Source organism: Rhizobium sp. 05N49, from assembly GCF_056396805.1.
This window is the reverse complement of sequence record NZ_JBFTME010000005.1, coordinates 1-114350: the sequence shown is the minus strand read 5'-3', so window position 1 is coordinate 114350 and position 114350 is coordinate 1. Positions and strand designations below refer to the sequence as shown.

The following is a 114350-nucleotide window of genomic DNA, read 5'->3' as shown; positions in this document are numbered from 1 at the left end:
GGCTTCGTCGGAAAGCCGGTCGGCTACACGGTCGAAAAGGCGGATGCCGAAACCGGGTGGGTCTATCCCGTGCCCGAGGAGACCCGCGCCTATGGTTTCTCCCAGCAGATGCGCCATTTCATCGATTGTTTTGCGGCCGGCAGAACCCCGTCCGAAACCTATGAAGACGGTGTGATCGTCAACAGGATCATCGATGCCTGCTATCGATCCATGAAAACCAGGCAGTGGGAAAAGGTTGCGGTAGGCCTATGATCGGAATTGAAGGCCAGGCGGCTCCCTTGCAGTCGGATTCTCCGGAACCGTTGTGGCAGCAGGCTGCAAAGGCAATCATGAAGGAAATCGCTGCGGGCAAACTGGTCTCGGGAAGCCGGTTGCCGCCGGAGCGCGATCTCCTGACGCGGCTTTCGATCAGCCGCGTGACGCTGCGACGCGCTTTGCAGAGTCTGGTGACGGACGGCGTGCTGGTCTCTTCGCACGGCCGCGGCTGGTATATCGCGACGGAAGCGCATCAGGAATTCCCGCAGACGCTCGAATCCTTCAGCGAGACGGCTGCCCGCCTTGGCCTTGCACCATCATCGGAGGTGCTGCGGGCCGAAGAGGCGCCGGCGAGCCTCGACGAGGCGGAAGAACTCGGCATCGCACCCGGTGGGCCGGTCTTTCATCTCGATCGTGTCCGGATGCTCGACGGCGTACCTGTGGCAGTCGATCAGTCGTTCTTTCCGTCAATCCGCGGGCTCGACATGTCCGCGATCGACTTCAAGACGGCGTCGCTGTTTCGCCTTCTGAGCGGAGCGGGCTTCGACCTTGCCCGCGCAGAATCGACAATCGAGGCGCAGGCGGCGGACAAGACGCTCGCCCGGCATCTCGGCATCGAACAGGGCATGCCGATCCTTGCCATGCGCCAGTTGGTCGAAGACGGCAATGGACGTCCGGTCATGGCCTCGACGATCCGTTATGCCGGCGACCGCTATCGCCTGCGCACCTCCTTTTCACGCACCGGTAAAGCGGGCAGCTGAGGCCGCCTTTCAAGGCGCACGACAGCCGGCAATATGTTGCGCCGGCGCATGAATTCAGGACCAGGGAGAAGACCGGAATGGTCAAGGGTTATATTTCGCTTGCCGAAGCGCGCGCTTCGCAGGCGAGCGCGCTCGAAAGAGCAATTGCCGAAATCGGTAAAGAAGTCACAACCGCATCCGAGGCATTCAAAGGCCCCGGCCCCATCTTCATGGGCATCGGCGCAAGCTTTGCGGCCTGCTCGGCCGCGGTCTGGGAGTTGCGTTCGCGCGGCATCCACTCGTGGCGCCTCAACGGAGGCGAATATCCGGTCCCCTTCCCGGCCTCGAGCCATCCCGTCATCGCCGTCTCGCAGAGCGGCAAGAGCACCGAGACGCTTGCGGTTCTCGATTCGATCGACCGCAGCCTTCGCATGTCGGTGGTCAATGCCAAGGGCTCGCCGGTCGCCACCGCCTCGTCGACCAATATATCGCTCGGCGCCATTCCAGACAGCTATGCCTCGACGATTGGCTATACCGCCACGATCGCAGCCCTCGGCATGATTGCCGAAGCTTGGGATGGCGGCGCAGCCGATCCGAGCTGGGCTGATCTTCCGGCCGCCTTCCGCCAGTTGGAAAGCGAACTTTCGCAACAGATCGGCACGATTCTTTCGCGCATGGAAAATGCCGCCTATGTCGACTGCGCGGCGATCGCGTCTTCCGCCGGTTCGGCGGAAGTCGGCTCGCTTCTGCTGCGCGAGATTTCCCGCATCCCGTCGACCGGCATGTCGACCCGCCAATATCTTCATGGCGCCATGGAATCGGCCGGAAAGGGCGTGCATATTCTCTTCGGCGACGAGCGGGAGGCAGTACTGGCGACGACACTGACAAAGGCCGGCCATCATACGATCCTCGCCGGCCCAGTGCAGGTTGAGGCGAACGAATGGCTGACCTATATTGCGCTGCCGCGCGTGTCGGTGACCCAGCGACCGATCCTTGAGGCGCTCATCATGCAGACCATTGCAGCGGAGACGGCCGTTGCGCGAGGGCTCGACCCCGACGCTTTCGTCTTCCACCACAACGACACCAAGGTGGCCTGACCATGACTGGCAAAACATGCCTCGTCGCGCTCGATGTCGGCGGAACCAAGACGCATCTGGTCGTCGAGACGCTGGCGGGCGATCGCATCCTCGATACGGTCATCAGCAGCCATGACTGGGATGCAGAACCCGCGGCCCATGGCGCCGATTGGCTGGCCGCACGGCTGAAAGCCAATCTGCCTTCAGATATTGCCGCCGCCTCGATCGCCTTCGGTGCGCAAGGCATCAACCGCGCGGATACCGCGCGGACGCTCGAAGCGGCCCTGCTCGATCGCGGCTACCGCGTTCATGCCGTCAATGACGCAGCGCTCATCGTGCCCGCTGCCGGCTTTGCGACCGGCATCGGCGTCATCGCCGGCACAGGCGCGATCGCGGTTGGAACGGATCCTGACGGACAGCCGCTGTCGGCAGGCGGCTGGGGATGCGTGATCGGTGACGAAGGCGGGGCAGCCGCCCTCGTGCGCGAGGCGACACGCGCGGCGCTCAAGGCGCATGACGAAGGTCGGCCTGATGACGGACTGCTCTCCGCCCTGATCCAGGATTTCGACGTCGAGGATGCAGAGCGGCTGACCCGCAAGGTCAATGACGACCCGACGGCCGAGAACTGGGCGCCGCACTGCGCTGCCATCTTCGATGCGGCGGACCGGGGATCGCTGCTTGCAGAAAAGGTCATCGCTCAGGGCGCCGCCGATCTTGCCGCACTTGTCGGCCAACTCAGAAATCGCGGCGCCACCGGCAATGACGTGGTGGTCGCGGGAAGCGTCATCGTCAATCAGTCACGACTCTTCGAAGCGTTCAAGGTGGCGCTGCGTCAAGAGCATCCCCGGCTCGCGGTCCACAGACTGACAGTTTCTCCGGTCGAGGGCGCCCTGTTTCTTGCGCGTGCCGCGCTGAAGCCTGCGGCCCAATAAGTCCAACCGGTCATATCGTCCAACCGACGATCGAGAGGCCAGCCGGCCAATCCGGCTGGCCTCTTCAGTTTTGATTATGCGCCCTTCCAGACAAGCTTGGCATTGGCTAGTTCACGCGCGCCAAGGCTGCCCAATTCCCGCCCGAAACCCGAGCCTTTGACGCCGCCGAAAGGCGCGCGCGGATCGGAGCGCACGAAATCATTGATAAACACGGCGCCGGCTTCGATCCGAGACGCGACGCGCTCGGCGCGGTCCGGATTGCCGCTCCATACGGCCGCACCGAGACCGTATTCGGTGTCGTTTGCAAGCGCGACCGCCTCATCCTCGTCCTTGAAGCTGTAGAGCATCGCAACCGGACCGAAGAATTCCTCGCGGGCTACCGCCGCATTCTTCGGAAGACCGACAATAACGGTCGGCTCGTAGAAAAAGCCGGGACCGCCGATCGGCTTGCCGCCGGTCAGCACTTGCGCGCCCGCCTTGACGGCATCGTCGACCTGCCGCTGAACATTGTCGCGAATATCGGAACGGGCGAGCGGCCCAAGCTTTGTTTCAGCCTTCATCGGATCGCCGACCTGAATGCGCTTGACCGCATCGACGAAGGCGGCGGTGAAACGCTCGGCGATCGGCGCATGGACGAAGATCCGCTTGGCGGCGATGCAGCTCTGGGCATTGTTCGAATAGCGCGACACCACCGCCATCTGCACGGCCTTGTCGAAATCCGCATCATCGAAGACGACGAAGGGATCCGAGCCGCCAAGTTCCAGCACGACCTTCTTGCCAAGCGAACCCGCCTGCTCGGCAACGGCCCGGCCGGCTGCCGTGCTGCCGGTAACTGTGACGGCCGCAATCCTGGGATCGGCGATAACGGCCGGGGCGCGCTTGCGATCGATCACAAGGTTGGAATAGAGGCCCCGTGGCGCGCCGGCATCGAGGATCAGCTTCTCGATTGCCGCTGCCGATCCCTGCACCGTTTCGGCATGCTTGACGATGACGGTATTGCCGATAAGGGCGGCCGGAATGAAGAAGCGCAGCACCTGCCAGAAAGGCAGGTTCCACGGCATGATGCCGAAGATCGGGCCGATCGACTGATAGACGATCTTGGCCGGCGTGCCGGCGATCGGCTCATCACAGACATAGGCAAGGCCATCGCCTGCGAAATGCCTTGCGCCAAAGGCGGATTTCTTGACCTCGCCCTGCGCTTCGGCAAAGGGCTTGCCCATTTCCGCGACGATCAGGGCGGCATATTCATCAACACGCTGTTCCAGCAGGTCGGCAAGCCGGTTCAGGAATGCCGCTCGTTCCTGCAGCGACGAGGCGGACCATTGTTTCCAGGTCTCATGCGAACGTTGGAGGATCGCTTCGACTTCATGGTCGCTGTGCTCCTCATAGGTGCCGATCAATTGTCCATCGCTTGGATTGTAGGACAGGAAGCCCATCTAAATCTCCTCTTGTTTAGCAGGCAGGTATTGGGGTCGTGGAAGCATCAGCCGCTTCCTTGAAGCAGGGAAAGACTGGCGGCGAAGCAAAGTGTCAAAGCGCCGAAGACAGCGAGTTCGCGGCGCCAGGGAAACACGCTTTCAAGCGCCATCCAGGCGGCCAATGCGGCCATCCAGATCATGTTGGTCGCGCCTCCGACAAGCTGCAGGAGGACCATGGCGAGACAGCAGGCCGTGYGACAGGCCGCCCGGTTTCGCGAGAGACCGCGCAACAGGGTCAGTATCGCGCCGGCCAGAACGGCGGGTGCAAAGAGCGGCGCGATGAAACGACCGCCGGAATCGACGAGGCCCGCCGACCGCAGCATCCACTCACTGACAGCGCCGATTGCGGAAATTGCCAAAAGCAGCGGCAGAGAGGAAACCATCCCCCTCGGACCCGTTACCTGACGCTGACGGTTCAGCATTAGAGCCAGAAAGACAGCGGGAGCCATCATCGCGGCCATCATGGCCAGCCATGAAACGGAGAGATCGAGCAGGCTATCGGCACCGTCAGGAGACAGTCCGCCAGCTCGACAGATGATGTCGCCGAGTGTCTGCGGCATGCAATAAAGAACAGCCCAGGCGGAGAGGCCAGATAGCAGCATGCCGTAGTCGGCAGCGGTTCGGCTGATCGCCTGTCTCGTCATTGCCATGATCCCTGACATGTTGAGGGCTTGGGGCGAGGACCGGCGGCGGATACCGCCGGTCCTCGAATAGGCTCAGCAGCAGCAGCTTCCCCCGCCCTGCCCCGCCAGCACGCTCGCCTTGTTGACGACGGGCGGCAGATTGTTCGAGGGATTGACCTCGAAGAAGCCTGCCGGGGCCAGGGAGAAGCCGCAGGAAATGCAGGGCTGAACCGGGAAATCTTCCGCACGCACAACGTGGTGCAGGCCGAAACTGTGCCAGAGCACGATGTCGGTATTCTCGACATTGCGGTCCTGTTTCACGAGTTCGGCAAGACCATCGCTGCCGTCGGAATTGGCGACGAATTCGCCCCCCGGATAGCGCTCGTTCTCGTTGAACGGCGTCACCCAGATATGATTGCGGATGAAATTGGAGCGGATACCCGACGGGCCGTCCTCCTGGATCATCGGTGTGACGCAGTTCGGCGCATGCAGCTTGTAGGCTACCGGCTTGCCGACATGGTTGAGCTTATTGGGATTGATCACTTTCCAGCTGCGATGAGTGGAAAGATCAGCCCGCCGCGCCGCAGCAAGCTCAGTCTTCAAGACCGTGTCGACGGCATGGAACGCGTTTCCATAGGGATTGCTCTCACTATAGGGCTCCATATAGGAATTGGTTTCGACGACGCTGTTGCCGCTACCATCGACCGCCATATCCAGCCGGGCGCAGAAAATATGCTGGTGGATCGGCGCGCCGAGGCCGGGCTGGATTTCTGTCGAATATTTGTCCGGCTGGCCGGGATGGCAGGCATTGGTGTTGACGATGCCCGTCGCCTTCATCTCGAATTCGATCTCGCCAGCCTGATCGAGATACCAGTATTGGGCATATTCATAATTGCCGACGGTGCAGATGCTGGAGATGACGAGCTTGCGACCGCGATGAAGGACCGTGCGGCCAGTGCGGAAATCCCAATGTTTCCAGAGAATGCCTGCGTCCTCCTCGTGAATGCAGACCGCCTTCTCGATAGTGACGACCTCGCCGTTGAGGCCATTCACGTGCGCGTCGAGATACTGGATCTGACCGAGGCAGTCGCAACCGAGGCGAAGCGAATTGGTGAGCTTGCCGAAGCCATATTCACCGACGTCGAAAATATTCTGCCGGGCGTGACCATAGAGCGGCGATCCATAGGGAACGACGAGTTCGGCCACCGCGGCGCGGCGCACGACCGAGCGTCCGTCATAGCGGATATCGTGAAGCACCAGCCCCTCGCGCGGCGTAAAGCCGATGGCAAGCGTCCACTTGTCCCAGGAGATCGCATGATCCTTGATGGTGAAGCTCACACCGTCGGGCTGGACGACGTCGAGCGGCTTCAGGGGTGCGGCTGGAGCCGGCAGGAATTCCGGATCGTAATCATAGCGCGTCATCGGGATCGGCGGGTGATCCGGATAATCGTCGACACGCAGAACCTCGCCGGTCTTCACATCGATGACGGCATTCAGCCCTTCGATCGGATGGGCGTAATAATTGCCGAACTCATGGACGCGCAGCCAAGAGAAGGTATGCGAGATCAGCCGGCTCTCCTCATCCTCGTGACCGAAATTGCCGCCCGACCAGGAATCGACGATGACGCCGGTCATGTCGGCGATGCCACGCTTGCGGCAGGCTTCGATGAAGCGCGGATCGTTCTTGACGTTGACCTCCACGCTCATCATCTGCTCGACCATGAAGCCTGCGCGCGCGGTCGGAAAATGCTTGCGGCGGATGATCGCCTTGTCAGCAATCGAGACGATCAGTTGCCAGACGCCGCGCACCTCGAGATGGTTGACGTTGACGCGGGCCTCGCGCGGCAGCGGCGCGCCATCGAGATAGGCACGATATTCGGCCGGCGTCGGCTCGCGCAGGTCGATGTTTTCGAAGAGAACGCCAGGGCCAAGCTCGGGATCCGCCTTCACGGTCGCGACAACCACATTGATCTCATCGGGGCTCAACGGTTTCAGCGCCTGCAGATGCTCCGGCGGCGGCGGTGCGGCGGCGGGTTTCAGGCTGGCGGGATTGACGGTCTCATTCATCGTTCTGTCCTCGAATTCATGGCCCGGAGGCACTGCCTCCGGCGGTCTCAGGCGGGAAGTGGCGGGCCTCCGCGGCCCGCTCCTGTCGTGAACATCAGCGCCGGTTACTGGCGCAGCGTCGTCCAGATGCGATCATAGGCACGGGTCGCCTTTTCCTCGCAGGCTGGCGCAAAGACGATCTTCAAATCCTCCGGCGGATTGAACTCCGGCGATTCGCCCGTTTCCTTCGGCAGGAACTTGTCGGAGCCGGTTACCGCGCTCTGATAGCCGGTCGACTTCTGCTGCAGGGCAATGTTTTCAGGATCCATCAGGAAGTTCAGGAACTTCTTGGCGTTCTCGACATTTGGCGCGCCCTTCGGCACGGCGACATTGTCCATCCAGCCGATAACGCCCTCCTTCGGGAACACATATTTGACCGTCGGCTTCTGCAGCCGCGAGGCAAGCGCCTTGCCCGACCATTGCTCATGCATCACCGTCTCACCCGATACCTGCCGCTCGGTCGTGCCGTCAGAATTATAGACCTTCACGAAAGGCTTCTGCGCTTCGAGCAGCGCATTGACGGCCTTAAGATCGGCCGGATTGCTGTTGCATTGGTCCTTGCCGAGATAGAGGAGCGCAAGCGACATGACTTCGGATGGCGAGCCGAACATGCCGATCTTGCCCTTCAGGTCATCGGAAGGTTCAAACAACGCCTTCAGGCTGTCGGTCGGCCCCTTGTAGGTGGCGGTATCGACGGAATAGGACGTCGTCCCCCAGACCCAGGGCACGGTGAATTCGGCCTCCGGATCCCAGGGGCGCTTCTGCCACTTCGGATCGAGATTCCTAAAGTTCGGCATTGCGGCCACGTCGACCTTCTCGAACAGGCCCTGCTTGACGAAGATCGGCACGAAGTCGTTGGAAATGATCATCACGTCGTAACCAGCAGCCCCCGAGCTTATCTTGGCGAGCGCCGTCTCGTTGGAGTCATAGGTGTCGATTGTCACCTTGATGCCGGTTTCGGCCTCGAACTTCTTGACCATCTCTTCGGACGTGTAATCCGTCCAGTTGTAGATATGCAGGACGCCGGCGTCAGCGCGGGCGATAGCCGGTGCGACGATGGCAAGCAGACTGGCTGTGGCCAGCATCCTCTTTGCGTTTTTCATGTTCACCCTCTTCATTATGATTGTTTGTTGTTCTGGCTGTTTCGCCCAAGCAGCAGCGCGCCGGTGACGAGCACGAGCGAGATGCCGAGCAGGATTGTTGAGATGGCATTGACCTCCGGCGTCACACCGAGGCGCATCATGCCGTAGACATAGACGGGCAGCGTGGTCGATCCGGCGCCCGACACCATCAGGCTGATCAGGAAGTCATCCAGCGAGACGACGAAGGCCATCAGGGCGCCGGCGAAGATTGCCGGCAGCAGCAGCGGAAGGGTGACATACCGGAACAGCTGCCATTCGCTGGCATAGAGATCGCGCGCCGCCTCTTCGAGACGCGTGCCGAGATCGCGCAATCGCGCCTGGATCGGCAGCAGGGCGAAGGGAATACAAAAGACCGTATGGGCGATGATGAGATTCAAAAGCCCGTTGGTCATGCCGAGCGCCGAAAAGAAGATCAGCGTCATGATCGCGACGATGATTTCGGGAACGATCAGGGGGAGCGCGATCAAGGAGGTAACTAGACCGCGCCTCCCCTTCAGGTCACCGCGCTCGAGGGCGATAGCCCCGGCCGTTGCAATCACTGTGGAGGCGATTGTCGCGGCAATGGCGATGATGATGCTGTTGAAGGCGGCACGCCTGATATCCTCGTTGGCCGCCACCTCGCCGAACCAGCGCAGGCTGAAGCCGGACCAGACGGTCACTAGTTGATTGGCATTGAAGGCGTAGACGACAAGGATAACCAGCGGCAGATAGAGAAAGACCAGGATGACGGTAGTAAAAGCACCGAGGCCCGGTGTGTGGCGCCAGTCGAACGGTCGCGACGCTCTCATAGCCGTGCCTCCTCGGCTTTTTTCGAGCGGCTGACGAAGATTGCCAGAACGGCAATCGTCACCAGGATCGAAAGTGCGGCGCCAAACGGCCAGTTGCGCGAGGAGGTAAACTGCATCTGCACCAGGCTGCCGATCAGGAGCTTCTTGCCGCCGCCGAGCAAATCGGGCGCGAGGAAGGAGCCGAGTGAGGGCGCAAAGACGAGGCTTGCGCCGACGAGTGCCCCGGGTCTTGCAAGCGGCCAGATGACGCGGGCAAAGACCGCGCCCCTGTTGGCATAGAGATCGTAGGCAGCCTCGATCAGGCGCGGATCGATACGTTCAAGGGTCGAATAGATCGGCAGGACCATGAAGGGCAGGAACGTGTAGACAAGCCCGAGCAGGATGGAGGCGTCATTGTAGAGCAGCGGCAATGGCGTCGAGATCACGCCCGCCGCCTTCAGGAGCCCGTTCGCCAATCCTTCGTCGCGCAGGATCAGAACCCAACAATAGGTTCTGATCAGCGTATTGATCCAGAACGGCAGGGTGACCAGAAAAAGCAGTGTGCGGCGGCGGTTCTCATCCTGGCAGACAAGATACCAGGCGACAGGAAATCCGAGGATCAGGCAGATCGCCGTCGTCAGACCGGCCAGGTAAACCGAACGCAGGATGATGATGACGTAGCTCCAGGAAAAGACGAGCGTGTCGTCGAAATCCCGCTGGAACAGGAATTGGACATAGGCGTCCGCCGTCAACGGCATATCGACGCCCCCATAGGGATTGGCGGTCATGAAGGAATAGGCGACGGCAACCAGGAGCGGCACGACCATGAAGATGCCGATCACCAGGACCGCGGGGGCTGCGAGCGTCAGGGTGCGCTGGCTATTCATTCCACCCTCCCCTAATTCGCCAGATGCCGTTCGGCATCGCTTGGCCAATCGAGGATGACGGCCTGGCCGGCATCGAGGCCGGAGACGGACTGACGGCACCGGCTTCGCAGGCGCTCGCCGTTGTCGAGCGTGATCTCGTAGAGCGTATCCAGACCAAGATAGGTGATGGAGGTGATCGTGCCGCGGATCTTGCCGGGCGAGCCGCTCGCCAGCATCGAAAGCGCGATCCGCTCCGGCCGCACGGCAACCATGATATCGCTGCCATGACCGACGGCCGCCCCCGGCAACACATTCGATTCGCCGATGAAGTCTGCAACGAAACGGCTTTTCGGGTTGTCGTAGATTTCCCGTGGCGCCCCCATCTGCAGGACACGACCCGCCGACATGACGGCGATACGGTCGGACATGGCGAGCGCTTCCTCCTGGTCATGCGTCACCAGGATGAAGGTGATGCCCGTCTCCTGTTGCAGCCGCTTCAGCTCACCCTGCATCTCCCGGCGCAATTTGAGATCGAGAGCGCTCAACGGCTCATCGAGAAGCAGGACCTTCGGGCGAGGCGCGAGCGCGCGGGCCAGAGCCACGCGCTGCTGCTGTCCACCAGACAATTGCCGCGGCAAGCGCGAGGCCATGCTTTCGAGCCGCACGAGCCTCAACGCTTCGGCGACACGGGCCTGGCGATCGGATTTCGCTACCTTCTGCATCTGCAGCCCGAATGCGACGTTTTCGGCCACCGTCATGTGCGGGAAAAGCGCATAACTCTGGAAAACTGTGTTCACCGGGCGCTTTTGTGGAGGCAATGCCGAGCTGTCCGCCCCCTCGATCAACACCTTTCCGGCGCTCGGAAGCTCGAAGCCGGCGATAATTCGCAAAAGTGTTGTTTTACCGCAGCCGGAAGGCCCAAGCAGCGTGAAGAATTCGCGGTCACGAATATGCATGGACACGTCGTCCAGAGCCGTGAATGCCTCCGCCCCTTTCGCGAGGAATGACTTGGAGACGTTTTCGATGCTGATCATCGCTTGCAAATGGCCTTTCATCGCCGCCAAATAACTAATTAGTTACAAGCTATCAGCGGAAAATTTGCATTGTCAAGTTGAGTATTTGACTTTTATTTTCGGCTCCATCGTTGCCCAGAACGCATGCATAAAAGACCAGATAGTTGGATTAAATATCTGATATAAATCATCATTTTTCACATCTTTTATCGCAAGCGATAACGCTCACCGCCCGCCTATCCACAACCACAAATAATCAATCGCCAACTTCGCGAGAAGACGGCGTTCGAGTGAGGCGTAGCGATCGTGCGGCAGGATCTACCCGCCTGTCAGATTCGACTTCATAGACATCATCCCGGTTCTTCGTTCACCCTGAATGCCCCTGAAAGCGCCTTGTGTACGGTCGGTTGCCCCAACTCTTCGGGCACAATCAGAGGGAAAGCGAGGCTTCATTCTCGCCTCCGCAAACGAAAAGATAACACAACACTTTTTATTTAAAAGGATTTTGATAAAGATCGGGCTGATGATAAGAATGCGCCCATGAATCTGCGCCTTGACCGCGAAGGCGTGCTGCCCGGCACGAACCTCCTACAGACCCGCACGCTCAACCGACGGGCCGTTTTCGATGCCGTGCGCCGCAGCGGACCGATTACCCGCACCGAGCTGGCGCAGTCGATCGGCCTGACTGTTCAGGCGATTTCCAACATTGCCGCCGAGCTTGAAGAGGCTGGCCTCATCCGGCAGGAAGGCAAGCGCTCGGGTCAGCGCGGTCAGCCGGCGGTCGAGCTGTCTCTCAATCCGAAGGGCGGGTACACCATTGGGCTCAGCCTCGCCTATCAGCGCATCACCGGCCTGCTCGTCGACCTGACCGGTACCGTGGTGGCGAGTGAAACACGGCCCTTGCCCGAGCGTGATCCGGCAACCACGGCCGATGTTCTCGGCGAACTCGCGCTGCGCCTGCTGGCGGCCGGTGATATTGAACGCCAGAACGTATGGGGCATCGGCTGCAGCGTGCCCGGAACGGTCGAGAATGGCACGTTCTGGTACGACAAGGTTCAGGAAGGGGATGACTGGACGAAGTTTCCGCTGACCGCGCGCCTGGAAGACCTGACGGGTATCAAGACCTTTGTGGAAAATGATGCCACAGTTGCCGCGATCGGCGAGCGGCACTACGGAATTGGGCGATCGGTCCGCTCCTTCTTCTACCTTCATTTCAACCTGGGCATCGGCGGCGGCCTCGTTCTCGATGGCCAGCACTACCGTGGTGCCTTCGGCGGGGCCGGTGAGATCGGCCACCTGATCGTCAAGCCGGGCGGCAGGTTGTGCGCCTGCGGAAGCCGTGGCTGCCTGGAGCAATATGTTTCCTTCTACGCGGCAGCTGAGACCATCTGCGGTCCGACCCGAACGCCGGATGAGGTTTCGTCAGAAGAACTCGTGGCCTGCATGCTGGACGATGATCCGCGATTGACCGTCTGGCTGCGCGAGGCGGCGCACTACCTGCGTATTGCCATCCGCAATATAGAAGCCATGTTCGACCCGGATACCGTGGTCATTGGCGGTGGCTTGCCGGCCGAGATATTGGACCGGCTCATCGACGCAACTTCACCGCTTCTGCCTGCCATGATTCACCGACATGCAAGCCCGCATCCCCGATTGATGCGCGCCGAACACAGCTCGGAGCTTCCGGCTCTGGGGGCAGCGGCGTTACCGATCGCCATCGCTCTGCAACCCGGCGTCTCTGCCGTCAACGCGACCACTTCCTCTCCGGCGGGGATTGACAATCCTGCCCTGCTGACGCTCGGCATCGATCTCGGCCGGCGGTGAAATCTCGTCACCCGCCTGGACGCTTGTCGAACACCCTACTCGGCTGGGGTCCCAAGTGTCGTTGAGCTGTTCCGCGACGGAAGCATCACGCTTCTTTCGCCCCCGGGGCACGCGCCCGGAAGCCAATCTCTGACGGTTCATCCGGAGAACACCGAATACGTGATCCTCTCCGGCGACGTGATCCACCTGGGAGACAACTTCGAATGCGACATCATTCCGAAGCCGATGTGGACAAGTCAGAGTCCTTCGCCTCCATGGAGCGCGTCATAGCATTCATGACGAAATCCCGTGCAGAGCTCTTCATCAACCACGACAAGCAACAGACAGGCACGTCGAAGCTCCTGCCGGACTACTACGATTGGTGAGCCAAGGGCCCTGTAACCTGCGCTGGGCAGTGGTACCGCCGCCGAACTAGAAGGTGGCGGCGGTTTTCAGGCCGAACACGTAGACGTCGTCGTTCTCGCTCGTTCCGCCGGGATGGTGGATATATTGCAGATTGGGGCGGACGAGCAGGCCGTTCGTCGGTCGATATGTGTAATACAGCTCGGCAGCGTATTCGGATCCACCCGGATTATTGGGAGCGAACGCACGACTGTTGACGTGCGTCGTGCCTACGGCAAGGCCGATATCATCCTCGGGACGGGAATCGAACAATCCCTTGTAGACAAGCCCTGCAGCGACCTGATGGTCGGTGACAGATGTCCGCTTGTCTGCAAAGACCGCATTCAGAAAGAGACTGAGGTTTTCGCTTACCTGCTGCTGGAAGGTCAGGTACGCACCGTAGCGGCCCCGGTGCTGTTGCGCGGGAAGCCCGGTCAGTTCGAAAGGATCACCGTTGATGTCCCGGGAAACGTCATCGGCACTCGAGGTGTCATACCAGGCACCAACCTTGTAGCTGCCCGGCAGGGCACCGTTCGCGAACTGAGGAAGCCAGCCGATCTCGACGGGTATCAACGCACCGGTCGAGTGGCTGAAGAAGACGGGCAGCACCTGATCGTCTACCCCGAGATATTTGGGGTTAACGTCATACACGCCCACCTGGAAGTAACCGAAACCGTTGATATTGATCTTGGCGCGCGTCGCCCACTGGCTGATGGGCCAATTGAAGATGTAGTTACCGACAAGATTCCCGAGATCGGATCCACAGAACGTGAGATTTTGAAAGTCGCAGGGGAATGCTGCAAAGTCCTCGTTCACTGGAATTCGCCCGATCTTCCAATCGATAAGACCGTTCGCGAACTGCTGCTCGTACCAGAAGTCCGTCAGCCGGATGGTCTGACCGCGCCCAAAGACTTCCTGAACTTGCTGGAGGGTGCCGAGAAGTGCGTCATCACTCAGGTTGCGCCCGGTACGCTGCGTCAGCGTCACTTGGAACTTTGCATCCGGGACGCCAAGCAACCTATCGAGGTCGAAGGTCACTCCGGCGGTATACTGGTCGGCATACCTGGCCTTGGTTTCTATGCCTCCGCCCGGATTGACGGCAAACTCCCCGACGTAGCCAAACTGAAAATCGATGCCCCGGTCGCGAAGGTCGGTGCGAGCGCCATTCCAGTCGCCGAACAGCCACTGTTCGGGCTCGCTGGCAACCGCCTTGGGCTGAGAAGCTGGAGGAATCGCGTCTCCAGCGTGCGCGAGGGAAGAACCGTCCAATGCAATGAGCATGATAGCCGCTCCCACCGTCCTTGCATGACGCACTTCGATATCCTCCGATTAGACACGCGTCCCCTCAGCCTTGCGAGGTCGCGACTGAAAACAAAATTTGCGTCCCGATTCGGGGCGGGTCGATTTTACAATGGTGTCGCTTAACGCAGCCGATGGGCTTGGTCGAGCATTTTACGAAGGTGCTTGGGCTCTTCACGCCTGCCTGGAACAGACCTAATAGTTGGCGGCCTCCAGTGCACCGTCAGCCGCGACTGACTTGCCGGAATTGTACAAGGATTCGCTGCTTGCGATCAAATGTCTTTGGCCACATTCCACATCGGAGTGTGGCCGACGGGATAGAAGACGGCGTCGAAGTCGTCGGGAGGGGCGTCTTCGAGCAGTCTTGTCGTCGCGAAGATCTCCTGGGCGGCGGGATCCTTCTTGATTCCTGAATGTCAGTCCGAACACGAGCGGCTTGGAATGCCGCAGATAGTGGCGGGACGCCTCCAGCAGGAGAGACTGGGTGGCCCCTATGATCCAGCCAACCCCATGCTTATACGATTCGGTACATTGCAAATCAGGGGCCTGGCGGCGTGCAGGTGGCAGGACATGATGATGGGCGGTGGCTATGGAACGCAGCAAAGATCTTCGCCTCGTCTCCCACGTCAACGTGAGGGATATCTCCCAATCGCATATTGAACTGCCGATGCTCCGAGAACTCCAATGGCGATCGGAACATACAAAGTCGCGGGCGCAGCAGTGAATTCAACGGCAATCAACATGGCCGTGAGGGGCATGGCCATGGAGCATGATAGGAAAGCGGCGGCGCCTACGAGCGCGACGGCCCCAAGGTCGATATTGGGAAGCCATTGGTTCCAGAAGGCCCCTATCATTATGGCGAGAAGAGCTCCTATCGAGAGCCCAGGGGTTAAAAGGCCGCCTCTGGCTCCGGCTCGCAGGACTATCGTGACGCTCAATAATTTGGCGAGAACGAGGGGCGCCGCGAGGCCAAGCGTCAGATTGTCGGTGAACGCGAGCTCTGCAAGTCCTTTGCCGTTGCCAAGCAATTGCGGAAATATCATCGATAGAGCGCCGACAATCACAAATGCGATCAAGGAGCCGGCCACCTGCCGGAGGCCAGTCGCTGCGCGAGCCGAACAGCCGCTAGTCCACCGCCTGAAGAAAACGCCTGCTCCACCGACCAGTGGGCCGACGATAAGGCTGATCAATAACAAGCAGCCATTCGATGTGAAATAAGGTATCGGATATTGCACTTCGTTACCCAGACCCAGCCGGGAAACATATGCCGCAACGAAGCAGCTCAGCAGCGCTGCCACGACGATCTTTAGCTCAACACGTCTGAGAAGCACCTCCATGACGAAGATGATAGCTGCCAGCGGGACGTTGTAGACCGCGGCCAGACCTGCACCTGAACCACAGGCCACCAGGATGCGCAGTTCGTCAGCAGGAGCGCCGAAAAGCGCGCAGATCCTTTGTGCGAGAAGAGCGCCGTATTCCCTTGGTGCAACTTCTCTCCCGAGCGGTGACCCCAGTGCTACGGTCACGATCTGGAGAAGGCCGTGGACGAGGGTTTCACCGACGGGCATCGGCCGTAGTGCCTTGCCCACGGCTGCGGTCACCGAAACCAAAGGGCGTCCGTATTTGGCAAGGACTGGCCAACCCACCCCCGCAACCAGCCCGCATATGCCGAGCATGGTCAGCCGTCGAAAGGGAGATGCGTTCGACACGCCTTGAAGGAAGCTCTCGGGACTGATGACGGCTTGCAGACTGTATCCATAGGCGAGATGCTGTATCCAATGCAGGATCAGGGCCAGTGACAGGCCTCCGATCCCGGCAGCGATACCGGTGAGAATTGCGAGCGCGCCCATTCGCAGGGCGGCCTCGGCATCTGGTCTGCCGAAGGAAGGCCACCGCCGTATATGGTCGTCACCCGTGGCCACACTCTCTCGTGGTGCATGAGACATGACGAGATGCCTTGGTCCGTTTCCCAGAATTCCTCTGGCTGGCTTCGTCTTGATGYCGCCGCAAATCTTTCGGTCAGGCATGGAAAAACAGTCACTTGAAACAAGGCGGGACGAGTTATCGCCCTTTCTCAAGTGCTTCGCTCTCGGTTACGTCTACTGGCAGACGCGAACACTCTCGTTGTGCCAGCCGCCGTCGTAGGAATTCGGAACCTGTCGATTTTCGTACCAGCAACGCGGCGCTGGCTGCGGATCAATGTAACGGGGACCGTTGTTAGCGCCCGCGATCGCGCCACCAAGCAGACCTCCGATCACACCAGCGGCAATTCCTCCCGCTATCGCTGCGCCGTTGCCGTGGTGATGATGCCATTGCGGTTGATCGTCATAGTAGGGCCGGCGCCATTCCTGCGCCGATGCCGGTAAGGCGGAAGCGACGAGGGTGATAACAAGCGCGGCAGCGGCCGCAGCGCGAAAGGTGGGCATCGTGACTACTCCACAGGTTGGCGACACTCGATCGCCAAAGCGGACTAAAAGGGTCTGACTTCATGCGATCGAGTTTTCAATGGAGAGAGGTTACGTCGTACCTATCGCGGGCGCATCTATACCCTCGTGTAGAAGTCGTTTCCCATAGGTATAGCTCGCATCCGAAGAGGCACCCGGCGACGACACGACGAGCGCGGGGAGGATGGGAGGCAAGGGGATGCTACCTCACGCGAACGACCTACACGTACGTATGGAAAGCTTAAACCTAGTCGTAATTTGCAACGAAAGCGGATTGAGCGAAGGTTTGGGCAGTTAGGCCCCATACGCCCTCAAAAACGAGCTTCTAATGGTCATCCAGCACTCCTCGTACGTTATTAACGACGGAACAGTCCCGAGAACCGGCGTGAGAAAATTCTTACGCGCTGCAAATTCGAACGAGAGGCGCGTGCATCTAGACTATCCGGTCCAGGCCGCGGCTGCTCCTTCGTCACGCCTCGATAGCGATCTTTGTATTCCGGCAGCCGTCATGGCGGTCTCCTTTACTTCGATTACGCTCGTTCTTCTCGCGCTAGCGCCCGTTGCAACGAGGGCAATCGAATATATGGTTTCCAGCGGATTTGGAGGCTGACGGAGTTCTGTAGGCACGGCAGCCGCGATTATTAGTGGCGTCAAATCGCCGATGCCTGGCTGACCACACCTTGCTCGAGCACTTGTCGTCGCAAGGCGGTTAATTTGCGCTCTATCGCCTTGGTGAAGTTTGATTTCAGTGACATGCAGATCCTCAAGACCGATCTTGCACTTCAGCGAGAGTCACGGGGTCAACGTGGCGCATAAGCGTATCGCCCGCCCTTTTCCAATGCCCTGCGATAGGCGGGGCGATCATGGATCCGTTTCAGCCAGTCCGCGGTCGCAGGGCGAGGCGTCACTTTGCCTGCCCTCTTCGCTGCTGTCTCCAGGGGAAAGCTCATCATGACATCTGCCGCAGTCAACGTCTCGCCTGCAAACCACTGGCGCGAGGAGAGCTCGCTTTCGACGTAATCGAGGTGGACGTCGAGCATCGGCCGGATCCTCTTCGCTCCCAGTCTGCCGAGGAGCGGAACCTTCGAAAGGACGAGGAGAGCGAGCAAGACTGGCATGACCGATCCCTCGGCATAATGCATGAACTGTCTGTATCGGCGGACATCTTCCGGATCTGCCGAAGGGCCGAGACGTCCAGCAGACTTGTCTACCAGATATTGGCAAATTGCTCCGGTCTCGACCAGGATCGTTCGATTTTCGTCGTCGCCGATATCCTCGACGATGGGCGACTTGCCGAGAGGATGGATGCGTTTCAGCGCATCCGGAGCCGTCATGTCGGGATTCCGTTTATAGAAACGGATCTGGTAATCGAGGCCGAGCTCCTCCAGCATCCAGAGAACGCGTTGCGATCGGCTGTTGTTTAGGTGATGGACGACGAGCACGGGTGTCTCCGCTGCGATATATCGAGGGCGCCTCAATTAACCTTCGACCGCTCCCGCGGTTCCAGAGCCGCGGGCGACTAACCGAAAACACGCTCGGTAAAGCCTCTAGGACGCGGCACTTCGCGACGGTAATGCCGCCCCCTTGCTCCGCCACGCGATCCATGCCTCTATTCAACCTCAGAGGGGTGAGCTTCAACGTCATGGCATCACGCACGAAGATAGCCGCTTCGCGGCAGCGCGGAGCTGGGGTCGACCTCCATCCCCAAGGGACAACCGAAGACTTGAGGATGGGTGTTTTGCGCAAGAATTCAACTCGGGTTGGCCCCGGCTATCCGCAGGTCGTTGTGCTCGTCGGCGCAACGGGCGATCTCTCAAGGCGCAAGCTATTGACCGGGCTGTTCCACCTTACGAACGCGGGTTTCATTCCAGGGTGCCGTATTATCGGCGTCTCGCTCGACGATATCGATGCAGATGCCTTTCGGACCATCGCCCGTGACTCGCTGGACAAGTTCTTGACCCGCAAGTTCTCGCAGTCCGAATGGGAAGCGTTTGCCGCATCGCTCGACTACGTCCCCCTCGCTGCCGGCGCCAATGCTCTCAAGGCAGCGGTCGACAGGGCCGAGGAAGCACTGGGCGCCGAGACGCGGCGCGTGCATTATTTATCCGTGCCACCAAGCGCCGCCCTTCCGGCCGTGCAACTCCTCGCCCAGGCTGGGCTGACCGAACGCTCCCGTATCATCATGGAAAAACCCTTCGGCACGGACCTTGCCAGTGCCGTTGAACTGAACAAGAAGCTGCACGAAGTGTTCGACGAGAAGCAGATATTCCGCATCGACCATTTCCTCGGCAAGGAACCGGCCCAAAACATTCTGGCCTTCCGATTTGCCAATGGCCTGTTCGAACCAATCTGGAACCGCAACTTCATCGACCATGTGCAGATCGACGTTCCGGAGACGCTCGGCCTTTCCACCCGCGCCGCCTTTTACGAGACCACCGGCGCCTATCGTGACATGGTGGTGACCCACCTCTTCCAAATCCTCGCCTTCATGGCGATGGAGCCGCCCACTGCCCTTGAGCCTGCACCAATCTCGGAAGAGAAGAACAAGGTGTTCCGCTCCATGTTGCCGATCGAGCCGCGCGACGTGGTGCGCGGTCAATACATTGGCTACCGCAAGGAGCCTGGCGTCGATTCCGAAAGCGACACTGACACATTCATCGCCCTGAAATGCGCCATCGATAACTGGCGCTGGGCTGGCGTGCCCTTCTACCTGCGTACCGGCAAGCGCATGGCCGAGGGGCAGCGCATTATTTCGATCGCATTCCGCGAGCCCCCGAAATCGATGTTCCCTGCGGGCTCTGGCGTAGGGGCACAAGGCCCCGACCACCTTACCTTCGACCTTGCTGATGCCTCCAAGGTCTCGCTTTCCTTCTACGGCAAACGCCCTGGACCAGGCTTCCGGCTCGACAAGCTCTCGCTGCAATTCGCCATGAGCGAAACCGGCCTGATTGGCGAAGTTCTGGAGGCCTATGAACGTCTGATCCTCGACGCGATGCGCGGTGACCACACGCTGTTCACGACAGCCGAGGGCATTGAGCGGCTGTGGGAGGTTTCCCAACCTCTCCTCGACAACCCGCCGCCCGTACGCCTCTACGACCAGGGCGGCTGGGGGCCGAAGTCGATCCACCAACTCATTGCCCCGCACGCTTGGCGCCTACCGTTCGAGCGCGCCTGGAGGGATGCAGCAAAGCGTGATTGACGGTCAGTTGTCGGATCGACGCCGGCGACCAGAATGGCGCCGACAAATTGTGAAAATCCCAATACAATGACGTTGCCAGAGATGTGCAAGAAACCGAGCGTCGACCGCGAATGTTACAGAGTGGTGCGTGGATCCGCGTTTGTGCGGAATTCGGTTTTGGCATCTTTTATTCGGTCGCCGCGGTCGGCACCTCTCAGCGAATGGATTTCGGGCGTCCGCAGGCGGGCATTCGTTTCAGTGTTGCGACGCCGATCACATGGCAACTCGATACCGCCGCTGGGCTGTGGTGATCGCGTCAGGACTTAACGATTGGATTGCGGTCAAGAAGAAGACCCTGCAAGCGGCCACGCCCGCTATTAAGAGGAATGTCTTTGAACAACCGCGATATCATGCGCGGTCGAAGTCCTTGCCTCTCATCGATGAGGAGGAATGACATCCTCTTGATTTCGATCGTCATCACGCCTGCATTGTCATGGCGACGATAATTCCGCGAATCGATCGCATGGAATCCGTTTTCCACCGCCCAAGCGGCTATCATATCCGCGTTCATTAAAATCTTGCTCCAGGAGGTGCGGACGTGGCTTCTCCAGCTGTCCCGACCGTGCAAATCGCTTTTGCAGTCCTACTGATACCGCAACCGAAACGCTCTAAGCCAGTCAAATGCGTCCAAGATTTCAGTTGCCCCATAGGTGTTGCCAGAAAGACTCGCAGCAACCGATACGACCCTTCCGTACGCCCTGCCGTTTGGTGCTCTGGGATAGGAACTGGCGACACCGCCTATGCAGGTTGAGAGCCCTCAGCTCGAAGGCAATAAGGCAGAAAGCGGACTTGCGACGCGTGGTCGGTAGGGCGACCGCCTCACGCAGTCATTTCCAGTTGGCGAGGTACTGGACGTCATGGCGATATTGAGGTTGTTCGAATTCCGCCTCGCCTAGCCTTTGATAGCCCCCGCCGTCATCGAGCCCGAAATTTGCCGATACATCAGCAAGCCGAGGAAGACGGGCGGCAGAGCGCCGAGGATCATGACCGCCGACGCGGTCCCCCATTGGACGCCGCCGCCGCTTGCGGCAAAGAAGAACGATGCACCGACAGTCATCGGCACTGCCTTGTTCGTCGTCAGCATCAGCCCGAAGAGGAACTCGTTCCAGGCGGTGATGAAGCCGAAGATGAAGGTCGTGACCAGAGCGGGCCGCACCACCGGCCGGATGATGCTGACCATGATCTGCCACGAACTCGCCCCGTCCACCCTCGCCGCCTCGTCCAGTTCCAGCGGAACGTCGGAAATCGCATTGACGAGGATGACGAGCGCCAGCGGCGTGTTGACGATGGTCAGGATCAGGCCGAGGCCAAGCTGCGTGTCGAGCAGGCCCAGAAACTGGTACATCATGTAAAGCGGGATCGCGAAAATGATGAGCGGCACGGCGCGCAGATTGATGACAACAGGCAGCAGCGTGTGTTTGCCGACCTCGCTCCTTGCGATCGCATAGGCAGCGGGAAAGGCAAGCAGGATTGCAAGCCCGGTGCCGATCAATGAGGCAACGGTACTGTTCCAGAGATAGGAATAGATGTTGAAGCGATCGGTCTGCGTCAGAACACGCAGGTAATTTTCGAACGTCGGCTGATTGATCCACAAACCGGGATTGATCGAAAGCTCACGCGCGCTTTTGAACGACGTGACAAGCGTCACGATCACCGGGAAATTCATTGCGAGAGCGGCAACGGCAAAGACGATCCAGCGCAGTGCGTTTATCATGGCTCACGTCTCCTGCGGCCAGCCAGCCAGTTGAGGCCGTAGAGCACGATCAGCGACGTCAGGAAGAGGACGACGGAAGCCGCCACAGCCTTGCCGATCGCGCCCTCCTTGAAAAACGCCTGGTAGATATAGATCGACAATGATGTCGTCGAGCCGCCTGCGCCGCTGCCGGTCAGGGCGTAGACATTGTCGAAGACGCGAAAGCCGTCGATGAAACGGATGAAAAAGGCGATGACCAGTGTCGGCAGCATTAACGGCAGCTCGACAAACCAGAGGGTTTTAATGGCCGAGGCGCCATCGAGCGAGGCTGCCTCACGCACGTCGATCGGCACTGCGACATAGGCCATGTAGAAGAGTAGGAAGGCGAACGGCGTCCATTGTAGGGTTTCGACCACGATCAGGGTCCACAATGCGTGTGAAACGTCGAGAAAGGCCGGGCTGTCGCCAAACCACATGAAGAGATAATAGGGCACAGGCCCGGCAAATTCGTGCAGCACCAGACGGTACATCAGGCCGATCATGGCGGGCGCCACCATCAGCGGCAGCATGAGCGGGGCCATCAGTGCCGATCGCTTCGATAAAAGCGGCGCCAGAAAGATCGCCAGGAACAGCCCGAGCAGGCATTCGATCATCGCCGTCAGAATGCCGAAACGCAGGGAAAAGGACGTGGCGCGCCAAAAATCGCGATCGGCGAGCACGGAAACATAGTTGCCAAAGCCGCTCAGCGTCGGACTTCGCAGGGTCTGGAAGTCGACGGTCGAGACTGAATAGATGAGGTTGATGACAGCAGGAAAGCCGAGAAACAGCAGCAGGAACCCCACGAGCGGCGTGAGATAGGCTCTTGCCTCGGCACGTTTTATGATCGCCATTTCAATCCGCCGGATGGGCCGGACGCCTTGCGGGAGGCAAGGCGTCCGGCTGATATCACTTCTTCAAGAGATCCTGCATTCCGGCCTTGGTGTGAGCCAGCGCATCGTCGAGGTTCTGCTGGCCCGACCAGTAGCCGGTGAATTCCTTGGCCTGCAGTTCATAGACGGAGAGTGCGTTGGCCGACGTGGCACCATTCATCACGTAGCCGAATTTGCTGGCGAACTCGCCGAGCTTGACGAGATCGGGACGTTCCTTGGCGACTTTCGCCACAACGTCAGGCGTAAGGGCTGGCGAACCGCCCTTTCGGGCATAGAGCAAGGCGGCATCCTCGCCCGCCAGCCATTTCAGGAATTTGACGGCGCCGTCCTTGTTCTTGGCGTTCTTGTTGAGGCCGAGGCCAAGGCCGTGAATATGGTCGGCGCGGCTATCCGGCCCGGCCGGCGGCGCCACGATACCGGTGACCTCGGCAACGGCAGGGGTTTTCTCGGCACTGGTGAGATCCGCGGCAGCGGCGTTCCACTGAAGAGCTGTAGCCGCCTGACCGGAACCGAACGCGGCATTGGTCTCGGCATATTCGTAGCTCAGCGAATCCTTGGGCGAAGCGCCAGCGTCGTAAAGCTTCTTATAGAGTTCGAGGCCAGTCTTGTAGGCGTTGGAATCGACGGTGATATTGCCCTCTTCATCGGTCCAGTTTCCACCGTAGGAGCGTGGCAAAGACTGAAACACCATCATGTTGAAAAGCAGGTTCTTCATCTGCAGGACCGTGCCATAGCGCACGGGGCTTTCGGGATTGACTTGCTTGGAGAAATAGAGAGCCGTCGCCGCCCAATCGTCCCAGGTCCAGCTGTCCGGATCCTTCGGCTGCAATTCCTTGCCGAGATACTGCTTGGCGATTTCGGCATATTTCTTCTTGGCCGCATCGTCCTTCATCAGCGCATCGATCAGATCCTTGCGGTAATACATGAAATGCAGCGACAGGTCCGTCGGCACGCCGTACTGCTTGCCGTCGAACTGCATGGTCTTCAGCACGGATTCGCCAAACGTCTTGGCAGCGCCATCGCCGAGATCGACGGGTTCCATATACGGCGCGTAACGGCCGATCGAGTAAGTGGCGACGAGATTGATATCAAAGGCGGTCGAGCCTGCTGCCATGTCGGCCTGCAGCTTGTCGAAGAAGCCCTCCCGATTGAAGAACAAAAGCTCGACCTTGTCGGCATCGCTGATGCCGGCTGTCTTGTTATATTCTTCGACGGTTGCGCGCAGCGCCGTTTCTTCCGAGCCGCCCGGCCAGCCGAGAACGGTGACTGTCGCGTTTGAGGTCCCCGGCAGAGCAACGCTTGCGAGAAGTAAGGCAAGCGCGGATAGGGTCGTTCTGTTCACTGTCATCGTAGTTCCCTCTTTTTTGTTAGGTTAGGATCGATGTCTTTCGGAATTCGTCAGTCACCCTGAACTGCAAGGCTCGCCACGCCGATGATACCCGCACGGCTGCCGAGCTTGGCGGCCACCAGAACAGGCGTCAGCCTGGGATCGACACCCGCAAAACAATTGCGCATGCGGTCGAGATAACCGGATGCAAGGCCGATGCCGCCACCGATGACGATATGCGTCGGATCGAGCATCATCTGAATGTCACGGCAGAGCGTTGCCGCACGAAATGCCGATTGCGAGACGATCTCGCCAGCCCAGGTCTCGCCGCGGTCGGCCTGCTCGAACACCTCGGCTGCGGTACCCGGGTGCCCGGCCTTTTGGGCCTCCGCCGCGATCCAGCGGCCGGACGTCTGATCTTCAAGCGGCGACTGCCCAGCGGACGGACCACGGATCAGTCCGAAATGGCCGGCAAGCCCTGTTAGCGCACGACCATTGACGATAATGCCGCCGCCGATGCCGGTCGAGATAGTCAGGAACACCAGATCGCCACCATTGCCGGCGCCAAACCGATATTCTCCCCAAGCGGCCGCCTGCGCATCGTTGATCGCAAAAACCGGTTTGCCGAAAACGGCGCTTGCCTTGTCAACCAACGGATAGCGGTCGGGGATCCCGAGCGTTGCCGGGTTGAGCGCAGACCAGCATCCGTCCTGAATGAAGCCGGTGACGGCAATACCGACGCGGCAATAGCGATCCGTCCAGGATCGAGTAGCGTCCGCGATCACGGAAAGCCACGCATCCGGACCTGCTTCCCGTGCCGTCGGCACCGTCATTTCATCCAGCACGTCGCTGCCCCTGACGAGCGCTGCCATCGTCTTCGTGCCGCCAATATCGATTGCAAGCGCCGTCTGCAGGCTGTCGGCATCGTAGGCCGCGGCAACGGCATCGCGAAACCACGAGGTCACATGCTCGGTGCGTGTAATCGCTGACCCCACGACGACGGCGAATGCTCCGGCGTCGGCGGCACTTGCCGCCTGCTCGGGCGTGCGAATGCGACCCTCGGCAATGACATAGGGTGTGAGTGCTCGCATCGCTCTGATCAGGTCGATATCCGGATCGACGGGCTCAGGCCCGCCGACATAGCCGGAAAGCGTTGTGCCGACGAAATCGACCCCGGCTGCCAAAGCGTTGCGCGCGTCGTCGAGGTTCGAGCAATCAGCCATCGTCAGCTTGCCGCGTGCCCTGACAGCCTTGACCAGCGCATCGATGGATGCCGGCCGAACACGTTCCGTCGCATCGAAGGCGATGATGTCGGCGCCGGCATCCGCCAGCGCTTCGGCATCGGCAACGAAGGGCGTGATCCGCACCGGACTGTCATCGAGATCGCGCTTGACGATGCCGATGATCGGTACGGTCACGGCGGGGCGTACCGCTTTCACGTAGCCGACGGATTCGATCCGCAATGCCTTTGCACCCGCATCGACGGCGGCTCTCGCAAATCCAATGACGAATTCAGCCGTGTCCGTCGGCCCGCCGGGAACCGGCTGGCAGGAAACGATAAGGCTTTTCTTGATGTCGTCGCGCTGCAATCGTGACACTCCATTTCAGGATCACGATAATTGGAAAGTACCAGATTACAACCAGTTTATGACTGGTATCATCGCGTTAGCTCGAACACGAAGTCATAAACATCGCCCTTGTAGCGGCTCTCGCAATATTCGACGATCTGGCCGTCACCAAGAAAACAGCGGCGCTCCGTCATCAGCAGCGGCGCTCCAGCTTCGCAATGGAGATACTGCGCATCCTCAGCTGAGGCCGCCCGCGAACGCATACGCTGGACGGCACGCTGAGGAAGAAACCCGCGTGCTTGCAGCGCTTCGTAAAGGGAATCGCCGACCAGGCTTGCCGACGGAATGAAGCGAACGGGGACCGTTGACGTCTCCACGGCAATGGGCACGCCATCGGCTGTGCGGATGCGCTTCATGCGCAGGATGTGGCTGTTTCCGGCCACTCCGAGCGCCATCATTTCCGTGGGGGACGGTCGGCTTATCTGCTTGGAAAGCCATATACATCCGGGAGTAAGCCCGCGCGCAAGGATATCCTCCGAAAAGCTCGTGAGTGTGGAAAGAGACTTTTCGACCCGCGATCCGACCTCGGTCTTGAAACCGTGGCGGCGATTGAGGAAGCCCTCCTCCTCAAGCAGCGCCAGCGCCTTGCGTATCGTCACGCGCGAAAGCGACAGGGCTTCCGCAAGCACCCGCTCTCCGGGCAGAACGGCGCCTGCCTTGACCGCATTCGAAAGGATCGCAGTTTCGATCGCCGACTTTAGCCGCTTGTAGAGCGGCAGACCCGATGCCGAGGCCTGCAACTCCTTGTCGATCACGTCGATCAGTTCATCCGTCGCCATAGCGTTCCCGATGCTCTCAAAATTTTTCTGCGGAAGTCCTCTGGATCTATACTGGTATTAAAATGATGGGGCAATCGCCTTGGTCGCAACCAGTTTTCCACAGATAGTTCCAAACCTGCCCATTTGACAGATATCCTACAAGTGGATATGTAGCTCCCATCTTATCGGCGAGGCGAAGAGAAGATAAGGCATGGCGTTGAAATCGATGAAGCCGCTAACACGCGCACCGCTGCTGCATGTATCCGTGCAGGAAAGCCTGCGCGCTTACGTCCATGATAACGGCTTGGCGCCGGGAACAATGTTGCCTGCCGAGGGAGAGCTCGCCGCCCAGCTCGGCGTCAGCCGCAATTCGCTGCGCGAAGGCATCAAGGCGCTGGAATCGCTCGGAGTTCTGGAGACGCGGCGCGGCGTCGGCATCTTCGTGAAGGCCTTTTCCTTCGAGCCGCTTTTAGACAACCTTGCCTATGGCCTTGGCGGGGCGTTGCGACAGATCGAAGAAGTGATCGAAATCCGCCGCACGCTCGAAGTGGGATTGATCGGCAAGACGATTGAGATGATCGGCGCGGAGGATCTCGCCGAGCTGCGTGCGACCGTCAACCGGATGCGTGTCCATGCCGAACGCGGCGAAACCTTCGCCGAGGATGACCAGCTGTTCCACCGGCTGCTGTTTCGCTGCCAGGACAATGAGACGCTCGTGCGACTGATCGATGTCTTCTGGCTCGCCTTCTACAAGGCATCGGATTTCGTCAACCTCGACAATGTCGATCCGATGGCGACCTGGCGCGATCACGCCGCAATTGTCGATGCGATCGAGGCAAAGGATCTGGAGGAAGCGCGCAAGCGCATGGATCGCCACTACGAGGGCATTGCCCAAGTGATTGCCAACAACAAGACAAGTTCAAACGTGGGAGGAACACATGAAAAGACTGTCTAGATTATCCGTAGCCGCGCTCGGCGCCATGCTGTCGACGGTTGCCGTTCCGGCACTTGTCGCTTCGGCTGTCGCAACCCAGGCTGAGGCCGCCACGCTATCTGGCGGTTTCGATGTCGGTCCAGGCGGTTTCCAGGGTAATTTCAATCCGCTCGCCGCGACCTCCGGCTTCACCTGGCTCAGCATCTATTACGAACCGCTCATTACCTATGACGAGAAATTGCAGAAGGTCGTCGGCGCACTGGCCAGCTCCTATGAGGTCAGCCCGGACCAGATGACCTACACGTTCAAGCTGGCGGATGCCAAATGGCACGACGGCAAGCCGTTTACCGCCAAGGACGCAAAGTTCACCATGGGCCTTGCGATGGATGCGAAAACCGGCTCGGTGCTCGCAGCACGCCTGAAGGCCGTCTCGTCGGTCGAGGCGCCGGATGACCACACTGTCGTCATCAAGCTCAGCGCACCGAGCGGCAGTCTGCTCGATACGATGACCAAGGTGATGATGCTGCCGGAGCATGCGCTCTCCTCGATCCCTGCAGACCAACTGGCGAAGAGCATATGGTGGTCCACCACTCCGATCGGCACCGGTCCGTTCAAGTTTACCAAATACGTCTCGGATCAATATGTCGAACTTGCCGCCAACACCGACTATCGCGGTGGCAAGCCTGCGCTGGAGCGCGTCATCAATCGCTATTTCGCGAATCCGGCAGCCGCTATTGCGGCGCTGAGATCCGGCGAGATCCAGTTCACCTATGTCGATTCCAACGACGTCCCGACCTTCAAGGACAACAAGGACTTCAAGGTCATCGAAGGTGACTCCTTCGTGGTCAACTATCTCGGCTTCAATCACGATTCGCCGATCTGGAAGGATGTGCGGGTCCGCAAGGCGGTGATGTATGCGATCAATCGCGATGCCATCATCAAGAGCCTCTATGGCGGCGCGGCCAAACCCGCCAACTGCGCCTACGTTGCCGAGCAACTGATACCGCAGGGCATCGACAACTATGCCTATGATCCGGAGAAGGCCAAGCAACTGTTGACGGAAGCAGGCTGGGATCAGATCAACGGCGGCAAACCAATCACGCTTCTGACCTATTACACCACGCCTTTGGCGACCAATGTCCTTGCCGCAGTCCAGGCCATGCTTGCCCAGGTCGGCATCAATATCGTTCCGCGTGCCGTCGATACGCCGACCTATAACAGCATCGTGCTGAACGCGAAGCCGGATATCGCCCAATTCCAGATGGTCTATGCCGGGCTTCAGAACGGACCGGATGCCGGAAGCATCAATGTCGGCCTCAACGAGAAGCAGATTCCACCGGCCGGACCGAACGTCGCCAGAGTTCGCATGCCTGACCTTTCGAAGGCACTCGATACGGCGCTTGGCGAGCCGGACATCGCCAAGCGGGATGCGGCCTATCAGGACGTCTGCAAGGTGATGAACACCAACCTCCCCTGGGCGACGCTCTGGGTCGCCAATCGCTACGGCGTCGTCTCGGCCAAGGTGAAGGATTTCGTCTGGACGCCTGCGCCGGGCGGCGGGCCTTATCAGGCCGACCCGCAGAAATGGTCGGTCGCCGAATAGGCGTTTCCGCAAAGCTAAAGGGTGGCTTCGGCCACCCTGACGGACGGATTTACGATGCTCCGATACAGTCTCAGACGCCTGATGATAGGAATAGGCATGCTCATTGCGTTGAGCATGCTGATTTTCCTGATGCTGCGCCTGGCGCCAGGCGATCCGATCGATGCCTATATCGATCCGAACATACCGATGTCGCCGGCCGATCTCGCCGATCTGCGCAGCCGCCTCGGCCTCGATCAGCCGCTTCCCCTCCAGTATCTCGGCTGGCTGCAGCAGGCGTTGACGGGCAATCTTGGCTATTCGATCAAGCGTCTCGACCAGCCGGTTCTCGGCCTGGTTCTATCGCGGATCGGTCCGACGGTGCTGTTGATGGGCACTGCACTTGTCTTTGCTGTCGTCGCCGGCATCGCCTTTGGGGTGATCAGCGCGGTCCGCCGCAATTCCATCGCCGATCTCTCCCTGTCTGTCTTTGCGCTCGCCGGCATTTCGAGCCCGGCATTTCTCAGCGCGCTGATCGGCCTCTATGTTTTCTCGGTCCGGCTGCACTGGATGCCCTCAGGCGGCATGCTGACCCCTGGCGAGGAATTCTCGGTTGGCGATCTCCTGCATCACCTGATCCTGCCGGCCGCCCTTCTGTCTGTCGCACAGGGCGCATTGATCATGCGCTACATGCGCGCTTCGCTGCTCGAAGTCCTGAACCAGGATTATGTCCGCACGGCGCGGGCCAAGGGCGTCCACAAGTTCTGGGTGATCGCCAAGCATGCCTTGCGCAATGCACTCCTTCCGATCGTGACGCTGGTCGGTTCGACCATCGGCCTTGCGATCGGCGGCGCCATTTTCATCGAGAGTGTCTTCAATTGGCCGGGCATGGGGCTTCTGCTGGTCGATGCCGTGCAGACCCGTGATTACCCGGTCATCATGGGGGCAACGCTCATCATCGGCGCTTGCGTCATCGTCGTCAATCTTCTGACCGACATCACGTATGCGGTCGTCGATCCGCGCATCAAGGTGGGCTGACATGCTGGCACGCTCTCCGCAATCCCGCAGCCCGGGGCCACTTGCCCGCGCTTTCGAACGCTTTCTGCACAATCGCGCCGCCGTTGCCGGCGTCTGCATCGCAGTTCCCATGCTGGCGCTGATCCTCTCCTACCCGCTGTGGTGGACTTTCCAGCCGAATGACATCGATCTCTTGGCGATGAACAGCGGTCCGACGATGACGCACTGGTTCGGAACCGACGGTGTCGGCCGCGATGTCTTTGCGCGGGTGCTGGAAGGCGGCAGGATTTCGCTGCTGGTTGCCGTCGCATCGACGGCTCTTTCCGCGGTTATCGGCTTTCTTTTCGGAGCCATCTCCGCGCTTGCCGGACGCTGGGCCGATGCAGCCTCCATGCGCTTCGTCGATCTGGTGATGACCTTGCCGCCTGTCATCTTCCTGCTCGTGCTTGCCTCGATTGCGGGCACCGGCATCTGGCCGACGGTCATCGTCATCTCGCTTCTCTCATGGCCGTTGCTTGCGCGCATGATCCGCTCCCGACTGCTGGAATTGCGCGAGCGCGACTTCGTCATGGCCGCGCGCGGCATGGGTGCCGGCATCGGCCACCTGCTCTTCCGCCATGGCCTGCCGAATTCGATCGATATCCTTGTGGTCTATGCGACGCTGCAGATCGCCAATGCCATCCTGCTCGAGGCGGGCCTGTCTTTCCTCGGTCTCGGTATCGCACCGCCGGCGGCAAGCTGGGGCAACATGCTGAATGCGGCCCGCTCGACCGCCGTGCTCGAACAATATCCGTGGCAATGGCTCTTTCCCGGTGCCGCGCTGATCCTTGCCGTGCTTGCAATCAACTTCATTGGCGATGGCCTCAGAGATGCCTTCGACCCTCGTGCCGAACTGAACTGACAATCGAAAGAAAGAGAAAATGACCAAATTCAAGGGCGTTGTTCCCCCCGTCGTCACGCCGCTCAATCCGGATTTCACCGTCGACTACCCCTCCTATACACGCGTGCTGGAACATCTGATCGATGCCGGCTGCCACGGCGTATTCGTGCTGGGCTCGACGAGCGAAGTCATCTTCCATGACGAAAAGACCCGGCGTGAGATCATCGAGCATTCCGCCAAGGTGGTAAATGGGCGCGTGCCGCTGATCGTCGGCGTCATTGATCCGACCACGGATCGCGTCATCGCCCATTCCAAGGTTGCAAAGGCGGCCGGCGCCGATGCGGTCGTGGTGACTGCACCCTTCTACACCGTCACCAGCCAGTCCGAGATCCTCGATCACTTCCGCTATATCCGCGACGCGGTGGACGTTCCGCTGGTTGCCTATGACATTCCCGTCTGTGTGCACGTCAAGCTTCAACGGCAGACCGTCGTCACGCTCGCCAAGGAAGGTACGATCATCGGCCTCAAGGATTCCAGCGGCGACGATGGCAACTTCCGTTACGCGCTCCTCGACCTCGCCGAACACAAGGACATCTTCCTGATGACCGGCTCCGAGATCGTCGTCGACAATGCTCTCCTGATGGGTGCGCATGGCGTCGTTCCCGGTATCGCCAATGTCGATCCCCACGGCTACGTCCGCCTCTGGGATGCCGCCCAGCGTGGTGACTGGGTTGCCGCCAAGAAGGAGCAGGAGCGGCTTTGCCGTCTCTTCGAAATCGTCTGGGTCGCGCAGGGTCGTGTGAGCGGCGGCGCATCCGGCATCGGTGCCTTCAAGGCCGCCATGCGCAGCCTCGGCATTATCGATTCTGCTGTTATGCCGCGACCGCGCGCTGCTCTGAACGATGCCGAAACCGCACGGATCGATGCGATCCTGCGTGCAACCGGCCTGCTGAACTGAGAGGGCTGATGGTGCAGACCGCCGAACCCGTACTCGACATCAAGGGATTGCGAACGGTCTTCCGCGTCCGCGGCAGCGAGATCACGGCGGTCAACGATATCGACCTGACGGTTGCCGCCGGCGAGACGCTAGCTCTCGTCGGCGAATCCGGTTCCGGCAAGTCGGTGACGAGCCTGTCGGTCATGCGGCTGCTCACCCGCAACATCGGGGTTATCGCCGCAGGCAGCATCCGTCTGACGACGCGGTCCGGTGCAGTCCAGGATCTTGTTTCTCTCGACGAGGAGAGCATGCGCCGGATCAGGGGTGACGACATCGGCATGGTGTTCCAGGAGCCGATGTCGAGCCTCAATCCCGTCTTCACGATCGGCGATCAGATTGCCGAACCGATCCGCATCCATCGCGGTGCAGGCCGCAAGGCTGCGATGGATGCCGCTGTCACGCTGCTTGAAAGCGTCGGCATACCGGACGCCAGACGTCGCGCCGGCCAATACCCGCATGAACTCTCAGGCGGCATGCGCCAACGCGCCACGATCGCAATGGCGCTCGCCTGCGATCCGGCACTGTTGATTGCCGACGAGCCGACCACAGCGCTCGACGTGACGATCCAGGCGCAGATTCTCGATCTGCTGCTCAAGCTGCAGCGCGAGCGCGGCATGGCGATGCTCTTCGTCACGCACAATCTCGGCGTCGTCGCCGAAATCGCCCATCGCGTCGCGGTCATGTATGCCGGCAGGATCGTCGAGGAGGGACCGGTCGGCGAGGTTTTCCGCAATCCGAAGCATCCCTATACGATGGGCCTGCTCGCCTCCATGCCACGGCTTGGCGACGCAACACGGATGAAACAGGCGGGTGAAAAGCTCGCAGCCATTCCCGGCATGGTCCCGAGCCTGATGAACATGCCGAGCGGTTGTGCTTTCGCGCCGCGCTGCAAATTCGCGGTCGATGCCTGTCGCGCCGCGGTTCCCGCGCTTGAAAAGATCAATTCGCAGCATCGCAGCCGCTGCATCAGATGGCAGGAGATCTAGATGAGCGACCCCCTGCTCTCCGTCCGTGACCTTTCGAAACATTATACGTCCCGCGGTGCGCGGCTGACCATCCTGCAAGGCATCTCCTTCGATATCGGCAAGGGTGAAGTCGTCGGGCTTGTCGGTGAATCCGGCAGCGGAAAGACCACGATCGGGCGCTCCGTCCTTCGGCTGGTCGAACCTTCGTCAGGCAGCGTCCGCTTCGATGGGAAAGAACTGACGGACCTTTCCGCCTCGGCGCTGCGGCGGCAACGGCCGCGCATGCAGTATATTTTCCAGGACCCCTTCGCCAGCCTGTCGCCGCGTATGACGATCGGCGAAATCCTGACGGAGGGCTTGAAGATCCAGGGGATCGGATCGGCACGCGACAGGCTTGAACGAGCCCAAGCCGCCCTGGCCCAGGTCGAGCTGCCGGCCGATGCGATCAATCGTTACGCGCATGAGTTTTCCGGTGGGCAGAGGCAGCGCATCGGCATCGCCCGCGCCCTGACCCTGTCGCCCGAATTCATCGTGGCCGACGAACCGGTCTCCGCGCTGGATGTCTCGATCCAGGCGCAGGTCATCAACCTTCTGCGCGAATTGCAGCAACGGCTCGGGCTGACCATGCTGTTCATCTCGCATGATCTTGCTGTCGTCGAATATATCTGCGACCGGGTGATCGTGCTCTATCTCGGCCGCATCATGGAGATCGCACCGAGCGCCGACCTTTATGCGAGGCCACAGCATCCCTATACGCGCGCCCTGCTCTCCGCCATTCCCTCACCCGATCCGGATGCCAGGCGTGACCGGCAGATCCTCAAAGGCGATATTCCAAGTCCGGCCAACCCGCCGAGCGGTTGCGTCTTTCGCACACGCTGTCCGAGCGCGCTCGATGCCTGCGCTGGTGACGTTCCTCAACTGCGTGAGGTCGCGCCCGGCCAGTTCAAGGCCTGTATCCGCGACGATCTCGATTGAATTGAAACCTCAGGGAAAACGATAGATGAACGCGAAGAAGCCGCATCCCGCCATCAGCGGCAACTGGGCGAGCCTGCTGCTGCCGATCGCGCCCGACGATAGCATCGAATTCGACAAGCTCGGCGAGGAGATCGATATCCTCATCGACGCCAAAGTCGATGGCATTTATTCGAACGGCACCGCCGGTGAATTCCACAGTCAGACCGAGGAGGAGTTCGACAGGATACAGGCATTGCTGGCCGAGCGCTGCAGGCAAGCCTCGACGCCGTTCGTGATTGGCGCCTGCCAGCCGGACCCGCTGATCATGCTCAACCGCGTCCGGCGGGCCAGCGCACTTTATCCGGCCGCCATTCAGGTGATCCTGCCGGACTGGTGGCCGCTCACCGATGCCGAAGCGATCGACTTTCTGAACCGTGCTGCGGAAACGGCCAGTGGAATTCCGCTCATTCTTTACAATCCGCCACATGCAAAGCGCGTCCTCACGCCCAAAGAACTGGGTGCGGTCTGCGCTTCAGTGCCCCGCGTGACCGGCATCAAGCTCGCTGACGGCGACAGCTCCTGGTATGCAGAGGCTCGTCGTCATCTTGCAGGCCAGTCTCTCTTCGTTCCCGGCCACCATCTTGCAACCGGCACAAAGGAGGGTGTGGCGGCAGGCTCGTTTTCCAATGTCGCTTGCCTCAGCCCCCGCGGCGCGCAAAAATGGACGGCCTCGATGCGCAGCGACATCGATGCCGCACTCGATCTCGAGCGACGGATCTGCGCATTCATGGACAATCACATCGTCCCTTTCCGCCAAAACATGGGTTTTTCGAACGCTGCCCTCGACAAATTGCTGAGTGCGATCGGCAATTGGGGACCCGTGGGAACTCGTCTGCGGTTTCCCTACCGATCGATCGATGCTTCGGAAGCCGAGCGATTGCGAAGAATTGCAATGTCAGAGCTCCCCGATCTATTTCACTGAGGCACAGGGCGAGGCGCGTTGGGGCCTCGAGCGGACCCGAACCGGCGATCCTGAAGAAACTCGCCGCTCCCACCACATCGATGAGTTGAGGCGACAGCGACGCCGTCAGCAACGCTATCGAGCTGCCCTCGAACAACGGATAGGCCGAAGGCCAGATCAACCGCCTAAGAACCCTCAGCGCGCAATGCATGGTCGGCAGGTCCCGAACTGCTGAGAGCACGAATGCTACCGCCGTTCCACACCAAGCGAGGAAGAACCCGGTTAACTGCCAAACGACATGAGCCCGTTCTGCGAACGAGCAAGTGGCGCGAACGTTTCAGTGTGCGACGCCTTGTCCCTCGTGTGCCCTAACGATGGCGTCCGCTTCCTTGCCGTATAGCTCCTCGAAGTGATCGAAGGTCTTGGAAAAGTAACCAATGCCCTGCGTCGCCGAACGCAGCGCCCGCGCGAGATCGTCAAGTGCGCTGCCGGGAACAAGTGCCCGGAAGATGTCCCATCCCTTAGCGGTTTCATCCCGGTCGAAGCCGAGAACCTGACCCTTGAGAGCGGAGACGATCTGGACGAGGTTGCCGGAATAGATCGACGGTATGTGAATTTCACTGCGGAAGACCGGTTGCATCAAAACGGCCGACCCTTCGGAAAGCGCCTGTCGCACTCCCATTTTCGACGCAGTCCTAAAGGCGTGTTCCGAACTGTCGACGGCATGGTGCTGACCATCAAACAGCGTTACCCCGACATCGATGACCTCAAAGCCGAGCGGCCCTTTCTCCATGGCTTCGCGCGCGCCTGCTTCGACGGCAGGGATGTAGTTGCGCGGAACGACGCCACCCTTGACGGTTTCGCTGAAGGTGAAGCCCCGGCCGCGCTCGTTGGGGCGAATGCTCAGCTTCACATCCGCGAATTGCCCGGCACCGCCGGTCTGTTTGCGATGCCGGTAGTGAACCTCGGCCGGCTTTGCAATTGTCTCGCGGTAGATCGGGTTGGGCGTTCGATCCGTTACGTCGATGTGGAAGACGTCGGACAGGGTTCGGCAGAGATCGCGCAGATGTACCGGGCCCTGGGCGCGGACGAGCTGGGCGCCAGTGCCCTCCTCCTGCAAGACGACAAGACCCCGATCCGTCTCCGAGAGTTTTGTCAGCGTTTCGGAGAGCTTGTTTTCATCGCGTGCGCTGCCCGGGACCAGAATCCTTTCAAGCATCGGCGTAGGCGGCGCGGTCCATTCGGGTGGGGCGACCGTCGCGTCTGATGTCAACAGCGACGGGACGGGCAAATGGTCGGACTTGACCGTCGCGAAGACATCCCCCGGTGCAGGCACGATCGCCGAGCTCGACCGTCCGTTTGCGGGATCCTGCACGGCGCCGAGGCCGGAGCCGCCGAGTGATGCGCCTTGCCGAAGTCCCTCACCAAACGCACGCACCAGCACCGTCTTGCCGATATTCTGACGATGATAGGCATGGAAGCTCACGGCGCTCAGCTTGTTTTCATCGAGATTACCTGCACGAGCCAGGCGCTGTCGAAGAACCCCTGCCGGCGGCGCCTCGTGACGCAGCGCCTTCATCAGCCGCATCATGCCGTTGCCGTGACTTGCGGCACCGATCAGGACTGGAATAATCCTGTTTTCGCTGAGAACCCGCGATGAAATGGCATAGAGCGCGTCGCTGGGCGGCTCGCGATCTTCGACCAGTTCCTCGAGAAGCCAGTCATCGAATTCGGACAGGTGTTCCAGGAGCTCGCTGCGCGCTTCGTGCTCGCGCTCGGCGGCGCTTTCGGGAATTGCGATCAGCGCCGAAGTCTGGCCTTCCCGGTAGCGCCACGCCCGTTCCGAAATCAGATCGCAACTGCCTACGATCCTGTCTCCCTCCCGGATCGGGACCTGGCGAAGCAAAAGCGTGTGGTTGGCGTAGTCTTGAAGCGCGGCTATCACGTCTCTCAGCCGCCCTCTCGGTTCGTCCATTCGATTGACGAAGAGGATGCACGGCGTCCCCGAGGCTTCGACTATCCGCAGATAGGGTGCGGCAAGCACAGCTTCCTCGGGTGCCGATGAAACGCACAGGATGCAGGCGTCACTGGCAAGAAGCGCGTGCTGTGCATGCGCCAACGCTTCGTTGGCTCCTGGCGCATCCAGCGCACACCAGGCCTCGTTTCCAAAGGTGAATTCTGTGAGGTTCAATCCATAAGGGGACCTGGATTTTCTCGCCACCCCCTCCAGGGAGCCGAGCTTTTCCACGACTGTCGATTTTCCGGTCTGCGAGGGTCCAAGCACGGTAAAGCAGCGCATCGGCATTCCTCCAACTGCCATAAACACAATTTTCAGCCATCATAGGATGCCCTGAACCGCTGCAACGCGCCAGAGGTGTTCAGTTTCACAATGCTTTGACCTGGAGACGTAGGAGTTATTCTCGAATTCCCAGTGGATTTGAGCGCAGGGGAACGATCTATCAGCGGCTCTGAAGCTGCTCCTACAAGGAGTTAGGCCTGAACTTGCCCGCTGTCGCGCCAGCTTGGCGGCAAGTGCATCGCGTTCATCGCTACCACGCAAGGGACGGTCGACAACAACGAACTCGCCGATCGCCGCTAGGCAGGAGAAAAGGGCTAAGATTGCGAGATAAGAACTCGGTGAAGAGCCGACACGCTCGTGTTGCGCGTCTCACCCTGAGTGAGAAGCCAGAGCAAGCCGTACATGTGCAGGTTCGAAGATCCGCAGAAGGGCGCTCCTTTCTGGGCACAAAGTGTGGATAAGTTCACTGTCAGGGGACATCTGCAAGCACGACGCTTCAATACGGGCTTCAGCAGGGCTATGCCCGAAGACGCAGTCAATAGCGTCGGCCAAGTGCCCAAAACCTCTTTCAACTCCGGAACGATGACGATAGTACCCCCCAACCCATCGGACGATCAGCAAGAGAGGTTCGTGCGCTGCCAGGATGCACTGTATAGCTCGTTTCTGAAGCTCTTGGAGGACGCGAACGAAACGGGATGGGGCCAGCAGGAAACGCTGGTCGCACTGATTTCGCTCGCCGACAACCATGCTTTGATGCTGAACGCGAATGCCGAGGCCGAAGAGCTATTGGCGACCATCAAACGCCGCTGTTGACACTACAAACGCCGAGATGTCCGAGATAAGTGGGCGAAGCGGCTTACGCCCGCTGCGCGCGAAGCAGTGGCGCAATGCGGTCGCGATATTTCAATCTTGCGTTAAGTCGCCAACTTCACCGAAGGCAGCAAGCAGCCTTGGCGAGCTCATGTCACCCGTTTCGCTGTCGACCATCACAGAATAGGCTCCGACACCCAGGGATCTGGCCGACATTGCGGAAGCGATTTTTTCCGCAGATGTCCCATTCGAAGCCTGTCGCATCTCTCCCGGGACCAAGCCAGCTCGGTTGCGCTTGAATGGAACGACGATGAATTTCTCAGCCAACGACATTATTAATCCCTTGTTGCCCCAAACTATTCGAAGGCGCCGAGCGCTTCGATTTGATCGTCCAGTTCACGCACGCGTTCCAAATATCGTGGCCGAAGCGGATGGTCCTCTGCCAGGTGTTCGAGTTTTGACAGCGCGAGCTGACGTTGGTCTCTAAGGAGCTTCAACCGACTCATGTGGGCCCTCGTTTTATTGCCATTCCATAGCCCCAAAATGGCCGGAACGCCAGCGATGTTCTCTTTATGTTCGAAGCCACCCTGTTGTCGCCCGATATCAAGTGAATGCCGCGCCTTTTTGGACCTGAGAGCGATCCGATTTTTTCACGGAGGCATGAGGCGCATCGCAGTCGGTTGCGAGGTTCGACATCTTGGTCGGCGATTCCTCCCGCACCACTCTCATGTCGGCAACACTCGACTGCGAGGCATTTACAAAGTGGAGCTTTTGAAAAACATGCAGCGGATAGAGATTTTCAGGCGGTAGCTCGCCATCGAATAAGCAACATCCTGCGCGGCTCTATAGGATTGCTCGGCTAGCTCCAAACCGTCTTCCGAAAGCACAGGCGGGACATGCTGAGCTTCACTTACGGTGCCGGAACTTCCCGGTGATCACGACTTGGTCGCCGCTCTCGGAGGTCCGTTCCGCATGGAACTCAAGGTGCTTGAAGTTGACGGGAAAAAGCGCCAGCGTCGTGACCGAGCCACGGGGCAAGAAACCCAACCTGCAGCCCCACTGGACCTGAGGTCAAGGGGGCGGTGATCACCTTGGGTCGATGGCGGTCCGAATGACGCAAGCTTCGGCGGCCCTCCAGGATGTCGAACGGGCAGATGACCGTTCGACATGTTCTCTTCATCGTCTCCTGTTTCAGAGAATCTTCTCGAACGAAGACACGAAATGGGCGCCCGATGGCATTTCGATTCCGGACCCCGAAAATTTCGTGCAGCAGAGCAGATTGAGCCAAAAGCTGCTTCCGCCCTGGTTTCCCAATATATCGACGAGGCTGCTCAGCCTGATTTTCCAGTCATCTTTCAGCCTGATATAGTTGCGAGTGTTCATATTGATGAGGAAGAGGAACAGATTGTCGTCGCCCGCCAAATCAATATCCGGAGCGAAAGAGTTCGGTCCGGCCAGAACTGGCTCGGGATGGTAGTTGTGGATTGCCTTGGCCAGGCTTTTGTCATCCACTGTGGGGTCTGATCTCAAAGCTTTCCAGACAGCCAATGCTGTCACATAGTCGAGGGCGGCTCCGAAATTGCCGCGGTATTGAAGCTCTTGCTTGGCAGCCAGGTTAAAACTTCCGAACTCGCGGATGTCACCGTGGCAAACGAGTACATAGTTCGACATCGAAGGCTCTCCTTTCAAGACGAGCGATAACGAGGTTGGCGGACTAGCAATGTTTGGTCGTTGGCGCTGCGGGGAGCCCCGAGGTGTCATTTCCCCGCAGTCTTTGTCTTGGAAACAAACCTCTGCCAATCCGCCAGGTCAGCCGCATCCGCCATGCGTGCGAAGTCGAACGCATACGCGGAAATGACATCTGCTAGGCTCAACCAGACACCGGGCGGCTTCATGTTGGAGGTTTGTGCTGTCGTGGCCAGGCGATCGATCACATATACTTTCACGACAGGGTTGCCGGAGTCGCCTGGCATAGCGCTCATCACTATGAACACGAGCCTGGCGGTCGCCGAAGTCATGAGGCTCTGGCGCAATTCGTCGCTGATGTCGGATAGGCGCTTTTGCAGGGCAACATTATCATCAATGATCTGCCTGGCCTCAGGCACAAGCTCCACGATCAGCCCAGTCACGATCGGCCCATAGCCGACATCCCGCTCAGGTCTCGTGACCGTCTGCGTTCGTTCGAACCGACCTGCAGGTGACAGAAACGGCACATGGTTGAGCCCTGTTTCCCAAGCTGCCGCGGCAGCCAGACCTGGCTGACCGGCAACATAGCGGCCCACGACATCGGCGATTGTGTCGAGGACAGAGCTTGGCGTGACGGAGCCGGCAACGCATTGATCTGTCTTTGGATCGACAAAATGCAGTAAGATGCAGCTTTCCATCGAAGCTTCTCCTATGGTTGACGTGCCGCCGCAAAGCGGCGGCACTGCCGGATCAGTTCGTATCGAACTTGCCGTCGAAGAAGTTGGTGGCCGACTCGATGTCGTCGATCTGCGTGCCCGAGATGAAGGCGTCGTATTTTTTCTTGACGTCAGCATTTGCGAGTGCGCCGTAATTGAACAACGATGTTGCGACGCGATAGCTGAACGACATCGAGAAGCTCTCGGCCGATCCACACGATGAGTAGATCTTCTTCTCATCCTGGGTAAAGTCGATGAAGTACCCCTTCAGCCAGGGATTTATCTTGATCTCGTTGCCGACCTGTTGGCCCTCGAGCACGATCGAGATCGTCCCGACGCTATAGGATTTCGTACCGGTCTGGACCCCCATCCGTATGGAATCGCCGAGCCCTGAAACGAATTCAGCAAAGGAGGCCAATGCAGGTCCACCGCCCACCGCGACGCCAAGAACCGTCGAGATGAATTTTCCAGCCAGTTCCACCCCCTTGATGTTCTGGGTCATCGTCTGCTTGACGAATTGGCTCGGCCCCATCAGCGGCAGATGATTGAAGACGCTCTGCCACAGCATGGTGTCGTAGACCTTGTTGGGATCGTTGGCTTTGTCCGCGGCCTTGCGGACGTAGGCCGACGCGACCCCGGTCAGGTCGATGAGGTTTTGACGCTGAACGTCCAACTCCTTCTGAACAGAGTCAGGCACTTTGGGCTGCGCCAGGACGACCGAGATCAGGCCATTGTCGGTTGTATTGAAAGCAGTTTGCGGATCTTTGGGCGCACTGGGYAGCGGAGCGCCGGCCCTTAGCATTTCGTTGACGGTTGGCAGATGCGGGTGACGAATTTCCGCGAAGTAATCCACTGCGGAATCAAGTGTAATCGAATTCATGATCGTCTCCATCTCGGTTTAAATGAACGTAACGATCGGATAGACCCGTTATATTTGGCTCTATACCGTGACTTCTCTTGCACAATGCAGTTGCGATCTCGGCAAATACAGCCGGGATGCGAGATAAATAGACATCGATTGAAGGATATTTTCAACTTATAGGTATTTTGCTATTCGCAAAACGACCTCAGATTGTTTTCGCTCTGCGCAAATGATGGTCACCCATCTGAACAAACAGACCGTAGGAAGGCCGTTAGGTGATCTGCGGCACCGGGCGGAAGGGCACGGAAGAGACTGGCAAATTCGTGCTCCGGTTCAGAGCGCGAGGGTAGCTTATGGTGTTCAGGTGAGCCTCGCCCAAGCACCAGCCAGTCGAGGGACACATCCAGGGCCTTGCAGAGATTTGCGGCGCTCTCCAGCGAAATTGAATCGCCTTTGCGCCAGCGCGTCAGCGCACTTTCGTTTACACCCAGGGCTGCAGCGAGCGCCGTAAGTTTGCGCCAATTCCGGAGATCGATAGCCTCCTGTATTCTACGGCCGCGAACGATATCTCTGGAAAAAAGATGGAGGGGGTTCCATGTAGACCTCACAGGATCGCTTTAAGGTAGCACCAGTATAGCGATAATCTACCTTAGGAAGTGTAAACTGCGGGATGGAATTGCGCTGCCGAGGGAGAGAAGCAGGCATCGCTCTTAAAGCGGTCATTTATGGAATAGCACAAGAACTTGGTGCGAACTTCATCTCCTTGGGTACGCGCAGAAACGACATCTGCAGCGACAGTCAATCGGTTTTCGTCAGGCGGTGGTGGCGAGGTCACGGGAGGTTTGCGGGGATGGTTGAAACTTGGGCCGACCTTTGCCCCTCCTTTCTCGACGGCGCATCACGGCGTCATATTGCTTGAACGTCCTGCTCGAGCCCCTCGTTTGGCCAATCCGCCCTTAAGGACGGTGGGCCAACGATCGCGAGCATCGTGCCGTTAGCGCTGAGCGGCATGGCACGCCATGATGGCCTCGCGAGCCACCGCCTGCAATGTGATGACCACCACGTTAGCCATCGCAGGCTCGGTTGGCCGTCGACAACGGACACCGATCAATCGAACTCATGACCCGCGCAGTCGTCTGGCAAGCGCAGCGATACACTTACGATGCGCAAGATGGTTTTCGCGAAGCGTTACTGCGTCGAAAGTAATAGATCGCCTGCTCAGCTCTTCACCGACCCGGCCGCCATGCCCGCCAGGAAGTAGCGCTGGGCTATCAGATACAAGACCAGAAGCGGGAGCGATCCGAGCACGCTCATCGCCATCATCTCGTTCCATTCGAACGCGTGTTGGCCCATAAGCAACTCGATACCGATGGGAACAGTCCTCATGTCCATCGACTTCGTCAAGGTCAGCGCGAAGAGGAATTCGTTCCATGCCAGCAGGAATGTATAGACCGCCGTCGCGACGATGCCCGGCACCGACAGCGGGATGATTACACGCCAGAGCGCCGTCCAGCTTGACCCGCCATCGACAAGCACGGCCTCGTCGAGTTCCTTCGGCAAGGTATTGAGATAGCCAGTCATGAGAAGGATCGCATAAGGCAGCGTGAAAACCATGTAGGTTAAAATCAGCGCAAAATAGGTGTTGAAAATGCCGAAGGCGACGACCATGCCGAAATAGGGGATCAAAAGCGTGATCGGCGGCACGGTCTGCGTGCTGATGATGAACACGTTTAGCGTTTTCTTGAGCCGGAATGAATACCGACTGAAAGCATAGGCCGTCAGGATGGCGATCAGCACCGTCAGAACCGTTACCACTCCCGCGACGAGATAGCTGTTGAGAAAGAAGCGAACCTTCGTTGGGTCGCTGAAAATCGCAAGATAGGCGACGCTGGTGAAACGGTCGGGGAGCAGGCGCGGCGGGAGCGCAAAGATCTCGGTGTTCGACTTCAAGGACGTGAAGAACATCCACAGGACCGGAAAGCCCGCGAAGACCAGCCCGACCGCCAGCCCGAGATATGTCAGGAGGGTCGGTACGATGGTGCGACTGAGAGAGCGTTTTGCCATTGCCGGTCACCTGGCCTTCTGGTGTTTGATGTAGAAATATGTGGCGCCCATCGAGATGATCAGAATGAAGATTGCGCTCGCCGACGCGCGCGAAAATTCATAACTCGAAAACGCAAGTTTGTAGGTGTAGGTGCTGAGCACCTCGGTCGCGTAGATCGGACCGCCTCCCGTCGTCATCCACACGAGGGGAAAGACCTGCATCGTCCAGATGAAATCAAGCAAGGCGATGCTGATGATGATCGGCATCAGTTGCGGGATCGTGATGTAGCGGAATTTCTGAAACTCGTTAGCGCCGTCAATGCCGGCGGCCTCGTAGAGATCCTTGGGAATGCCCTGAAGACCAGCCAGAAGGCTGACCATATAGAGCGGGTATCCCGCCCAGATATTCGCAAAGGTCAGCGCATGCAGCGCGGTTTTCGTCGAAGAAAACCACTCGACCTTGAAGTCAATGATATGGAGCGTCATCAGGATGCTGTTGACGACGCCATTCGGATCCAGAAGCAGCCGCCAGATGATTGCGATGATTACCGCCGTGAAGAGCCAGGGCAGAATGTAGAGAACCCGCAGAATGCTTCTGACCAACGGATCGACACGCTGGCTGTTGAGCAGAAGGGCGAAGGCGAGACCGATCAGAAGATGGAAAATGACGCTCATTATCGTGAAGTAGAGTGTCTGCCCGACCGATTGCCAGAAAACCGGATCTTTGAAGATCGTCACATAGTTCTGCAATCCGACGAAGGACGCGTCCTTTTTCGTGATCGCACCGTCCATCAGCGAATAGCGCAGAACGGTGATCATGGGAAACAGCATGAGGAGGCAGAATAGAAACGTCGCTGGCGCAACATAAAGGTAGGGAACCAGCCTCTTTCTTGTCTTGTAAGACAGTAGACCGCGCTTGCGCGTTTTTGATTGCGTCCGGATCATAGTTTCGGTGGCGAGGCTCATGAGAGGTAATTTCTCCCTGGTCGTAACGCATTGCTTCGTCGCGATGCGACGGCAGCGTGATCGAAGTTTGTCACGCTGCCGTCCGTCTTGGGAGACTACTTGCTGAATTCGACCAACCATTGCTTCTGCGTATTGGCAGCCGCGTCCTTTGCGGTTTGCTGACCGTCGAACATCTTCTGAACTTCGACATTCATCTGACGCATGAGATCTTCGGCAACGGGCAGTCCGACGAATTCGTTGGCGAGCTTCCCGCTCTGGAATATCTTGAAGGCTTCTTCGAACAGCGGGTCCGATTTCGAGAAATCGGGTTTGGCGTGGATATTACCCGGGAAGGCGTTGGCGATCGACACGAGGCGGCTGTTCACTTCCGGGCTCATCAGATATTCGACGAGCTTCCAGGCCTCCGCCTTGTGCTCGCTTTTGTCACTGATGCCGATGCCCCAGGAGGCATAGGGCAACCCGCGCTTGCCGGTGTAGCCGTCAACGGCTGGAAGGGCGGAGATGCCGAATTTGAGATTGGGGTTTCGCTGGCGAATGAGATTGATGTGCGCCAACGAGTCGATCATCATGCCGACACGCCCGTTGACGAACTCTTCGACCTTGTCCTGTTCCTTCTTGGCAAAAATACCAGGCGAGATGACGCCGGCGTCCTGCAGCGACTTGATGTATTCAAGCGTGCCGACGACAGAGGCATTTTCCAGATCTGGCTTGCCATCCTTCAGCATGGATGCTCCGGATGCCCAGACCCAGGACATCACGTCATTCTGGATGCCGCCGGGGTTTTGCAACGACAGAGGCAACACCCAGCCATACTGGTTCTTGTCCGCATTGGTCATCTTCTTCGCGGCAGCAGCGAATTCGGTGCGGTTTGTCGGCAACTTTTCGACCCCGGCCGCCTTTGCCAGATCGAGGTTGACAAAGACCGGGTAGACGAACGAGGCAAGCGGGAACATGACGCTTTGCCCATTGACCTTGATGATGTCGGCGATCTGGCTCTGATCATATTTGGCATCAGCCATCAGGCTGTCCATCGAGGCGATTGCGCCCTGCTTTGCCAAGCCGTTGACCCATGCGCCGTCCAGGCCGACGACATCGCTGAGTGTCCCGGACGCTGCGCCCACAACGATCTGATCATGGGTGGCGGAATAGGGACCGCTGACAAGCGTCACCTTGATGCCGGGGTTCTTGGCTTCAAAGTCATCCATGATGCCGCGCAGAGCACCGGCGGGCATTTCTGGCTCCCACCACTGGATGAACTCGAGATTGGTCTGGGCAAAGGCGCAGGTGGCGCATAGTGCCCAGGCGGCCACAGCCGACTGAGCCGCCACGATAAATCTTCTGACGTTCATGTTTCCCTCCCTGAAAACGATATTTCGCTCGATCCTCCCGATCGAGACCAAAGTAGGGTCCTCCAGGCGTCTGGCTGTCAATGAAGAACTGCAATCGGAAAAAGCAAGAGGGCTTCAGGGGCGATAAAAATTACTTTAAGCTATTGATTTATATACATTTTGCCTTCCAATCCCGAAGACGTTTTTTCTTTCCGACATATTGCTCATGTCGCATTTTTTCTTTACTTTCGTAAACAAATGAAAGCTGCGCCGCCCAAAGGAAAACAAATGAAAGGCTTTGGCGATCCAGGAAAAGCGGGGTTCCGCCAGGCTATCCTCACGGACTTAACACTTTAAAGTAGCACTCAGGCGCCAACTAACTAACGCCAAAAGAACTCAGCCTTTGGCCGCAAAGTCACGGGTTACGAAACGGTGTGAGATCCTGCACTTTCGATACGGAACGCGCAAAGCCGGCCGGCAAGGAGCGGCGAGGACTTGTGAACGATGCCGCAAGCAGGCGCTCTTGCAAACGCCCGCCAAGCAGCTCCGTCGCTGCAGATCTTGCTAGATTGCCAGATGCGTCTGAGGATCGAAGAAGTGTAGTTTGGCTACATCGATCGCCAGGTTGATCATTGCGCCCGGCTGGACTGTGCTCACGGATTCGAACTTCGCCACGGCATTTGCCGCGCCGCTCAAGTCCTCGACGGCATCCGGGTCACCGGAATCGATCCGCGCTGCTTCTATCTTCAGATGAACGATCAGCTCCGAACCCAACTCCTCGATCGATTTCACGAGGGCAGGGATCGTCGCGTGGCGTGATCCCGATTCCAGACCGCTGTCGTAAAGGTCTTCCGGGCGAATGCCGAAGACGATCGTCTTGCCTTCGAACGCCCTCAGACCGGGAGACTGCTCGAATGCGGTCGTCGCGACCGGTATGGAAAAGGTCGGCAGATCAATCCTGCCATTCTGCAAGCGGCCCTCGAACAGATTCATGGATGGCGAGCCGATGAAACCCGCAACGAAGGCGTTGACCGGCCGGCTGTACAGTGTTTTTGGCGTGTCGACCTGCTGAAGGACGCCGCCCTTCAAGACCGCAACCCGGTCGCCCATGGTCAAGGCTTCGGTCTGATCGTGCGTCACATAGATCGTCGTCACGCCAAGCTGTCTTTGCAGGCTGACGATTTCGGCGCGCATTTGCACGCGCAGCTTGGCATCGAGGTTTGACAGGGGCTCGTCCATGAGAAACGCTGCCGGTTCCCGCACCATTGCGCGCCCCATGGCGACCCGCTGGCGCTGGCCGCCGGAGAGCGCGGCCGGCTTGCTGTCGAGCAGCGTATGCAGTTGAAGGGTCTTGGCAATTTCATGGACCCGCTTCGTGCGCTCTTCCTTGCTCTTGCCTGCAAGCTTCATCGAGAAGGCAATATTTTCGAACACCGTCATATGCGGATAAAGCGCATAATTCTGAAAGACCATCGCTATGTCCCGGTCCTTCGGCGCGAGATCCTCGACATTCTCTCCACCGATGCTCAGGGTCCCGCTGCTGATCTCTTCCAGCCCGGCGATCATGCGCAATGCCGTCGATTTTCCACATCCTGAAGGACCGACGAGGATGAGGAACTCGCCATCATTTATCGTCAGGCTAAGATCCTTGATCGCGTGGAATTTGGTTCCAAAGGTCTTGCAAATTTTATCCAGTACAACAACAGCCACGGCACTTCCTCCTTAGTATCGTCGCCATCCAATCCCCAGGACAGCCCCTCCCCGGCGTCGAACCGAAACCGTCATCTGCGCAGCGCTAGTCCGATCGTCCAGGGCACCGGTGTGATGAACTCTCACTCCGGTGGCGCGATCGGTCTGGGCACGGGTGCATTTTCCCTCGCCAGCCACGCGAGACAGGCGCTTTGATCCGGCAGGGCCATGCGGCCACCGGGGCCAGTCACCGAAATCGCGGCTGCGGCCGTTGCATAGACGGCGCAGTCGACAGGCGGCTTTCCCTGTGTCAGCGCAAAAGCATAAGCACCGTGAAAGCAATCTCCGGCGCCCGTCGTGTCGACCGCTTTGACCTCGTAGGCCGGAACATGCCACAAAACGGCGTCTCCCGTCTGCCTGATATAGGATCCTCGCTCACCGTCGGTCAAAACGACTGCGGTGCGGTCGTCAGACCAGAGCTTATGGAGGATCAACGCCGGATCGGATTCGCAGGAATAAGTCTGCGCAAATTTCAATGGCAGTACCAGATGGTCGGACAGGCTCAATAATCGTTCGGTCGCAGGCCCGATCGTCCATTCAATGTCTGCCACCACAGCAAGGCCCAGCTTGCGGGCGCGCGCAACGATCGTATCGGCGTGGGTGGCATAGCCGTCGATCAACAGCACCTGGGCTTGTGCAAGAGTGCTATCGGCGAGTGCCTCGGAGGTTCCGTGCGGCACATTGTCGTCATAGGCGATAAACCTGTCGCCTTCAGGTCCGACCGTGATCACCGACCGTATCGGCTTGGCATCGGGGCGGCGCGGTGCAAAGGATATGTCGACCCCGTGCCGTTCAAGCTCGCGGGCGCTGACATCGGTAACAGGCTGATCACTCAGCCAACCGATGAAACCGGCCCGCCCCCCCAGCTTTGCGACCGCAACAAGGGCCGTCGCGACATTGCCGCCGTGGTCATGGGTGCGACTTGTCACCTTTCCCTTGCCGGCGCTCAGCGGTCGATCGACGTAGATGATATCGTCGATCGCCAGCGCCCCGAAGCCGAGAACCTGAAGGTTGTGTGTCACCCGTTAACCGCCCGCGGCAGCGAGCGCCTCTTGCGGCGCCATACCGCTGTGAATGACGAGCTTGAAGGCGCGCGCCGCCATCGTCGTATCGCCGTGGCCCCAAAGGTTTCGTCCCACTACGGCACCCTTCGCTCCCGCCCGCAAGGCATCGAAGGTCTGAGTGAGAGCCCCGAGCAGATTTTCCGTTTTCGGACCGCCCGCGATAACGATCGGAACCGGGCAGGTGGCGACGGTTTCCTGGAATGAGTCGAAGTCTCCGGTGTATCCGACCTTGATCACGTCAACGCCGGTCTCAAACCCGATCCGCACGGCATAGGCGATTTCGTCGGGGGTGAAGACAATCTTGCCGCCGTTTGAATAGTCGCGGGGATAGACATGGGCAACGACCGGCATTTCAAAGCGAGCTGCGGCGTTGACGGTATCGGTGAGCCAGCGAATGTATTCGCCTTCGGTATTGCCGCGCACCGGAATGGCAACGGCCAGAGCATCTGCCCCGTAGCGCACCGCATCCTCGGGAGTCGCGATCAACTGACGGATTCGATCGTCCGGCGTAAAGCAGCCGGCTTGAATGACCAGCGCCGCCTTGCCTGCATAGGCGGGCCACAAGTGGCGCGCAGCACCAGGCTGAATGCTGATATAGTCCGGCTCTCCGGCCATCACCCGCTTCAGTGCGCCCGGTAGATCCGCCAAGCCGCCCTCACGGACGTTGCCATAGCCAACGAAGTGGTCGACCGCGCCACCGAACAGATGCCCCGACGGATGTGAAAACAGCCGTGACAGGCGAATTTTGGTTCCAAGGCCCATATCGATGCTGTCCCTCTACAAATTGATCTCGCGTTGAGACCCTAACTCGAAAATAAACGAAGGTTCAATATTTCGATTTCTTTCGTTTTGATTTAATATGAGAGTAACGTGCGCTGGACATACGCAGATGCTGCCCTCCATCGCGTCTTTTGATCACAATAGTTGCCGTGCATTTTCGATTTTCGAAAGATCGGTACCGTCATCTAAGGGAATTCGAGGTCACACATGCTTGCGGAACAACGGCGACATCAGATCATGCTGGAACTTCAGCGGACCGGCCAAGCACGCACGACGCAGCTGGCGGAAAACTTCGGTGTCTCCGAGGTGACCATCAGATCCGACCTGGAAATTCTGGATGCCAAGAAGCAGCTCATCAAAACGCATGGCGGCGCGATCGCATTGCCGGCCAGTTCGCCCGCAGCAGCCTTCGAAGAACGGATGAACCGCAATTTCGACGCCAAACGACGCATCGCGCAGATGGCGGCACGTCAAATAATCGACAACCAGTCCGTTGTGTTCGACAGCGGCTCGACACTGCTGCAGGTTGCCATGCAAATGCCCCCGGTCAATAACGTTGTCGTGGCCACAACCGCCATGAATATCGCGCAGCATCTGATGTATCGGCCGGGGCTGGACGTACATATGATAGGCGGCCGTGTCTTTCCAAGTACCGTCAGCACGATCGTCTCGGATTCCGACAAGGCCGTGGGCGGTCTTGTCGCCCACCAGGCGTTCCTCAGTGCTCATGCCATCGATCACGCATTCGATGTCGTAGATGTCTCGGAAGACATTGCACGCACCAAACGCAATCTGGTCCGCATGGCGAGGCGCGTCATCCTCGTGGCGGATTCCAGCAAGTGGGATATTGGCGCCTCGTCCAAGGCATTTTCGCTTTCACGTGTCGATCTGATCATCACCGACACCGGCATGCCGCACGGGATTCGCAGCCGATTGGACAAGCTGGGGGTCGAAGTGCGCTATGTGTAGGGGCGTTTAGGCTGCCAATTGTACCTATGTAACAAAAAATTTTGCGCATGCGATATTGTCAGGCTACAAACGCATTTCGAAGCCCCCACACTGACCGCCCTTGCGACATCGGCTTACGCAGAGGTGCCTTGGCGCAGTGCAACCAGAATTGCCGATGGACAAGATGACGATCAAAACTATGGACGATTTCGCCCGGTCCTGTGGCGTTTCTCGTCCAACGCTTTCGAGGTATTTCGATGACCCGAGCAGCGTAAAGCCGGTGACACGCAAACGCATCGAGGATGCGCTCTCGGCATCGGACTACCGTCCTAATCTCTATGCGCGCAATCTCAATCGCAAGAGGACACGCAACGTTGGCATTCTCGTGCCTGTCATCACAGATCCATTCTATGCCGAAATGGTCAACCGTCTGGAATTGCTCGTCCGGGGTGAAGGTTACTGGCCAATCGTCATCTCGTCCCACGGCTTGCCAGATCTTGAAGCCGAGGCCGTCAACACGCTTCTGTCCTTGAAGGCTGCCGGCGCGATCATCGCGCCTCTGGGTCTTTCTTCCGAGCCTGGCATCTTCGAAAAACTCCGGGAGAGCATTCCCATTGTCTACTTCGATACGTTCATCGAGGGCGACACGCCCTTCATTGGCAACAACAATGCCCAAAGCGTTGCGACAATTGTCGACTATCTCTGCCGGTCCGGCGAGCCGCCCGCATATTTCGACATTCCGCATGTCAATCACAATTCCGGGGAGCGGCTGGCAAGCTATGTCGCCACGATGGAAGCGCTCGGTTTCGAACCGGTCGTGTTTGGCGCCACCGAGAGCTACGGCTGGGATTTCGAACGTATGGGGTATGAGCAGACCGACGCAATGATCGCGGCTGGAACGCTTCCGGGCAGGACAATTCTCTGCGCGAACGATCGACTTGCCTTCGGCGCGATGGCTGCCGCCCACTCGCGCGGCCTCCGCATCGGCCGCAGGGGCGATAGCGATCTTCGCATCGCCGCCCATGACGATCACCCTCTCAGCCGTTATACCTGCCCGCCATTGACGACGATGGCGCAAGATTTCACCGCCATGGCACGCAGCAGTGTCGACACACTGCTTTCAATGCTGGACGAAGACAACGACACCAAGCAGGTCGTTGCACGAAAAATCATCCTCGACGGTACATTGGTGATGCGTCAGTCGGCGTGATCGACGAGGCTGCGCCATCCGGCAACCGCTTCTTCCACCGCCCGCCGCGCCGCCGGAATGTGCCGCCCCATGGAAACGAAGCCGTGGATCTGGTCCTGCCAACGCCGTAGGACTACAGGGATCCCCGCCTCGGCAAGCCGGCGGGCATAGGCCTCGCCTTCGTCTGCGAGGATATCCTGGCCCGCAATCGCGACGAAGGCCGGTGGCAAGCCCACGACATTTCCGACTCGCAGCGGTGAGACGCGCCAATCACCGATATCAGCCGCGTCGCGGACATAATGATCGCGGAACCAGCGCATCGTCGAGGCAGTCAAACCGTATCCTTCTGAAAACCTGACAAAGCTGTCGGTCCTCTGCCCGGCATCGGTGTTGGGATAGAGCAGAAGTTGCGCCGAGATTTTCTGGGCAACGCCATCGCGCGCAAGAAGTGACAGGACGGCGGCCAGGTTGCCGCCGGCGCTATCGCCCGCGACGGCAATCCGATCTGGATCGATACCAAGCGCGCTTGCCTGCTCCACCACATAGGCAAGCGCCGATACGCAATCTTCCAAACCCGCCGGGAACTTGTGCTCGGGCGCCAGCCGATAGTCCGGGCAAATTACGATGCAGGCGCCGATATTCGCAAACCACCGGCAGATCTCGTCGTGGGATTCAAGCGTGCCGACGACCCAGCCGCCACCGTGAAGGTAGAGAAGTGCCGGCGCATCCGCGTTCGGAGCGCCGACGCCTCGGTAGATCCTGAGCGGGATCGGGCCGTCCGTTCCGGCAATCGTTCTGTCCTCGATGGCCGCGACGGGCTCGCGATCGCCCTGCAATGTCGGGCACCCCGCGTCATAGGCAGCACGCGCCTCACTTACTGTCCCCTGCTCAAAGGGCGGCTGGTTTGCTGCGCGACCGAGCGCCAGGACATGCGCGGCGCCGGGATCCAATCGATCTTTCATCGTCTCACCTCAAGCAAGCAGGCTGCGGGCTTCATCGTCCCCAAGCAGCGGCGGTTGTGCAACTGTGCCGGCAATCGCAACCGCGCTCCTGGCCTCGCTGGACGCCAGGGTCGCTTCCATGATCTCGAGAACATGAAGGGCCAGATCGCCGGAGGCGCGCGGCGCCCTGCCTTCGCCAAGCGCGCGCACGAGATCGGCAACGCCCAGCATGCGATAATTGGCGCGATCAGGAGCGCTATACGGCCAGTTCAGCGCGCCATACAGCTCGTTTTCGCTTTCGAAATTCTTCCATTCAGCGCCGCGCTCGGAGAGCGAGACCGTTCCACCGAACGTGTCGGGATCGGGCAGGCGCAACGACCCCTCGGTGCCGTGCAACTCGATCGGATGATTGGAGTGGCGGAAGACATCCCAGGACGCACCGAAATTCACCGTCGCGCCCGACTGGAACTCGAGAAGCGAGAGCACATTGGTCGGCGTGCCCACTTTGAACGTCGTGTTCCTGAAGGGGCCATCAGCCGTTATCAGCCGTTCTTCCTGGCCTTTCGTCGCCATCGCCATGACGCTTTTCACCGGGCCGAGCAGATTGACCAGCATCGTCAGATAATAGGGACCCATGTCGAACATCGGGCCGCCACCGGGTTGATAATAGAATTGCGGATTGGGATGCCAATGTTCCATGCCGCGGCCGAACATGAAGGCGGTGCCGCTGACCGGGCGGCCGATCGCACCTGCATCCATCAGGCCTCGCGCACGCCGGCCGGCGGCGCCGAGGAATGTATCAGGAGCCGATCCCAACAGAAGACCGCGACCTGCAGCTTCGGCCACGAGCTTGCGGCCCTCGGCAGCAGACGTCGCGAGAGGCTTTTCGGTGAAGACATGCTTGCCCGCAGAAAGCGCCGACATCGTCACGTCGAAATGGACGGCCGGGATCGTGAGGTTGAGGACCAGATCGATTTCGGGGTCGGCCAAGAGCGCATCGACCTCCATCGCCCGGATGCCATATTCCCTCGCCCTCAGCGCCGACATGTCGGATGAGATGTCGGCACAGGCCCTCAATTCGACTCCGGCAAACAGGGCAGCGTTACGCAGGTAAGTCATCGAGATATTGCCGCAGCCGATAACGCCGATGCCCAACCTGGTTCCCGGATATGCTCTCATAAACTGGCCTCCCCACCAATTTCAGATATTCCGCCCATCATTGATGGGCGTTGCCGCAGCGACAACCGCTATAGAACATTTTATTTCTTGACGCGCGACAAATTTTTATAAACCATGCGGAAATAGCAATCCAGCCGTTACACGCAGCTCGCCAGGGGACGTCGCCGCTTCACCATCATGCCAAGAGCGCGGTCAACCGGTCCAGCGGCATATCAACGAAGGCCTACGAAGGTCGAAGTCAAGGAATGGGCATGAGTACCAAAGACCTGAAAGTCGGCTGCCAGACATTCACCTGGGAAATGCTCGGAAAAAACTGGAATGGCGGCCCGGACGATCTGCTGGAAGCCATTGCGGCGGGCGGCTACGCGGGCATCGAGATTACCGACACGATGATCGGTCGCTACGCGGATCATCCCGATAATTTCGCCGCGAGCCTGAAGAAACATGGCCTGACGCTCGTGTCTTTTGCGATGGGCTCCAAAAGCGGCTTCACCCTCAGGCAAGAGATCGAGAACGACCTCAGGACCACACAACGCTGGATCGATTTCGCGGCCGCCTTTTCCGGCGCCTTCGTTTCGATCGGTTCTGCGACGGTGGTCTCCGAAGGATCGCGGGAGGCGAAATTCGAAATCGCCGCGGAATTCTACAATCGGGCGGGCGAACTGGGCAAAGCTTCCGGCGTGGATATCGCTGTGCATCCGAGCTCGCACCACAATACGCTGCTGTTCGACCGTGCCGATTATGACAGGATCTTCTCGCTCATCGACAAGAACCTCGTCGGCTGGGTGCCGGATACCGGTCATATTCTGCGCGGCCACGACGATATTCTGGATACGCTGCGAACCTATCAGGACCGTATCCGCTATCTGCACCTCAAGGACGTCGATGCAGAGGGCAAATGGGCCATGCTTGGCAAAGGGGTCTGCGATACGCCCGCCGTGATCGACATCGTCACTGCCGCGCCGCGCTTCAATGGCTGGCTGGTCTTGGAAGAGGAATCAGACACGGCCGCCGCCGATCCCGTGGCAGCCGTCCGGGCGAACCGTGAAACGATGCGCCGCTACGGCGCCTGAGGGAGAAGTCATGATCCGTAAGGAAGACCGTCGGCTGCGTGTGGGCGTGCTCGGCTGCGGCCCGATCGCGCAGTTCGCCCATCTCGAATCCTGCGTGAAGGCTGGGAATGCCGACCTCTACGCCATCTGCGACGCAGCACCCGACCTGCTCGCGCGCATGGGCGCGACATACGAACCACAGAAGATGTACGCCGATTATGACGCGATGCTTGCCGATCCCGAGCTGGAAGCCGTCATCATCGCGACGTCGGACGCCTATCATGTGCCGATGTCGGTCAAGGCGCTCGATGCTGGAAAGCATGTGCTCTGCGAGAAACCGACCGGCGTGACGATCGAGGAGGGCCGCGCGCTCGCCGACGCCGTCAAGCGCTCCGGCAAAGTGCTGCAGGTCGGTCACATGAAGCGTTTCGACCCGGCGCTGGAGGCTGCCCGGGATTTTGTCCGTGACGATATCGGCGAGATCTTCGCGCTGAAAGCCTGGTACTGCGACTCCACCCACCGCTACACCAATACCGATGCGGTTCAGCCGCTGCCGATCACCAGCAAATTCGCGAGAAAACCCTCCGGAAACCCCAAGGCTGACCTGCGCCAGTATTTCATGCTGGCGCATGGCTCGCATCTCGTCGACACCGCCCGTTTCCTGTGTGGCGAGATCGTCGCGGTGCGAGCCCGCCTTCTCGAGCGTGCCGGCGCCTATTGCTGGTTCGTGGAAACCGAGTTCGCCAATGGCGCACTCGGTCATCTCGATCTGACGGTCGCGGTCCGCATGGACTGGCATGAGGGCTTCCAGCTCTATGGCGAAAACGGTTCGGTGATCGCTAAGACCTTCAATCCCTGGTACTTCAGGGCGAGCGAGGTCGAGATCTTCCACGAAAAGGACGCGACCACGCGCAAGCCACTAGGCGCCGACGGGCACTTCTTCCGCCGGCAACTGGAAGGGCTTGCCGATACCGTGCTGAACGGCGCGCCAATGCGCGGCGCCGATATAGAGGACGGCATCGCCTCCATCCGTGCCATGGTCGCCATCGCCCGCTCGGTCGAAATGGGCGAACGCGTCGAACTCGCAACCGTCACGGGATCGGTCTGATGCAGCTTGGCATCTTCGCAAAGACCTTCCCCGGCACAGACCCCGAGCGTGTGCTCTCGGCCGTGCGTAACAGCGGATTTGCGGCAACGCAGTTCAATCTCGCCTGCGTCGGTCTTCCGTCGATGCCGGACGCAGTGGCGCCGGAAACGATCGCAGCGATCCGGGCGGCATCTGAAGAGACCGGTATTTCACTCGCGGCACTTTCAGGCACTTATAACATGGCCCACCCGGACAAATCCGTGCGGGAAAGAGGGCTCAAACAGCTTGGGGTGGTGATCGAAACGGCAGCGGCCTTGCAGATTCCACTTGTGACGCTTTGCACAGGCAGCCGCCATGCCCAGGATCAATGGATGCATCATCCGGACAATGCGCTTCCGTCTGCCTGGGCCGATATGGCTGCCGAAATGGAAAAAGCGCTGGAACTCGCCGAGCGGCACGACATCGATCTCGGCATTGAGCCGGAACAGGCAAACATCGTCACTTCCGCCGCTGATGCGGTGCGACTGATCGGAGAGATGGGGTCGAGGCACCTGCGCATCGTGCTCGATCCGGCAAACCTCTTCGAGCAGGCGACACCGGCCGAAGTGTCCGACATCGTCGACAGGGCAATCGATATCTCGGCCGGGTACGTGGCGATGGCCCATGCGAAGGATCGTTATGCCGATGGCCGCTTCGCGACAGCAGGTCAAGGTATCGTCGATTTCCCTGCCTTCATCGACGGCCTGTGCGTGACCGGTTTCGACGGGACGCTCGTCACGCATGGTCTTACGGCAGAGGAAGCACCCGCCGTCGCCCGATTTCTTTCGGATCTGATCCGATGAAGACGCACATCGCCTTCAGACGAGACGATGCCGACCTTTCAGTTTACGACTGCGGAACAGGCAAAGCCTTGCTCTTTCAACACGGGCTCGGAGGCAATGAGGCGCAGGTCGCACAGGTTATCCCCGAAGGTCTCGACTGGCGGCGGATCACGACTGAGTGCCGCGGGCATGGGAGCTCGACGCTCGGCACGCCACGCCCCTTCTCGATTGCGATGTTTGCAGCCGACGTCATCGCCGCAGCAGACGAAAAGGGAGTAGACCGGTTCATCGCCGGCGGCATCTCCATGGGCGCGGCGATCGCACTGCATCTTGCAAAAACGCATCCCGAGCGCGTTATCGGCCTCATCCTGGTGCGCCCGGCCTGGTCGTTTGCCCGCGCCCCAGACAATCTCGCGCCGATCCGCGAGATCGCCGCCTTGCTTCGATCTCATCCACCTGCCGAAGGCCAGACGCTTTTTGCCAGGTCGGCGACAGCGGAACGTCTGCGGGTGGAAGCGCCAGACAATCTCGCTTCCCTGCTCGGTTATTTCGAGCGCCCGGATGCGTCTGATTTCGCCGACGTGCTTCATGACATTGCCTCGGATGGAACCGGCGTTTCGCGAGCAGACGCGGCAAGGCTCGCTGTTCCCGCCCTCGTCCTCGGCAACCGGCAGGATGCCATTCACCCTCTCGCCGTCGCACAGGTGATAGCCGACGCGCTTCCAAATGCGCATTTCCTCGAAGTGCCGGCAAAGGCAGCGGATGCGGAATCTCATTTCGCCGCGGTCCAGACGGTGATCCGGCAATTCCTCACCACAGAATTCAAACATCGGAGCGTCGCTCAGCCATGACATCGAAATCTCTCTCGGGCGGCACCATCGCCACATTGCCGCGGCATAGGCTGCTCGGCGAGTTTTCACTCTGGTCCGCAGATCTTGCCAATATGGAACGCGACCTTCACCGCATCGAACCCTATGTCGATCTCCACCATATCGACGTTGCCGACGCGCGCTTCACACCCGGCTTCCTGTTCTTTCCCGATTTCGTCACCCGCATCGCCAAGCTGACGGCAAAACCGATCCATGTGCATCTGATGGTCGAGGCCGAGATTGTGGAGGAGCAGACACGCCAGTTCATCGAAGCGGGCGCCGATCTCGTCAGCGTTCATGCCGAGAACGGTGAAGCAGGCTTGCGCGCAGTAGCACTCGCAAAAGAGCTTGGAGCCGAAGCCGGCGTCGTTCTGCGGCTGGAAACTCCGGTCAGCGAGGCAGAACCGTTCCTCACCGAGGTCGCTTTCTTCACGCTGCTCGGAACCTCGATCGGCGTCAAGGGACAAAGCCTTTCGGATAAAGCCTGTGACCGGCTGCGCGAAGCCCGGTCGCTGATGAAGCGTGCCGGACGTGAAAAGGAGATCGTTCTTGCCGCGGATGGCGGCATCCGCGAACAGACCGTTCCAATGTTGCGGGCAGCAGGTGCGGAGACGGTCGTGCTCGGATCACTGGCGTTCGGCGATAAGGATCTGCCAGGGCGTATCGCCTGGCTGCACGCTTTGGAGACTCAGCCCTGATGAGCAAGATTGCGCTTGCATTCGATCTGGGTGGAACGGAGTTGCGCGCCGCATTGGTTGACGACGGCGGCAAACTACTGGCCTTCGCGTCCGTGCCGACGCGCGCCAGGGATGGCCCGAATGCAGTCATCGAGCAGATCGCGATGCTTGCCGAGAAAACCTGCTCGGAAGTTCCCGACGCCAGGCCGCTCGGTGTTGGCATCGGAGCACCTGGTCCGCTCGATCCGGTCTTAGGCATTCTCACCGCGCCGCCTACCCTCTCGGGCTGGCGTGAAGTGCCCCTTGCGCGTCTTCTTCAGGAGCGCTTGAAACTTCCTGTGCGACTGGAGAACGATGCGAACGCCGCCGCTCTTGGCGAATGGCATTTTGGCGCCGGGCGCGGCGCAGCCTCGCTGGTGTTCGTCACCGTGTCCACCGGCATCGGCGGTGGGGTGATCTCCGATGGCCGGATCATGCATGGGCGCCGCGGGCTCGCAGGCGAAATCGGCCACATGACTATCACGAGCGAGGGCGAACGATGCCTTTGCGGAGCGGTGGGCTGCTTCGAGGCGGTGGCGTCGGGTACTGCCCTCGGCCGGCGTGCGACGGCTCTGACAAAACCCGGCGACGGTTCGGCGCTGCGAACGCTGTCCGATGATGGCGAAGTGACAGGCCGACACGTTGTGGAGGCGGCGCGCGCGGGTGACGAAGCAGCCCTTGCACTGATCGAGAGGGAAGCCCGCTGGCTGGGCATCGGCTTTACCAACCTGCTGCATCTCTACTCGCCCGACATGATCGTCATGGGCGGCGGAATATCTCACGGCCATGATCTGCTACGCGACAGAATCGAGGCCACCATGCGGGAGCGCGCAATGCCTGCCTATCGCGACGTGCCGGTCGTGCCGGCACAACTCGCAAGGCATGCCGGATTGATCGGCGCCGCAAGCTTGATTTTTCTCAGCTGAGGAAGGTTGGAAATCTCTAGGCCGTGGTGACAAATTAACTATTTGAGCCAAAGCATGATGCTTGCCAGCTTGATGAAGCCGAGGAAATTGGCTGCGAGTTTGTCATGGCGTGTGGCGAGGCGTCGCCATTGTTTGAGCTTGGCGAAGAAACTCTCGATGCCCCAGCGCTGCTTGTAGGCGATGCGAGCACCTGTTTGGCTGGCAGTCCCCGAACGAGGTCGCAAGCCGGAGCCATGTGGTTCTGCTGTCCTCGGCCGAGATGGAAACGAACCGGCAGCCCGAGGGCATCCACTACAGCATGGATTTTGCTGCCAAATCCGCCACGGGAGCTGCCTAGAGCCTGGGCTTGCGCCCCCCCTTTTGCGGCGTCCGCCAGCCGCTTGCGCCTGCGCTCGGATCACGGTGGCATCGATGGACAGCCATTCCATATCCGGATCGGCAGCCACCGCTTCGAATATCCGGTCGAAGACGCCTTGATCGATCCAGCGGTAGTAACGTCGTTTGACCGTTTGATACGGACCGAAGCGATCTTCGGGCAGGTCGCGCCAACGCGCACCGGAGCGGGCCAGCCACAAGATCGCATCGAAGAACCGCCGTCCGTCGCTGCGTGGACCCCGCCTGCCCTTGCGACCGCCAAGCACAAACGGCTTCAACCGCTCCCACTGATCATCCCGGACAACTTCACCTTCCATCGCTGACCTCCAAAAGTCAGCGTTGAATCTGATTTGCTCCTCAAACGGCATCCCAAATCATTAATTTGTCACCACAGCCTAGAATAGAGCCACTGCGATATCGGCCTTGTCGAGCAGATGGTCGCGGCTCGATTCCAGTTTCGCCCGGAGTGCCGCAATATCGTGACCGAGAAGCTTGCCCTGCCATTTGCGGACCTTGCCTGCACATAGGACCGTCGAGACATTCGAGCGCTCCATTAGGGTCACCACGGCGCCAGGGACGTTGTTCAGCGGAGCAACGTTGATGGCGGTGGCGTCAAGAAGGATGATGTCAGCTTCTTTACCGGGCGTCAGGCTACCCGTCTTATGGTCGAGCTTCAGTCCGCGCGCGCCTTCGATTGTCGCGAAGCGGATGACATCCATGGCCGACAGAAGCTTCGGATAATCTTCACCACGAAGAGCCTGATCATTTGCCAGCATACGCTGCAAAGTAATTGCCGAGCGCATCTGCGTGAACATGTCGGCAGTCATGGTGCATTCGACATCAGTCGACAGCGACGGCTGAAGGCCGAGATCGAGTGCCTGCTGCAGTGGCGGATTGCCATGGCGCATCTGCATCTCAATCGGCACCGACAGTGAAATATGTGAACCGGCATCGGCTGCACGCTTCCACGCCATGTCGCTCATGCCGGTCATATGAATGAAGATATTGTCCGGCCCGAACCGGCCGGCCTCGGCCAATTGATCGAAGACCGGACGCATGCCGAAGGTCCCGACGACATGCAGTGCGATCGGGATGCCGAGTTCACGCCCAAGCGCCCAGGCATCCTCGTAGAAAGGCAGGTAAATCTCGCCGCCCATGACCATCGTCAGCAACTGGTCGTCACTCGAAAAATGTTCGGCTTTGATGCGGCGCGCATCCCCTGGGTATTTTGATGCATCCCCCCAGCCTTCGAAATAGCCGAAGACGGCACGCCGCCCTGCGTCGCGCAGTGCCGCTATGGCGGCATCCGAATGGTCAGGCGAATGATGGATCTGGCTGACATCCATTACAGTCGTCACGCCGGCATCGATCTGCGACAGGCCACCGAACAATTCGGAAATATAGACATCTTCGGGCCGGTAGAGGACGGAGAACTTTTGCAGGATCCATTCATAGTAATTTGCCGCACTCTCCGGCCGCCCGTCATTGATCAGGATCGCGTCGGCAAGCAGGCTTCGAAGCGCGGTCTCGAATTGATGGTGGTGGGTATCGATAAAACCCGGCATGACCACCATGCCCGACGCGTCGATGACAGCGGCTTCAGGCGCGTCGATCGCCTCGGCGATCTCGACGATCCGCGAACCACGGACCAAGACATCGCCTTTTCTAAAATTGCCGACCGCTGCATCCATCGAAAGGACCGCGCCCCCGCGAATGAGCGTCAAGCGATCGGCCTCGCCGATGCCGGCGGGCATGTCTGCCGATACGGCGCTTGCCCTGTTTGCGCCGCTCCCGAGTTCGGCCGGCGCATGCGTCCGGTTACCACAGAACTTGCACATGGTTTTCCTCCACAATCCGATCCAGATACCTTCCTTCGCCCAGGGCGCCGAAAGGTCGTTCAAAACGAAATCTTCAGCGTGCAGCCGCCTGCCATAGCGCAACAGACGGATAATCCTTGCCTGTCCAGTGCTGCAGTTTCTCGGCAAATTCCCGCTGGAAAGACAGCGGACCGTTCTTTGTCATGTAATCCTCGTCGTAGATGGCGATGAAGATCGTCAACGACAGGAAGAAATGCGCGCCCATTTCGAAGAGCGTGACATAGTCGTGCTTGATCAGCGCTTCGCGCTCGGCATCCGTCAGGAAATTGACGGTGGAGATTTCCGCATCGTTGAGCTTCGGTCCGATCGACTGCTCCCAGCTGGCGACCAGCGAGCGCGGATCGTCCTTATATCGGCGCAGCAGGTCGGGATCGCGATCGACGGTGAAGAGGAACTTGTTCACATAATACTTGCTCATGCTGCAGCTCCTTCGGGATACCAGGTGAAATAGGCCTCCATGGTGTGGAAGAGATCGAGATTGTCGTGATAGGCCGTCGGGATCGGCCCGGCGATGCCCATCATCAGGATCAGGTCCATGAAGCCATGGGTGGCGTTGCCGCTTCTCGTCATGCTGTCATGCGTGACGTTTTCGAGGATCGCTTCGATATTGCCGGTCGACAGCCATTCGATCGCCTTGCGGTCGAATTCCGGGTCGGGACCAGTTTCCTTGAACTGGCGCGGACCGCCAAGCTCCAGTGAAAGATGCCCGCTGCCGACGGCGGCGATACGCTGGTCCGAGGGATACTCGTCGATGATCTCTCGAATGGCGCGGCCAAGATCCCAGAAGCGTTTCGGTGAGGGCAGCGGCGGCACGAAGATATTGGTGTAGATCGGCACGACCGGCAGGTCGGCATCCGGCCGAGTGGTGATGATCGGGCAGATGATCGAATGATCGAGTTTCAGCTCATGGCTGAAGGCGAAGTCGAAGCCGCGGTCCATCAGACCCTGATGCATGAAGTTCGACAATTCCTCATGGCCCTCAAGCACATATTTCGGAATGCCGAATTCACGCTCCTCATTGTAGAACGTGGCGTCGTAGCGCGGTGCCTTTCCGATCAGGAAGGTCGGGTAGTTGTCGAGGAAGAACTGGTGGAAATGGTCGGCGCCGACCATGACCAGGATATCGGGCTTCGCACGGGTGAGCGTCTCACGATAGGCCTCGATCTTGCGCTTCCATTCCGGCGCCTGCGGCATCTGCTGCTCGGGCGGTGCCGTTGTCGCCTTCAGGTAAAAGGGATGGTGGGTGGTCGCAAGGACCGCTGCCAGGGTTGCCATGTCTCTCCTCCAAATATCGCTTGTCCATTAAGCCGTTTTATTGCGCCGCTGCCACCGGTTCCATTTCGCGGTTCAGTACCGGCCAGGCGCCGGGATTGCCTTTGAGCGCGGCGCGGATTTCCTCGCTGTGCTGGTCGACGATGGGCGCGGCCCGTACCGTCGTGGCGTGCTTGCCGTCGAAGGAAAAAGCCGGGCGCACTGTCTGCTCGGCGCCTTCGATGCGCCCTGCGACCGGAACGAACATGTTGAGATGCTGGGCCTGTGGATCGCCGACAACGTCAGGGATTGAGTTGATCGGTGCAAAAGGCACGTCGAAGCCGGAGAAACGCTCCACCCATTCGGCCCGCGTCCTCGTTGCGAAGATCGCATTCAGCTCGGCATTCAGCGCTTCATAATTGTCGATGCGTTTCAGGCGTTGCGAAAAGCGTTCGTCTTTGGCCAGTTCCTGCCCGCCGATCGCCTCCACCAGTGCATCCCAGAACTTGTCGAGCGAAGAGAGATGGAAGGCGAAGAGCTTTCCGTCCTTGCAGCGGACGATATAGGCCTGCGCGAGCCGCGGCCGATCGACGCCGCTCGGTTCTTCGCCGAGCGCGAAATAGCCCATGTAGGGTTCGACGGCAAAATGCATCATTGCCTCGATCATCGAAATGTCGATGCGCTTGCCCTTGCCGGTTCGACCGCGCTCGACGAGGGCTGCGGAAATGCCGAGCGAGGCATAAATGCCGGTGATGGCATCGGCCAGCGCCGGCCCTATGAAGCGCGGCTGCTCGGGATCGATGGAGACACTAAGGAACCCGCTAACGGCCTGGGCGACGGAATCATAGACCGGCCGCTGCGCGTATGGACCGTCGGGCCCGAAGCCGCTGATCGAGCAATAGATGAGTTTCGGATTGATCTTCGACAGCGTCTCGTAATCCGCGCCGATACGGGCGGCAGCGCCTGGGCGGAAGTTCTGGATATAAACATCCGCCTGGGCGATCAGCTGATAGAAGACTTCGCGATCTGCATCGCTTTTCAGATCCAGCCCGATCGCCCGCTTGTTGCGGTTATAGGCCTGGAAATGCGCGCTGTAGAAGCCGGTCTTGAAGCTGCGATAAGGGTCGCCGTTACCTGCGGATTCAATTTTGATCACGTCAGCGCCGAGATCGGCGAGCATCATGCCCGCGCAGGGCCCGGTGATGAACGTGCCCTGTTCGACGACACGGATTTGGTTCAAAGCAGTCAGCATTTCCGGATCCTAATTCTCGTTCGCAATGAAACCCTCGGGCGCGGGACCGTCATAGTCGATGGCGCCGGCGGCAGCGTGGGACATGATGAAGCCAATCGGACGGGTCTGCTCTTCGAGCAGGTGCCCGATAAGGCCGGCTGTTCGGGCCAGAAGCGGCACGCCCTTCAGCGCAAGAAGTGGATAACCGGCATCGAGCAGCACGCATGGGATGGCGCTCGATACGTTCATCACCAACGACTTTCCGATGATATCGGGAATGAGTTTCTCGACCGTCTTGGCGATCTCGCAATGTATGCCGGCGAGGCCGAGATCCCGGGCGATCTCAAGCAGCCGCTCGGCGCGGGGATCATGCCCCTTGTGCAGCGGATGGCCGTAGCCGGGCACCGGCTTCTTGTCTTCCCTGTAGCGCCGCAGCAGCTTTTCGGCCGCAGCCTCGGTGGAACCACCGTTTGCTTCGCTTTCCTGGCGCACGTCGCGAAAGAAGGCACCGGCCGATTCAGAAGCACCCAGGATCACCGAACCGCAGCCGAGAAGACCGGCGGCGACCGCTCCCTGAACGGCTTCCGGAGAGGCGGCGAGCGTCATTCGGGCCGCCTGCACGCTCGGGACGAGACCATGTTCGGCGATTGCCACAAGCGTGGCATCCAGCATGCGGCGCTGCTTTTCGTCCGGCAGCGAACCGGCCACGAGCAGCCAAGTATAGTCGATGAAGGAAATGGAGCCCACGAGGTCTTTCACGAGGTCGTGGCCCCGGACGATGATCGTCTCCGGGTTCGAGGTGCAGATCGCCTGATAGGGCTGTGATTGCTTTCCGATTTTCATGCTGAAGTCCTTGGGTTGGTTCCCGTGTCAGGCGGCCGCGCTCTTCGCCGAAACGAAGCGGCTGACCCAGAGATCGAACTGATCCATGTAGAGCTGCAGGAAACGGCGGGTTTCCTCGTTCGTCATCTCGCCCTCAGGCGTGATGAGACCAGGGTAGAGATGGATGAAGGCCTCGGGCTGTCCCATGACGGCGATGTCGAGACAACCGAGAATGGCGCGCAGGTGCTGCTGGGCGGCGGCGGTTCCGATGCGCCCGTAAGAAGCGCCGGCGATTGCGCCCGGCTTGCCCGTCCAGACGCTGGAATCCCGGGGCCGCGAAGCCCAGTCGATGGCATTTTTCAGCATGGCCGAAATGGAGCGATTATGCTCGGGCGTCACGAACAGCAGCGCATCGGCGCGCTTGATCTGGCTCTTCAGCCGCTCGACCTGCGGCGGTGTGCCGGCATCCAGAACCTCCTGGTCGAAGATCGGCAGGTCGCGGATCGTTACCCAGTCGAACTCGACGTCGGGCTTGGCAAGCTTTGTCATCGCAAGGGCGAGCAGTCGGTTGAGGGAGGCAGCCCGTGCACTGCCGACAATAAGGGCGACTTTCAATCGCGTCATAAGCTCCTCCCGAGGCCCTATATTCGTCTAGCGAATTTATATTCGTATAATGAATTTCGAAAAAGGCAGGTGTCAAGCCCCGGCGTCGAGCCCTGTCAAAAAATACGGCTGGAGATTTGTTTAGCGCCCGGGTGCGGCGGTCGGCGCCAGCGAGTGCAGGAGCGCCGGGAAGCGGGTAAAAAGTTGCGAGAGCCGGTTGGCGGCCAGCCGCATTTCCGGCAGCCGTTGAGCGATCAATTCATCCGGTGTGAGCCGCGGCGTATAGCCAGAACTGTTGATGGAACAGACGATACGGCCGGTACTGTCCTTCACCGGCACCGCGATTGCCGTGATGCCGTAGTCGAGTTGGTCGACGGTGATCGAATAGCCTTTGTTGCGGGTCTCGACGAGAATATCGCGCAGTTCCGCTTCGTCGGTAATCGTATAGTCGGTGAGCTTGATCGGATTGTAAGCCTGAAAATAGCGCTCGATCTCGTCGTCCGGCAATGCTGCGAGCAAGACACGGCCCATCGACGTTGCATAGGCAGGGTAGGTGACACCGAGGCTTGCATTGCGACGTACGCCACGGCTTTCAGACAGATGGGCGATATAGAGAACATTCGTACCATCGAGGACTGCCATGTTGGCCGCATCGCCGAACTGCGTTGTGATGCGATGAAGTTCGGGGGTAACCGCCTCCTCGACATTGAAGGCGTTCAAATAAGCGGAGCCGAGCGTCAGAATACGCGGGGCCAGCAGGAAATGTTTGTTGTGGCGACGAATGAAACCGAGCGCCTCCAATGTCAGCACATTGCGGCGGACGGTGGCAATCGACATGCCGACCTTGCGCGACAGTTCCGCCAGCGTCATTTCCGGATCATGCCGATCGAAAGCTTCCAGAACGGACAGGCCCCTAGCCAGCGCCTCGACAAATTCGGGCGAATTGCTGTCGATCATCGGAATCCTCCTGCAGCTCCTATTTTCGTTCGCACACGGGATTGACAAGCGCAAGAGCTGCCGCCTATCGTTATGCGAATATTTATTCGTCTAGCGAATTTTCTTGGGAGGGAAAAACGATGAAGACAAGGCGTGAGTTTCATAAGCTCGTGGCCGCAACCGCAGCCGGGCTTGCGGCACCTGCCATTCTCGGAGGCAGAGCTTTCGCACAGGACAAGCCGATCCGCATCGGCGCCAGCGTTTCGCTGACAGGCCCGCTCGCCAGCACGAAGAACGGGCTGATCGGTTACGAGCTCTGGCGTGATGACGTCAATGCCGCCGGCGGTCTTCTCGGCCGCAAGGTCGAGCTCGTCACCTATGACGACCAGAGCAGCGCGGCAAATGTTCCGGCCATCTATTCCAAGCTCGTCGACGTCGATGCCTGTGACGTGCTTTTCTCGCCCTATGGAGCCAATCTCTCGGCGCCGGTTATGCCCTTCATCAAGCAGCGCGATCTCTTCATGATCGGCATGTTTGGGCTCGCCGGCAACGATGTCGCCCGCCACGACAAGTTCTTCCACAGCGGCCCCTGGGGGCCGAATTCCGGCCGAGACTGGGCGCGCGGCTTCTTCGATCTCGCCAAGGGGCAGGGTGTGACGAAGATCGCCATCATCAATGCCGACCTGGAATTTTCAAAGAATGCCGCCAAGGGCGGCGCGGAAGTCGCCAAGGAATACGGCATCGATGTCGTCTTCAACCAGAGCTACCCGCCGAACACGACCGATTTCTCCTCGATCATCCGCAACATCAATGCCGCCGATCCGGAAGCGATCTTCATCGCCTCCTATCCGGCCGACAGCACGGCAATCATTCGCGGCGTCAAGGAAATTGGCATTTCCGACAAGGTGAAACTCTTTGGCGGCGCCATGATCGGTCCGCAATATGGCGCGCTCCTGAGTTCGCTCGGGCCGGAGCTCAACGGTATCGTCAACTCCCATACGTTTGTTCCTGAACCGACGATGCAGACCTCGGCGATCAAGAGCTTCTTCGACCGTTACACACCGATCGCCGTCAAGCAGGGCGTTGATCCTCTCGGCTTCTATATCCCGCCCTTCTACTATGTCGCGGGTCAGCTCGCCGAAGCGGCGATCAAGGGCTCGAACTCGGTCGATCCGGCAAAGATGGCTGAATATCTACATGCCAACGAAGTCGACACGATTGCCGGCAAGATCGGCTTCAATGAGATCGGCGACTGGAAGGAGCGGCGGGTGCTGATGGTGCAGCTACGCGGCATCAAGGGCAACGACCTGGAGCAGTTCCGCAATCCCGGCCATCAGGTCATTCTCGATCCGCCTTCGCTGAAGACCGGCGATCTTGCCGGTCCCTACAATGCGGCGCGCGCCGGCTGATTTGTCAACCGATCCAGAGCCGGCTTAGGGCCGGCTCAAGGGCTCCATGATGTTTTCGATCGATATTCTGCTGAACGCCATCGTGACGGGCATTCTGCTGGGAAGCGTCTATGCAGCGCTTGCCCTCGGGCTCGGGATCACCTTCGGCATCCTTCACATCCCCAATATCGCCCATCCGACCCTGGTCGTGGCGGGCGCCTTCTTCGTCTATACCCTGTGCCAATGGGGGCTTGATCCAATCGTCGCAGCGCTGATCGGCTTGGTGCCGTTCTATCTTCTCGGCGTGGTGCTCTACATCTTCTATTCCCGTGTCTTCGAACGGCGGGGCAGCGCCAATGTGCTGCAGAGCCTGACATTGTTCTTTGGTCTGTCACTGGTGATCGAGATCCTGCTTTCGCTCGGCTTCGGCTCGGAGCTGAAATCGGTCAGTGCCTCCTATATCGGCTCCAGCCTGAAGCTCGGCCTTCTCACCATTCCATACCGGCTGCTGATCCCTGCACTTCTTGGCCCACTGATGATCGCGGCTCTCTCGCTCTATCTCGCTCGCACCAGTTCCGGGACCGCGATCCGAGCGGTCGCGCACGAAGAGCGGGCATTGTCGATCGCCGGCATCAATCCGGCCGCCGTCAAGCGGCATGCGTTCGGCATTGCGACGGCGACAGCCGTGATTGCCGGGGCGGCGCTTATCATGGTCGGGCCGATCGAACCCTTTGCCGGCCGCTACCAGATCGGCCGCGTCTTCGCGATCATCGTCCTCGCCGGCATGGGCTCGATTCCCGGCAGTCTGGTGATCGCGATCATTATCGGCATCGCCGAAGCACTTGTTGCTTCCTATCTCAATCCGTCCTGGGCTCCGGGCGTGGCATTCGCCATCCTTTTGCTCGGCCTTGCCGGACGTCCCCAAGGCCTGTTCGGAGGCGCACGATGAGCAAGAACTCCGCCCTCTTCCTCGCCGGAGCCTTCATCGTGCTGGCGGTTGGCTTCCTGATGCCGTGGCTTTTGAAGAACCCGTTCTATTTCTTCGTCGGTTACGTCGTGCTGCAATATGTGACGATCGCCACCGGCTGGAATATCCTTGGCGGCTACGCTGGCTACATCAATTTCGGAGCCGCCGGATTTGTCGGCGCCGGCGTCTATCTCTCCGCTTTCCTGTTTACGACCTTCGGCCTGCCGCTCCCGGTTCTCATCGTCGCAGCAGCTGTGGTCGGCGCCATCCTCGGTGTGCTGATGGGATATCTGACGCTTCGCATCCAGGGTGTCTATTTCGCCATCGCCACACTCGGTCTCGTTGTCGTTCTGGAAACCCTCGTACACAATATCTCAGCGCTCGGAGGTGCAAGCGGTATGGCCGTCTACGGGCCGCGCCCACCGGCCTGGAGCCCCGGCCCATCGCAGTATAATTTCACCGTCATGCTGGTGATCGCGGTGGCGACCGTCGCTCTTGCCCGCTTCGTCGAAATCTCCTGGATTGGCCGCGGTCTGCGCGCCGTGCGGGCGAGCGAAGACGCAGCGGAATGTTCCGGAGTTCCGACGCTGCGCCTCAAGCTGCTCGCCTGCGCCCTGAGCGGCGCCGTGCTGGCTGCGGCCGGCGCACCCTATCCCTTCTACACATCCTTCGTCGAGCCGGTCACTGCATTCAGCCTGATCATCGGGCTCAATGCCATCGCCATGCCGCTGATCGGCGGCACAAAGAGCTGGGCCGGACCGGTGCTTGGCGCACTGCTGCTTGCCTCCGTACAGCAGATCGCCACCGTCACCATCTCCTCCGAGCTCAACATCCTCTTCGTCGGACTGGTGCTGATCGCTTTCGTCGCCTTCGCACCCGGCGGACTATCCGGTGTCTTTGGCCGCAGACGGGAGCGAGCAGGGGCATGAGCGACATGGTCCTTTCCCTCAAGGGTGTCGAGAAAGTCTTCGGCGCATTCCGTGCGCTTGGTCCTGTTGACCTCGACATCACTCCCGGCGAGCGGCTCGGCATCATCGGGCCCAACGGATCCGGCAAGACGACGCTGATCAACTGCATCACCGGCGTCTATCGTCCCGACAAGGGCTCGGTGCACTTTCAGGGCCAGGATATTTCCCATGTGGAAGCCCACAAACGTGCCCGGCTCGGCATCTCCCGCAGCTTCCAGATTCCGCGGCCCTTTACCGGCATGACGGTGCTGGAGAACCTGCTGGTGCCGCTCGACTATTGCCATGTCGAAGGCAGCAAGCCCGAGCGCGCCCGCTCGGTCCTTGCAAGCGTCGGGCTCGCAAACAGGATATCCGACGCTTCCGAAAACCTGTCGCAGCTCGAATTGCGCAAGCTGGAACTCGCCCGCGCGCTCGTCGGCAATCCGAAGGTGCTGATTGCCGACGAAGCGATGGCGGGACTGTCCGAGGAGGAGATCGACGAGGTTCTGGCAATCCTCTTTGCGCTCAACGAGACAGGCGTAGCGGTCATCATGATCGAGCACATCATGCATGCGGTGATGCGCTTTTCGCAGCGGATCGTCTGTTTCGAAACCGGCCGCCTCATCGCCTCGGGTACCTCGGCCGAAATCGCCGACAATCCGCTCGTCCAGAAGGTGTATTTCGGTGAATAGACTGATCATCGACAATCTGTCCGCCGGCTACGGCGCGGTGGCCGTGTTGCGCAACGTTTCGCTGGAACTTAACGAAAGCGAGATGGTGGCTTTGCTCGGCATGAACGGCAACGGCAAGAGCACGCTGCTCAACTGCGTTCTCGGCTTCGTGCAGGCAAGCGCCGGCCGCATCCTGCTGGAATGGGATGGCAGGACGACCGACCTCACCCGACTGCGCCCACATGAAATCGTCCGCCTCGGTCTGTCAATCGTGCCGGAAGGACGACGGCTGGTGCCCAACATTTCGGTGGAAGACAATCTCAAGCTTGCGGGCAGCAATCCCCTGGTCAGTGCCCGCATGAAAGACAATCTCGCCTATTGTTTCGAGACCTTCCCGCTGCTCCTGGAACGTCGCAAACAGATTGCATCCACGATGAGCGGCGGTCAGCAGCAGTTGCTGGCAATCGCCCGTTCGCTGATGACGTCGCCGAAGATCATCATCATCGACGAGCCTTCGGTCGGTCTCGCACCGATCGTCGTGCGTGATGTGCTGAACGCCATCATGCAACTGCGCGAAAAGAGCAACATGACGATCCTGATGGCCGAGCAAAGCTTCCTGCAAGCAATCGACATATCATCGCGGGCCTACGTGCTGGCGCATGGCAGCATCCACCAGGAGTTTAAGCGATCGCAGGGAGAATTTGCTCATTCGGAGATACGCCGTGCCATGCTGGGGACGGCACATTGAGACAGCGTTTGGGGCCGCCAGTCGTAAAGCGGCCTGAAGCCGCGAAGGATCAGCTTCGCCATTGCCCAAAGTCGATTGTCCGGTCAGTGGCTAGCGTGTAGCCTCCATTGTCTTTCGAAGGGCCGCGTTGATGCGTTCCTGCCAGCCCGGTCCGTCTTCCTGGAAGAATGCCAGCACATCCCCGTCGATCTTGATCGAGACGGTCTCGGTCGCGACTGGAATTGCGCGTCGCTCGACAGGTGGTGCCGTTGTCTTCTTGGCCGGTTTGAACAGGGCTTCGGCGGCATCGAGTGGATTGACCGGTCTGCGTGGGGTCGTCGCCATTGATCGTTCCTTTAGTCGGGGAGTGAAGAGGGGAGGTTAGGTGACGGTCTAGTGTCGGTGGCTTGGCTGCGCTCGGACCCGTTCGCGAACCCATTGCATTCCATCAATTGCGGATTTACTCCCGTCGCCCGAGCGGATCGAGATGTCCGGGCGGACTCTTGCTCGCGCAGAACTGTCAGGTAACGGCGCCGCATTTCTCGTGCCTCGATGGCGCCGTCGACCCAGAGTTCGACGAGGAGCGTATATTGCGGATCAGCGTCGAGCGCAAAGCCATGTGCCTTCCATCGTACGACGACAAGCTCCGCAATCTCTTTTCTTCGGTGCATTACACCTCGCGTGACTTCTCGAAACCGAGCGCCGTTCAAATTGCCATAGCAGTGCGGCAAGTAAGCGAACAGCCGAAAATGCCGTCCGAGCTTCTCGGCAATGATCTCGATACCTAGGCCAGCCATTCGCCAGCGGGCGATCTTGCGTCGTTCATCCAGATCGATATGCGAATGGGTACGATCCATTGCGTCTTCCTTGCGAATGACAACCCACTGATATCATTCGCAAGTCTCTATCTTATGGAACCGAGGTGCGTCACCGCTCTTGCCCATCATGGGATACACAATTTTGCTCGCGCCCATGGTCATCGACGTCCACTGCCAGCGACCGCCCGGGCATCCGAAGCTATCCGGCGTTGATCCGCGTAAGATCGAGGGCCTTGTCATGACCGGCGACTGAAGGGCTTGTTTTTCGACTGTGACCACCGATGGAGCCCATATCGGCCGAGAGAGACCGGCCGACGTCAGGTCGCCACAATGATGGTGGTCCAATCGGTTCGTTCGGGACAGACGCAGGGTTCCCTCCTCGCTCGTCAAACGTTAGAAGGCCGGAGTTCGGTTGACGCTCGACCCTGCCCTTCCCATCTGCTGCAGTATGCCCAGAACAAAGACGAAAACCAAAGAAAGCGACGATCCCGAGCTGATCAGAGAATGGTCACTGCCGGTGGCTGCAACGCTTGGATCCGCTGTTCGGGTCAAGGGAATCCTTCAGGAAATCCGTTCCCGACTGCCGACCGCCGTCAGAAAATCGCTCGACATGCAGACCGGGGCACTGACCCTCACCATGCCCGAGACTGCCAGGGCGTCGTTCCGCGCGACCGCGTCGGTCATCTCCGAAGCGCTGGAGGACATTTCGAACCTTCCGATCATCCCCCGGGAGATCGAGGATATCCTGACGATTACAACTTCTGAAAGGAAACGTTGGCTGGAGGACGGCCGTCTGCCGAGCGCTGGAACGCGAACCGTCAGATTGCAGGGGCGAGCAAGAAAAATCACCTTCCATGTATTTGATCCCCGGGTCGTCGAAGACCTGCTCGACCGCGCCGCCGTGGACGAATGGCGAGAGGAAGAAGCTGCCGCAAGAGCAGAAAACCGCAGGCGCGCTGCACACCAGGCGAAACTGACGCGTTCTCGGAAAAAGAAGAATGCGCAGCGCACCGAAGCCGACATTGACAAGGCAGCAACAGAATTGAGCGGTTGGGACGACTTCGACAGCGACGGCCTGCTGCGTTAAAGGTGACCAATCAGCGAGAACTGAACTCGTTTGAGCCACGCTCGCGGCCTCAGCTCATCGAGCGTCGTCGCCCAGGTGCACGACAAATGCAGCCACAACAGCTCAGCGCAGCCCGAAGGAATGCCGGAACCAGCTGCCAGTGCCGAGGCGAAGGAGAGCTCCCTCGCAAAGGGGCCGATCTGCAAGCTCTTCGAAAGTGCTCTGCCTCTTGCACGCCATTGTGATCATGGCCGACCTGAAGACGATACCCTGGTACACTTGTCAAGGTTGCCCCTCGATCCCAGTTTCGGTGGCAAGGGCCACATCCGGTCGCCAGAAATGAAAGAATAGGTCATGAATATCGGAATCATTGGTGCCGGCCACATCGGCGGCGCTCTCACACGACTCTTGACGGCCGCCGGCCACACTGTTTTTGTCGCGAATTCCCGGGGCCCCGAGAGCCTAACTGCTCTCGCCAAAGAAACCGGCGCCAAGGCGGTAGCGGCTCATGAAGCCGCGCGCAGCGGTGAGATTGTTATCGTGACCATCCCACAAATCCGGGTCCCTGACCTGCCGCAGGATCTCTTCGAAAGTGTCGATCCGGCCGTCGTCGTCGTCGACACGGGCAATTATTACCCGCGCCAGCGCGACGGGAAGATTGCTGCAATCGAGGACGGGCTGACGGAGAGCCAATGGGTGGAAACACAGATCGGGCGTCCCGTTCTGAAAGCCTTCAACAACATCAACTGGAAGAACCTTCTCAACGACGGCAAGCCGTCGGGCTCGCCGGGCCGCATTGCGCTCCCCGTTGCGGGTGACGATACAAACGCCAAGTCGAAACTCATTAGGCTCATCGATGATATTGGGTTCGACGCCGTGGACGCCGGCAAACTGAGGGACTCCTGGAGGCAGCAGCCCGGCACTCCGGTTTACGGCACCAATCTCGATCTTGCGGGCGTTCGAGATGCGCTGTCCGAGGCAAGCCCGATACGCAATTCCGATTTTCTTGCAGAGTGATCCAATCTGGCGAAATCAGCCCGCGTTCGCCGCCGGAGATCGATCTTGACCTGCGGGCGCTGTGCTGTTCCCCCATACACATGGCCCGCATTGATCGAGCCGGGACACACACTGCCTGTTACTGGTCGTTAGTGAAGGGAACGCTTCACAACGGCCAGAAACAGATCCCCAAGCCGAACCCGATCTGCAGCCGCGGTGAACAGGATGGCCTCCAATCGGTGGGCCGAGAGCCTCGATCGTTGGTGGCTGGCGCTGGTGCCATGGCCTGGCTTGAGGCAAATTCGGCCGCCGATTCCCGATTGATATTGGGCCAGCGTAAGGCCTGCCCTGATTAACAGGGCGCGCATATCCGGGCGATGCTCGGCCGCAATGACGGTGCAAAAAGCCTTCACGAGCAGTCTCTTACGGACGGGCAGCTCGATTTCATCAATCAGCTGCCTGCCGATATCGCTCTCTTTGACTAAGTGGAGGTATTCGTCGACGACTGCATTTGCCTGCCCGAGTTCATCAGGCTCGTCGTAATCGCGACCGATGCGATGATAGTCACCTTCAATGATCAGGCCCATGACGTTCTCCTTGCCCAGAAAACGCGGGAAAATGCTGTTGGTTCACGGGGCTGCGCTGACCATCCATGCCGGAGATATCAAAGATACCGGCCGTCGCAGTTCGACCTGGCACGGCGGCGTATGCTGGACAGATCAGGTGACCTCGGTCGACATGTGTGGTGGGCCGCTAACACTGGTACGACATTGCGGGAACGAATGGAGCCTGCGGCTCGGAAAAGCTGCTCCACCCAAGGAGCAGCAGGTAACATCGCGGATGTGAATTTAGGAACCATCGGCGCTGGGAGTGGAAGCGGGTGGCTTTTTTTGAACCGAAGCATGCTCAGCGTCAGTGCCGTGTCCAGGCGAACCGGCGATCAGTCGCATTGCGCCGGCCAATAGCAGAATCGAGATCGGGAGGACCAACGCGTTCCACTGTAGCATCTGGTCAGTCTCGGCGACGAGTGTGGCGAAATGGACGACCAGATAGAGGATAATCATCTGGATGAAGAGATTCTTGAGTTCGGCGACACTATCGATGACCATCCAATCGGGCAGCGCCGCGCGTCGTTCGGGCGACAGATCGATGAGAAAGCCAAGCGCGATGGCACAGCCGAAGATGATAAGGACGATGGCAAACAGTAGCTTGTCCGTGGCCCGCATGACGGCCGCAATAACGGCAAGGTCCGGGTCGGTTCTCACATAGGCAARGGCATGCCATAATGTCAGCAGGCCCTCCCAAAACATCAAACCCGCGGCGGCAATAACTCCTATGGATGCAAGCGCCATGACGAAGCGTAACTTCAGCAGGATGTTTATCATGGTTTCTCCGATCGAACCTTCAACTTCCAATTCAGAGTAAGAAAGACGAGAGGATACTGGTTTCTTTCTGCACGAGGGTAAATGGTTTCTTGCAGTAGACGTCACTGACCGACGTCCCGGAAACTGGCGCCACTCAACCGGATAACATAGAGGCGACGATATGGACGCCAGCCAATCAATTCTCCTCAAACTGGTGATTGCCCTGCTGCTTGGAACGCTGATCGGCGCCGAAAGGCATTTAAAGCAGCGGAACTCAAATCTCGTAACGCATGCGCTTGTTTCCCTTGGTGCCGCATCCTATGCATCGCTTCCGAGCGCGATGGGCTTCGAATTCGATCTGCGCATGGGCGCTCAAGTCGTTACCGGTATAGGCTTCCTTGGGGCCGGTCTCATTATCCGCGACGGCACCAATATAAAAGGATTGAGCACGGCTGCGACTGTCTGGAGCACCGGCGCGGTAGGCGTCTTTGCTGGCTATGGGCAGCTTCTGCTGGCCGGCGAAGCGGCTCTTTTTATTGTCGCCTTCAATTACACGCTTCCAAAGCTTGGATCGTATATTGAAGCTTGGTCAGTGGTCGCACCAGAACAAGAGCTTATCTACGATATAAAGCTCAAATGCCCAACCGATCGTGAAATAGCCGTCCGTGCGACGCTGCTGCAATCGCTGAACGCCAACAAACTGCAGTTCCGATCGATAAAAAGCCGCCTATGCGATGCCGGCGACGGGATGGAAATCGAAGCAATCGTATTCACGAAAAACGACCAGGACAGCGTTGTCGAACAACTCGTGGCCCAGCTAAGTTTGAGATCGGACGTCGAACAAACAAGCTGGTCGAAAATCGATGAGACTAACTGAGAAATGAGAAAGTGCCCCTTGCAGTGAGCATGAAAAGACGGTGCACGAAATCCCCGGCTTTTGCCGCCTCGATGGTCAACTTCGCCGATGACGCCACCGGCATCTGGCCGGCACCAAATCGGTAGGTTCGCAAAGTCCAGCCGGCAAAAAGTCTTTGCGGAGCTCGAAGCCAGACGCGCGCGGGTACTGCGAACTCGCGATCGCCGGATGCTGCCCCCACGCGGCGAACGCTCAGAGATGTGCCTAATGCAACGCTGCCGCGCTGGCGTGATCGCAGTGGCTCTGCATCCGGCGAGCGTCGCCAGAGCGCCGAATTGGGACAGGACGCACCATCAGTAATGCTTGCTGCTTTCCACGTCCGGTAGTAGAACTTGAGCGCTTGCTAATTTTTGTAGACTGCTTCCATCCGCCTTGAGTTGTCGAATTTCTCGGTCTTGTTGGAGACATGTCGATGAAGTTGCATCGTCGGGTTCCGCCGACGTTCCTGATGTTATTGTTCGCAGCTCTGATGTCAGTGCCGCAGAACGTGGCGGCACAGGCTGGTCCGTCCGTTGGCGTCCTCACCGTGCCGGTTCAAGACGTTTCGCCGAAACATGAATTCGTCGGACGTGTGGAGGCAGTCAATGCCGTCGATATCCGTTCGCGGATCGAAGGTTTTGTCGACCAACGTCTTTTCAATGAAGGCCAACTGGTCAGGAAGGATCAGGATCTCTTCCTGATCGACAAGCGGTCCCTGGAAATAGCGCTGTCGGACGCCAGGGCAGCGCTTGCGAGCGCCCAGGCGGCATTGGCGGATGCTGAACGCCGCGTCGCGCGAAATCAATCGCTGAGCAACCAAACCGTATCGCGCGCGACGCTGGAGGAAAGCCAGACCGCCCTTGAAACCAGTCAGGCAAATCTTCTGTCGGCACAAGCGCGCGTGAGCCAGGCCGAGCTCAATCTCAGCTTCACCCGGATAGTCTCGCCGATCGACGGCCGCATCGGAGCCGCGGAATTGTCTGTTGGAAGCTTCGTCAGCGGCAGCTCAACGACATTGGCTCGTGTCGTCGAAATGGATCCGATCCGCGTTGTGTTCTCCGTGAGCGATCGATCGATCCTCGAACTGCGTGCGGCCGGAGGCAATATTGGCAAGGAGGAGCTCGCCGGCGGCTATAAGCCCAGCCTGCGGCTGTCGAACGGCCAACCTTACACGGAGCCGGGAAGGATTGAATTCTTCGGCAACGAAATCGACCCGGCAACGGGGACGCTGGCAATTCGAACGCTGTTTCCCAATCCGGATGCACTGCTTATTCCAGGTCAGTTCGTAACGGTCATCATATCGGAAAGGGAAAAGACGCTTCGTCCTGTCGTGCCGCTGGGGGCGGTGCAGCAGGATCGGGGTGGCAAGTACGTTCTGCTCGTCAATGCGCAGAATGCCGTCGAGCTTCGTCGAATAAAAATTACCCGGCAGATCGGCGGCAACTGGGCAGTAGACGATGGTCTTAAAGGCGGGGAGAAACTGATCGTCGACGGCCTGCAGAACGTCTCGGAAGGCCTCGTCGTCGAACCGACGGAAGTTTCTCCAGCCGACAGCAGCGCGATCTCGCTCGCGCCTATGGAACCGCAATCGGGTTCAGCGCAATGAACCTTTCGGCGCACTTCATTGCCAGGCCGAGATTTGCGATGGTCATCGCAGTCGTGATGATGATTGCGGGTGGCCTGTCTCTCTTCTTGATACCCGTCGCCCAGTTTCCGCAGATCACACCGCCCGAAGTGCAGGTCACGGCAAGCTATCCCGGCGCGAATGCCAGCGTCATGACCGACAGCGTGGCGGCGCCGATCGAGGATCAGGTGAACGGGGTTGAAGACATGCTCTACATGTCATCGTCGAGCACCAATAACGGCACCTACAGTCTGACGGTTACGTTCGCGGCGGGTACGGATCCAGCGATCGCCCAGGTCAATGTGCAAAATCGCGTGTCATTGGCATCGCCTCGGCTTCCTGCTGCCGTTACACAGACAGGCGTCTCGGTCAGAACTCGTTCGTCAAGCATGCTGCTTGGCTTTGCGGTTTACTCGCCGAAGGGCACTAAAGACGATGTCTTCATCAGCAACTATGCCATGATCAACATCCGTGATGCGATCGCCCGCCTGCCGGGCGTCGGTGAGGCGAGCGTGTTTGGTCCCGCCTACAGCATGCGTATCTGGATGAATCCCGATCGCATGCAGGCACTTGGCATAACCGCAGCCGACTTGATGGCGGCGATACAGGCCCAGAACGTCCAGGCATCCGCCGGCCAGCTCGGTTCGCCCCCGTCACCCACCGGTCAGCAGCTGCAGTTGACCGTCATGGCCAGAGGACGGCTTGCCGATGCAAACGAGTTCGGCAACATCATCATCCGCACCAACAAGGATGGAGCGATCGTCCATCTCCGCGACGTCGCCCGGATCGAACTCGGCGCACAATCCTACGATACGGCTTCGACCCTGAATGGCAGGCCGAGCGCGACCGTCGTCGTTTATCAATCGACCGATGCAAACGCGCTCGCGGTCTCGAACGCTGTTCTTGGCGAGCTGCAGACATTGTCGAAACAATTTCCTGATGACCTCGCCTACACGGTCGTTTTCGACACGACCGCTTTCGTTCGGCAAACCATCCATGAGATTTTTGTCACATTGGCGATCACCTTCGTACTCGTTGTCCTTGTCGTGTTCTTTTTCCTGCAGGACTGGCGCGCGACAATCATCCCGACGCTGACCATACCCGTTTCGCTGATCGGCGGTTTTGCCGTGCTTTATCTCATGGGTTATTCGGCCAATACGATCACGCTTTTCGCGATGATACTCGCGATCAGTCTTGTCGTGGACGACGCGATCATCGTGGTGGAAAATGTCCAGCGCATCATGAGCGAGATGGGCGTCGACGTGCGTGAAGCGACGCTACGCACGATGAGCCAGGTCACGGGGCCAATCGTTGCAACAACGTTGGTGCTGGCCGCCCTCTTCGTGCCGGTTGCGTTCCTCGCCGGCATAACCGGTGAACTCTACCGTCAGTTCGCGGTCACCATCTTGATCACAATCACATTCTCGACGATCAATGCCTTGACCCTCAGTCCGGCACTCTGCGTCCTGATCCTCCGGCCGGTACGGGAGAGCCGGTCGAAGCTGTTCGGCAGGATAAACCAGGGCCTCGATGCGTCGCGACGGTTTTACGTTTCTTTGCTGGCGGTTTTTGCCCGCAGGATTGCCCTCAGTCTGCTGTTTCTCATGATTACCGTCGTGGGCGTCTACGGTCTCTATCGCATCCTGCCCGTGGGTTTTGTCCCCGCAGAAGACCAGGGCTATCTCTTCATGAACGTGCAATTGCCCGATTCCGCTTCCCTCGAGCGCACGCAGGAGACAATTGCGACCGTCACCACTGTGCTCCAGCGGACGCCCGGGATTGCAAACACCATCGCCATTGCCGGAACGAGCATGATAGGCGGGGGCGGCTCCAATTCGGCAATGATCATCTCGGCGCTGAAGCCGTGGAGCGAACGCGGGTCGGACCAGAGCGCCTTTGCCTTGATGAACGAGCTTCGAACGGAGTTCAGAAAGGTTTCGACGGCGTCGGTGGTCCCGTTCAATCCGCCAGCAATACCTGGTCTCGGGACAACCGGTGGCTTTGACTTTCGCCTTCAGGCCCGCGCCGGGCAAAGTCAGGAGGAACTTGCCGAAGTGATGCGCGGGCTGATCGTCGCGGCAAACCAGACGGAGCGGTTAACAGGCGTATTCAGCACGTTTTCGGCTGACGCGCCGCAGATCTATCTCGACATCGACCGGCGGCGGGCCGAGCTTTTCGGCGTTTCGCCGGCGACGATCTTCAGCACGCTGCAAGCGCATCTGGGATCGGCCTATGTCGACGATTTCAACATTTTTTCGCGCGTATACCAAGTCCGGATCCAGGACGAGCCGACGTTCCGTTCGCGCATTGAGGACATCCAGCGACTGAGAGTGCGGAGCCAGTCGGGCGATCTGGTTCCCTTGCAAGGATTACTTTCCATCTCGACCATCTACGGACCAAACTCGGTCAATCGCTACAACCTTTTTCCATCGGCCGCTATCAACGGTCAGGCTGCGGCGGGGGCGAGCACCGGAGATGCCTTGAACGCCATGGAGGCGCTCGCAACGGAAAAGCTGCCGCCAGGCTTTGGATATGAATGGACGGGACTGGCGCTTCAGGAAAAGCAAGCGGGTGGACAGACGGTCATCATCCTGATCATGGGGATCATTATCACCTACCTCTTCCTCGTCGCCCAATATGAAAGCTGGAGCGTTCCGCTTGCAGTGATGATGTCCGTGATCGTCGCGGTGCTCGGGGCCTTGGCGGGCCTGGTGATCGGCAGGATCGATCTCAATATCTACGCCCAGATCGGCCTGCTGCTGCTGATCGGCCTGGCGGCCAAGAACGCCATCCTCATTGTAGAATTCGCCAAGGAGCGCCGGGAAGACGGTCTCAGCATCATAGAAGCGGCACGCGAAGGGACGGCACAGCGCTTCAGACCGGTATTGATGACGGCGATGGCATCGATATTGGGCGTAGTGCCGTTGGTGGTGGCGACAGGAGCCGGAGCAGGCAGCCGCCAGGCGATCGGCGTTACCGTGCTCGGTGGGCTGCTGCTCGGAACAATCGTAGGTCTTCTCGCCATTCCTTTGCTCTATATATTCGTTCAGACGGTGAGAGAGATTGCCAAGCGGCGAATATTCGGTTCCGGGCATGTCGAGAAGGATCGCGGCCTCACCGCAGCGACCGGTCGCGATTTATTGGATCGAACCAGGGATCTCTGAAACCGACTTCTTCAGAACCACATCGAGGGATTTGGCAATGATTGCTGCTGAGGACCGTGCGGAAAATGTCGTGCTGGTGCACGGCCTTGCGCGCAGCAGCGGATCCCTTCGGCTTGTCGAGAAGACTCTGGCGCGGCGCGGATACGTCGTCATCAACAACGAATATCCTTCGACGCGCGCGACCATTTCCGAACTCGCCGGCCACATAGGTGAGGCAGTGGCAATGTGCGGGTCAGGACGCGTCAATTTCGTTACCCATTCGATGGGTGGCATTCTTGTCCGCTATTGGCTGGCGCAAGTGCGTCCTGCAAATCTTGGCCGGATTGTCATGCTGGCGCCCCCGAACAACGGGTCCGAGATCGTGGACGTCTTCGGAGAGATGACGCCATTTCATTGGATCAATGGCCCCGCCGGGTGCGAGCTTGGGACTGGCCCCGCCGCGTTGCCGAAGCTTCTGCCACTTCCGGACTATCCAGTGGGCATTATCGCGGGTGATATATCCATCAATCCGCTTTTCAACGCCATCATAGAAGGGCGCAACGATGGGAAAGTGTCCGTCGCATCGACGAAACTGGAGGGCGCGACGGACCATCTGGTGCTTCATGCGACGCACACCTTCATGATGTTCAACCCCATCGTCATCGCCGAAATCGTCAGTTTCATCGAAACAGGCGCGTTTCGGCGCGGCCTGACGATGCAGGAGGCAAGCAAGGCGCTTTTTGCGATGTTCCGATAGGAACCCGGCGATCTTTCTGTTTCGGATGGGCATGCCGACTTGTTTCCATCGGTCGCCAGGCGTCACCGGTCTTCTGGCCCGAATAACTGAAGGAGTATTCCATGAACGTCCTGCACATGGCGACAGTCGCCTTTTTCACAGTTGTCTTAACGTTGGCGGAAGTTGCTCCGGCAGACGCTGCTTCGGCGCAGGTGACCGGCACAGTTCAAGTGCGATCGGGACCCGGCACCTCGTTTCGCGTCGTTGGTCAGTTACGAAGGGGAGATAGAGTGACCATTGACCGCTGCTCTTCGTCGCGCAGATGGTGTAATGTCCGCTCCCGGTATTCCCGCAGCGGCTGGGTCAACTCGCGCTTCCTCGACCGCGTTTCGAGCGGTGGCGGCAGTCGGGGCGGCATATGTTTTTACGGTGCTCGCGGCTATATATGCGTCGGGCGGTGAACATTCATTTCTCTGGCGCCGTTTCAGCCTGAGTCATCACCATGATCGTCTTCGCTGTCGCGTCCGAGAAGTTCGGATACCCACCGGCTGGATGGATGATTGCGGCAGAACGTCACCAGCGCGATCGAGATGGGTACACCGATGAATGCGCCGAAGATCCCCCATAGGTAACCCCAGGCAAAAACGGAAAACAGCACGACGACCGGTGAAAGGGAGAGAGCATTGCCTGATACGCGAGGCTCGATATAGCTGCCAAGCGTGAATTGGATGAGGTTGAGCCCCAGGAACAAGGTAAGCGCCGATTGCCAGTTGTCGAACTGAATGAGGGCAAAGGCGGTAGGAAGCAGCGTTGCCACGAGCGGTCCGATAAAGGGTATGTAATTCAGAACGAAGGCGATGGCGCCCCATTCCTTTGCGAGGGGAAGTCCGAAAGCACTGGTGAAACCCCAGACGACGAGGCCCGTTACGATGCTCATGATCGTCCGGATCCTCATGTAGCGGCGAAGCTTTTCTGCCGTCTGCCGGCTGCCATCGAGAAGCAATTGCCGCGCCACAGGATAAGGCATTGTTTTGAGGCGATTGGCAAAACCCTCAACTTCCATCACTCCGAGAAGCAAGTAGGTCAGAGCGACCAACCAGAAGCTGAACGTGCTGTTGAGGCGGGTCGTCACGGTTTGAACCATGCGCACGACTGAGGCTGTGCCAACATTGTTGGCCCAGAGCACATCGACGTCGATACCCTGCTCCTCCAGCCACTGACGAACTTCATCATAGTGTTGTTGAAAGCGGGCGGCATTGCTGATCATCCATCCGCCGACACGGCCGAAGGACCAAGAGAAGATCCAGGCAAACGCAAGAAGGGCGATCATCACAACGGTCAAGGTCGCCAGAAGCGCGACGTATTTTGGAAGGAATGCCTGCATGCCGTGTTGGACCGGCCACAGAAGGGCTATTGCCAGGAGCGCGAATGCCAGTGGCGCAATCACCGGCGCGCTCGCTGGCAACAGAGCGATCACGACAAGCACCGCAATCACGACTTCGGCCGAAGAAACTGCTCGTTGGCGTCCAGCCCGCATCATCGTCCTCGAGTGGGTACCTCAGAGTGTATTCTTGAAAATCTGGCCGTCCTTCATGACGAGCTTCAGGTTTTTCTCGGGTTCCTCGATCATCTTGATGTCGTCGAGCGGATTGCCGTCCCAGACGAGGATATCGGCAAAGGCTCCCTTTTCGATGACGCCCAATCTGCCCGAATAGGGCGTGCGCAGGTTGGAGAGCGTCAGAAGACTTGCATTGCCCGATGTCGCCATGCGCAACGCCTCGGCGTTGGAATACCAGTTGCTCAGATGCGTGAGCATGACGTTCTGGCGAGGCGTCAATTCCGGCGAAAACAGGAGATCCGACCCCCAGGCCGTCTTGATCCCGTATTTTTTCGCGTATCCGTAGATCTTTGGTGTTCCGATGAAAATCTGCGCTGCGCGCTCGGCACCCACACCGGTCTGCGAGGCAGCATCTTCGATCGACAGGAACGGTTGAGTGCTGAGCCAGATATTCTTGTCGGCAAACATCCTTGCCGTCTCTTCATCCATGAGGTGGGCATGTTCGATACATGCCACTCCCGCGTCGATCGCGCGCCGGACGGTATTGGATGCATAGGCATGAACCGTTACATAGGTGTTCCAGTCCCGCGCCACGTCAGCGGCTGCGCGGACCTCCTCCTCGCTGAACGTACTCATGTCGAGCGGGCTTCGCGGAGACGATACCCCTCCCCCTCCGACAATCTTGACCTGCGATGCGCCTTGAAGAAGCTGCTCGCGCACGCGACGTTTCAAGCCTCCGACATCATCGACGATGGCCGCGCTTCCCATCAATTCGCTGAGACTGAGCTGACCGTCTCTCGGAGGAATTTCGAACGGCATGCGCAGGTCACCGTGACCGCCCGATGTCGTGATCATTGCCCCCGAGGGGAAAATGCGCGGGCCTGGAATGATGCCGGCATCGATGGCCTGTTTGAATGTGAAGACCGGCCCGCCGAGATCGCGAATAGTGGTAAAACCCCGCATCAAGGTGCGTTCGGCTTCGGCGGTGGAAGCGGCAAAGATCATGCCGGGATCGCCGGTCAACAGGACCTGCAGGGGAACCGCAGCGTAAATCGTGTGCCAATGGGCGTCGATCATGCCCGGCATCAAGACACGATYGTTGCAGGCGATTATGATTGCATCGGCGGGCGGCGGATTGTTTGCGGCATCGATCGCGATGATCCTACCTTCTTCCACCAGGGCCTGCGAGCCGTTCTGCAAGGTGTCGGATTTGCCGTCGAAAAGCCGGATCTGGTTCAGAAGTATTTTTGAGGGCCGCTTTGAAGTTTGCGCGTTGCCTGCTCGGGGTACCGCACCCGCAACGGCAATCGATCCGATGCCGGCCAGGAATGTTCGTCGCGAATATTCGCCGAGGTAGCGGGATCGCTGCTGAAGATCGCGATTTGCGCACCCGCAACCGGCATCGTGAACAAGGTGGCCATATTTCCTGCCAGCTCTAAACATGGCATGCCCCCGAAGATATCTCACTGAAACGGTGCGTCTCCGACATGACCATCCCGTGCCGTTCGAGAGGCGATGCTTCCCGAAGCGAGCGTTCCAGACCACAGGCAGGCGCCATGACCTGGGCACAAACCCAGGGATTCCGGATAAGAAAGCCAGGTTTTTCGGCCACGATCAGTAGTCGACCGCGTCACGAGCGATAGGGCATGTCATGCAATGGCCGCCGCCGCGCCCACGCCCAAGCTCCGCGCCTGTGATCGTGATCACCTCAATGCCCTGCTTGCGCAGCAAGGTATTGGTGTAGGTATTGCGGTCGTAGGCATAGACGACGCCGGGTGACGCGCAGACCAGATTGGCGCCGCTGTCCCACTGGGTTCGTTCGCGCATGTAGTCGTTCCCGCCGGTCTCGACGACACGCATCGTCTTCAATCCGAGCGCGTCGCGCACGGTTTCGACGAAAGAGCCCTTGTCCTTGCGCAGTTCGATGCCGCCATTGCCGTCGGGACGATAGGAGAAGGCTTCGATATTGTTGACGATATCAGGATAGAGAAGCACGCAGTCGCGGTCCGCAAAGGTGAATACCGTGTCGAGATGCATGGCCGCGCGCAGTTTCGGCATGGCCGCAACGATAACGCGCTCGGCAGCACCTTTCTCGAATAGTGCTTTTGCCACCTGACCGATCGCCTGTCGGGAGGTGCGCTCGCTCATCCCGATGAGGACGTTACCCTTGCCAATTGGCATGACATCGCCGCCTTCGATCGTGGCAAGACCCCAATCCTTCGTTGGATCTCCCCACCAGACGTTGACCTTGCCGGCGAAGTCGGGATGAAACTTGTAAATAGAAGTAGTAAGGATCGTCTCCTCATGACGCGCTGGCCAGTAAAGCGCGTTCAACGTTACACCGCCATAGATCCAGCAGGTCGTATCACGCGTATAGAGCGTATTCGGCAGCGGCGGCAGCAGATATTCGTTGACGCCGGCGGCATCACGGATCAGGGCGAGTTGCTCGCCGCCCAGAGCTTCCGGAAATTCGAATGTCGACAGGCCGCCGATCAGGGTTTCGGCCAGATCCCGGTCGGAAAGCCCTTCCAGATAGGATCGCACTTCGTTCAGCAGACCGAGACCGATCTGGTTGGCGACGACCTGATTGTCGAGAATCCACTTCTTTGCCTCAGGGAGCGCAACCGTCTCGGCGAGCAGATTATGCATCTCGACCACGTCGACGCCGCGGTCACGCATTTTGGTTATGAAGTCGAAGTGGTCGCGCTTGGCATTATCGACCCAGAGAACATCGTCGAACAAGAGCGCGTCGCAATTGCTCGGCGTCAGACGCTGATGGGCACGCCCCGGCGCGCATACCAGGACCTTTCGCAGTTGGCCAACTTCGGAATGCACACCGAATGTGATTTCCTGTGTCATCGATTTTCCTCCCTATGTCCTCAAGGCGTGATGGTGCCGCTCAACAGACCATAAGCTCCGACAAGGCCCGCAATCACGGTGACGGCGAAAACGATGAGTTCGATGCTGGTGAAAAGCGTCACTCTCTGCTCTCGCCGCGCCCAGACGTAAAGGATGGTTCCCGGCACGAATAAAACGCTGACGAGCAGGACATATTTCAGCCCTGCGGCGATGAACATCACGATCGTGTAGATCACCGCGATCCAGGCAAATATCTGGTCGCGGCCGCGCTCCTCCGGCGTTTCCTCATAGCCTTCGCCCCGACGCGCAAGCAGCACGCCGTAGCCTGCGACCAGAAGATAGGGAAGAAGCGCCGTCACGCTCGTCATGTCGAGCATGAAATTGAAGGCATCGCGAGACCAGTAGGTCGAGATCACGAACAGTGAGACGACGATATTGGTCAGCCACAACGCATTGGCCGGCACCCTGTTGTCGTTCTGCGCTGCAAATAGCCTCGGCATATCGGCTGATTTGGCAGCAGCAAACAGCACTTCGGCGCAGATCAGCGACCATGCGAGATAGGCGCCAAGGACCGATACCAGCACGCCGACCGAAATGAACACCGCCCCCCAATGGCCGACCACGACTTCCAGAACGCCGGCGAGCGAGGGGTTTTGGACTCCCGCGACCGTTGCGCGCGGCATCGCAGCGTAGGGAAGCAAAGTGATCGCCACCATCAGACCGGTCACACCGACAAAGCCGAGAATGGTCGCGGTACCGACATCGGCACGGGTCTTGGCGAAGCGGGAATAGACGCTCGCTCCTTCGATCCCCAGGAAGACGAAGACCGTGATCAGCATCGTGTCACGAACCTGCGCGAAAAGCGATTTTTCGGGCATGTGTACGCCGCCAAAAAAATTCGCGGAGAACTCTGTGTAATTGAACGCGAATATCATCGCCAGGATGGCGACGACGATCGGGACGATCTTTGCAATCGTGACGATCACGTTGATGAAGGCCGCCTGCTCCACGCCGCGCAGGATCATGAAATGGAAGGCCCATATTCCCAGGAGAGAAACGACGATGGCGATCATGGTGCTCCCGTCTCCGAAGAGCCCAGGGAAGAACCGGCCTAGCGTCGAGCCGATCAACACCCAATAGAAAACGTTGCCGAGGCAGCTTCCCAGCCAGTATCCAAAGGCCGAAAGAAAGCCCATGTAATTGCCGAAGCCCTCCTTGGCGTAGGCAAAAACGCCAGAGTCGATCTCGGGCTTTTTCTCCGCCAGGGCCTGAAACACACGCGCAAGCATATACATGCCCGTGCCCGCGATCGCCCACGCTATGATCGCACCGAACGGCCCGGTCGCCGTCCCGAAACGACCTGGAAGGTTGAATATACCAGCGCCTACCATCGACCCGACAACCATGGACGTCAGTGCGAAAAGGGACAATTTTTGCGTGGAAGCCGAAGTCATGATGCCCTCTCAAGAAGGTTGTTCGGACCTTTTGAACATTCGTGCTGCAGGGAACGGCCTATAGCGCACTATAAAATGCTTCCGCCGTGGCCGTGATCGCACAGAATCTCACAACTATGCTTTGCGTTTAAAAGTGACGAAATTTGCTAAATTAGCGAACAATGCGTTAAGTCGCGACGTTTGCGACAACGACTTTGAGAAACGGATACCTGGAGCCGCAGGGGGCGAAGCGAAATATTTCGAAACATTTCAGTCGGTTGGCACTCTCGCACAGTTGCGACCGAGGTCTGCATTCGGTTTGACTTGTCCTCAAACCGAAATGCGACCGGTTGCGAGGGCGTAAATGGCAATCATGGCGCCCGCGGCCGCAACGATGAACACCGGCATTTCGGCCAGCTTGAACACGGGAAGTTTCTGCTCTCGACGCGCCATTAAGAACAGGATGGAACCGGGTCCGTAAATGGCGGCGGAAAGCAGCAGGTGAGTGCCACCTGCAGCGGCGATAAGAAAGGAAGTATAGGTGAGTGCCAATGCGGATCGCACGAATTCGCGGTGGCGGCTCGCGGAATCCCCTTCGTAGGTCTCGCCAGTCAAAACAAGCTTAAAAGAATAGGCGGAGACGAGAAAATAGGGAACCAGAATCATCGAACTGGTAAGTTCGATAGCCAGGCGAAGCGCGTATTGCGCAAATAGTGACAGGATCAGGAAGACCTGCACCACAATATTGGTCAACCACAGAGCGTTCGACGGCACGCCGGCACTGTTTTCACGCCTCAGAAATCGAGGCATCGTCCCATATTTCGAAGCGGAGAACAGAATTTCAGCGGCAAGCAGAACCCAGGAGAGATAGGCCCCACCAACCGAGATCATCAGCCCGGCGCTGATGAAGAGGGTGCCCCACGGGCCGACGATGGCCGATAGCACGCCGGCCATCGATGGATTGCGCAAATTGGCAAGATCAGCACGAAGCATGACGCCGTAAGAGAGGATGGTCACGAGAACGAGCAGACAAAGCACGCCCGCAAAGCCAAGCAATGTCGCAATTCCGACATCAGAGCGGTTGCGGGCATAGCGAGAATAAACGCTCGCGCCTTCAATGCCGACGAAGACGAATACCGTAACCAGCATGGTCGCGCGGACCTGCCCCGCGACGCTGCCGAAGGTAACGGTTTCACCTCCCCAAAAGTTGAGCGCGAAGATGTCGGCTTGGAAACCGTAAATGACAAATACAATGAAGAGTATGATTGGGATGATTTTGGCGAAGGTGACGATCGTATTGATCAACGCCGCTCCGCGAATTCCACGCAAGATCAGCGCGTGAACGGTCCACAGCAACACTGACGAGGTGGCAATGGCGAAAATCGTATTCCCGTCGCCGAAGATCGGGAAAAAGAGGCCAAGAGTCGACTTGATCAATACAAAGTAAGAAACATTCCCGAGCAGGGCGGCGGACCAGTAGCCAAGCGTGGACAGGAATCCAAGATAGTCGCCGAAACCCGCTTTCGCATAGGCGTAGATGCCGGCGTCCAGATCTGGCTTACGTTGCGACAGGGTCTGAAAGACAAAGGCGAGCATCAACATGCCAAGGCCAGCGATCGCCCAAGCGATCATTGCACCAAATGGCCCCGTCGCACGTCCGAAAGCTTGTGGAAGCGAAAAAATACCAGCGCCGACCATCGACCCTACACACATCGCCATCAGCGTCCACATCGAGAATTTGCGTTCGGAAGAGGATTTCATGGCTGACGATCCAGATGGGCCTATTTTCGACGGCACGAACGGCCGTCCATCAGCTCACATTACCTGATCCGCAACGCCCCAGTGATGGCACGGAATCTCGTACCTATGCTCTCCGTCCACGAAGCAGGTCGACTTTCGATCTGTTGGCACGGTAGCAACAGGTGCCTCTTGTGAGCAAGATTGCGCCAATCGTCGCGACCTAAGGGCGAGAAACCGGCTCGCTGCGACACAGCCCAAAAAACCTCGAAAGCCGGCATCGAATTACCTTCGATACAAGATCGCACCAACGATTTCTCCGCAGTCGACGGAACTGAGTACGTTGTCAGGCGATAGTAAAGATGTCCCTGCCCGGCTAGATTGTAGTTTGTAGTCGATCATGCTAATAAACGATCCGAAATCCGGCGTGAGTGTCGCAAGACGGCCAGACATCCAGTTGAAATGCAGATTTTGGTTGGAGACCTTCGATGTCGAATTCCGCTTTTCAAAACGCAGCTCTGTCTGCGCGCGCATCATGACAGTTTGCCAGATAGGGACGCAGCAAAAGGCCTTTCACTCAGCGCGACTTGCGACTGGACGGAATGCGGTGGAAAACCGCACCCCCGGACCGGTTACCGCCCCGCAGTCATCAAACCTCTCTTCCTTTGATTTTGTAACGAACGCTGTACCGACGATCCGGCAGTTCGAGGCGTGGCGCGCCAATTTCGCCCCGATCGTTGATCTCGGTTCGACGCGTGACACGACGAGGGGGTTCTTTGGACAGCAGTCCACCTGGGACCTCGGCTGCTTTGTGTTTTCGCATGTCACTACGGATCCCCTGCAATTCAAGAGCACAATACATCACCTCCACTGGGAGCCACTTGACCATTTCGTCCTGTCGGTTTTGCTTTCCGGAGAAAGTTGTACCGAAACCAACACCGGCACATTCCGTGGCACTGCCGGGGTCACGCAGGTCCATACGATGGGGCGCAATTTCCACGGCAGTCTGACGGCGAGCGAGATGCTCATCTTGTTCGTCCCGCGGGACTTTTGCCCTCGTTTAACCCGGGCCTTGAGCGCAGCTGAATTCACAACACTTGAAAGCGGCATGGCGCGGTTATTCCATGACTATATGATCGCGCTGGCCAACCAGCTACCGCTCCTCCAACCAACCGATCTTCCTGCCTTGGTGGAGGCAACGCGCGCAATGATGCTCGCTTGTGTCTCTCCTTCGGCCGGCAACGTTGAGATGGCAAGTCATCCGATTTCAACAACGCTGCTGGATCGAGCGCAGAAAATCATACAATCGAAGCTGTTCGACCCCACCCTGGGGCCTCAAACGCTCGAGCGAGAATTGGGGGTTTCGCGTTCGCGACTTTACCGGATGTTTGAGGCTTTTGGCGGAGTTAAGCATTACATCCAGCATAGGCGCCTGCTCGACGCCCATGCAGCTTTAGCAAACCCTAGCGACCAACGCCGGATACTAGATTTGGCCGAGCAGCGCTGCTTCAGTGACGGCACGGAGTTCAGCCGCGCTTTCAAGCGGGAATTCGGCTATAGTCCAACGGATGTGAGGTTCGGAAAGGGGAGCCACTTCCCTTGCCGACACCCCAAAGGGCTTGAGGAAAGCGACCCGGCGAGCCGGCTTGGAACAATGCTGCGCAGACTGCACGGCTGATCCGACCACATGAGCCATTCGATCTATCCGCGGAAGCGACTACGAGGGCGCGCCGGGGCAACGCCGTTCGGCGAGCCCCGCATATAAATCGAAGCAGCCCGCCGCCTCGGCGACATCCCAGTCGGCCTCCGAAAACGGCTTGCCGTTGTCGAGAACTTCGAGGCGGGCGATCTCGGCCTGGCGGGCGCGAATGACCGAACCAGTCAGGGATAGGCTGTCGATCCGTCCGGCTTGCGGGTTATTTTCCGCTCCCAATGAACGTAGTCTTCCGTCTGCAACGCCTTTTCATCGATTTCCAGCCCCCAGCCCGGCCGGTCGGGCCGCAATTCCATATGGCCGTCGACCGGCATATACGGATCGGCCGCCCATGGCGCGTGGACATGAGGCTTGAACTCAAGCACCTTGAAGTTCGGCTGCGCGGCGCAGAAGTGGATGTTGACCGCCGTCGCAAGCGGCCCCATCGGGTTATGCGGCGCGACGGTTACATAGTGGGCCTCAGCGATTGTTGCGATCCTGCGCATTTCCGTTACGCCGCCGACAACGCATATGTCCGGCTGGATGATATCGGCGCCGCGGGCTGAAAGCAGCGACAGGAATTCGAAGCGATTGTAGAGCGATTCCCCCGTGGCCAGCGGGACGGAAACTTTCGACTTCAGCTCTGCCCATGCCGGGATGTGTTCCGGCCGGATCGGCTCTTCGTAGAACAGCGGATCGTTCGGCGCAATCGCCGCCGCAAGCTGAACAGCTTGATAGGGCTCGAAGATCTTTGCATGGGCATCAAATGCGAATTCGAAATGCGACGGCGTAATCTCGCGTATCTTGGCAAACCAGTCACCGGTTTCCTTTACAAGCTCGCCCCAACGGCTGGCATGCAGGTCGCGGCGGAAAGGGCTGAGCTTGAAAGCGGTGTAGCCGTATTTTTCGTTCAGCTCCAGGGTCTGGTCCTGCGCCGTCTGCGGGTCGGGCGCGGTATAGACGCCGCAATAGACGCGCACCCGATCCCGAACGTTGCCGCCAAGCAGCATGTAAACCGGCAGGCCGGCGGCCTTGCCGGCAATATCCCAGAGCGCGTGATCGATCGCCGAAATGGCCGCCAGCCCGAGGGCGCCCGGTGGAAAACGGCACTGCTGATTGAGTTTCAGCACAAGGAATTCCACTCGGCGGGGGTCCTCTCCTTCAATCTGATGGAAGAGGTAGTCGAAAAGCGGCGGCAGCGCCCAGTCGGGGCCGTGATTGTAGCACTCGCCCCAACCGGAAATGCCTTCGCTCGTTTCGATTTTCAGGAGCAGTCGCGGCCGGTCGTCGACGCGCTGCATATAGGTCTTGAAGCCGGTGATGTGCATTGACATTCTTCCTCAGGCGGCGCGGTTCTTGCCGCTTACATTGTCGACGATTGCGCGCAGTTCCGCGCGTTCCGCGTCCGTCAGACTTTCAACGCCAGGAAGGCGAACAGGGCCGACATCGGTTCCGAGCATGCCGAGCGCCTCCTTGACGACCGTGACATTGGCGCCGTTCAGATATTTGGTGCGCAGCGCTTCGAAACCGGCGATGTCGTCGATAAGAGCGCGGGCAGCGGCGTAGTCGCCGGCTTCCAACGCTTGATGGATGGCATGCGAACGCTCTGGGAAAACGTTGACGAGCCCCGAGGTAAAGCCGCGAGCACCCATGGCATAAAAGGACGGTGCCCAGCCCTCGGCGAGGCCGCAGACCCAGATCGCCGGCGCATCCTTCGTCGAGCGGATGACTTCGGCAAGCAGCATCAGATTGCCGGAAGCGAACTTGATACCGGCAATGTTCTGATGCAGGGCAAGCTTGCGGAAATCAGCGACGGAGAATGTATCGCTGCGCACATAGGCAATGACAGGGACGGTGGACGCCTCGGCAAGTTCGAGGAAATATTTCGCCTGGTAGCTCGGCCCGGCAAAGGGATCCATCGGGTGGTGACCCATGATCGCATCGGTGCCCTCGGCAATCGCGTGACGGGCGAGCGCCTTGGCTTCCGTCAGCGAACGCCCGACAGCGGCGCTGATCAGAGCCTTGCCATCGGCGGCCTTGATCGTTGCGCTGTGAACCGCCTTTACCTCATCCATCGTCAGCGTGAAGAATTCGCCCGTATTGCCGGCGGCCATCAGATTGTGGACCCGGGCGCTGGCGAGGCGCGCAATCAATGCGGAAAGCTTGGCGAGGTCGATGCTGCCGTCCGCCTTGTAGGGGGTCACCGGAACGCCGGAAATGCCGGTCAGGGCCTTGCGAATCTTGTCCATTGCCACGGTCACGTCAAATGTCCTCTTTCTTCCTGAATACGATGTTGAGGTAGGTTTCCCCGGAGCGGACGACGTGATCGCGCATCACCCGCTCAGCCCTGTCGCTGTCGTTCGAGACGATGGCGGCAGCGATGGCGGTGTGTTCGGCCAGCGCCTTGTCGCGCTCCTTGTTGTCGGAATGAATGATGCGGCGAATGCTCGCGTCGTAGAATTGCTGGCGCTCGATCATGCGAGACAGGTACTGGCAGCGCGAGGCGATGTGGATCTGTTCGTGAAAGGTCTCATTCAGGGCAATGAGGTCATCCGCAACGCCATTGGCTGTGGCCGCCTTCATCGACGCGACCGTATCGCTGAGCTTCCCCGCTTCTTCCCTGGTGATCCGCTTGGCGGCGAGATGGGCGATCATCGATTCCAGCGCGGCGCGTGCCAGGATCATTTCCTCCGCCCATCCGGCGTTGAACCGGATCAGCACCCCACGGCGCGGCAGGGTTTCAACCAGTCCTTCGGTCTCGAGCTGCCGGAGTGCCTCCTTGATCGGAGTGGTGGAAACTCCAAGCTGCTCGGCGAGCTGGCGCTCGTTCACGCGCTCATCGGCGCGAAAGCGGCCTGACAAGATCGCCGCGCGCAGCGTCTTATGAACATGATCACGAAGGGTCGTCAGGAATCGCGGATCGATCTTTTCGATGCGGTCGTCGCCCGCCCCACCCTCCATCCTATTTTCCATAAGCCGAAAATTCCCCCGTTGACGACAAAATCGTTTTGTGAGATCTGATATACCAGATTTCAGATCGATGTCGATATCAAAATTCGTTCTGATGCGATTGCAGAGATGCTTGGGAGGAAGAAAATGAAGATCCAAAGACGCGGGCTATTGATCTCGTCGGCTCTTGTTGCCGCGAGCCTGATGATGCCACTGGCTGCGGCCGCAGCCACCCCGAAGGACCAGCTGGTCATCGCCACGAACATGTCGTCGATGCGCGGTCTCGATCCTAATGAAATCAACCAGTTGGAAGCAGCAGAAATTGTCGCGAACCTTTATGAGCGGCTGATCGTGCTGCCGGCCAACGACATCACCAAGCCGGCTCCGGGTGTCGCCGAGAGCTGGAACGTCTCGCCGGACGGCAAGACGTTCACATTCAAGATCCGTTCCGGCATCAAGTTTCATTCCGGCAATCCGCTGACGGCAAAGGACGTCGAATGGTCGCTGCGGCGTCTCGTCAAATTGGGGCTCGCGCCATCCGTCGACCTTCGCCAATGGGGCTTTACGGACAAAAATGTCGACGATCTGATCAAGGCGAGCGACGACAGCACCGTGGTCATCCAGACGCCCAGCCTCTGGAACCCCAACCTGATCCTCTATTCGCTGGCGAGCTTCTCGACCTCGATCCTGGACAGCAAGTTCCTTGTCGAGCATGAAAAGGACGGCGATATGGGGCGCGAGTTCCTGCAGGCCAACGACGCAGGCTCAGGCCCCTATGCGCTGCGGACCTGGCGCGTCAATGACCTGCTGATCGCCGATGCCAACAAGGATTACTGGCAGGGTGCTCCGAAAATGCGCCGCGTCGTGCTGCGCCACATGCCGGAATCCTCCGGCCAGCGCCTGCAGCTCGAGGCTGGCGACGTCGATGTCGCGACGCGTCTTTCCTCCACCGACCTTGCGGCGGTCGAAGCGGGCGGCAAGGCCGATATTCAGAAGACGCCGGGCTTCGGCTTCTATTATCTCGCCTTGAACCAGAAGGACGAGATTCTGTCCAATCCCAGGGTTCGCGAAGCCTTCCGCTACCTGATCGATTATGACGGCCTCGCCAACACCGTCATGAAATATTACGGCATCAAGCAGCAGACGATCATTCCGGCCGGCCTGCCGGGTGCAAGTGAGGTCAATCCCTACAAGCTCGACATCGAAAAGGCCAAGCAGCTGCTCACTGAAGCCGGCTATCCGAACGGTTTCTCAAAGGTCTATTACGCAACGCCGGTCACCCCCGAATATGAGGTTGCACAGTCGCTGCAGGCCAACGCCGCAAAGGCCGGCGTCAAGCTCGATCTTCAGGGCGGCGACCATATTGGCAAGTTCCGCACGCGTGAATTCGAGATCTTTTCGGCACGATCGGGTGAACGCCTGCCGGATCCTCACGCGATCCTCCAGTCTTATGCGACCAATGCCAACAATTCCGACGATGCCAAGCTTACCGGCCTGAACGCCTGGCGCACCGCCTGGGATGTGCCGAAGGACATTCAGGATATGGTGACTGCTGCCGCCCACGAGACCGACCAGCAGAAGCGGGCCGATCTCTACGCGAAGATCAACAAGGCCTATCTCGAATCGTCTCCGCCGCTGATCACCTCCTTCCTGCGCACCGACGCAAAGGCGGTTCGCAAGGAGGTAAAGGGCTATCTCGGCCATTCGACATGGCTGACGCGCTGGGACACGGTTTCCAAGGGCGAGTGACCTCCTTCCAAGGGAGAATGACGTGAGCATCTCACAAACATCCGGGGCCGCATCGGGCGGCGGAGTAGCCGTGCTCGATGCGGTGAAGAAGGTGGCAACATCCTTCAGCGTCATCCTGACGACGTTGCTCGGCCTGTTGATCATCACCTTCGTCGTCGGCCGCATGGTCCCGGCCGATCCGGTCATAGCTGTCATCGGCGACCAGGCCGACCAGGCGACCTACGAGCGGGTCCACAAGGAGATGGGGCTGGACCAGCCGCTCTATGTCCAGTTCGCGACCTATCTCGGCAATGTCGCCCACCTGAATTTCGGCCAGTCTCATGTGACCAAGAACCCCGTGGCAAGTGACCTTGCCCGGGTTTTCCCGGCGACACTGGAGCTTGCGACGCTCGCAACGATCATCGGCGCCGGCCTCGGCATTCCGCTCGGCATCATCTCTGCCGTTCGAAAGGGAACATGGGTCGATCATCTCGCGCGTGTCGTCGGGCTGCTTGGGCATTCAACGCCGATTTTCTGGCTCGGCACCATCGTCATCCTGGTCTTTTACGCCAAGTTCGGACTCATCCCCGGCGGCGGCCGACTGGACGTCTTTAATGAAGGATTGGTCGAAGGGCCAACCAACTCCATCCTCGTCGATGCGATCATTGCCGGCGAATGGGAGGTTTTCCGGGATGCCTTGCTGCATGTCACAGCCCCTGCCCTGATCCTCGGTTACGCGGCCATGGCCTATCTCAGCCGCATGAGCCGCAGCTTCATGCTGGAACAGCTTCGGCAGGAATATGTGCTGACGGCGAAGGCAAAGGGTCTCGACCAGCGCGCGATCGTCTGGCGTCATGCCTTCCGCAACATCCGAGTGCAGCTTTTGACCATCGTTGCCCTCGCCTATTGTGGTCTGCTGGATGGCACGGTCCTCATCGAGACCGTCTTTGCCTGGCCCGGCCTCGGGCAATATCTGACCTCCGCGCTGTTCTTCGCGGACATGAACGCGATCCTTGGCAGCGTGCTCCTGATCGGCATCATTTCGATCGTCATCAACCTGCTGTCCGACATCGCCTACCGCTTCCTCGATCCGCGCACCCGGTGACATCATGGCGACACGCTACTTCAACGATCTCCACAATTGGCTGATCAACGAGGAATTTTCCTCGACCCGGCAGGCGCGTTTCCACAAGGCCTATGTCCTGTGGCTGAACCTGCTTGCCAATCCGCTGGCTTTTGCCGGCTTTCTGGTCGTGCTCGCGCTGGTGCTCGTCGCCGCCTTCGCGCCGCTCCTTGCCAATCACGACCCTATTGCCCAGGATCTGACGACGGCGCTGAGACCGCCGTCGGGGACCAACTGGTTCGGAACCGACGAGTTCGGCCGCGACGTCTATTCGCGTCTCGTCCATGGCGCACGCACAACGCTCTATATCAGCATTCTGGTGACCATCATCGTTGCGCCGATCGGCTTTGTAATCGGTGCGACTGCCGGCTATCTCGGCGGCTGGATCGATGTCGTGCTGATGCGGATCACCGATATCTTCCTGTCCTTCCCGAGCCTTGTTCTGGCATTGGCCTTTTCTGCAGCCCTCGGGCCAGGCATCGAAAATGCCGTCATCGCCATTGCGCTGACGGTTTGGCCGCCGATCGCCCGATTGGCCCGCGCCGAGACGCTGACATTTCGCGCTGCCGACTTCGTCGTCGCCGCGGAACTCCAAGGCGCCGGCATGGGTCGCATCCTGCTCCATCACATCGTGCCGCTCTGTGCTCCCTCGATCATCATCCGACTGACGCTCAACATGTCGAGCGTCATCCTGACGGCGGCCGGCCTCGGCTTCCTCGGTCTTGGCGCCCAGCCGCCGATGCCGGAATGGGGTGCGATGGCAGCGTCGGGCCGGCAATATCTACTCGATGCCTGGTGGCTGACGACGGTTCCGGGCATTGCAATCCTCGTGGTCAGCCTTGCCTTCAATCTTCTGGGCGATGGCCTGCGCGACATCATGGATCCCCGAAATGCCTGATCAATCCCAGCCGATCCTTTCGGTCAAAAACATGTCGGTCCAATTCCCGACCCTTTCGGGCGTCGTGACGGCCGTAAAGAATGTCTCATTCACCGTCGGGCGCGAAAAAGTCGGCATCATCGGCGAATCCGGTTCTGGAAAGAGCACGACCGGACGCGCCATCATGCGGCTGCAGCCGGCCACTGCCAAAGTCGTCGCGGACGAAATGCGCTTCGAGGATGTCGATCTCGTACGCGCCAGCGAGGCCGATATGCGCGCGATCCGTGGGCGGCGCATTTCGATGATCCTGCAGGACCCGAAATATTCGCTCAACCCGGTCATGACGGTCGGCGAACAGATCGCCGAAACCGTCATTCTGCATGAACGCGTCGGCCGCCGCGAAGCGCGAGAACGCACACTCGCCATGCTGGAGCGGGTCAACATTCGCGATCCGGAGCGCGTCTTCAATCTTTATCCGCATGAAGTCTCCGGCGGCATGGGGCAGCGCATCATGATCTCGATGATGCTGATTTCCTCCCCATCACTGATCATCGCCGACGAGCCGACCTCGGCTCTCGACGTGACGGTGCGCCAGCAGGTCCTGTCGATCCTCGACGATCTGATCACCGAGCGCAACATCGGCCTGATCTTTATCTCGCACGACCTCAACCTGGTGAAGAGCTTCTGCGATCGGGTGATCATCATGTATGCCGGACGTATCGTCGAAGAGCTTGAAGCTGCAAAGCTCGAAGAGGCAACCCATCCCTATACGCGCGGTCTTCTGCAGGCGCTGCCGAGCCTGGACCACCCTCGAGACCGCCTTGAGATCTTGAGACGGGACCCGAGCTGGGCGGAGGCATGAGCATGATGATATCAGTCAAGAATCTTGCCGTTTCCTTCGGCAGCGGCCACTCCGCCAAGCAGGTGGTCAAGGATGTCTCCTTCGAGGTCGCTCCGGGCGAGACCTTCGGCCTCGTCGGTGAAAGCGGATGCGGCAAATCCACAGTTCTCGGCGCGTTGGCCGGCAGGATCAAAGCGTGGGGTGGCTCGATTGCACTCGATGGAGAGGCAATCGCCGCCAAGCGCTCAAAATCGCAGCTCGCCAAGCAGCAGATGGTTTTCCAGGACCCTTTCGGCTCGCTTCACCCGCGTCACACGATTGGCCGCACGCTTCTCGAACCCCTCGAGATTCATGGCATCGACCGTCGCAGGGAGCGCGTAGAGCAGGCGTTGCGTGACGTCGGCCTGCCCGCCTCCTTCTATCATCGTTTTCCGCATCAGCTCTCGGGCGGTCAGCGCCAGCGTGTCGCAATCGCACGCGCCCTGATCCTGAAGCCGCGCGTTCTTCTCCTCGACGAGCCGACATCCGCACTCGACGTGTCCATCCAGGCCGAAATCCTCAATCTGTTGAAAGACCTGCGCGAAAGGGAAAAGCTGACCTACATTCTCGTCAGCCACGATATGGCGGTCATTGCTCACCTCTGCAATCGCGTCGCTGTCATGCAGGGCGGGATGTTCGTGGAAATCGCCTCGAGGGATGCTCTGCTCAGCGGGAATGTTGAGCACTCCTATACCCACACGCTTCTCGACGGCAGCAGGGGCTATCATAAAAAGCGTGTCGATCCTGTCGTGTAGCGAACCGCATCGAGCTCCGTGACTGATCGCCGAGAAATAGACTGCGAGTGCATACAATGGATAGTTGCCTGAAGGGATCAGAGCATCGGACCCGTCGCTCAGCACCTGGCCGCCAAGAGAATGCGAACGTTTACTCGGGGTCGACGTGCGGTGACGTAGGTTCCTCACCGCTCCTTCATCGCCTCCGACGATACCTCGGCCATCCTGGCTGGAGACTTCAGGCTTTCCCCCGCTGAATGATCTCCAGTCCGCGCAGGTACTTCGCGGTCTCCAGACCAGCCTCCTCGGCCTGAACAAGATTGTCTTCGAGATCGGCCTTCTTTACGGCCCGGGCGATCGGGTTCGCAATGGCGCGCCGGACAAAATCATCGTCGTCTTCACCGACCCGCTTGGTCATCGCATCCACGGCGGCGATGACAGCAGAAGAAAATCCTTCCTGTCTAAGCCGATCCAATGTCCAGCCCGACGCTTTTTCCGGAATGTCGTGCAGGTAGGCTACGATTTGCTCTTCCTCGGTCGCAACCAAGTCGGCGACACGTCGACAATGCTCGACATAAGGATGGCCAGTCTTGTCCATCTGCCCGCCATGTGCCTCCGACGCGACCTGAATGGCGTGTTGAAGATGCTGTTGCGGCTGCACCTGGATCCTCCATCATCGAACGGCCCTGCGTTCTCTTCCTAAACCTCACCGGGCTAGTTACGGTTCCACGACCCTATTTCGAAGCCGTCCACCGGCACGAGTTCCTCCAATCGATCCGAAGCCGCCGGAGACGGCGGCCGCCAGCTCTTCGTGGCGAGATATGCCGGAATGGTCGACCAGGGCGTTCCCCAACCCTCGGTCGAGAATACCGTTCGCCAAAGAGGCGATAGCCTCGGCGTCACGCACATCAAGGTGGAAGCCAATGGCTGGATTGCTCGAGGAATCTCGTCGGCCGGGAGGCGGGTACGATTTCGTGCTAATGTGCCCTCCCCACGCACACTTCGACTGGTATAACAAGCAGGGCGAACTCCGCTTGCCCTCCCCGGCCGATCTGCAAGCGCGCAACTGGACGGGCATCTTCTGGCTGGCACGATACGGTCGTCCCGTCCCTCGCCCAAGCTTCCTCGCTGGCGACGATGACAAGGCCATGCCTGCTGGATAGACGCGGATCTGACCTTGTACCAAATCCGCGCTTGTCACTTCCGAGCACTAGTACGGGCGCGATTTCCCCCACCGCGGCATCCAGCTTTCCGGCCTCGGCCCAGTTCAACCCCGCTACTGCGGGTCCATCCGGCATTCCAATCTTCAACCGCACGAGGACTTCCAAAACCGGAGACCAGTCAACCAAATCCTGAGTCGGATCATGGACGTTGATATTCAACCGCTGAAGCGCTCCCGAGGCTCCGAACGCCGCCGCCACTGTCAATAGCATGAGCGTCAAGGATGAGGTTACGATGGCATAGCGAATGGTCGGCCAGGCGCAGCCGCCGCACCGAGCGCCCAGCAATGGGAAGACGAACAACCATCCTGGCATCGGCCAATGCGGAAATCCTGTTCCGCTCCCGAGCGCCTGAAGCGTCGTGTAACCGATCGTCGGAACTGCAAGGGCAAGGCAAAACAACTCTCTTTCCGTTCGCCCCTTGCGAAATGCGTGAAGCAAGGCCCGTATGAGTGGGAGTGCTATCCACGGCCCCAACCAAACGATCTGGCCGAGAATTATGCGAGCCAAGGCCCAAGGGGAAAACTGCCGGGCGCCTCGCCCGGCCTGGAAACGCAATGAAGCCCAATCATGCTGACCATTCCAGATCAGCACCGGTAGAACCACAACCAGGCCCGCAAGGCAGGCGACATAAGGGCCTCGCCTTGACAACTGGCGCCGCTGCGGCGTTGTCATCACAAAGAATGCGAGGCCGGTCAGCGTGAAGAACGCAGAATATTTCGACAGGCCCGCAAGACCGAGAAGTCCTCCTGCGAGTAACCACCAGGAAATTGAAGGCTCTTCTTCACCCGGACGCGGGAAAAAAATCTTCGCCATGACCTGTGCGCCGCAGGCCAGAAAGAAAAGTAGAGGGCCATCCGGCACGATCCAGGCCCCCGCCGACACCAGAAAGAAGAGCGAAAGGTTGAGGAAAAGGATGGAAAATACCGCCGCGCTGCCGCCGAAGAGGCGCTCGGTCAGGCAGAAAATCGACCACGACGTACCCGAAAACAGCAGGATGGTAGGAACGCGAACCGCCCAGCTTGTTCCGAAAAGGACAGCCGCCGCGTGGGTCATCCAATAGTGCAAGGGCGGGTGGTCGAAATACGACAGTGCGAGAAACCGTGCCTGGCCGATCGTATAGCTTTCGTCTATTCCAAAGCCGATCGAATAGGCCCACAACAGTCGCACCAGCGTGAACGCGAGCACGATCGCGACGGCGATGTGCCGCGGCGACATGGGAAGATTCTCGGATGGCCTCGCGCCAGGTAAGGGGCGCTCGACCTGCTTCCCCTCAACGCGATTGCTGCCCGACTTGCCATCGGTTAGATGTGGTAGAATGACCATCGCGCACGCCTCCGACGGCAAGGGAGAAAGTCGATGGTCATCACGTGCGCTCGTGGCTCCTGACAAGGGCTTGCGTCATCACGTTATTCCAGAGACCGCTGACGAAGGCACCCGCAAGACCGGCGGCCCACCAGGGGCTAGCCGCCGCGAACAAAGCCGTCGCGATACCGACATTGACCGCGGTTCCAAGGCTACCTACTGCGGAATGTATCGACAATCCTCGGAGCAAGCCTCGGCCTCGCAGCCGTTGATCGCGATAGGTCATCAGGTTATTACCTGAAAAATTGACAATCATGGTGACGACGGTTGCGCTCGCTTGCGCCCACGCGAACTCCGTGCCCGTCGCAAGAACCGCGGCTAGCAGCGCCATGTGCAAGGTCAGGCAAGCGGCGCCGAGGATGACAAGGCAAACCAACCGCAAGGAGATGGCCCCTCTCGTTGCCTTGGCAACAAGCAGCTCCAAGAATTGAAGAGCGACGCGACGATCCATCTTGCTGTGGCCGGCTGAACGGGTCGCGAACCGGTAGGGTAGTTCGGCAATGCGAACATCCGGGCCGGCATTTGACAGGATATCAAAGAGTACCTTGAAACCATGGTTGCTCAACCGGGAGGCCATCGCTTCGACCAGGTCGCGGCGTGTCGCGAAGAAACCGCTCATTGGATCGGTTGTCCTTGCCTGGATTGTATGCTGTGCAACGAAAGTCCCGATCCGTGAAACAGCGCTCCTGAATGGCGAGAGCGCCGTTTCCTGATAAGGTGCGCTATAGCGGGTCGCGATTGCAAAATCATTTCCTTGACGGATGGCGGCGACCAGATCCGGCAGGAGTCGGTGGTCGTGCTGAAGATCGGCGTCCATGACCGCGACTATGTCGGCCTGGGCGGACAACATTCCCTCGATGCACGCCCCAGCCAGCCCACGCCTGCCGACCCGGTGAATGCAGCGTATCCGCGGCTCATCACGCCCTATCTCGCGCAACACCTCGACGGTGCGATCGGCTGAATCGTCGTCGACGAATATCACCTCCCAGTTCAGGCCACGGAGGGTAGCGATCAGGTGGCGGACGAGCATGCCGACATTATCCCGCTCGTTAAATGTTGGTATGATGACCGAAACGTCGGGAGCGTGGAGAACTCGCCTCAGTTGGGCTCCACCGCTTTGAAGGAACATCTCCATATGCTGACGCCTTTGTTGGAATTCGACGCGAACGTCCTCGGCGCAGACTGACGGCGCCGAAAGCACTTTCTGATCCAAATCAAGTCCAAGGAGGAAACGCTGAGAGCAGGGCTACTTCGTATAGGCTGATCAACCGACGGGTCGTTTCTTCTCGTTGCGAACTGCCAACCTGTCCCGTGTTTCCAACTCGCTCGCGACGCTGGACTTCGACTGCCTGCGTTTCACTTAGTCGTCACTTCGCCCACCGGATTTTCGACCTGTTGGAGCGCTGTTGAGGCTCCCGGGCGCTGGCGTGTACGTTGCTGTGCGCCTGGAAAATTGCACCATGAACCCGCACTCTCATCCGCCGATGTTCAGTCCCATTTTCGCGTAGAGCCAGAGCATCAGCGAGCACACGAGGCTCCATCCGAGCACAACGTCCGACAGGAAATGAGCTCCAAAAACGACACGGTTCAGGGCAACGATCATGGATAGCGGGACAAGCAGCGCGGCGACGTATTTGCGGTATGCGTTCGGCACGAACACCAGCACGGACAGAAACGCGGCTGCCGATGCTGCTTCCCCGGATGGGAACGAACAATTGCGCTCGCACATCGAAGCGACTTGCCATGCCGGCGTGAACTCCATCGTCCCACCAAACTCGATCACATCTTGGGGTCTCGCCCGGGCGAAGAAGTTCTTGAACAGGTGAACCATGATTGCCGACCCCAGGACGTAGCTCAACAAAACGAACAGGGCCCGCCTTGTCATCAAACGCGCTGAACGCTCGAGAGGTCTCGCCATCATCAGGACGACCATTATGGGCAAGACAATGCAGGGAAGCACGCGGTTCGCGTCGCGGATCAACAGCAACAGTGGATTGTCTGAAAGATAAAAGTGCGTCCCGAAGGTGAAGAACCGCGAAACGCGCATGTCAGTCTGCGGAAACATGACGAACACCATGCTGGACAAGATGATCACGAATCCAGGTGCAGCCAGCGGATGCAAGGAGACGTACCGGGTTAGAGGATCCGATCGCCCGCTTGCTGATGCGTCAAGGGGCACCTCTGAGGGAGCTTTTTGAAAGGGACGCCGATTAACGTCGTTCGACGCTGAACAAGAAGTTTGCACGAGGACCATCCGCTTAGGAGAAATGGTTGTTTGGCAGATTTTGATTGGGGGTTGCCTGATCTGGCAGGTTGGCGCTGAGCGTGCGCGTGCTTGAACAGGCGGGCTCTTGGCCACCTCTGTTCCTAGAATCGATAACCAAGGACCAGCATGGACTTCGGCTGGACCTTTTGTTTCACGAGAGGGCTGTCTGCGGCGTCTCCGACCAGAAATCCGACGTCCTGTTCAGCGCGGACCATCCAGTTTTCATGGAACATGTAAGTCGCCGACACCGAGAGATCGATGTTCTTCACGCCCGAACCCGGCTTGTATGCATCATATCCGGAACGCGCGGCCTGAGCCGCGGTGACGCCGAAATAGGATTCCATATAGTTCTTGTCGGCAAAGGTGGCGGACGCACCAGCGCCAAGGATCAGCTTTTCATTGACTGGTCGCGTAACCTCGACCCCGACTGTGCCCAGAAGACCGTCGCTGCCACCAATGGTCTTGTCGACGGAGACAAAAAACTCGGCCGGTCCGTAGCTCCAGGTCGCCTTGCCGCCGACTGTCACGCCACCATCGATGTCACCCATCCCGCGCAGATCGTCCGAATCGTCTTCGTTTCGACCGAAGTCGTAGCCGACCTTCACATCGAACTGGAACGGACCCCGTTCATAGGCCGTCAGCTCGACGCCGGTCGGATCGATGGTCAACCGATCGAAGAAGGTCGCCGAGACGAACGGAAGCGGCGAAATTTCCATTTCATCGCTTCCCTCATATTTTGGCTGGAACATCACGCCGGCGCCTACCATGACCTCCCAGTCGTGAAGCTTCTGGCGCACCGGGCCAAAGCGCTCCGGATCGGGCATGGGCGGTATGGCAGCTTGATCGGAGCTCTGTGATGGATCGGCAGCTTGGACAAGCGACGGCATGAGCGCAATAACGACGGCAATGGGAAGTGATCCGCGCGCTGCGGACTTTGAAAAGAACTTGCGAAACATGAAATCTCCGGTCCTTGCCTTCACACATTCACCCCTTCCGGGGCTAAATCTGAAAGGCGGTTTCAATGCCCCTCTTGTGCCACGGTGCGGACCGCCAGAATGTTTGATCGTGTGAAGTTATGTTTCGGGCCGGCCCGAAACAGGCGAGATCTGAAACAAATTTTAATATTCCCGCAGCCAAAAAACATGCGCCGCCATGCTATTCACAATGGCAAATCGTCATGTGGATGGTGAAGGGAGCCAGAGCTTGTCGGACGCCTCTCGAATTCTGATTGTCGAGGACGACACATTGATCGCCGACATGCTGCGCGATAGCCTTAACGAAAATGGAATGATCGCGGAGATCGCCCCGGACGGCGTTGCAATGGATGTGCGCATGCGGGCATCCAATTTCGACCTGGTGATCCTTGATGTCATGTTGCCCGGCGAAAGCGGCCTCAGTCTGTGCCGGCGGCTACGGGTTACGACGAACATCCCCATCCTCATGCTGACGGCAGCCGATGCGGAAATTGACAGGATCGTCGGCCTCGAGATCGGCGCCGATGACTATGTCACGAAACCATTCAGCTTGCGGGAGCTCATCGCGCGAGTGCGCAGCCTGCTGCGGCGCGCCGCCTTGCCTCCGTTAAAGGAGCCCCGACAAAGGCAACTGCGTTTTGACGGATGGTTCGTGGATCCCATTCGACGACAGCTCTACGATCCAACCAACGCGCGCGTCGGCTTGACGACGCATGAGTTCGATATCCTGCTTGCCTTTTGCCGGAACCCGGGCCGCGTTCTGACGCGAGAGGAACTCTTAGGGGTCACCCATGCCGGTTTGGCCGGTCCAATCGAGCGCAGCATCGATGTTCACATCAGCCGACTGAGGCAAAAGATCGAGCATGATGTCCGCGACCCCGTTGTTATCAAGACCGTACGTCTCGGCGGCTACATGTTCACAGCGAATGTCGAGGAACTATGAGGCTGAAGCGTTTCCTCCCCACCACGATAAGAGGCCAGATCACCCTGATCATCGTTGTGGCGCTGATCCTCGTCAGCGTCGTCGGCAGAGTGTTGGAACAGTGGGCAAGGAATGCCGCGCCCGACATAGAAGATATCGTCATGCGCGTTGACACGATGGCGGAACTCCTGAAATCGTCCACACCGGGCGCACGCGAAATAATCCTCTCGTCATCGCGTGCTGCCGGCTGGCATTTCTCGCTGCAACCCTTTTCGGTCAGCGAGGCCTTCACCGGACCGTCGGAACCTGAAGGCGCGCTGGCCATGGCAATCGACTGGCTCTTTCCAACCGATCACATCCGCCCACCCGTGGGAGGCTGGCGTACCTTCTGGAACGGGGAGAGAGTGATTGCATCAAAGGTCGACGACGCCACGCTCCTTATCCTTTCCGGCTTTCCCGACACGATCCTGAACAGTTCGATCCTGAACGAGGGCCCATATTATTCCGTCGCCATTGTCGTCCTGATCGCGTTCTTTTTTATATTCGCCATTCGCGTCATAACCGAGCCAATCAAGCGGATCTCCGAAGCGGCCACCCATTCGGACATCGCAAACAGCACGGAGATCTTCGAAGAACGTGGACCTGTCGAGATCGTTGCGCTCGCCCATGCTCTCAACGCGATGCGAAGCCGGATACGGGTAATGGTCGAATCAAGGACACGCATGCTGCGGGGCATCGGCCATGATCTTCGAACCCCGTTGACCCGGTTACGGCTTCGCGCCGATCGCATGGAGGACGGACCGGTGCGCGAGGGACTGTTGTCTGATGTCATGCGCATCGACAGCCTCTTGAACGAAGTTCTGAAATATCTCAGGGACGACTACGCGACCGAACCAATACAACGTGCTGATGTCGCCAGCCTGCTGCAAACCGTTTGCGCGGAGTTCAGTGATGTCGGCTTCCCGGTCCGGTTCGAAGGGCCAAATCGGATGATTACTGATTGCAAACCACTTGCCATCATGCGCGCGGTAACGAACCTCTGCGACAACAGCGTCAAGTTCGCGACCGAGGTCATTGTCGGTCTACGAGATGGCAAAGGGGGCTGCGAAATCTCTGTCACCGATAACGGACCTGGAATTCCAGAACATTTGAGAACGCGGGTTTTTGAGCCGTTCTTCAAGGGAGACGATGCGCGGACGCAGGGGCAGGAAGGTTTCGGGCTCGGACTTTCAATTGTCGCCGATATCGTGCACGCCCATCGCGGCACCGTCTCCCTCGCAGACAACGCGCCGAGCGGGCTCATTTTTCAGATTCTGATCCCAAGCCATGTCGATACAAAGGCCCCGAGCGAGGCGAAGAGGCCCTCGCTTGATCTGAAATAGAAACACAGCCGCCTTGGTTGGAGTGGAAGGGGTATCCCGTGGAACAGAATTCTGCCCGTTCCTTCACCTATGAGGCCTTCCCAATTCTGATCAGCACGGCGGCGCGTGTTTTTACCTGCTTGAACATTAAGATTTATTGCAGATCTCGCCTGTTTCGGGCCGGCCCGAAACAAAACTTCACACGATCAAACATTCTGGCGGTCCGCGCCGTGGCACAAGAGAGGCATTGAAACCGCCTTTCAGATTTCGCTCCGGACGGACAAATGTGTGAAGGCAAGGACCGGAGACTTCATGTTTCGCAAGCCCCTTTAAAGTCCGCAGCCCGGAACACTTCCAATCACACTGGTTTTCGCGCACGCGCCAAGGCGACGTTGAATTATGGACCAGCCGCGTTTTCCTCTCCCTCGGCAAGACCATTGGCGTCACCGCGGCTCGGTCAGCACGTTCCGGGTACGGGCGTGAAAAGCATCGATCTCTCAGCGACGCCGCGGACAGACCTCTCGTGAAGCAAAAGGTACAGCCGAAGTCGATGCTGGTTCTGGGTTATCGCTTCTCGGAACAGGGCCAGCCAGGAGCCACCCTGTTGAGCACCGGGCCTGCATTGCGCCAGCCTGCCAATCGCGAAATCCGCCCCCATGCTGCTTAATACAAACATCGGAGCAGAAACTGATATGACGCTACTCGCAAAGCCCCTAGAGCAACTTGGAATGGGACGTCGCAGCCTTCTAAGTGGCGCGGCTGTACTTGGTGTTGGTGCCGGACTGTCCGCGCCCGCCATTGTCTCCCGCGCCGCCGCCAGGGAGATTTTGGACATCTCTTCGCGAGACAGGGACCTGCCATTTATCGGGACCGAAGAGACCTTTTCTACCCATGAGCTGATGGTGCTGAACGACAGGCTGTTCCTCGAGGACACTGGACTTGCCGAAATAGGCCCGCGCCGCATCGGCGCGATGGATGAGGCGGGGATCAACATTCAAATCCTTTCCGCACATACGCCGGGTGTGCAGAATGTCCCAGGTCAAGAGGGCATCGATTTTGCGTATCGTCTGAACAAGATGATTGTCGATGGACCGATGGCGACCTATCCGGGACGATTCCGAGCATTTGCGACTTTGCCGCTGCAGAGTCCGGAGGCTTCAGCGGACGAGCTGGAACGCGCAGTTCGGAAAGATGGCTTCTTGGGATGCTTGACCAACGGAATCATCGGGAAAAAATTCCTCGATCATCCCGATTTTGAGCCAGTGCTGGCGCGTGCCGAAGCCCTTGATGTGCCGATATATATCCATCCTGGCCTGCCACCTGACGAAGTTTTCCAAATCTACTACAGCAATATGCGGCCGGAATATCAGGCGAAGTTCCAGGATCAGGTTCTCAGTATCTCAGCATATGGATGGCACCAGGAAGTCGTTACGCAATGCCTCCGAATGATCACATCTGGGGTATTCGACAGATTTCCCAAACTACAGATCATTGTCGGCCACATGGGAGAGGGCCTTCCGTTCTTCTATAAACGCATCGTGGAAAAGATGGGTGAAGTGACCGAAGGCACTTTGGATAGGCCCTTCGAGCAATACTTCCATGACAATTTCTGGTTCACGACCAGCGCATTCTTTCAAGATGAGCTGCTCGATCTTTTGCTGAAGTACATCAGTGTGGATCGAGTGATGTTTGCAACCGACTACCCATTTGCAAACATGAAGGAAGGAACCGACTGGTTTAGGGCTGTGGATCTGCCACGCGAGACTAAGGAAAAAATCGCATTCCGAAATGCAGAGAAACTTTTCGGAATAACAGTCTGACGCATCCGATCGAAGATTCTGATTGGATTTCCAACCGCTTCGCCTGAGACCAAGCTCTCTCAATCCTGCCCATTCTGCGCACCACGAAGGAGCCACCCGTGGTTACAAAATCGATTCAATTTTGTCGCATTGCACTCTTTGCGCTCGTTGCTGTTCCCACTGGATGCGCGAGCACCGATCCGATCGCGTATCAGGGCATCGCATCTTCCAAGCAACTATCGTTCAATACGCAAAACAAGGACGGGAGAATACCACTCATTTACTCCCATGGGACCGTCGATTTTCGGGCGTACTCAGCTATAATCGTTGAGCCTGTGGAGATCTATCGAAACCGCGATCATCAATTTGGCAGCATTGCCGAGAAGGACAAGGTCGAACTTGCATCCTACATGCAGCGGTCATTCGAAAGCCGTCTTAGGCGAAAATACGCACTTACAAAGTTCCCAGGTCCCGGCACGCTTAGGCTCAAACTTGAACTGACTGGCGCAAAGGCCAACGCCGTCGTGATCTCTACCGTGGCAAAATTGATGCCGGTGGGTCTGGCTGTGAACGGGCTCCAGGCCGCACGTGGAAAAGAAGGAACTCTCAGCGGTTCAATCAATTATTCCGTTGAGGTCTACGACAGCGCGACGAACGACCTACTCCTGGCTTATGTCTCCAAGCAGTATCCGAGCGCGTTAGACCTCAGCGCTAGCCTTGGCCCCCTCGGCGCGTCAAAGGTTGGAATAGACAAGGGCGCCGAGGCCCTTCTCTCCAAGCTACAGCCGAACATACCCATCGCGGCTCGCTGAGACATCATGGAGCGACGGCTGCTCGCGATCGGCACGCTGCCTTTGCTCCCGTGAACAAAGTGCCGACGGCTATGATACGAACCGGCGCGGCGTGTGCCGCATCGTGACAGGCCGGTCCCGGTGATTGAGGCGCACGCGATCGAGGAAACCACCTCTGTCGAATATCGATCGCGGCTGGTTTTCCGCCCTTTCGACATTTGGCAAGACAAACGCCTGAATATTGACGATCGGCAGATTACAGAGCGCCCGGACTTCACCGATCTTGGCAGTCACCGTGACGATGACCGCGCATTCTAGCCGTTCAAGCGCCAATTCAAGCTCGGACAGGTTCCGCGCCCTGTTGGCCTCGAAACCGCCGGTCCGCAGGATCTCTGCTGCAAGATCCAGGCCGCGTTGATCCGATATATAGACAAGAACGGGAGAGAAGATGGCTTGGTCTGTCATCAGTTGCTGTCCTCATGTGAAGTTCAGCCACATTAGGAATTCGGGTACGAAACTGGATGTTGTTATATTAAGATTTGTGTCGATGGAGTGTGAACCTCATAAATCTTTGCGAGTATCCGCCCTCTCCTCGGCAGGTCCATCCGTGTACAAGGAAAACGCTTTTTGCTCGCGGCGCTGCTGCTCGACTGACCGGGCGTCGCAAAGCATGGATCCTCGCCCTGACGGCTACTGGAGTTGTCGGAGAGCACAGCCTGCGCCAAATTGCTTTTACATTGCGATCGGTGCGACAAAGGTGCTCGAAAGTCGCAACGCTGAGGCTGTCCTTACTGGCCGAATGACCTCACGCGCACCAGTCCAGATCTTCGCTTCAAATTGACGATGTGGCGGGAAAAGGATCGAGAGATGCGTTTCACGTCGATCAGCGTAACATCGCCACAAGTGCTGAACGTATGCAGCCCGTCGGCATAATCGGCTTCGGCCAGATTGCCGGTCAACCGGTGAGGAAGATGCTCACAGGCGACATGGGTGGCATTCAGCTCATCAAATTGCAAGAAGCGTATGCTTCCGCCATAGCTGACGCTACAATCTTGAACTGGAAGTATGATCTTGTCATCGACGCCTACAAATGGCGTTCCGCCCGGGCGCGCGCCGGCGCGATCGTCCAAAACCGGATTGCTCGGGTGCGCCTTCCACGGGCCTGTCAGCCGTTCCGAAAACGCGATATGCAGCTCTCGTTGGTCGCGCGCACCTGCCCCTACGATAGTGTAGAACATCCACCAACTTCCCTGATGTTCGATGAGACATGCCTCCGCTGCTGGAATATCGGCCAGCAGTACCACTTCGCGTATCCAGCGGTCCGGAAAAGCGTGGGCACGATAAAGGGCGATCTCACCGGCCTTGTGACTTTCCGGCACCATCAGCACATCACCGTTTTGTTCGAGAAGAAAAGGATAGGAAAGATGAAAGGGCTTCGCCAAGGCAATAGTTTTGCCCCGCCATTCCATATTCGGTCCAAACTCATGGCGCTCAATGAAGCCGTGCTTCGTCCGATAATCATAGGCCTCGACGAATACATGAAGCGCGTCACCGTGCTTTATCCCGAAGGGATCGGCGAGATACCGCCAGGGTCCGGGATCAGGCAGCCAGGTGATGCGGCTCGCGCAGTCCGTCAGTGTCTCGGCATCAAGGAGTGCCTCCGCCGGCGCCGGAACAATGCCGACTTTCCAGAAATCGCTGCTGGGTCTAACACGCATCGGTCACATCTGCGCAGGCATGGTTGACGCATCGGTCACGTTACGAATCTCGATCTGGCGTTCCTCGACTTCCCCGTAAAACCGCAAAATATTGTCTACGCCGGTCGCTCTGGAGAATGGCACCATATCGTAGTCGATGCGCCATGGACGGCTGGTGCCGTCTGACTGCAGAACGTCGGCCAGAGCATCAGCGAGAGCTTCGACAGATCCAGGCTCGACAAAGCGTACTGGATGCTTGCGGAGATATTCCGAAGGGCCTTCCGTCGCCGAGGCTATTACCGGCACGCCCTCGTGCATGGCTTCGAGGATCGCAAGACCCGCCGATTCTTCGCGTGACGGCGAGACGAACAAGTCGAGATTGGCCAAAAAGCCGCTCACATTGTCACAATAACCGACCATGCGGATACGCTCGTCCCCAGCGGCCAGCTTCTCAAGCGCTGCCTTTTGTGGACCGACGCCCGCAATTACCAACGCCGCATTTTCCGGTGCAGCGCGCAAGAAAGCGGAGATCAGCACGTCGTTTCCCTTGCTTGGGTGCAGCCGACCGACGGTACCGATTATCCTGACGGTTGGAGGTAATCCCAGCTTGATCCGAAGGTCGAAGCGTTCGGTCTTCTTGACTTCCGGAAGCCAGTTCGGAATGCGGCCGGCATAGCCGGCATAGTTCCCGATGCGCATCATCTGCGCTTCGTTGACGCAGATGATGCCGTCCAATCGCGCATGTTGCTTGGGCTTATAACCGACATGCAAAGTCGCAATCTTGATAACGCTCCCCTGGACCGTAGCGAGCGCCTTGCAGCCTGGGCTCAAGTGCGCATGCGCCACCTCAAAACGTTCGGCAGCAATCAATTTGCGAAGCCGCCAGCGCCGAATGTCAAGCGAAGCGAAGAATTGACCCCCTTGGCGAATTGAAGAACTGACCCCCTCATTGGTTTGCGGTTTCGTTAGTTTCGAGCGCCGTTCCGGCCTTCTGCAGAAGGCCGGAACGGCGCTTTTCGCGAAGCCGGTAGCTGTCGCCCCGGATGGTGATCACCGTCGAGTGGTGAAGTAGACGGTCCAATATCGCCGTGGCGACGACAGGGTCGCCAAACACGCTTCCCCATTCTCCCACGGAACGGTTTGAGGTGATCAGGATCGAGCCTTTCTCATAGCGCCGGGATACAAGCTGGAAGAACAGATGGGCGGCATTTGCCTCGAAGGGTAAGTAACCCAGCTCGTCGATGATCAGCAGCTTCGGCCGCGACAGGATGGTCAACTGCTTATCGAGCGAGCCGTCACTATGGGCCTTCGCCAGCATTGCCACCAGCGTCGCCGCCGTGACGAACTGGACGTTGTAGTTTTGACGGATGGCTTCTCGGCCAAGGCTTACAGCCAAGTGGGTTTTGCCTGTGCCTGGCGGTCCAAGGAATAGCACGGTATCGCCATGGGCAATCCAGCGGCAGGCCGCGAGCTCCCGGATCTGTCCTTGATCGAGCGATGGCTGCGCCTCGAAGTCGAAGCCGTCCAATTCGCGCACGAACGGGAACTGCGCCAGTTTGCTCGACATCGATATCCGTCGCTCGTCGCGCCGGGCAATCTCGCGCGATACGAGGAACGCCAATGCTTCGCGCAGGTTCATCTTCGAGCGGGCCGCCTCGTCCAACAGGGTATCCAGTTGATCGCGGATCGCTGTCAACTTCAGGCGATCGAGCGTCGCGATCAGCAGGTCGTGGTCAACGTTGGCCATCACCATCCTCCTCCGACAACCGCTTCGTATTCCGCAAGCGGGCGCAACAGGGTGGAGGGCGGGAGCTCGATGGGTGCGGCGGCTCGCACGAGACCCTCGGCGCCGGCAACACCGATAAAATGCGCCCGGTCCACAATCCGTTGTCGTCGTCCCTCGCACACGGCATGATCGGCCACCACCTGGCCGGCATGTCGTATGATAACGCGGCCTGCCAGCACCACGACCTGAACACTCTCGCCAATCAGACGCCAGGGAACCGAATAGCTGTTCGTGTCGAGGTCAACCGCGCAATCGGACTGAACCTTGCGAACCAGATCGCGCAACTGTCCGAAGGGGGCTCGACCGGCCAGCGGGCGTAGCGCCTTGGCCTCGTCGACAAAACGATCTGCCGGTTTGATGCCGGTCGTTCCGTGCTCGCGTTGGTCGGCAACCTCGCGCGTCCATCGATCCAGATGCGCCTCAAATGCGGCCCAACTCTCGAAGCGGCGACCAGCGATCGCGTTCTTCTTGACGTAGCCGACCCCGCGCTCGTCCTTGCCCTTGGTGCGTGCCCGATATGGTGCGCAAGCCCTAGGTGTGAAGCCCCAATATCGAGCGAAGGCGTGCAGACGCTCGTTGAATCTCACCTCCCGCGTCACCGCATCATGATGCTCTACGAGGGCCTTCGCATTGTCGATCAGTACCTCCGCCGTAACTCCGCCGAACCGCAGGAAAGCGCCTTCCATCCCTTCGAACCAGTCTGTCTGGCGCTCCCTGAGCGACACTCGCGTGTGCAAACGGCGTGAATAACCTAGCGTTCCGACAAACACATGGATGCGAACCCGCTCGCCACCGATCCACACCTTGGTGTCGCCAAAGTCGATCTGCATCTGATGGCCGGGAGCCGTCTCAAAGCGGACTGTCGCACGTTTTTGAACTTTCAATTCTCGCCGCCATTGGCGAACCTTCAATTCCACTGAACGCAGGCCGATGACGATGCCGTGCTCGGCCGCCAGTTCCTGGCGGATCACGTCTGCATTGCCATCGTGACGGAAAAAACGCTCACGCAGCCAATCATCAAGTCCATCAAAAGCAGTACGACGTGCTGGCTTTTTGAAAGGCGCTGCGCCGCCCTCCCGCAGATATCGCCGGACAGTATTGCGTGCGCAGCCGAACTCTTTCGATAGACGTTTGGCCCCCCAGCCAAGATCATGCAGCCGCAACATCGCCACCACCTCATCAGCCTGAAGCATATCCCCGCCCTGCATCGTTCGCGACAATGCAGCATGCGCCGAAATCTCAGTCGTCATCCATCTCTCCTCGTTTGACACGAGGGGTCAGTTCTACGTTTCGTTAGGGGGTCAATTTCTCATTTCGCCCGACA

Annotated in this window: 106 protein-coding genes and 3 pseudogenes (1 of these 109 running past the window's edge); 47 read left to right on the top strand and 62 right to left on the bottom strand. The window is 59.0% G+C overall.

Going from position 1 to position 114350, the window contains the following annotated elements; all coding sequences use genetic code 11:
• From AC1DF8_RS12465 to AC1DF8_RS12450, 4 genes are all read left to right on the top strand, one after another.
• On the top strand, positions 1-252 hold the 3' portion of the coding sequence (locus AC1DF8_RS12465) for a Gfo/Idh/MocA family protein (protein WP_478153770.1). Its footprint begins 783 nt before the window's first position; 252 of the gene's 1035 nt are visible here — the last part of the coding sequence; its start codon lies beyond the left edge, outside the window; it ends in the stop codon at positions 250-252.
• Between the two features lie 26 nt (positions 253-278).
• The gene (locus AC1DF8_RS12460) at positions 279-1016 is read left to right on the top strand and encodes a GntR family transcriptional regulator (protein ID WP_478153769.1); all 738 of its coding nucleotides are present in this window, start codon (positions 279-281) and stop codon (positions 1014-1016) included.
• 77 nt (positions 1017-1093) lie between these two features.
• Complete coding sequence (locus tag AC1DF8_RS12455) at positions 1094-2092, top strand: SIS domain-containing protein (protein ID WP_478153768.1); 999 nt, start codon at positions 1094-1096, stop codon at positions 2090-2092.
• A 2-nt stretch (positions 2093-2094) separates the two neighbouring features.
• On the top strand, positions 2095-3003 hold the full coding sequence (locus AC1DF8_RS12450) for an N-acetylglucosamine kinase (protein ID WP_478153767.1): 909 nt from the start codon (positions 2095-2097) through the stop codon (positions 3001-3003).
• Between the two features lie 74 nt (positions 3004-3077).
• Here AC1DF8_RS12450 and AC1DF8_RS12445 read toward each other — a convergent pair whose 3' ends face one another.
• From AC1DF8_RS12445 to AC1DF8_RS12415, 7 genes are all read right to left on the bottom strand, one after another.
• Positions 3078-4439: an NAD-dependent succinate-semialdehyde dehydrogenase gene (locus AC1DF8_RS12445; protein ID WP_478153766.1), complete on the bottom strand. Its 1362-nt coding sequence runs from the start codon at positions 4437-4439 to the stop codon at positions 3078-3080.
• 47 nt (positions 4440-4486) lie between these two features.
• A complete protein-coding gene (locus AC1DF8_RS12440) occupies positions 4487-5125 on the bottom strand; it encodes a hypothetical protein (RefSeq protein ID WP_478153765.1) in 639 nt (212 codons plus the stop codon).
• A 72-nt stretch (positions 5126-5197) separates the two neighbouring features.
• Positions 5198-7171 (bottom strand): primary-amine oxidase, encoded by a 1974-nt coding sequence (locus tag AC1DF8_RS12435; RefSeq protein ID WP_478153764.1) that lies wholly within the window; start codon positions 7169-7171, stop codon positions 5198-5200.
• Positions 7172-7275: 104 nt separating this feature from the next.
• Positions 7276-8313: an extracellular solute-binding protein gene (locus tag AC1DF8_RS12430; protein WP_478153763.1), complete on the bottom strand. Its 1038-nt coding sequence runs from the start codon at positions 8311-8313 to the stop codon at positions 7276-7278.
• Between the two features lie 14 nt (positions 8314-8327).
• Positions 8328-9140: an ABC transporter permease gene (locus AC1DF8_RS12425; RefSeq protein WP_478153762.1), complete on the bottom strand. Its 813-nt coding sequence runs from the start codon at positions 9138-9140 to the stop codon at positions 8328-8330.
• Complete coding sequence (locus tag AC1DF8_RS12420; RefSeq protein WP_478153761.1) at positions 9137-10006, bottom strand: ABC transporter permease; 870 nt, start codon at positions 10004-10006, stop codon at positions 9137-9139. The genes AC1DF8_RS12425 and AC1DF8_RS12420 overlap by 4 nt, the downstream gene beginning before the upstream one ends.
• Positions 10007-10017: 11 nt before the next feature.
• Positions 10018-11019: an ABC transporter ATP-binding protein gene (locus AC1DF8_RS12415; RefSeq protein WP_478153760.1), complete on the bottom strand. Its 1002-nt coding sequence runs from the start codon at positions 11017-11019 to the stop codon at positions 10018-10020.
• Positions 11020-11538: 519 nt separating this feature from the next.
• Here AC1DF8_RS12415 and AC1DF8_RS12410 point away from each other — a divergent pair.
• Both AC1DF8_RS12410 and AC1DF8_RS12405 read left to right on the top strand, forming a co-directional pair.
• The gene (locus AC1DF8_RS12410) at positions 11539-12822 is read left to right on the top strand and encodes an ROK family transcriptional regulator (protein ID WP_478153759.1); all 1284 of its coding nucleotides are present in this window, start codon (positions 11539-11541) and stop codon (positions 12820-12822) included.
• A 203-nt stretch (positions 12823-13025) separates the two neighbouring features.
• A complete protein-coding gene (locus AC1DF8_RS12405; protein ID WP_162735774.1) occupies positions 13026-13187 on the top strand; it encodes a hypothetical protein in 162 nt (53 codons plus the stop codon).
• 46 nt (positions 13188-13233) lie between these two features.
• On the opposite strand, the gene AC1DF8_RS12400 is transcribed toward AC1DF8_RS12405, so the two are convergent.
• The 4 genes from AC1DF8_RS12400 to AC1DF8_RS12385 all read right to left on the bottom strand — a co-directional run bounded on the left by AC1DF8_RS12400 (position 13234) and on the right by AC1DF8_RS12385 (position 18388).
• A complete protein-coding gene (locus AC1DF8_RS12400; protein ID WP_113212792.1) occupies positions 13234-14484 on the bottom strand; it encodes a carbohydrate porin in 1251 nt (416 codons plus the stop codon).
• Positions 14485-15128: 644 nt separating this feature from the next.
• Positions 15129-16352, bottom strand: coding sequence for a chloride channel protein (locus tag AC1DF8_RS12395; RefSeq protein ID WP_478153758.1), 1224 nt, complete (start codon positions 16350-16352; stop codon positions 15129-15131).
• Between the two features lie 249 nt (positions 16353-16601).
• Positions 16602-16928, bottom strand: coding sequence for a hypothetical protein (locus AC1DF8_RS12390; protein ID WP_113015123.1), 327 nt, complete (start codon positions 16926-16928; stop codon positions 16602-16604).
• An 818-nt stretch (positions 16929-17746) separates the two neighbouring features.
• Positions 17747-18388 carry a glutathione S-transferase family protein gene (locus AC1DF8_RS12385; RefSeq protein WP_478153757.1) on the bottom strand — a complete coding sequence of 214 codons (642 nt, stop codon included), beginning with the start codon at positions 18386-18388 and terminating at the stop codon, positions 17747-17749.
• Between the two features lie 287 nt (positions 18389-18675).
• Between AC1DF8_RS12385 and zwf the strand changes: the two genes are divergently transcribed.
• A complete protein-coding gene (gene zwf / locus AC1DF8_RS12380; RefSeq protein ID WP_112542621.1) occupies positions 18676-20145 on the top strand; it encodes a glucose-6-phosphate dehydrogenase in 1470 nt (489 codons plus the stop codon).
• Positions 20146-20440: 295 nt separating this feature from the next.
• Here the strand turns inward: zwf and AC1DF8_RS12375 are convergent, their stop codons facing one another.
• The 6 genes from AC1DF8_RS12375 to AC1DF8_RS12350 form a co-directional block, all read right to left on the bottom strand.
• A complete protein-coding gene (locus tag AC1DF8_RS12375) occupies positions 20441-20695 on the bottom strand; it encodes a hypothetical protein (RefSeq protein WP_478153756.1) in 255 nt (84 codons plus the stop codon).
• A gap of 381 nt (positions 20696-21076) precedes the next feature.
• Positions 21077-21898 carry a carbohydrate ABC transporter permease gene (locus AC1DF8_RS12370; RefSeq protein WP_113206550.1) on the bottom strand — a complete coding sequence of 274 codons (822 nt, stop codon included), beginning with the start codon at positions 21896-21898 and terminating at the stop codon, positions 21077-21079.
• Complete coding sequence (locus AC1DF8_RS12365; protein ID WP_113202381.1) at positions 21895-22767, bottom strand: carbohydrate ABC transporter permease; 873 nt, start codon at positions 22765-22767, stop codon at positions 21895-21897. Before AC1DF8_RS12365 ends, AC1DF8_RS12370 begins: the two co-directional genes overlap by 4 nt.
• A gap of 55 nt (positions 22768-22822) precedes the next feature.
• Positions 22823-24154 (bottom strand): extracellular solute-binding protein, encoded by a 1332-nt coding sequence (locus AC1DF8_RS12360; RefSeq protein ID WP_478153755.1) that lies wholly within the window; start codon positions 24152-24154, stop codon positions 22823-22825.
• A gap of 50 nt (positions 24155-24204) precedes the next feature.
• Entirely contained in the window at positions 24205-25722 is a 1518-nt protein-coding gene (locus AC1DF8_RS12355) for a putative N-acetylmannosamine-6-phosphate 2-epimerase (protein ID WP_478153754.1), read from the bottom strand.
• Between the two features lie 68 nt (positions 25723-25790).
• Positions 25791-26540, bottom strand: coding sequence for a GntR family transcriptional regulator (locus AC1DF8_RS12350; protein ID WP_113212787.1), 750 nt, complete (start codon positions 26538-26540; stop codon positions 25791-25793).
• Positions 26541-26730: 190 nt separating this feature from the next.
• On the opposite strand from AC1DF8_RS12350, the gene AC1DF8_RS12345 reads away from it, so the two are divergent.
• From AC1DF8_RS12345 to AC1DF8_RS12310, 8 genes are read left to right on the top strand one after another with little or no spacing between them, the layout of a single operon-like run.
• Complete coding sequence (locus AC1DF8_RS12345) at positions 26731-27474, top strand: FadR/GntR family transcriptional regulator (RefSeq protein WP_112970503.1); 744 nt, start codon at positions 26731-26733, stop codon at positions 27472-27474.
• A complete protein-coding gene (locus AC1DF8_RS12340; RefSeq protein ID WP_478153753.1) occupies positions 27458-29056 on the top strand; it encodes an ABC transporter substrate-binding protein in 1599 nt (532 codons plus the stop codon). The genes AC1DF8_RS12345 and AC1DF8_RS12340 overlap by 17 nt, the downstream gene beginning before the upstream one ends.
• A gap of 54 nt (positions 29057-29110) precedes the next feature.
• Positions 29111-30070 (top strand): ABC transporter permease, encoded by a 960-nt coding sequence (locus AC1DF8_RS12335; protein ID WP_112542741.1) that lies wholly within the window; start codon positions 29111-29113, stop codon positions 30068-30070.
• Position 30071: 1 nt separating this feature from the next.
• On the top strand, positions 30072-30950 hold the full coding sequence (locus AC1DF8_RS12330; protein ID WP_113117522.1) for an ABC transporter permease: 879 nt from the start codon (positions 30072-30074) through the stop codon (positions 30948-30950).
• A 19-nt stretch (positions 30951-30969) separates the two neighbouring features.
• Complete coding sequence (locus tag AC1DF8_RS12325; protein ID WP_113015116.1) at positions 30970-31887, top strand: dihydrodipicolinate synthase family protein; 918 nt, start codon at positions 30970-30972, stop codon at positions 31885-31887.
• 8 nt (positions 31888-31895) lie between these two features.
• The gene (locus AC1DF8_RS12320; RefSeq protein ID WP_478153752.1) at positions 31896-32912 is read left to right on the top strand and encodes an ABC transporter ATP-binding protein; all 1017 of its coding nucleotides are present in this window, start codon (positions 31896-31898) and stop codon (positions 32910-32912) included.
• The gene (locus tag AC1DF8_RS12315) at positions 32913-33866 is read left to right on the top strand and encodes an ABC transporter ATP-binding protein (protein ID WP_478153751.1); all 954 of its coding nucleotides are present in this window, start codon (positions 32913-32915) and stop codon (positions 33864-33866) included. It begins immediately after the preceding gene.
• A gap of 25 nt (positions 33867-33891) precedes the next feature.
• The gene (locus AC1DF8_RS12310; protein ID WP_478153750.1) at positions 33892-34827 is read left to right on the top strand and encodes a dihydrodipicolinate synthase family protein; all 936 of its coding nucleotides are present in this window, start codon (positions 33892-33894) and stop codon (positions 34825-34827) included.
• Positions 34828-35143: 316 nt separating this feature from the next.
• Here the strand turns inward: AC1DF8_RS12310 and AC1DF8_RS12305 are convergent, their stop codons facing one another.
• Positions 35144-37105, bottom strand: coding sequence for an elongation factor G (locus AC1DF8_RS12305; protein ID WP_113147702.1), 1962 nt, complete (start codon positions 37103-37105; stop codon positions 35144-35146).
• A 402-nt stretch (positions 37106-37507) separates the two neighbouring features.
• On the opposite strand from AC1DF8_RS12305, the gene AC1DF8_RS12300 reads away from it, so the two are divergent.
• On the top strand, positions 37508-37918 hold the full coding sequence (locus tag AC1DF8_RS12300; RefSeq protein WP_478153917.1) for a hypothetical protein: 411 nt from the start codon (positions 37508-37510) through the stop codon (positions 37916-37918).
• A 90-nt stretch (positions 37919-38008) separates the two neighbouring features.
• Here AC1DF8_RS12300 and AC1DF8_RS12295 read toward each other — a convergent pair whose 3' ends face one another.
• From AC1DF8_RS12295 to AC1DF8_RS12245, 11 genes are all read right to left on the bottom strand, one after another.
• Positions 38009-38248 carry a hypothetical protein gene (locus tag AC1DF8_RS12295; RefSeq protein ID WP_112542637.1) on the bottom strand — a complete coding sequence of 80 codons (240 nt, stop codon included), beginning with the start codon at positions 38246-38248 and terminating at the stop codon, positions 38009-38011.
• Between the two features lie 858 nt (positions 38249-39106).
• Positions 39107-39676: a hypothetical protein gene (locus tag AC1DF8_RS12290; protein WP_478153749.1), complete on the bottom strand. Its 570-nt coding sequence runs from the start codon at positions 39674-39676 to the stop codon at positions 39107-39109.
• On the bottom strand, positions 39673-40299 hold the full coding sequence (locus AC1DF8_RS12285) for a hypothetical protein (protein ID WP_112542639.1): 627 nt from the start codon (positions 40297-40299) through the stop codon (positions 39673-39675). Before AC1DF8_RS12285 ends, AC1DF8_RS12290 begins: the two co-directional genes overlap by 4 nt.
• A gap of 52 nt (positions 40300-40351) precedes the next feature.
• The gene (locus tag AC1DF8_RS12280; protein WP_478153748.1) at positions 40352-41209 is read right to left on the bottom strand and encodes a hypothetical protein; all 858 of its coding nucleotides are present in this window, start codon (positions 41207-41209) and stop codon (positions 40352-40354) included.
• 206 nt (positions 41210-41415) lie between these two features.
• Positions 41416-41787, bottom strand: a complete 372-nt coding sequence (locus AC1DF8_RS12275; protein WP_112970514.1) for a helix-turn-helix domain-containing protein — start codon at positions 41785-41787, stop codon at positions 41416-41418.
• Between the two features lie 610 nt (positions 41788-42397).
• Positions 42398-43243: a carbohydrate ABC transporter permease gene (locus AC1DF8_RS12270; protein ID WP_478153747.1), complete on the bottom strand. Its 846-nt coding sequence runs from the start codon at positions 43241-43243 to the stop codon at positions 42398-42400.
• A gap of 6 nt (positions 43244-43249) precedes the next feature.
• Positions 43250-44167, bottom strand: coding sequence for a carbohydrate ABC transporter permease (locus AC1DF8_RS12265; RefSeq protein ID WP_409564430.1), 918 nt, complete (start codon positions 44165-44167; stop codon positions 43250-43252).
• A gap of 116 nt (positions 44168-44283) precedes the next feature.
• A complete protein-coding gene (locus AC1DF8_RS12260) occupies positions 44284-45537 on the bottom strand; it encodes an ABC transporter substrate-binding protein (protein WP_478153746.1) in 1254 nt (417 codons plus the stop codon).
• A gap of 543 nt (positions 45538-46080) precedes the next feature.
• Positions 46081-47226: an ABC transporter ATP-binding protein gene (locus AC1DF8_RS12255; protein ID WP_112542644.1), complete on the bottom strand. Its 1146-nt coding sequence runs from the start codon at positions 47224-47226 to the stop codon at positions 46081-46083.
• A gap of 122 nt (positions 47227-47348) precedes the next feature.
• Positions 47349-48287 carry a PfkB family carbohydrate kinase gene (locus AC1DF8_RS12250; protein WP_478153745.1) on the bottom strand — a complete coding sequence of 313 codons (939 nt, stop codon included), beginning with the start codon at positions 48285-48287 and terminating at the stop codon, positions 47349-47351.
• A gap of 3 nt (positions 48288-48290) precedes the next feature.
• Positions 48291-49091, bottom strand: a complete 801-nt coding sequence (locus AC1DF8_RS12245) for a beta/alpha barrel domain-containing protein (protein WP_112970517.1) — start codon at positions 49089-49091, stop codon at positions 48291-48293.
• Positions 49092-49316: 225 nt separating this feature from the next.
• On the opposite strand from AC1DF8_RS12245, the gene AC1DF8_RS12240 reads away from it, so the two are divergent.
• Positions 49317-50078 carry a DeoR/GlpR family DNA-binding transcription regulator gene (locus AC1DF8_RS12240; protein WP_112542647.1) on the top strand — a complete coding sequence of 254 codons (762 nt, stop codon included), beginning with the start codon at positions 49317-49319 and terminating at the stop codon, positions 50076-50078.
• A gap of 154 nt (positions 50079-50232) precedes the next feature.
• Complete coding sequence (locus AC1DF8_RS12235; protein ID WP_112542648.1) at positions 50233-51267, top strand: LacI family DNA-binding transcriptional regulator; 1035 nt, start codon at positions 50233-50235, stop codon at positions 51265-51267.
• On the opposite strand, the gene AC1DF8_RS12230 is transcribed toward AC1DF8_RS12235, so the two are convergent.
• Together AC1DF8_RS12230 and AC1DF8_RS12225 are read right to left on the bottom strand one after the other, a co-directional pair.
• Positions 51255-52208: an alpha/beta hydrolase gene (locus AC1DF8_RS12230; RefSeq protein ID WP_478153744.1), complete on the bottom strand. Its 954-nt coding sequence runs from the start codon at positions 52206-52208 to the stop codon at positions 51255-51257. The two genes, AC1DF8_RS12235 and AC1DF8_RS12230, sit on opposite strands and share 13 nt — an antisense overlap.
• A gap of 9 nt (positions 52209-52217) precedes the next feature.
• Positions 52218-53366, bottom strand: a complete 1149-nt coding sequence (locus AC1DF8_RS12225; protein ID WP_478153743.1) for a Gfo/Idh/MocA family protein — start codon at positions 53364-53366, stop codon at positions 52218-52220.
• Positions 53367-53617: 251 nt separating this feature from the next.
• Here AC1DF8_RS12225 and AC1DF8_RS12220 point away from each other — a divergent pair, with 251 nt between their 5' ends.
• From AC1DF8_RS12220 to AC1DF8_RS12195, 6 genes are read left to right on the top strand one after another with little or no spacing between them, the layout of a single operon-like run.
• On the top strand, positions 53618-54439 hold the full coding sequence (locus AC1DF8_RS12220; protein WP_478153742.1) for a sugar phosphate isomerase/epimerase family protein: 822 nt from the start codon (positions 53618-53620) through the stop codon (positions 54437-54439).
• A 10-nt stretch (positions 54440-54449) separates the two neighbouring features.
• A complete protein-coding gene (locus tag AC1DF8_RS12215; RefSeq protein WP_112542651.1) occupies positions 54450-55526 on the top strand; it encodes a Gfo/Idh/MocA family protein in 1077 nt (358 codons plus the stop codon).
• Complete coding sequence (locus tag AC1DF8_RS12210) at positions 55526-56347, top strand: sugar phosphate isomerase/epimerase family protein (protein WP_112542652.1); 822 nt, start codon at positions 55526-55528, stop codon at positions 56345-56347. Before AC1DF8_RS12215 ends, AC1DF8_RS12210 begins: the two co-directional genes overlap by 1 nt.
• Entirely contained in the window at positions 56344-57177 is an 834-nt protein-coding gene (locus AC1DF8_RS12205) for an alpha/beta fold hydrolase (protein WP_478153741.1), read from the top strand. The genes AC1DF8_RS12210 and AC1DF8_RS12205 overlap by 4 nt, the downstream gene beginning before the upstream one ends.
• On the top strand, positions 57174-57893 hold the full coding sequence (locus AC1DF8_RS12200; RefSeq protein WP_113202362.1) for a ribulose-phosphate 3-epimerase: 720 nt from the start codon (positions 57174-57176) through the stop codon (positions 57891-57893). The genes AC1DF8_RS12205 and AC1DF8_RS12200 overlap by 4 nt, the downstream gene beginning before the upstream one ends.
• Positions 57893-58837 (top strand): ROK family protein, encoded by a 945-nt coding sequence (locus AC1DF8_RS12195; protein WP_183888295.1) that lies wholly within the window; start codon positions 57893-57895, stop codon positions 58835-58837. Before AC1DF8_RS12200 ends, AC1DF8_RS12195 begins: the two co-directional genes overlap by 1 nt.
• Positions 58838-58875: 38 nt before the next feature.
• Here AC1DF8_RS12195 and AC1DF8_RS12190 read toward each other — a convergent pair.
• The 8 genes and pseudogenes from AC1DF8_RS12190 to AC1DF8_RS12155 all read right to left on the bottom strand — a co-directional run bounded on the left by AC1DF8_RS12190 (position 58876) and on the right by AC1DF8_RS12155 (position 65953).
• Positions 58876-59529, bottom strand: a pseudogene (locus AC1DF8_RS12190) (IS5 family transposase).
• Positions 59530-59607: 78 nt separating this feature from the next.
• Positions 59608-61050, bottom strand: a complete 1443-nt coding sequence (locus AC1DF8_RS12185) for an amidohydrolase family protein (RefSeq protein ID WP_478153740.1) — start codon at positions 61048-61050, stop codon at positions 59608-59610.
• Between the two features lie 73 nt (positions 61051-61123).
• On the bottom strand, positions 61124-61507 hold the full coding sequence (locus tag AC1DF8_RS12180; RefSeq protein ID WP_112542656.1) for a hypothetical protein: 384 nt from the start codon (positions 61505-61507) through the stop codon (positions 61124-61126).
• Positions 61504-62364: a DODA-type extradiol aromatic ring-opening family dioxygenase gene (locus AC1DF8_RS12175; RefSeq protein WP_113212768.1), complete on the bottom strand. Its 861-nt coding sequence runs from the start codon at positions 62362-62364 to the stop codon at positions 61504-61506. Before AC1DF8_RS12175 ends, AC1DF8_RS12180 begins: the two co-directional genes overlap by 4 nt.
• Before the next feature lie 37 nt (positions 62365-62401).
• Entirely contained in the window at positions 62402-63592 is a 1191-nt protein-coding gene (locus AC1DF8_RS12170) for a CoA transferase (RefSeq protein ID WP_113212767.1), read from the bottom strand.
• A 9-nt stretch (positions 63593-63601) separates the two neighbouring features.
• On the bottom strand, positions 63602-64414 hold the full coding sequence (locus tag AC1DF8_RS12165) for a citryl-CoA lyase (protein ID WP_478153739.1): 813 nt from the start codon (positions 64412-64414) through the stop codon (positions 63602-63604).
• A 27-nt stretch (positions 64415-64441) separates the two neighbouring features.
• Positions 64442-65017: an NADPH-dependent FMN reductase gene (locus AC1DF8_RS12160; RefSeq protein ID WP_478153738.1), complete on the bottom strand. Its 576-nt coding sequence runs from the start codon at positions 65015-65017 to the stop codon at positions 64442-64444.
• A gap of 120 nt (positions 65018-65137) precedes the next feature.
• Positions 65138-65953 carry an IclR family transcriptional regulator domain-containing protein gene (locus AC1DF8_RS12155; RefSeq protein ID WP_112970530.1) on the bottom strand — a complete coding sequence of 272 codons (816 nt, stop codon included), beginning with the start codon at positions 65951-65953 and terminating at the stop codon, positions 65138-65140.
• Positions 65954-66072: 119 nt separating this feature from the next.
• Here AC1DF8_RS12155 and AC1DF8_RS12150 point away from each other — a divergent pair, with 119 nt between their 5' ends.
• The 5 genes from AC1DF8_RS12150 to AC1DF8_RS12130 are packed head-to-tail and all read left to right on the top strand — an operon-like array spanning position 66073 to position 70653.
• The gene (locus AC1DF8_RS12150) at positions 66073-67341 is read left to right on the top strand and encodes an amino acid ABC transporter substrate-binding protein (protein WP_113145385.1); all 1269 of its coding nucleotides are present in this window, start codon (positions 66073-66075) and stop codon (positions 67339-67341) included.
• 46 nt (positions 67342-67387) lie between these two features.
• On the top strand, positions 67388-68269 hold the full coding sequence (locus AC1DF8_RS12145; RefSeq protein WP_113117546.1) for a branched-chain amino acid ABC transporter permease: 882 nt from the start codon (positions 67388-67390) through the stop codon (positions 68267-68269).
• Positions 68266-69216: a branched-chain amino acid ABC transporter permease gene (locus AC1DF8_RS12140; RefSeq protein ID WP_478153737.1), complete on the top strand. Its 951-nt coding sequence runs from the start codon at positions 68266-68268 to the stop codon at positions 69214-69216. The genes AC1DF8_RS12145 and AC1DF8_RS12140 overlap by 4 nt, the downstream gene beginning before the upstream one ends.
• The gene (locus tag AC1DF8_RS12135; RefSeq protein ID WP_183848857.1) at positions 69213-69926 is read left to right on the top strand and encodes an ABC transporter ATP-binding protein; all 714 of its coding nucleotides are present in this window, start codon (positions 69213-69215) and stop codon (positions 69924-69926) included. The genes AC1DF8_RS12140 and AC1DF8_RS12135 overlap by 4 nt, the downstream gene beginning before the upstream one ends.
• Positions 69919-70653: an ABC transporter ATP-binding protein gene (locus AC1DF8_RS12130; protein ID WP_112970535.1), complete on the top strand. Its 735-nt coding sequence runs from the start codon at positions 69919-69921 to the stop codon at positions 70651-70653. The genes AC1DF8_RS12135 and AC1DF8_RS12130 overlap by 8 nt, the downstream gene beginning before the upstream one ends.
• 90 nt (positions 70654-70743) lie before the next feature.
• Here the strand turns inward: AC1DF8_RS12130 and AC1DF8_RS12125 are convergent, their stop codons facing one another.
• Entirely contained in the window at positions 70744-70977 is a 234-nt protein-coding gene (locus tag AC1DF8_RS12125; protein ID WP_112542667.1) for a BrnA antitoxin family protein, read from the bottom strand.
• A 404-nt stretch (positions 70978-71381) separates the two neighbouring features.
• Positions 71382-71489 (bottom strand): annotated as a pseudogene (locus AC1DF8_RS12120) (helix-turn-helix domain-containing protein); the annotation flags it as partial.
• A gap of 409 nt (positions 71490-71898) precedes the next feature.
• Here AC1DF8_RS12120 and AC1DF8_RS12115 point away from each other — a divergent pair.
• Positions 71899-72537: a hypothetical protein gene (locus AC1DF8_RS12115; protein WP_478153903.1), complete on the top strand. Its 639-nt coding sequence runs from the start codon at positions 71899-71901 to the stop codon at positions 72535-72537.
• Positions 72538-72870: 333 nt separating this feature from the next.
• A complete protein-coding gene (locus tag AC1DF8_RS12110) occupies positions 72871-73533 on the top strand; it encodes an NADPH-dependent F420 reductase (RefSeq protein WP_478153736.1) in 663 nt (220 codons plus the stop codon).
• A 128-nt stretch (positions 73534-73661) separates the two neighbouring features.
• On the opposite strand, the gene AC1DF8_RS12105 is transcribed toward AC1DF8_RS12110, so the two are convergent.
• Both AC1DF8_RS12105 and AC1DF8_RS12100 read right to left on the bottom strand, forming a co-directional pair.
• Positions 73662-74099 carry a hypothetical protein gene (locus AC1DF8_RS12105; protein WP_112970537.1) on the bottom strand — a complete coding sequence of 146 codons (438 nt, stop codon included), beginning with the start codon at positions 74097-74099 and terminating at the stop codon, positions 73662-73664.
• A gap of 261 nt (positions 74100-74360) precedes the next feature.
• A complete protein-coding gene (locus AC1DF8_RS12100) occupies positions 74361-74897 on the bottom strand; it encodes a YqhA family protein (protein WP_478153902.1) in 537 nt (178 codons plus the stop codon).
• Positions 74898-75057: 160 nt separating this feature from the next.
• Between AC1DF8_RS12100 and AC1DF8_RS12095 the strand changes: the two genes are divergently transcribed.
• From AC1DF8_RS12095 to AC1DF8_RS12075, 5 genes are all read left to right on the top strand, one after another.
• The gene (locus AC1DF8_RS12095; RefSeq protein ID WP_183848865.1) at positions 75058-75753 is read left to right on the top strand and encodes an MgtC/SapB family protein; all 696 of its coding nucleotides are present in this window, start codon (positions 75058-75060) and stop codon (positions 75751-75753) included.
• A gap of 451 nt (positions 75754-76204) precedes the next feature.
• A complete protein-coding gene (locus tag AC1DF8_RS12090; protein ID WP_113206519.1) occupies positions 76205-77377 on the top strand; it encodes an efflux RND transporter periplasmic adaptor subunit in 1173 nt (390 codons plus the stop codon).
• Complete coding sequence (locus tag AC1DF8_RS12085; protein ID WP_478153735.1) at positions 77374-80559, top strand: efflux RND transporter permease subunit; 3186 nt, start codon at positions 77374-77376, stop codon at positions 80557-80559. The genes AC1DF8_RS12090 and AC1DF8_RS12085 overlap by 4 nt, the downstream gene beginning before the upstream one ends.
• Before the next feature lie 37 nt (positions 80560-80596).
• Positions 80597-81295 carry an alpha/beta hydrolase gene (locus AC1DF8_RS12080; RefSeq protein WP_183880650.1) on the top strand — a complete coding sequence of 233 codons (699 nt, stop codon included), beginning with the start codon at positions 80597-80599 and terminating at the stop codon, positions 81293-81295.
• A 101-nt stretch (positions 81296-81396) separates the two neighbouring features.
• On the top strand, positions 81397-81735 hold the full coding sequence (locus tag AC1DF8_RS12075; protein ID WP_183880652.1) for an SH3 domain-containing protein: 339 nt from the start codon (positions 81397-81399) through the stop codon (positions 81733-81735).
• A 23-nt stretch (positions 81736-81758) separates the two neighbouring features.
• On the opposite strand, the gene AC1DF8_RS12070 is transcribed toward AC1DF8_RS12075, so the two are convergent.
• The 5 genes from AC1DF8_RS12070 to AC1DF8_RS12050 form a co-directional block, all read right to left on the bottom strand.
• Entirely contained in the window at positions 81759-82811 is a 1053-nt protein-coding gene (locus tag AC1DF8_RS12070) for an AI-2E family transporter (protein ID WP_112542748.1), read from the bottom strand.
• A gap of 21 nt (positions 82812-82832) precedes the next feature.
• The gene (locus AC1DF8_RS12065) at positions 82833-84275 is read right to left on the bottom strand and encodes a metal-dependent hydrolase family protein (protein WP_478153734.1); all 1443 of its coding nucleotides are present in this window, start codon (positions 84273-84275) and stop codon (positions 82833-82835) included.
• Positions 84276-84446: 171 nt separating this feature from the next.
• Entirely contained in the window at positions 84447-85691 is a 1245-nt protein-coding gene (arcA, locus tag AC1DF8_RS12060; RefSeq protein ID WP_112542677.1) for an arginine deiminase, read from the bottom strand.
• Between the two features lie 20 nt (positions 85692-85711).
• The gene (locus AC1DF8_RS12055) at positions 85712-87145 is read right to left on the bottom strand and encodes a basic amino acid/polyamine antiporter (RefSeq protein WP_112542678.1); all 1434 of its coding nucleotides are present in this window, start codon (positions 87143-87145) and stop codon (positions 85712-85714) included.
• A 309-nt stretch (positions 87146-87454) separates the two neighbouring features.
• Positions 87455-88885 (bottom strand): basic amino acid/polyamine antiporter, encoded by a 1431-nt coding sequence (locus AC1DF8_RS12050; RefSeq protein ID WP_478153733.1) that lies wholly within the window; start codon positions 88883-88885, stop codon positions 87455-87457.
• Between the two features lie 451 nt (positions 88886-89336).
• On the opposite strand from AC1DF8_RS12050, the gene AC1DF8_RS12045 reads away from it, so the two are divergent.
• Positions 89337-90539, top strand: coding sequence for a helix-turn-helix domain-containing protein (locus AC1DF8_RS12045; protein ID WP_478153732.1), 1203 nt, complete (start codon positions 89337-89339; stop codon positions 90537-90539).
• Between the two features lie 63 nt (positions 90540-90602).
• Here AC1DF8_RS12045 and AC1DF8_RS12040 read toward each other — a convergent pair.
• The 4 genes and pseudogenes from AC1DF8_RS12040 to AC1DF8_RS12025 form a co-directional block, all read right to left on the bottom strand.
• Positions 90603-90731 (bottom strand): annotated as a pseudogene (locus AC1DF8_RS12040) (aldehyde dehydrogenase family protein); the annotation flags it as partial.
• An 11-nt stretch (positions 90732-90742) separates the two neighbouring features.
• Positions 90743-91882, bottom strand: a complete 1140-nt coding sequence (locus tag AC1DF8_RS12035) for a mandelate racemase/muconate lactonizing enzyme family protein (protein ID WP_478153731.1) — start codon at positions 91880-91882, stop codon at positions 90743-90745.
• A 12-nt stretch (positions 91883-91894) separates the two neighbouring features.
• Entirely contained in the window at positions 91895-92803 is a 909-nt protein-coding gene (locus tag AC1DF8_RS12030; RefSeq protein WP_112542681.1) for a dihydrodipicolinate synthase family protein, read from the bottom strand.
• A 13-nt stretch (positions 92804-92816) separates the two neighbouring features.
• Positions 92817-93527 (bottom strand): GntR family transcriptional regulator, encoded by a 711-nt coding sequence (locus tag AC1DF8_RS12025; protein WP_113145397.1) that lies wholly within the window; start codon positions 93525-93527, stop codon positions 92817-92819.
• Between the two features lie 123 nt (positions 93528-93650).
• On the opposite strand from AC1DF8_RS12025, the gene AC1DF8_RS12020 reads away from it, so the two are divergent.
• Genes AC1DF8_RS12020 through AC1DF8_RS12000 form a run of 5 tightly spaced genes read left to right on the top strand, consistent with a single transcriptional unit; the run spans position 93651 to position 98866 of the window.
• Positions 93651-95252 (top strand): ABC transporter substrate-binding protein, encoded by a 1602-nt coding sequence (locus tag AC1DF8_RS12020; RefSeq protein WP_478153730.1) that lies wholly within the window; start codon positions 93651-93653, stop codon positions 95250-95252.
• Positions 95253-95274: 22 nt separating this feature from the next.
• Entirely contained in the window at positions 95275-96336 is a 1062-nt protein-coding gene (locus AC1DF8_RS12015) for an ABC transporter permease (protein ID WP_478153729.1), read from the top strand.
• Positions 96337-96340: 4 nt separating this feature from the next.
• Complete coding sequence (locus AC1DF8_RS12010) at positions 96341-97252, top strand: ABC transporter permease (RefSeq protein ID WP_478153728.1); 912 nt, start codon at positions 96341-96343, stop codon at positions 97250-97252.
• Positions 97245-98093: an ABC transporter ATP-binding protein gene (locus AC1DF8_RS12005; RefSeq protein ID WP_112542686.1), complete on the top strand. Its 849-nt coding sequence runs from the start codon at positions 97245-97247 to the stop codon at positions 98091-98093. Before AC1DF8_RS12010 ends, AC1DF8_RS12005 begins: the two co-directional genes overlap by 8 nt.
• Positions 98094-98095: 2 nt before the next feature.
• Positions 98096-98866 (top strand): ABC transporter ATP-binding protein, encoded by a 771-nt coding sequence (locus tag AC1DF8_RS12000; RefSeq protein WP_478153727.1) that lies wholly within the window; start codon positions 98096-98098, stop codon positions 98864-98866.
• 217 nt (positions 98867-99083) lie between these two features.
• Here AC1DF8_RS12000 and AC1DF8_RS11995 read toward each other — a convergent pair whose 3' ends face one another.
• From AC1DF8_RS11995 to AC1DF8_RS11975, 5 genes are all read right to left on the bottom strand, one after another.
• Positions 99084-99506, bottom strand: a complete 423-nt coding sequence (locus AC1DF8_RS11995) for an HD domain-containing protein (RefSeq protein WP_113117565.1) — start codon at positions 99504-99506, stop codon at positions 99084-99086.
• Between the two features lie 316 nt (positions 99507-99822).
• Positions 99823-101391, bottom strand: coding sequence for a glycosyltransferase family 39 protein (locus tag AC1DF8_RS11990; RefSeq protein ID WP_478153726.1), 1569 nt, complete (start codon positions 101389-101391; stop codon positions 99823-99825).
• A gap of 40 nt (positions 101392-101431) precedes the next feature.
• Positions 101432-102643, bottom strand: a complete 1212-nt coding sequence (locus AC1DF8_RS11985) for a glycosyltransferase (protein WP_478153725.1) — start codon at positions 102641-102643, stop codon at positions 101432-101434.
• Between the two features lie 261 nt (positions 102644-102904).
• On the bottom strand, positions 102905-103495 hold the full coding sequence (locus tag AC1DF8_RS11980; RefSeq protein WP_478153724.1) for a phosphatase PAP2 family protein: 591 nt from the start codon (positions 103493-103495) through the stop codon (positions 102905-102907).
• Between the two features lie 302 nt (positions 103496-103797).
• On the bottom strand, positions 103798-104652 hold the full coding sequence (locus AC1DF8_RS11975) for a MipA/OmpV family protein (RefSeq protein WP_113201745.1): 855 nt from the start codon (positions 104650-104652) through the stop codon (positions 103798-103800).
• 208 nt (positions 104653-104860) lie between these two features.
• Between AC1DF8_RS11975 and AC1DF8_RS11970 the strand changes: the two genes are divergently transcribed.
• The 5 genes from AC1DF8_RS11970 to AC1DF8_RS11950 all read left to right on the top strand — a co-directional run bounded on the left by AC1DF8_RS11970 (position 104861) and on the right by AC1DF8_RS11950 (position 109564).
• Positions 104861-105613, top strand: a complete 753-nt coding sequence (locus tag AC1DF8_RS11970) for a response regulator transcription factor (protein ID WP_112542691.1) — start codon at positions 104861-104863, stop codon at positions 105611-105613.
• Positions 105610-106974 carry an ATP-binding protein gene (locus tag AC1DF8_RS11965; protein WP_478153723.1) on the top strand — a complete coding sequence of 455 codons (1365 nt, stop codon included), beginning with the start codon at positions 105610-105612 and terminating at the stop codon, positions 106972-106974. The genes AC1DF8_RS11970 and AC1DF8_RS11965 overlap by 4 nt, the downstream gene beginning before the upstream one ends.
• A gap of 502 nt (positions 106975-107476) precedes the next feature.
• Entirely contained in the window at positions 107477-107620 is a 144-nt protein-coding gene (locus AC1DF8_RS11960; RefSeq protein WP_478153722.1) for a hypothetical protein, read from the top strand.
• Positions 107610-108773: an amidohydrolase family protein gene (locus tag AC1DF8_RS11955; RefSeq protein ID WP_478153721.1), complete on the top strand. Its 1164-nt coding sequence runs from the start codon at positions 107610-107612 to the stop codon at positions 108771-108773. The genes AC1DF8_RS11960 and AC1DF8_RS11955 overlap by 11 nt, the downstream gene beginning before the upstream one ends.
• A 98-nt stretch (positions 108774-108871) precedes the next feature.
• Complete coding sequence (locus tag AC1DF8_RS11950) at positions 108872-109564, top strand: DUF3313 domain-containing protein (RefSeq protein ID WP_348649777.1); 693 nt, start codon at positions 108872-108874, stop codon at positions 109562-109564.
• Positions 109565-109633: 69 nt separating this feature from the next.
• Here the strand turns inward: AC1DF8_RS11950 and AC1DF8_RS11945 are convergent, their stop codons facing one another.
• The 5 genes from AC1DF8_RS11945 to istA all read right to left on the bottom strand — a co-directional run bounded on the left by AC1DF8_RS11945 (position 109634) and on the right by istA (position 114276).
• Entirely contained in the window at positions 109634-110008 is a 375-nt protein-coding gene (locus AC1DF8_RS11945; RefSeq protein WP_113114593.1) for a hypothetical protein, read from the bottom strand.
• A gap of 323 nt (positions 110009-110331) precedes the next feature.
• Positions 110332-111261, bottom strand: coding sequence for a glucosamine inositolphosphorylceramide transferase family protein (locus tag AC1DF8_RS11940; protein WP_478153720.1), 930 nt, complete (start codon positions 111259-111261; stop codon positions 110332-110334).
• Between the two features lie 3 nt (positions 111262-111264).
• Positions 111265-112110 (bottom strand): glycosyltransferase family 4 protein, encoded by an 846-nt coding sequence (locus tag AC1DF8_RS11935; protein ID WP_478153719.1) that lies wholly within the window; start codon positions 112108-112110, stop codon positions 111265-111267.
• Positions 112111-112186: 76 nt separating this feature from the next.
• Complete coding sequence (gene istB, locus AC1DF8_RS11930) at positions 112187-112987, bottom strand: IS21-like element ISSme2 family helper ATPase IstB (protein ID WP_478153718.1); 801 nt, start codon at positions 112985-112987, stop codon at positions 112187-112189.
• Entirely contained in the window at positions 112987-114276 is a 1290-nt protein-coding gene (gene istA, locus AC1DF8_RS11925; RefSeq protein ID WP_478153717.1) for an IS21 family transposase, read from the bottom strand. Before istA ends, istB begins: the two co-directional genes overlap by 1 nt.
• Positions 114277-114350: the final 74 nt, after the last annotated feature.

Coding starts and splice junctions, on each gene's coding strand:
- AC1DF8_RS12455 (WP_478153768.1), top strand. CDS start 1,094: ATGGTCAAGGGTTATATTTCGCTTGCCGAAGCGCGCGCTTCGCAGGCG.
- AC1DF8_RS12450 (WP_478153767.1), top strand. CDS start 2,095: ATGACTGGCAAAACATGCCTCGTCGCGCTCGATGTCGGCGGAACCAAG.
- AC1DF8_RS12445 (WP_478153766.1), bottom strand. CDS start 4,439: ATGGGCTTCCTGTCCTACAATCCAAGCGATGGACAATTGATCGGCACC.
- AC1DF8_RS12435 (WP_478153764.1), bottom strand. CDS start 7,171: ATGAATGAGACCGTCAATCCCGCCAGCCTGAAACCCGCCGCCGCACCG.
- AC1DF8_RS12430 (WP_478153763.1), bottom strand. CDS start 8,313: ATGAAAAACGCAAAGAGGATGCTGGCCACAGCCAGTCTGCTTGCCATC.
- AC1DF8_RS12425 (WP_478153762.1), bottom strand. CDS start 9,140: ATGAGAGCGTCGCGACCGTTCGACTGGCGCCACACACCGGGCCTCGGT.
- AC1DF8_RS12420 (WP_478153761.1), bottom strand. CDS start 10,006: ATGAATAGCCAGCGCACCCTGACGCTCGCAGCCCCCGCGGTCCTGGTG.
- AC1DF8_RS12415 (WP_478153760.1), bottom strand. CDS start 11,019: ATGATCAGCATCGAAAACGTCTCCAAGTCATTCCTCGCGAAAGGGGCG.
- AC1DF8_RS12410 (WP_478153759.1), top strand. CDS start 11,539: ATGAATCTGCGCCTTGACCGCGAAGGCGTGCTGCCCGGCACGAACCTC.
- AC1DF8_RS12405 (WP_162735774.1), top strand. CDS start 13,026: ATGCGACATCATTCCGAAGCCGATGTGGACAAGTCAGAGTCCTTCGCC.
- AC1DF8_RS12400 (WP_113212792.1), bottom strand. CDS start 14,484: ATGCTCATTGCATTGGACGGTTCTTCCCTCGCGCACGCTGGAGACGCG.
- AC1DF8_RS12395 (WP_478153758.1), bottom strand. CDS start 16,352: ATGGGCGCGCTCGCAATTCTCACCGGTATCGCTGCCGGGATCGGAGGC.
- AC1DF8_RS12390 (WP_113015123.1), bottom strand. CDS start 16,928: ATGCCCACCTTTCGCGCTGCGGCCGCTGCCGCGCTTGTTATCACCCTC.
- zwf (WP_112542621.1), top strand. CDS start 18,676: ATGGGTGTTTTGCGCAAGAATTCAACTCGGGTTGGCCCCGGCTATCCG.
- AC1DF8_RS12375 (WP_478153756.1), bottom strand. CDS start 20,695: ATGAACGCGGATATGATAGCCGCTTGGGCGGTGGAAAACGGATTCCAT.
- AC1DF8_RS12370 (WP_113206550.1), bottom strand. CDS start 21,898: ATGATAAACGCACTGCGCTGGATCGTCTTTGCCGTTGCCGCTCTCGCA.
- AC1DF8_RS12365 (WP_113202381.1), bottom strand. CDS start 22,767: ATGGCGATCATAAAACGTGCCGAGGCAAGAGCCTATCTCACGCCGCTC.
- AC1DF8_RS12360 (WP_478153755.1), bottom strand. CDS start 24,154: ATGACAGTGAACAGAACGACCCTATCCGCGCTTGCCTTACTTCTCGCA.
- AC1DF8_RS12350 (WP_113212787.1), bottom strand. CDS start 26,540: ATGGCGACGGATGAACTGATCGACGTGATCGACAAGGAGTTGCAGGCC.
- AC1DF8_RS12345 (WP_112970503.1), top strand. CDS start 26,731: ATGGCGTTGAAATCGATGAAGCCGCTAACACGCGCACCGCTGCTGCAT.
- AC1DF8_RS12340 (WP_478153753.1), top strand. CDS start 27,458: ATGAAAAGACTGTCTAGATTATCCGTAGCCGCGCTCGGCGCCATGCTG.
- AC1DF8_RS12335 (WP_112542741.1), top strand. CDS start 29,111: ATGCTCCGATACAGTCTCAGACGCCTGATGATAGGAATAGGCATGCTC.
- AC1DF8_RS12330 (WP_113117522.1), top strand. CDS start 30,072: ATGCTGGCACGCTCTCCGCAATCCCGCAGCCCGGGGCCACTTGCCCGC.
- AC1DF8_RS12325 (WP_113015116.1), top strand. CDS start 30,970: ATGACCAAATTCAAGGGCGTTGTTCCCCCCGTCGTCACGCCGCTCAAT.
- AC1DF8_RS12320 (WP_478153752.1), top strand. CDS start 31,896: ATGGTGCAGACCGCCGAACCCGTACTCGACATCAAGGGATTGCGAACG.
- AC1DF8_RS12315 (WP_478153751.1), top strand. CDS start 32,913: ATGAGCGACCCCCTGCTCTCCGTCCGTGACCTTTCGAAACATTATACG.
- AC1DF8_RS12310 (WP_478153750.1), top strand. CDS start 33,892: ATGAACGCGAAGAAGCCGCATCCCGCCATCAGCGGCAACTGGGCGAGC.
- AC1DF8_RS12305 (WP_113147702.1), bottom strand. CDS start 37,105: ATGCGCTGCTTTACCGTGCTTGGACCCTCGCAGACCGGAAAATCGACA.
- AC1DF8_RS12300 (WP_478153917.1), top strand. CDS start 37,508: ATGTGCAGGTTCGAAGATCCGCAGAAGGGCGCTCCTTTCTGGGCACAA.
- AC1DF8_RS12295 (WP_112542637.1), bottom strand. CDS start 38,248: ATGTCGTTGGCTGAGAAATTCATCGTCGTTCCATTCAAGCGCAACCGA.
- AC1DF8_RS12290 (WP_478153749.1), bottom strand. CDS start 39,676: ATGACACCTCGGGGCTCCCCGCAGCGCCAACGACCAAACATTGCTAGT.
- AC1DF8_RS12285 (WP_112542639.1), bottom strand. CDS start 40,299: ATGGAAAGCTGCATCTTACTGCATTTTGTCGATCCAAAGACAGATCAA.
- AC1DF8_RS12270 (WP_478153747.1), bottom strand. CDS start 43,243: ATGGCAAAACGCTCTCTCAGTCGCACCATCGTACCGACCCTCCTGACA.
- AC1DF8_RS12265 (WP_409564430.1), bottom strand. CDS start 44,167: ATGATCCGGACGCAATCAAAAACGCGCAAGCGCGGTCTACTGTCTTAC.
- AC1DF8_RS12260 (WP_478153746.1), bottom strand. CDS start 45,537: ATGAACGTCAGAAGATTTATCGTGGCGGCTCAGTCGGCTGTGGCCGCC.
- AC1DF8_RS12245 (WP_112970517.1), bottom strand. CDS start 49,091: ATGGGCCTTGGAACCAAAATTCGCCTGTCACGGCTGTTTTCACATCCG.
- AC1DF8_RS12240 (WP_112542647.1), top strand. CDS start 49,317: ATGCTTGCGGAACAACGGCGACATCAGATCATGCTGGAACTTCAGCGG.
- AC1DF8_RS12235 (WP_112542648.1), top strand. CDS start 50,233: ATGGACAAGATGACGATCAAAACTATGGACGATTTCGCCCGGTCCTGT.
- AC1DF8_RS12230 (WP_478153744.1), bottom strand. CDS start 52,208: ATGAAAGATCGATTGGATCCCGGCGCCGCGCATGTCCTGGCGCTCGGT.
- AC1DF8_RS12225 (WP_478153743.1), bottom strand. CDS start 53,366: ATGAGAGCATATCCGGGAACCAGGTTGGGCATCGGCGTTATCGGCTGC.
- AC1DF8_RS12220 (WP_478153742.1), top strand. CDS start 53,618: ATGAGTACCAAAGACCTGAAAGTCGGCTGCCAGACATTCACCTGGGAA.
- AC1DF8_RS12215 (WP_112542651.1), top strand. CDS start 54,450: ATGATCCGTAAGGAAGACCGTCGGCTGCGTGTGGGCGTGCTCGGCTGC.
- AC1DF8_RS12210 (WP_112542652.1), top strand. CDS start 55,526: ATGCAGCTTGGCATCTTCGCAAAGACCTTCCCCGGCACAGACCCCGAG.
- AC1DF8_RS12205 (WP_478153741.1), top strand. CDS start 56,344: ATGAAGACGCACATCGCCTTCAGACGAGACGATGCCGACCTTTCAGTT.
- AC1DF8_RS12200 (WP_113202362.1), top strand. CDS start 57,174: ATGACATCGAAATCTCTCTCGGGCGGCACCATCGCCACATTGCCGCGG.
- AC1DF8_RS12195 (WP_183888295.1), top strand. CDS start 57,893: ATGAGCAAGATTGCGCTTGCATTCGATCTGGGTGGAACGGAGTTGCGC.
- AC1DF8_RS12185 (WP_478153740.1), bottom strand. CDS start 61,050: ATGTGCAAGTTCTGTGGTAACCGGACGCATGCGCCGGCCGAACTCGGG.
- AC1DF8_RS12180 (WP_112542656.1), bottom strand. CDS start 61,507: ATGAGCAAGTATTATGTGAACAAGTTCCTCTTCACCGTCGATCGCGAT.
- AC1DF8_RS12175 (WP_113212768.1), bottom strand. CDS start 62,364: ATGGCAACCCTGGCAGCGGTCCTTGCGACCACCCACCATCCCTTTTAC.
- AC1DF8_RS12170 (WP_113212767.1), bottom strand. CDS start 63,592: ATGCTGACTGCTTTGAACCAAATCCGTGTCGTCGAACAGGGCACGTTC.
- AC1DF8_RS12165 (WP_478153739.1), bottom strand. CDS start 64,414: ATGAAAATCGGAAAGCAATCACAGCCCTATCAGGCGATCTGCACCTCG.
- AC1DF8_RS12160 (WP_478153738.1), bottom strand. CDS start 65,017: ATGACGCGATTGAAAGTCGCCCTTATTGTCGGCAGTGCACGGGCTGCC.
- AC1DF8_RS12155 (WP_112970530.1), bottom strand. CDS start 65,953: ATGATCGACAGCAATTCGCCCGAATTTGTCGAGGCGCTGGCTAGGGGC.
- AC1DF8_RS12150 (WP_113145385.1), top strand. CDS start 66,073: ATGAAGACAAGGCGTGAGTTTCATAAGCTCGTGGCCGCAACCGCAGCC.
- AC1DF8_RS12145 (WP_113117546.1), top strand. CDS start 67,388: ATGATGTTTTCGATCGATATTCTGCTGAACGCCATCGTGACGGGCATT.
- AC1DF8_RS12140 (WP_478153737.1), top strand. CDS start 68,266: ATGAGCAAGAACTCCGCCCTCTTCCTCGCCGGAGCCTTCATCGTGCTG.
- AC1DF8_RS12135 (WP_183848857.1), top strand. CDS start 69,213: ATGAGCGACATGGTCCTTTCCCTCAAGGGTGTCGAGAAAGTCTTCGGC.
- AC1DF8_RS12125 (WP_112542667.1), bottom strand. CDS start 70,977: ATGGCGACGACCCCACGCAGACCGGTCAATCCACTCGATGCCGCCGAA.
- AC1DF8_RS12115 (WP_478153903.1), top strand. CDS start 71,899: ATGCCCAGAACAAAGACGAAAACCAAAGAAAGCGACGATCCCGAGCTG.
- AC1DF8_RS12110 (WP_478153736.1), top strand. CDS start 72,871: ATGAATATCGGAATCATTGGTGCCGGCCACATCGGCGGCGCTCTCACA.
- AC1DF8_RS12105 (WP_112970537.1), bottom strand. CDS start 74,099: ATGGGCCTGATCATTGAAGGTGACTATCATCGCATCGGTCGCGATTAC.
- AC1DF8_RS12095 (WP_183848865.1), top strand. CDS start 75,058: ATGGACGCCAGCCAATCAATTCTCCTCAAACTGGTGATTGCCCTGCTG.
- AC1DF8_RS12090 (WP_113206519.1), top strand. CDS start 76,205: ATGAAGTTGCATCGTCGGGTTCCGCCGACGTTCCTGATGTTATTGTTC.
- AC1DF8_RS12085 (WP_478153735.1), top strand. CDS start 77,374: ATGAACCTTTCGGCGCACTTCATTGCCAGGCCGAGATTTGCGATGGTC.
- AC1DF8_RS12080 (WP_183880650.1), top strand. CDS start 80,597: ATGATTGCTGCTGAGGACCGTGCGGAAAATGTCGTGCTGGTGCACGGC.
- AC1DF8_RS12075 (WP_183880652.1), top strand. CDS start 81,397: ATGAACGTCCTGCACATGGCGACAGTCGCCTTTTTCACAGTTGTCTTA.
- AC1DF8_RS12070 (WP_112542748.1), bottom strand. CDS start 82,811: ATGCGGGCTGGACGCCAACGAGCAGTTTCTTCGGCCGAAGTCGTGATT.
- arcA (WP_112542677.1), bottom strand. CDS start 85,691: ATGACACAGGAAATCACATTCGGTGTGCATTCCGAAGTTGGCCAACTG.
- AC1DF8_RS12055 (WP_112542678.1), bottom strand. CDS start 87,145: ATGACTTCGGCTTCCACGCAAAAATTGTCCCTTTTCGCACTGACGTCC.
- AC1DF8_RS12050 (WP_478153733.1), bottom strand. CDS start 88,885: ATGAAATCCTCTTCCGAACGCAAATTCTCGATGTGGACGCTGATGGCG.
- AC1DF8_RS12035 (WP_478153731.1), bottom strand. CDS start 91,882: ATGCACATCACCGGCTTCAAGACCTATATGCAGCGCGTCGACGACCGG.
- AC1DF8_RS12030 (WP_112542681.1), bottom strand. CDS start 92,803: ATGGACAAGATTCGCAAGGCCCTGACCGGCATTTCCGGCGTTCCGGTG.
- AC1DF8_RS12025 (WP_113145397.1), bottom strand. CDS start 93,527: ATGGAAAATAGGATGGAGGGTGGGGCGGGCGACGACCGCATCGAAAAG.
- AC1DF8_RS12020 (WP_478153730.1), top strand. CDS start 93,651: ATGAAGATCCAAAGACGCGGGCTATTGATCTCGTCGGCTCTTGTTGCC.
- AC1DF8_RS12010 (WP_478153728.1), top strand. CDS start 96,341: ATGGCGACACGCTACTTCAACGATCTCCACAATTGGCTGATCAACGAG.
- AC1DF8_RS12005 (WP_112542686.1), top strand. CDS start 97,245: ATGCCTGATCAATCCCAGCCGATCCTTTCGGTCAAAAACATGTCGGTC.
- AC1DF8_RS12000 (WP_478153727.1), top strand. CDS start 98,096: ATGATGATATCAGTCAAGAATCTTGCCGTTTCCTTCGGCAGCGGCCAC.
- AC1DF8_RS11990 (WP_478153726.1), bottom strand. CDS start 101,391: ATGGTCATTCTACCACATCTAACCGATGGCAAGTCGGGCAGCAATCGC.
- AC1DF8_RS11980 (WP_478153724.1), bottom strand. CDS start 103,495: ATGTTTCCGCAGACTGACATGCGCGTTTCGCGGTTCTTCACCTTCGGG.
- AC1DF8_RS11975 (WP_113201745.1), bottom strand. CDS start 104,652: ATGTTTCGCAAGTTCTTTTCAAAGTCCGCAGCGCGCGGATCACTTCCC.
- AC1DF8_RS11970 (WP_112542691.1), top strand. CDS start 104,861: ATGGCAAATCGTCATGTGGATGGTGAAGGGAGCCAGAGCTTGTCGGAC.
- AC1DF8_RS11965 (WP_478153723.1), top strand. CDS start 105,610: ATGAGGCTGAAGCGTTTCCTCCCCACCACGATAAGAGGCCAGATCACC.
- AC1DF8_RS11955 (WP_478153721.1), top strand. CDS start 107,610: ATGCTGCTTAATACAAACATCGGAGCAGAAACTGATATGACGCTACTC.
- AC1DF8_RS11945 (WP_113114593.1), bottom strand. CDS start 110,008: ATGACAGACCAAGCCATCTTCTCTCCCGTTCTTGTCTATATATCGGAT.
- AC1DF8_RS11940 (WP_478153720.1), bottom strand. CDS start 111,261: ATGCGTGTTAGACCCAGCAGCGATTTCTGGAAAGTCGGCATTGTTCCG.
- istB (WP_478153718.1), bottom strand. CDS start 112,987: ATGGCCAACGTTGACCACGACCTGCTGATCGCGACGCTCGATCGCCTG.
- istA (WP_478153717.1), bottom strand. CDS start 114,276: ATGACGACTGAGATTTCGGCGCATGCTGCATTGTCGCGAACGATGCAG.